This window comes from Anaeroglomus insulsum (assembly GCF_050689095.1).
GTDB classification, from domain to species: domain Bacteria; phylum Planctomycetota; class Phycisphaerae; order Sedimentisphaerales; family Anaerohalosphaeraceae; genus Anaeroglomus; species Anaeroglomus insulsum.
Genome location: NZ_JBOGCL010000004.1, coordinates 57,672 through 173,014, shown reverse-complemented (window position 1 = coordinate 173,014; position 115,343 = coordinate 57,672). Strand labels below are relative to the sequence as shown.

At 52.0% G+C, this 115,343-nt stretch carries 95 protein-coding genes and 2 tRNA genes (2 of these 97 cut by a window edge); 35 read left to right on the top strand and 62 right to left on the bottom strand.

The genetic code is table 11. The annotated features are described in order from the left end of the window. The 19 genes from ACQ9LF_RS05505 to ACQ9LF_RS05415 form a co-directional block, all read right to left on the bottom strand. Nucleotides 1–37 carry the start of a hypothetical protein gene (locus ACQ9LF_RS05505; RefSeq protein WP_462488375.1) on the bottom strand. It extends 1,334 nt beyond the left edge of the window, so the window shows 37 of its 1,371 coding nt (coding positions 1–37); the start codon lies at nt 35–37; its stop codon lies off the left edge, out of view. Between the two features lie 319 nt (nt 38–356). After that, nucleotides 357–1,670, bottom strand: a complete 1,314-nt coding sequence (locus tag ACQ9LF_RS05500) for a nucleotide sugar dehydrogenase (protein WP_462488374.1) — start codon at nt 1,668–1,670, stop codon at nt 357–359. A 130-nt stretch (nt 1,671–1,800) separates the two neighbouring features. Further along, a complete protein-coding gene (locus ACQ9LF_RS05495) occupies nt 1,801–2,916 on the bottom strand; it encodes a DegT/DnrJ/EryC1/StrS family aminotransferase (protein WP_462488373.1) in 1,116 nt (371 codons plus the stop codon). A 78-nt stretch (nt 2,917–2,994) separates the two neighbouring features. Beyond that, nucleotides 2,995–3,651: a DapH/DapD/GlmU-related protein gene (locus tag ACQ9LF_RS05490; RefSeq protein ID WP_462488372.1), complete on the bottom strand. Its 657-nt coding sequence runs from the start codon at nt 3,649–3,651 to the stop codon at nt 2,995–2,997. A 3-nt stretch (nt 3,652–3,654) separates the two neighbouring features. Further along, the gene (locus tag ACQ9LF_RS05485) at nt 3,655–4,623 is read right to left on the bottom strand and encodes a Gfo/Idh/MocA family oxidoreductase (RefSeq protein WP_462488455.1); all 969 of its coding nucleotides are present in this window, start codon (nt 4,621–4,623) and stop codon (nt 3,655–3,657) included. After that, nucleotides 4,617–5,573, bottom strand: coding sequence for a GDP-L-fucose synthase family protein (locus ACQ9LF_RS05480; RefSeq protein ID WP_462488371.1), 957 nt, complete (start codon nt 5,571–5,573; stop codon nt 4,617–4,619). Before ACQ9LF_RS05480 ends, ACQ9LF_RS05485 begins: the two co-directional genes overlap by 7 nt. A gap of 71 nt (nt 5,574–5,644) precedes the next feature. Continuing rightward, nucleotides 5,645–6,649 (bottom strand): GDP-mannose 4,6-dehydratase, encoded by a 1,005-nt coding sequence (gene gmd, locus ACQ9LF_RS05475; RefSeq protein ID WP_462488370.1) that lies wholly within the window; start codon nt 6,647–6,649, stop codon nt 5,645–5,647. Nucleotides 6,650–6,670: 21 nt separating this feature from the next. Next, complete coding sequence (locus ACQ9LF_RS05470; protein WP_462488369.1) at nt 6,671–7,615, bottom strand: SDR family NAD(P)-dependent oxidoreductase; 945 nt, start codon at nt 7,613–7,615, stop codon at nt 6,671–6,673. Between the two features lie 6 nt (nt 7,616–7,621). After that, on the bottom strand, nt 7,622–8,923 hold the full coding sequence (locus tag ACQ9LF_RS05465) for a UDP-glucose dehydrogenase family protein (protein WP_462488368.1): 1,302 nt from the start codon (nt 8,921–8,923) through the stop codon (nt 7,622–7,624). A gap of 292 nt (nt 8,924–9,215) precedes the next feature. Further along, on the bottom strand, nt 9,216–10,010 hold the full coding sequence (locus ACQ9LF_RS05460) for a 6-pyruvoyl trahydropterin synthase family protein (protein ID WP_462488367.1): 795 nt from the start codon (nt 10,008–10,010) through the stop codon (nt 9,216–9,218). Then, nucleotides 10,010–10,600, bottom strand: a complete 591-nt coding sequence (gene folE, locus ACQ9LF_RS05455; protein ID WP_462488366.1) for a GTP cyclohydrolase I FolE — start codon at nt 10,598–10,600, stop codon at nt 10,010–10,012. The genes ACQ9LF_RS05460 and folE overlap by 1 nt, the downstream gene beginning before the upstream one ends. 2 nt (nt 10,601–10,602) lie before the next feature. Next, nucleotides 10,603–10,755 (bottom strand): hypothetical protein, encoded by a 153-nt coding sequence (locus ACQ9LF_RS05450; protein WP_462488365.1) that lies wholly within the window; start codon nt 10,753–10,755, stop codon nt 10,603–10,605. A gap of 50 nt (nt 10,756–10,805) precedes the next feature. Further along, nucleotides 10,806–12,800: an NPCBM/NEW2 domain-containing protein gene (locus tag ACQ9LF_RS05445; protein ID WP_462488364.1), complete on the bottom strand. Its 1,995-nt coding sequence runs from the start codon at nt 12,798–12,800 to the stop codon at nt 10,806–10,808. A gap of 206 nt (nt 12,801–13,006) precedes the next feature. Beyond that, nucleotides 13,007–14,536 carry a leucyl aminopeptidase gene (locus ACQ9LF_RS05440; RefSeq protein ID WP_462488363.1) on the bottom strand — a complete coding sequence of 510 codons (1,530 nt, stop codon included), beginning with the start codon at nt 14,534–14,536 and terminating at the stop codon, nt 13,007–13,009. Then, nucleotides 14,514–15,965, bottom strand: a complete 1,452-nt coding sequence (locus tag ACQ9LF_RS05435) for an arylsulfatase (protein WP_462488362.1) — start codon at nt 15,963–15,965, stop codon at nt 14,514–14,516. Before ACQ9LF_RS05435 ends, ACQ9LF_RS05440 begins: the two co-directional genes overlap by 23 nt. A gap of 17 nt (nt 15,966–15,982) precedes the next feature. Further along, a protein-coding gene (gene prfB / locus ACQ9LF_RS05430; RefSeq protein WP_462488361.1) for a peptide chain release factor 2 occupies nt 15,983–17,120 on the bottom strand; the annotation gives its coding sequence in 2 pieces (ribosomal slippage) (nt 15,983–17,059 and nt 17,061–17,120; 1,137 coding nt in all). A gap of 231 nt (nt 17,121–17,351) precedes the next feature. Further along, nucleotides 17,352–19,922 carry a glutaminase domain-containing protein gene (locus ACQ9LF_RS05425; protein WP_462488360.1) on the bottom strand — a complete coding sequence of 857 codons (2,571 nt, stop codon included), beginning with the start codon at nt 19,920–19,922 and terminating at the stop codon, nt 17,352–17,354. A gap of 167 nt (nt 19,923–20,089) precedes the next feature. Beyond that, complete coding sequence (locus tag ACQ9LF_RS05420) at nt 20,090–21,466, bottom strand: phosphomannomutase/phosphoglucomutase (protein WP_462488359.1); 1,377 nt, start codon at nt 21,464–21,466, stop codon at nt 20,090–20,092. Nucleotides 21,467–21,772: 306 nt separating this feature from the next. Then, nucleotides 21,773–22,726 (bottom strand): calcium/sodium antiporter, encoded by a 954-nt coding sequence (locus ACQ9LF_RS05415; RefSeq protein ID WP_462488358.1) that lies wholly within the window; start codon nt 22,724–22,726, stop codon nt 21,773–21,775. Between the two features lie 162 nt (nt 22,727–22,888). Between ACQ9LF_RS05415 and ACQ9LF_RS05410 the strand changes: the two genes are divergently transcribed. Beyond that, a complete protein-coding gene (locus ACQ9LF_RS05410) occupies nt 22,889–23,329 on the top strand; it encodes a PH domain-containing protein (protein ID WP_462488357.1) in 441 nt (146 codons plus the stop codon). A 54-nt stretch (nt 23,330–23,383) separates the two neighbouring features. On the opposite strand, the gene glgP is transcribed toward ACQ9LF_RS05410, so the two are convergent. Together glgP and ACQ9LF_RS05400 are read right to left on the bottom strand one after the other, a co-directional pair. Then, the gene (gene glgP, locus ACQ9LF_RS05405; protein ID WP_462488356.1) at nt 23,384–25,999 is read right to left on the bottom strand and encodes an alpha-glucan family phosphorylase; all 2,616 of its coding nucleotides are present in this window, start codon (nt 25,997–25,999) and stop codon (nt 23,384–23,386) included. 269 nt (nt 26,000–26,268) lie between these two features. After that, the gene (locus tag ACQ9LF_RS05400; RefSeq protein ID WP_462488355.1) at nt 26,269–27,210 is read right to left on the bottom strand and encodes a hypothetical protein; all 942 of its coding nucleotides are present in this window, start codon (nt 27,208–27,210) and stop codon (nt 26,269–26,271) included. Between the two features lie 249 nt (nt 27,211–27,459). Here ACQ9LF_RS05400 and fusA point away from each other — a divergent pair, with 249 nt between their 5' ends. Both fusA and ACQ9LF_RS05390 read left to right on the top strand, forming a co-directional pair. Next, nucleotides 27,460–29,502, top strand: coding sequence for an elongation factor G (fusA, locus tag ACQ9LF_RS05395; RefSeq protein ID WP_462488354.1), 2,043 nt, complete (start codon nt 27,460–27,462; stop codon nt 29,500–29,502). A 314-nt stretch (nt 29,503–29,816) separates the two neighbouring features. After that, the gene (locus ACQ9LF_RS05390) at nt 29,817–32,090 is read left to right on the top strand and encodes a glycoside hydrolase family 2 protein (RefSeq protein WP_462488353.1); all 2,274 of its coding nucleotides are present in this window, start codon (nt 29,817–29,819) and stop codon (nt 32,088–32,090) included. A 94-nt stretch (nt 32,091–32,184) separates the two neighbouring features. Here ACQ9LF_RS05390 and ACQ9LF_RS05385 read toward each other — a convergent pair whose 3' ends face one another. The 10 genes from ACQ9LF_RS05385 to ACQ9LF_RS05340 form a co-directional block, all read right to left on the bottom strand. Then, nucleotides 32,185–35,139 (bottom strand): hypothetical protein, encoded by a 2,955-nt coding sequence (locus ACQ9LF_RS05385; protein WP_462488352.1) that lies wholly within the window; start codon nt 35,137–35,139, stop codon nt 32,185–32,187. A 15-nt stretch (nt 35,140–35,154) separates the two neighbouring features. After that, complete coding sequence (locus ACQ9LF_RS05380) at nt 35,155–35,679, bottom strand: KdsC family phosphatase (RefSeq protein WP_462488351.1); 525 nt, start codon at nt 35,677–35,679, stop codon at nt 35,155–35,157. An 18-nt stretch (nt 35,680–35,697) separates the two neighbouring features. Then, the gene (locus ACQ9LF_RS05375; protein ID WP_462488350.1) at nt 35,698–36,675 is read right to left on the bottom strand and encodes a KpsF/GutQ family sugar-phosphate isomerase; all 978 of its coding nucleotides are present in this window, start codon (nt 36,673–36,675) and stop codon (nt 35,698–35,700) included. 133 nt (nt 36,676–36,808) lie between these two features. Further along, nucleotides 36,809–38,332 carry an Rne/Rng family ribonuclease gene (locus ACQ9LF_RS05370; protein WP_462488349.1) on the bottom strand — a complete coding sequence of 508 codons (1,524 nt, stop codon included), beginning with the start codon at nt 38,330–38,332 and terminating at the stop codon, nt 36,809–36,811. Between the two features lie 14 nt (nt 38,333–38,346). Further along, complete coding sequence (locus ACQ9LF_RS05365; RefSeq protein ID WP_462488348.1) at nt 38,347–39,084, bottom strand: TIGR03936 family radical SAM-associated protein; 738 nt, start codon at nt 39,082–39,084, stop codon at nt 38,347–38,349. A 135-nt stretch (nt 39,085–39,219) separates the two neighbouring features. After that, on the bottom strand, nt 39,220–40,956 hold the full coding sequence (gene ptsP, locus ACQ9LF_RS05360) for a phosphoenolpyruvate--protein phosphotransferase (protein WP_462488347.1): 1,737 nt from the start codon (nt 40,954–40,956) through the stop codon (nt 39,220–39,222). Between the two features lie 9 nt (nt 40,957–40,965). Then, complete coding sequence (locus ACQ9LF_RS05355) at nt 40,966–41,280, bottom strand: HPr family phosphocarrier protein (RefSeq protein ID WP_462488346.1); 315 nt, start codon at nt 41,278–41,280, stop codon at nt 40,966–40,968. A gap of 177 nt (nt 41,281–41,457) precedes the next feature. Next, nucleotides 41,458–41,931, bottom strand: a complete 474-nt coding sequence (locus ACQ9LF_RS05350) for a PTS sugar transporter subunit IIA (protein ID WP_462488345.1) — start codon at nt 41,929–41,931, stop codon at nt 41,458–41,460. Between the two features lie 117 nt (nt 41,932–42,048). Further along, on the bottom strand, nt 42,049–42,378 hold the full coding sequence (gene hpf, locus ACQ9LF_RS05345) for a ribosome hibernation-promoting factor, HPF/YfiA family (RefSeq protein ID WP_462488344.1): 330 nt from the start codon (nt 42,376–42,378) through the stop codon (nt 42,049–42,051). Between the two features lie 556 nt (nt 42,379–42,934). Continuing rightward, nucleotides 42,935–43,990, bottom strand: a complete 1,056-nt coding sequence (locus ACQ9LF_RS05340) for a lysylphosphatidylglycerol synthase transmembrane domain-containing protein (RefSeq protein WP_462488343.1) — start codon at nt 43,988–43,990, stop codon at nt 42,935–42,937. 164 nt (nt 43,991–44,154) lie between these two features. Between ACQ9LF_RS05340 and hisI the strand changes: the two genes are divergently transcribed. From hisI to ACQ9LF_RS05300, 8 genes are all read left to right on the top strand, one after another. Further along, nucleotides 44,155–44,571: a phosphoribosyl-AMP cyclohydrolase gene (gene hisI, locus ACQ9LF_RS05335; RefSeq protein WP_462488342.1), complete on the top strand. Its 417-nt coding sequence runs from the start codon at nt 44,155–44,157 to the stop codon at nt 44,569–44,571. Between the two features lie 234 nt (nt 44,572–44,805). Continuing rightward, complete coding sequence (locus ACQ9LF_RS05330) at nt 44,806–46,152, top strand: alpha/beta hydrolase family protein (RefSeq protein ID WP_462488341.1); 1,347 nt, start codon at nt 44,806–44,808, stop codon at nt 46,150–46,152. A gap of 371 nt (nt 46,153–46,523) precedes the next feature. Next, complete coding sequence (gene rpsB / locus ACQ9LF_RS05325; protein ID WP_462488340.1) at nt 46,524–47,351, top strand: 30S ribosomal protein S2; 828 nt, start codon at nt 46,524–46,526, stop codon at nt 47,349–47,351. A gap of 98 nt (nt 47,352–47,449) precedes the next feature. Further along, complete coding sequence (tsf, locus tag ACQ9LF_RS05320) at nt 47,450–48,310, top strand: translation elongation factor Ts (RefSeq protein ID WP_462488339.1); 861 nt, start codon at nt 47,450–47,452, stop codon at nt 48,308–48,310. A 214-nt stretch (nt 48,311–48,524) separates the two neighbouring features. Next, a complete protein-coding gene (gene pyrH, locus ACQ9LF_RS05315) occupies nt 48,525–49,247 on the top strand; it encodes a UMP kinase (RefSeq protein WP_462488338.1) in 723 nt (240 codons plus the stop codon). 48 nt (nt 49,248–49,295) lie between these two features. After that, nucleotides 49,296–49,856, top strand: a complete 561-nt coding sequence (frr, locus tag ACQ9LF_RS05310) for a ribosome recycling factor (protein WP_462488337.1) — start codon at nt 49,296–49,298, stop codon at nt 49,854–49,856. Between the two features lie 83 nt (nt 49,857–49,939). After that, a complete protein-coding gene (locus tag ACQ9LF_RS05305; RefSeq protein WP_462488336.1) occupies nt 49,940–52,645 on the top strand; it encodes a DUF748 domain-containing protein in 2,706 nt (901 codons plus the stop codon). After that, nucleotides 52,645–53,988 carry a YhjD/YihY/BrkB family envelope integrity protein gene (locus ACQ9LF_RS05300; RefSeq protein WP_462488335.1) on the top strand — a complete coding sequence of 448 codons (1,344 nt, stop codon included), beginning with the start codon at nt 52,645–52,647 and terminating at the stop codon, nt 53,986–53,988. Before ACQ9LF_RS05305 ends, ACQ9LF_RS05300 begins: the two co-directional genes overlap by 1 nt. A 12-nt stretch (nt 53,989–54,000) precedes the next feature. On the opposite strand, the gene ACQ9LF_RS05295 is transcribed toward ACQ9LF_RS05300, so the two are convergent. Both ACQ9LF_RS05295 and ACQ9LF_RS05290 read right to left on the bottom strand, forming a co-directional pair. After that, the gene (locus ACQ9LF_RS05295; protein WP_462488334.1) at nt 54,001–54,606 is read right to left on the bottom strand and encodes a LysE family transporter; all 606 of its coding nucleotides are present in this window, start codon (nt 54,604–54,606) and stop codon (nt 54,001–54,003) included. A 34-nt stretch (nt 54,607–54,640) separates the two neighbouring features. Beyond that, a complete protein-coding gene (locus ACQ9LF_RS05290; RefSeq protein ID WP_462488333.1) occupies nt 54,641–55,978 on the bottom strand; it encodes an MFS transporter in 1,338 nt (445 codons plus the stop codon). 141 nt (nt 55,979–56,119) lie between these two features. Here ACQ9LF_RS05290 and ACQ9LF_RS05285 point away from each other — a divergent pair, with 141 nt between their 5' ends. Further along, a complete protein-coding gene (locus tag ACQ9LF_RS05285; protein ID WP_462488332.1) occupies nt 56,120–56,764 on the top strand; it encodes a carbonic anhydrase in 645 nt (214 codons plus the stop codon). Nucleotides 56,765–56,770: 6 nt separating this feature from the next. On the opposite strand, the gene ACQ9LF_RS05280 is transcribed toward ACQ9LF_RS05285, so the two are convergent. Beyond that, nucleotides 56,771–57,187: a secondary thiamine-phosphate synthase enzyme YjbQ gene (locus tag ACQ9LF_RS05280; protein ID WP_462488331.1), complete on the bottom strand. Its 417-nt coding sequence runs from the start codon at nt 57,185–57,187 to the stop codon at nt 56,771–56,773. Nucleotides 57,188–57,311: 124 nt separating this feature from the next. Continuing rightward, complete coding sequence (locus ACQ9LF_RS05275; RefSeq protein ID WP_462488330.1) at nt 57,312–58,205, bottom strand: alpha/beta hydrolase; 894 nt, start codon at nt 58,203–58,205, stop codon at nt 57,312–57,314. A gap of 168 nt (nt 58,206–58,373) precedes the next feature. Here ACQ9LF_RS05275 and ACQ9LF_RS05270 point away from each other — a divergent pair, with 168 nt between their 5' ends. Beyond that, entirely contained in the window at nt 58,374–58,562 is a 189-nt protein-coding gene (locus ACQ9LF_RS05270; RefSeq protein WP_462488329.1) for a hypothetical protein, read from the top strand. A gap of 80 nt (nt 58,563–58,642) precedes the next feature. Here ACQ9LF_RS05270 and ACQ9LF_RS05265 read toward each other — a convergent pair whose 3' ends face one another. From ACQ9LF_RS05265 to ACQ9LF_RS05255, 3 genes are all read right to left on the bottom strand, one after another. Next, nucleotides 58,643–58,846, bottom strand: a complete 204-nt coding sequence (locus tag ACQ9LF_RS05265) for a cold-shock protein (RefSeq protein ID WP_462488328.1) — start codon at nt 58,844–58,846, stop codon at nt 58,643–58,645. A 222-nt stretch (nt 58,847–59,068) separates the two neighbouring features. After that, nucleotides 59,069–59,485 (bottom strand): alternative ribosome rescue aminoacyl-tRNA hydrolase ArfB, encoded by a 417-nt coding sequence (gene arfB / locus ACQ9LF_RS05260; protein ID WP_462488327.1) that lies wholly within the window; start codon nt 59,483–59,485, stop codon nt 59,069–59,071. A gap of 114 nt (nt 59,486–59,599) precedes the next feature. After that, on the bottom strand, nt 59,600–60,118 hold the full coding sequence (locus ACQ9LF_RS05255; RefSeq protein WP_462488326.1) for a hypothetical protein: 519 nt from the start codon (nt 60,116–60,118) through the stop codon (nt 59,600–59,602). 361 nt (nt 60,119–60,479) lie between these two features. On the opposite strand from ACQ9LF_RS05255, the gene ACQ9LF_RS05250 reads away from it, so the two are divergent. Continuing rightward, nucleotides 60,480–61,187, top strand: a complete 708-nt coding sequence (locus ACQ9LF_RS05250) for an HD domain-containing protein (protein WP_462488325.1) — start codon at nt 60,480–60,482, stop codon at nt 61,185–61,187. Nucleotides 61,188–61,213: 26 nt separating this feature from the next. Further along, entirely contained in the window at nt 61,214–61,735 is a 522-nt protein-coding gene (gene coaD, locus ACQ9LF_RS05245; RefSeq protein ID WP_462488324.1) for a pantetheine-phosphate adenylyltransferase, read from the top strand. A gap of 6 nt (nt 61,736–61,741) precedes the next feature. Here coaD and ACQ9LF_RS05240 read toward each other — a convergent pair whose 3' ends face one another. The 10 genes from ACQ9LF_RS05240 to ACQ9LF_RS05195 form a co-directional block, all read right to left on the bottom strand. After that, nucleotides 61,742–62,422, bottom strand: a complete 681-nt coding sequence (locus ACQ9LF_RS05240) for an Ada metal-binding domain-containing protein (RefSeq protein ID WP_462488323.1) — start codon at nt 62,420–62,422, stop codon at nt 61,742–61,744. 93 nt (nt 62,423–62,515) lie between these two features. Continuing rightward, nucleotides 62,516–63,868: a threonine synthase gene (thrC, locus tag ACQ9LF_RS05235; protein WP_462488322.1), complete on the bottom strand. Its 1,353-nt coding sequence runs from the start codon at nt 63,866–63,868 to the stop codon at nt 62,516–62,518. A gap of 117 nt (nt 63,869–63,985) precedes the next feature. Next, on the bottom strand, nt 63,986–65,665 hold the full coding sequence (locus ACQ9LF_RS05230; protein WP_462488321.1) for an RNA-binding domain-containing protein: 1,680 nt from the start codon (nt 65,663–65,665) through the stop codon (nt 63,986–63,988). Next, on the bottom strand, nt 65,666–66,424 hold the full coding sequence (locus tag ACQ9LF_RS05225; RefSeq protein ID WP_462488320.1) for an HAD family hydrolase: 759 nt from the start codon (nt 66,422–66,424) through the stop codon (nt 65,666–65,668). A 2-nt stretch (nt 66,425–66,426) separates the two neighbouring features. After that, a complete protein-coding gene (locus tag ACQ9LF_RS05220; RefSeq protein WP_462488319.1) occupies nt 66,427–67,752 on the bottom strand; it encodes a 2-isopropylmalate synthase in 1,326 nt (441 codons plus the stop codon). 83 nt (nt 67,753–67,835) lie between these two features. Further along, nucleotides 67,836–67,918 (bottom strand) — tRNA-Leu (locus ACQ9LF_RS05215). A gap of 246 nt (nt 67,919–68,164) precedes the next feature. Continuing rightward, nucleotides 68,165–68,908, bottom strand: a complete 744-nt coding sequence (locus ACQ9LF_RS05210; protein ID WP_462488318.1) for a carboxylesterase family protein — start codon at nt 68,906–68,908, stop codon at nt 68,165–68,167. Nucleotides 68,909–68,951: 43 nt separating this feature from the next. Beyond that, nucleotides 68,952–69,707 carry an SDR family oxidoreductase gene (locus ACQ9LF_RS05205; RefSeq protein ID WP_462488317.1) on the bottom strand — a complete coding sequence of 252 codons (756 nt, stop codon included), beginning with the start codon at nt 69,705–69,707 and terminating at the stop codon, nt 68,952–68,954. A 48-nt stretch (nt 69,708–69,755) separates the two neighbouring features. Beyond that, a complete protein-coding gene (locus tag ACQ9LF_RS05200) occupies nt 69,756–70,325 on the bottom strand; it encodes a M48 family metallopeptidase (protein ID WP_462488316.1) in 570 nt (189 codons plus the stop codon). Between the two features lie 338 nt (nt 70,326–70,663). Next, nucleotides 70,664–72,037 carry a tetratricopeptide repeat protein gene (locus ACQ9LF_RS05195; RefSeq protein WP_462488315.1) on the bottom strand — a complete coding sequence of 458 codons (1,374 nt, stop codon included), beginning with the start codon at nt 72,035–72,037 and terminating at the stop codon, nt 70,664–70,666. 305 nt (nt 72,038–72,342) lie between these two features. Between ACQ9LF_RS05195 and ribH the strand changes: the two genes are divergently transcribed. From ribH to ACQ9LF_RS05175, 4 genes are read left to right on the top strand one after another with little or no spacing between them, the layout of a single operon-like run. Then, a complete protein-coding gene (ribH, locus tag ACQ9LF_RS05190) occupies nt 72,343–72,807 on the top strand; it encodes a 6,7-dimethyl-8-ribityllumazine synthase (RefSeq protein WP_462488314.1) in 465 nt (154 codons plus the stop codon). Between the two features lie 25 nt (nt 72,808–72,832). Further along, nucleotides 72,833–73,798, top strand: coding sequence for a glycoside hydrolase family 43 protein (locus tag ACQ9LF_RS05185; RefSeq protein ID WP_462488313.1), 966 nt, complete (start codon nt 72,833–72,835; stop codon nt 73,796–73,798). After that, the gene (nusB, locus tag ACQ9LF_RS05180; RefSeq protein ID WP_462488312.1) at nt 73,782–74,264 is read left to right on the top strand and encodes a transcription antitermination factor NusB; all 483 of its coding nucleotides are present in this window, start codon (nt 73,782–73,784) and stop codon (nt 74,262–74,264) included. Before ACQ9LF_RS05185 ends, nusB begins: the two co-directional genes overlap by 17 nt. Nucleotides 74,265–74,294: 30 nt before the next feature. Next, complete coding sequence (locus tag ACQ9LF_RS05175) at nt 74,295–75,308, top strand: ParA family protein (protein WP_462488311.1); 1,014 nt, start codon at nt 74,295–74,297, stop codon at nt 75,306–75,308. 141 nt (nt 75,309–75,449) lie between these two features. Here ACQ9LF_RS05175 and ACQ9LF_RS05170 read toward each other — a convergent pair whose 3' ends face one another. Next, nucleotides 75,450–76,145 carry a 2-oxo acid dehydrogenase subunit E2 gene (locus tag ACQ9LF_RS05170; RefSeq protein WP_462488310.1) on the bottom strand — a complete coding sequence of 232 codons (696 nt, stop codon included), beginning with the start codon at nt 76,143–76,145 and terminating at the stop codon, nt 75,450–75,452. A 230-nt stretch (nt 76,146–76,375) separates the two neighbouring features. Here ACQ9LF_RS05170 and ACQ9LF_RS05165 point away from each other — a divergent pair, with 230 nt between their 5' ends. Next, nucleotides 76,376–77,035 carry a DUF2959 domain-containing protein gene (locus ACQ9LF_RS05165; protein ID WP_462488309.1) on the top strand — a complete coding sequence of 220 codons (660 nt, stop codon included), beginning with the start codon at nt 76,376–76,378 and terminating at the stop codon, nt 77,033–77,035. Nucleotides 77,036–77,261: 226 nt separating this feature from the next. Here ACQ9LF_RS05165 and ACQ9LF_RS05160 read toward each other — a convergent pair whose 3' ends face one another. The 11 genes from ACQ9LF_RS05160 to ACQ9LF_RS05110 all read right to left on the bottom strand — a co-directional run bounded on the left by ACQ9LF_RS05160 (nt 77,262) and on the right by ACQ9LF_RS05110 (nt 92,298). After that, a complete protein-coding gene (locus ACQ9LF_RS05160) occupies nt 77,262–77,579 on the bottom strand; it encodes a PilZ domain-containing protein (protein ID WP_462488308.1) in 318 nt (105 codons plus the stop codon). Between the two features lie 169 nt (nt 77,580–77,748). Further along, nucleotides 77,749–78,867 carry an LptF/LptG family permease gene (locus ACQ9LF_RS05155; RefSeq protein ID WP_462488307.1) on the bottom strand — a complete coding sequence of 373 codons (1,119 nt, stop codon included), beginning with the start codon at nt 78,865–78,867 and terminating at the stop codon, nt 77,749–77,751. 10 nt (nt 78,868–78,877) lie between these two features. Continuing rightward, nucleotides 78,878–80,476, bottom strand: coding sequence for an LptF/LptG family permease (locus tag ACQ9LF_RS05150; RefSeq protein WP_462488306.1), 1,599 nt, complete (start codon nt 80,474–80,476; stop codon nt 78,878–78,880). Between the two features lie 116 nt (nt 80,477–80,592). Further along, entirely contained in the window at nt 80,593–81,759 is a 1,167-nt protein-coding gene (locus ACQ9LF_RS05145) for a DUF819 family protein (protein WP_462488305.1), read from the bottom strand. Continuing rightward, nucleotides 81,756–82,769 carry an enolase C-terminal domain-like protein gene (locus ACQ9LF_RS05140; protein WP_462488454.1) on the bottom strand — a complete coding sequence of 338 codons (1,014 nt, stop codon included), beginning with the start codon at nt 82,767–82,769 and terminating at the stop codon, nt 81,756–81,758. Before ACQ9LF_RS05140 ends, ACQ9LF_RS05145 begins: the two co-directional genes overlap by 4 nt. 69 nt (nt 82,770–82,838) lie before the next feature. Beyond that, the gene (locus ACQ9LF_RS05135; RefSeq protein ID WP_462488304.1) at nt 82,839–83,201 is read right to left on the bottom strand and encodes a HepT-like ribonuclease domain-containing protein; all 363 of its coding nucleotides are present in this window, start codon (nt 83,199–83,201) and stop codon (nt 82,839–82,841) included. After that, complete coding sequence (locus ACQ9LF_RS05130) at nt 83,185–83,508, bottom strand: nucleotidyltransferase family protein (protein WP_462488303.1); 324 nt, start codon at nt 83,506–83,508, stop codon at nt 83,185–83,187. The genes ACQ9LF_RS05135 and ACQ9LF_RS05130 overlap by 17 nt, the downstream gene beginning before the upstream one ends. A 72-nt stretch (nt 83,509–83,580) precedes the next feature. Next, nucleotides 83,581–84,900 (bottom strand): phosphomethylpyrimidine synthase ThiC, encoded by a 1,320-nt coding sequence (gene thiC / locus ACQ9LF_RS05125; RefSeq protein ID WP_462488302.1) that lies wholly within the window; start codon nt 84,898–84,900, stop codon nt 83,581–83,583. A gap of 410 nt (nt 84,901–85,310) precedes the next feature. Continuing rightward, a complete protein-coding gene (locus ACQ9LF_RS05120) occupies nt 85,311–87,431 on the bottom strand; it encodes a hypothetical protein (protein ID WP_462488301.1) in 2,121 nt (706 codons plus the stop codon). After that, a complete protein-coding gene (locus ACQ9LF_RS05115) occupies nt 87,431–90,925 on the bottom strand; it encodes a hypothetical protein (RefSeq protein WP_462488300.1) in 3,495 nt (1,164 codons plus the stop codon). Before ACQ9LF_RS05115 ends, ACQ9LF_RS05120 begins: the two co-directional genes overlap by 1 nt. 269 nt (nt 90,926–91,194) lie before the next feature. Beyond that, a complete protein-coding gene (locus ACQ9LF_RS05110) occupies nt 91,195–92,298 on the bottom strand; it encodes a M24 family metallopeptidase (protein WP_462488299.1) in 1,104 nt (367 codons plus the stop codon). 271 nt (nt 92,299–92,569) lie between these two features. Between ACQ9LF_RS05110 and ACQ9LF_RS05105 the strand changes: the two genes are divergently transcribed. The 13 genes from ACQ9LF_RS05105 to ACQ9LF_RS05045 all read left to right on the top strand — a co-directional run bounded on the left by ACQ9LF_RS05105 (nt 92,570) and on the right by ACQ9LF_RS05045 (nt 108,734). Then, nucleotides 92,570–92,734 (top strand): hypothetical protein, encoded by a 165-nt coding sequence (locus tag ACQ9LF_RS05105; RefSeq protein ID WP_462488298.1) that lies wholly within the window; start codon nt 92,570–92,572, stop codon nt 92,732–92,734. A gap of 182 nt (nt 92,735–92,916) precedes the next feature. Continuing rightward, on the top strand, nt 92,917–94,524 hold the full coding sequence (gene aroC, locus ACQ9LF_RS05100; protein ID WP_462488297.1) for a chorismate synthase: 1,608 nt from the start codon (nt 92,917–92,919) through the stop codon (nt 94,522–94,524). A gap of 166 nt (nt 94,525–94,690) precedes the next feature. Beyond that, nucleotides 94,691–94,762, top strand: a tRNA-Thr gene (locus ACQ9LF_RS05095). Between the two features lie 74 nt (nt 94,763–94,836). Continuing rightward, on the top strand, nt 94,837–95,715 hold the full coding sequence (gene argB / locus ACQ9LF_RS05090) for an acetylglutamate kinase (protein WP_462488296.1): 879 nt from the start codon (nt 94,837–94,839) through the stop codon (nt 95,713–95,715). 84 nt (nt 95,716–95,799) lie between these two features. After that, the gene (locus ACQ9LF_RS05085) at nt 95,800–96,984 is read left to right on the top strand and encodes an acetylornithine/succinylornithine family transaminase (RefSeq protein WP_462488295.1); all 1,185 of its coding nucleotides are present in this window, start codon (nt 95,800–95,802) and stop codon (nt 96,982–96,984) included. A gap of 4 nt (nt 96,985–96,988) precedes the next feature. Continuing rightward, entirely contained in the window at nt 96,989–97,903 is a 915-nt protein-coding gene (gene argF / locus ACQ9LF_RS05080; RefSeq protein WP_462488294.1) for an ornithine carbamoyltransferase, read from the top strand. A gap of 12 nt (nt 97,904–97,915) precedes the next feature. Beyond that, entirely contained in the window at nt 97,916–98,548 is a 633-nt protein-coding gene (locus ACQ9LF_RS05075) for an XTP/dITP diphosphatase (protein WP_462488293.1), read from the top strand. Between the two features lie 236 nt (nt 98,549–98,784). Beyond that, nucleotides 98,785–99,978, top strand: a complete 1,194-nt coding sequence (locus ACQ9LF_RS05070; protein WP_462488292.1) for a glycosyltransferase family 4 protein — start codon at nt 98,785–98,787, stop codon at nt 99,976–99,978. 253 nt (nt 99,979–100,231) lie between these two features. Further along, a complete protein-coding gene (locus ACQ9LF_RS05065; RefSeq protein ID WP_462488291.1) occupies nt 100,232–101,839 on the top strand; it encodes a glycoside hydrolase family 43 protein in 1,608 nt (535 codons plus the stop codon). Nucleotides 101,840–102,189: 350 nt separating this feature from the next. After that, on the top strand, nt 102,190–102,855 hold the full coding sequence (locus ACQ9LF_RS05060) for a CerR family C-terminal domain-containing protein (protein WP_462488290.1): 666 nt from the start codon (nt 102,190–102,192) through the stop codon (nt 102,853–102,855). Then, a complete protein-coding gene (locus ACQ9LF_RS05055; protein WP_462488289.1) occupies nt 102,840–104,267 on the top strand; it encodes an efflux transporter outer membrane subunit in 1,428 nt (475 codons plus the stop codon). Before ACQ9LF_RS05060 ends, ACQ9LF_RS05055 begins: the two co-directional genes overlap by 16 nt. 19 nt (nt 104,268–104,286) lie before the next feature. After that, complete coding sequence (locus tag ACQ9LF_RS05050) at nt 104,287–105,576, top strand: efflux RND transporter periplasmic adaptor subunit (RefSeq protein ID WP_462488288.1); 1,290 nt, start codon at nt 104,287–104,289, stop codon at nt 105,574–105,576. Further along, nucleotides 105,576–108,734, top strand: a complete 3,159-nt coding sequence (locus ACQ9LF_RS05045) for an efflux RND transporter permease subunit (protein WP_462488287.1) — start codon at nt 105,576–105,578, stop codon at nt 108,732–108,734. The genes ACQ9LF_RS05050 and ACQ9LF_RS05045 overlap by 1 nt, the downstream gene beginning before the upstream one ends. A 110-nt stretch (nt 108,735–108,844) precedes the next feature. Here ACQ9LF_RS05045 and ACQ9LF_RS05040 read toward each other — a convergent pair whose 3' ends face one another. Both ACQ9LF_RS05040 and ettA read right to left on the bottom strand, forming a co-directional pair. Further along, nucleotides 108,845–111,307, bottom strand: a complete 2,463-nt coding sequence (locus ACQ9LF_RS05040) for a glycoside hydrolase family 127 protein (RefSeq protein ID WP_462488286.1) — start codon at nt 111,305–111,307, stop codon at nt 108,845–108,847. A gap of 82 nt (nt 111,308–111,389) precedes the next feature. After that, nucleotides 111,390–113,066: an energy-dependent translational throttle protein EttA gene (gene ettA, locus ACQ9LF_RS05035; protein ID WP_462488285.1), complete on the bottom strand. Its 1,677-nt coding sequence runs from the start codon at nt 113,064–113,066 to the stop codon at nt 111,390–111,392. An 881-nt stretch (nt 113,067–113,947) separates the two neighbouring features. On the opposite strand from ettA, the gene lipB reads away from it, so the two are divergent. Then, nucleotides 113,948–114,649: a lipoyl(octanoyl) transferase LipB gene (lipB, locus tag ACQ9LF_RS05030; protein ID WP_462488284.1), complete on the top strand. Its 702-nt coding sequence runs from the start codon at nt 113,948–113,950 to the stop codon at nt 114,647–114,649. After that, nucleotides 114,615–115,343: the 5' portion of a lipoyl synthase gene (gene lipA, locus ACQ9LF_RS05025; RefSeq protein WP_462488283.1), read on the top strand. 123 nt of this gene lie beyond the right edge of the window; only the first 729 of its 852 coding nucleotides appear in the window; its start codon is at nt 114,615–114,617; its stop codon lies beyond the right edge, outside the window. Before lipB ends, lipA begins: the two co-directional genes overlap by 35 nt.

Here is a 115,343-nt window from a genome sequence, read left to right as displayed (position 1 = left end):
CGATACTCAGGCACAACATCATCAGACACCGTTTCATTGTTACCTCCATTTCATTAAAATCGTCCAAACCTGCGTGTAAAGCCCAGGCACGCAGACAACCGGGACAATCCCAGCTTAACACTGTTATTTTAATGAAGCCCTTTTATACTTAACCAGGATGATCGTGCCTCACGTCAAGCCGCAGACGCATCGAAAACCTGCATCGCCGCGACGCTATAACACCATTTCATACAAGGTTAGTAAAAGCCTGCCAAGACATCTCAACATGGACAACTTGTCAGGGCATTCACCGAATTGAACCAATTCTCTCGGCCCTCAGGGGCCGACTTAAAAATCAACAAAGGCGCAATCCGAATTTACGCCTTGACAATCTTATTGCGGCCGACCTTGACATTGGCACAGGCATTGCGCGTATCAATAACCAACTGGGCATGCTTGACAATCCACTTGTAGTCGTAATCGCTGTGGTTGGTGGAAATCAGCACCACATCATAGCTTTTGAGCATCGCTGCGGTCAGCTTCTTACTGGTCATCTTGAGATCATATTCGCGCATTTTATGAGTCGCTGGAACATAGGGGTCATTATAATCCACCCTGGCACCACGCTCTTTGAGCAATTCAATTAATTCCAGCGACGGAGACTCACGAACATCATCAATATCTGGCTTATAGGCCAGGCCCAGAATGAGCACTTTGGACCCCTTGAGGCTCTTTTTGCGATTGTTAAGGGCCTCCATCGTACGATGAATCACATAGTGCGGCATGTCGGTATTGATTTCGCCGGCCAGTTCAATAAAACGGGTGGCCATGTGATACTGACGGGCCTTCCAGGTCAGATAGAATGGGTCAATCGGAATGCAGTGGCCGCCCAGGCCGGGTCCCGGATAGAATGGATGATAGCCAAAGGGCTTGGTGGAAGCAGCCCGAATCACCTCCCAGACATCAATCCCCATGCGGTCAAAAAGCATCTTGAGTTCATTGACCATGGCAATATTGATGCAGCGATAAGTGTTTTCAAGAATCTTGGCCGCTTCCGCCGCTTCCAGAGAAGACACTGGAACGAGGGTCTGAATGGCAAAACTATATACCTGGCGAGCCAGTTCACAGCATTTGGGTGTCAGACCACCGACAACCTTGGGAATGGTTTTGGTGGTGTACTTCTTGTTGCCCGGATCTTCTCGTTCGGGCGAAAAGGCCAAATAGAAGTCCTTGCCCGCCACAAGACCCGTCTGTTCCAAAATCGGCATCATCACTTCCCGGGTGGTGCCGGGATAGGTGGAGCTTTCCAGCACAATCAACTGCTCCTTGCGAAGGGATTTAGCGATGGTCTTGGCAGAACCTTCGATATACTGCATATCGGGTTCACGGTTTTTGGTCAGCGGGGTCGGGACACAAATCAGAATGGCGTCAGGCTTTTTAAGCTGCGACATATCGCTGGTAGCGGAAAAGAGTCCCGACTTGACCATGCTTTTGACCTGCTCGTGGGGGATATGCTTGATGATGCTGCGGCCGGCGTTGAGCACCTTGACTTTTTTGTCGTCGATATCAAAGCCCAGCACCTTGATGCCGGAGGTGGCAAACTCCCGTGCCAGCGGCAGACCAACGTAGCCCAGACCAAGTACGCCCACAACAACATCTTTTTTTGCAATTTTCTGTTCCAGTGACACCATAGGAGTCTCCTGTTTTATGTGAATGATGGTTTATTCTAACGTGATTCCCTGCCGCCAAACAGAGTCAGGCAGCACAAGCAGCTGATGTATACGGATCCTCTTTGCAATGTCCCGTTTGGTCGTGGAATAATCATTCCCGTTGAGTATCCTTGTAAAAATCCAGAATCGTTTTCACAACATAGTCTTTCATCTCGTCGGTTAATTCCGGATAGACAGGCAATGCCAGCACCTCACGGGCAGCCTTTTCCGCCTCGGGCAGATCGCCGGCCTTATATCCCAGATAAGCAAAACATTCCTGCAGATGCAGCGGCACAGGATAATAAATCTCACAGCCGATTTTATGGGCCTGCAGATGTCTGACCAGCTCATCCCGCCGCGGAACGCGGATGACATACTGATTAAAGATCGATTCACACTCTTCGGCAATCACCGGCGTCTGAATCACCGTCTTTTTGAATTTCTTCGTATAAAACGCAGCATTTTTGCGGCGCATCTGCGACCAGTCCGCCAGATGCGGCAGCTTGACCAGAAGCGCTGCCGCCTGGATCGGATCCAGGCGGAAATTGCCGCCGATATACTTATGGTAATATTTCGGTTCACTGCCGTGGTTGCGCATCCAGACCAGCATTTTATACAGATCTTCATCACTGGTAACCGTCATGCCGCCATCGCCAATGCCGCCCAGATTCTTACTGGGGAAAAAACTAAAACAGCCGCAGGTTCCGATCGCACCCGCCTTCTTGCCTTTATAGGTCGCCGAGATGGCCTGACAGGCATCTTCAATCACAGCCAGTGAAGCCTGACCAGCAATCTGCATAATTGGATCCATATCCGCCATCTGACCATACAGGTGCACAGGCATAATCGCCTTGGTCTTTTTGGTAATGGCTGACTCAATCAGGGCAGGGTTGATGTTGTATGTCACCGGGTCGATATCAACAAAAACCGGCCTGGCTCCCACTCGGGCAATACAGCCGGCCGTAGCAAAAAAGGTAAACGGCGTCGTAATCACTTCATCACCGGGACCAATCCCAAGAGCCATCAGGCTGGCCAAAATCGCATCGGTACCGCTGGACATCCCCACGGCATACCTGCACTCACACAACTCCGCAATTTTCTTTTCCAGCTCGGCCACTTTGGGACCGCCGATACAGATTTGAGAATCCAGAACCTCATTGATCTGTTTTAAGACCTCATCCTTAATCGTCGCATATTGCGCTTTTAAATCCAGCAAAGGAACCTGCATTGAAATACTCCTGTTTGTCTCTTGAATTGAGAATTTCGAACATAGAATTCAGATATATTATCCGCTCATTTCGAATTCTCAACTTCGCCTTTTTAATTGTTTATACATCACTGTTCCGACCGCTTGGTCAGGAGGCAGCGGTTTTTCTTCATCCCAATCCAGGCAACGCAGAATACCCGATTCGTCGCATCGGTATCGCCAGCCGCTTTCCGGACATCTCAGAATCCCATCCGGATCGGGTTTTGATAAACAAACCCCGTGGCGGCTCATCCAGCCGGTCTGCCGGCCCGGAACCCCCATAATCAGAGCATAATCTGGCACATCCCGGGTAACCACGGCGCCAGCAGCAATAAATGCATACCGGCCAATCGTAATGCCGCAAATCACAGTCGCGTTGGCCCCGAGGGTTGCACCGCGACGAAGTATTGTTTTTTCATACACCCCCCGGCGGCAGACCTGCGAACGGGGATTGGCAACATTGGTCAGAACACAGCTGGGACCCAAAAACACATCCTGCTCGCACAGAACCCCGTCGTAAACCGAGACGTTATTCTGAATCTTGACATTGTCCCCAATCACTGCTCCCGCGGCAATAAAGACATTTTGTCCGAGCGTGCAATTACGGCCCAGCGTTGCCCCCGCACAGACATGGCAAAAATGCCAGATTTTTGTGCCGGCCCCAATCGTGCAGGGCTGATCAATACAGGCGGTCGGGTGGGCAAAATAATCACTCATCGGTTATACGGTCACTCCGCTGCGAATGGCCATCGGATGAGCGTCCTGGCCGGGCGATAATATTTTTGCGTTGCGAATATCATACACGGTTTGAATCGAAGGCAGGACTTCCTGCCACCGAAAGCCCTCACCGGCGAGAATCCGGCGATAGCTCTCTGTATGCAGGTCGGTAAAGCCTTCGGAAAATTCCATTTCTTTGCCGTCAATCGTAATGGAGCGATACGTCGCCGGTTTTCCAGGCTGGGGGTCCACGGGCAAATCAGCTCGGTCAATCGACAGAAACCAGCGCACTCGGGCCTTCTGCAAGGTCAGGGAACCGGATGCTTTTGTCGCTTCATACAGATAAACGCGATTCTCCTGAACAGGACCAAATATCCAGATGAGCATATCGAAAAAATGAATGCCGATATTGGTGGCAATGCCGCCGGACTTGCTGACATCTCCTTTCCATGACGACAGGTACCATCTGCCGCGGGAAGTGATATAGGTCAAATCCACATCAAACATTTTATCTGCGGGAGCATGGGCAACCACCTCTTTTAATTGGGCGATTGCCGGATGCAGGCGGAGCTGTAAAATCGTGTTGATTCGCCGGCCGGTCTCAGCCTCGATTTCACCGAGGGCCTCGGCATTCCAGGGGTTGATCACCAGCGGTTTTTCGCAGATGGCGTCAGCGCCGATCCGCATGGCAAATCGCACGTGAGCATCATGCAGGTAATTGGGGGAGCAAATGCTGACATAATCCACACGATGACCCTTGCGACGCAATTTTTCCAGATGCCGGTCAAAGCGTTCAAACTCCGTGAAAAAGTGAGCCTCGGGGAAATACTGATCCAGAATCCCCGCCGAATCACTGGGGTCCAGCGCCGCAACCAGCACATTGCCGGTGTCGCGAATAGCCTTCAAGTGCCGCGGAGCAATATAACCACAGGCACCAATGAGGGCAAAGGTTTTTGCCGATGTGTCTATAATTTCAACCTCTCTTTATTGGCCCGATACCACTCAATGGTAGCCTTGAGGCCTTGGTCAAAATCGGTTCTGGCTTTAAAACCGAATTCTTTCCATGCCCGGCTGGTGTCCAGGCACCGGCGAGGCTGACCATCGGGTTTGCTCGGATCCCAGACAATCTTCCCTGTAAAACCGGTCAAGCGGGCAATCTTTTCCACGAGCTGTTTTATCGTGATCTCAAAACCTGCCCCGATATTGACCGGCTCGTCTTTGTCATATTTTTCGGTCGCCAGCACAATCCCCTCTGCTGCATCCGGGGCATAGATAAACTCCCGGCTGGCTGAGCCTGTACCCCAACACTCGATCTGGTCTTTGCCGGTTTCGATGGCATCCACGCACTTTTTAATCAGGGCCGGGATGACATGCGAGCTGGCCGGGTGGAAATTATCCCCCGGGCCGTACAGATTGACCGGCAGGAGATAAATGCCGTTGAGGCCGTACTGCTGACGATAGCCTTGTAACATCACCAGCAGGGCTTTTTTGGCGATACCATAGGGGGCATTGGTTTCTTCGGGGTAACCATTCCAGAGGTCCTGTTCCTTAAATGGTACCGGCGTGAATTTCGGATAGGCACAGATGGTGCCGACCTGGACAAACTTGGTCAATTTGCGGATACGGGCCTGTTCAATCAGGTGTAAGCCCATCGCCATATTCGCATAGAAAAAACGACCGGGATTCTCACGGTTGGCCCCAATCCCCCCCACCTCCGCGGCCAGGTGAATCACCACGTCCGGCCGCATCTGCTCATACATCCGGATACAGTCGGCTTCTTTAGTCAGGTCATAATCTTCAATCAGCGGGATAAACATCTGTTCCTGGCGAACACCCCTTGTTAGCAGACACTGCTGAAGGTGTTTGCCCAGAAATCCTGCCCCGCCGGTTATGACAATACGTTGTTGGGTTAAATCAAGCATTGTTTAGTGATGAGTGTGTCGTTGTTTGTTCAGAGTAAAACCTTGAACACTTCCCATGTAATCTTTTTGGTCTATTGTCCGTGCTCTTTGAGCAGACGTTCTTTTCTGGCCAGCTGCCAGTCGGATTCGGTCATCATTCTGGCCAGCTCTTTGAAACTCACCTTCGGCTGCCAGTTTAACACTTTTTTCGCTTTGGCAGGGTTGCCCAGCAGCAAATCCACCTCGGTCGGACGAAAATACTTGGGATCAATCGCCACGTACTGGTGCCAATCCAGATTCAGATACCCAAAGACCTCATCGAGAAACTGCCGGACTGAATACGTCTGGCCGGTGGCCACGACATAATCATCTGGGTGGGGCTGCTGGAGCATCAGCCACATCGCCTCCACATAATCGCCGGCAAAACCCCAGTCGCGTTTGGCGTCCAGATTACCCAGATAGAGCTTGTCCTGAAGGCCTTCTTTGATGCGGGTGGCGGCACGGGTTATTTTGCGGGTCACAAAGGTCTCGCCACGGCGGGGCGATTCGTGATTGAATAATATCCCATTGCAGGCAAACAGGTTATAGGCCTCACGGTAATTGACCGTCTGCCAGTAGCTGTACACCTTGGCACAGGCATAAGGACTGCGGGGATAAAACGGGGTGGTCTCCGTCTGCGGGGTCTCGACCACCTTGCCATACATCTCGGAACTGGAGGCCTGATAAAACCGCGGCGGAGTCTTCATCATCCGCAGGGCTTCCAGCAGACGCAGCGTACCCAACGCATCGACGTTGGCTGTATAGATCGGCTGGTCAAAACTGACCCGGACATGACTCTGGGCGCCGAGATTATAGACTTCATCGGGCTGGATGTCATTTAAGATCGTGGACAGGTTGCCGCCGTCGGTCAGGTCGCCATAGATCAGCTTGAGTTTAGGCTGATGGTGCGGATCCAGATAGAGATGATCGATTCGGTCGGTATTGAACGTCGATGCCCGCCGGATAATCCCATACACCTCATAACCTTTGGCCAGCAGCAGTTCCGTCAGATACGACCCATCCTGACCCGTAATGCCGGTAATTAATGCTTTTTTCATATCGTAATGTCTATCGCTTGATTATTGTCTGAGCCAGGCTGCAAACGCCTTCAACCCATCGGCCAAATGGGTTTTCGGGCAATAGCCCAGTTCCCGAACAGCCCTGTCCACATCGGCAAAGGTCCGCTTGACATCGCCGGGCTGCTCAGGCAATATGTCTATTATGGCTTTCTTGCCAAGGGCTTTTTCAATCTCCGCAATCAGGGTATCCAGACGCACAGGCCTTGACTCACCCAGATTATAGATATGATAACCTTTGCACCGTTCGATGGCTGCGACCACGCCATTAATAATGTCATCAATAAAAGTAAAATCGCGTTCCATGGAACCATCCCCATACATCGGAACAGGCTTGCCCTGCTCAATCAGACGGGCAAATTTATGAATAGCCAGGTCGGGCCGCTGACGTGGTCCATAAACCGTAAAGAATCGCAGACAAGTCATGTCCATCTGGTACAAATGGCTGTAGGTATAACAAATCAGCTCCCCGGCCTTTTTCGTCGCCGCATACGGAGAAATCGGAAAATCCACATTATCCGTCTCGGAAAACGGTGTCTTGGGATTATTGCCATAGACACTGGAACTGGAGGCAAAAATAAATTTCTTGACTCCTGCCGCACGGGCCGCCTCCAGCATGACCACCGTACCATTGACGTTGGTATCAACATAGCCAGCTGGATCAGCTATAGAAGGCCGGACCCCCGCCTTAGCCGCCAGATGCACAATGGCATCAAACCTACCAGAGTGTAATACAGCATCCACCTGCTTGCGGTCTCGGATGTCGCCCTCAACCAGTCGGAATCGCGGCGACTCAACCAGTCCGGCAAGATTCCGCTGTTTGACTGTAATGTCATAAAAAGGGTCGAAATTATCCAGCCCCACCACAGTCAAACCCTCTCCGACAAGTCGCTCACATAAATGCGATCCGATGAATCCTGCTGCACCCGTAACCAGAATTTCTTTCATATAATCTTAGCAGGGACGACCAATGCAGTGATATTCGATGCCAAACCGTTTGACAAACGCCGGGGTATAGAGATTGCGACCATCGAAGACAACGGGATTCCGCAGCCGCTTGGCAATCTGCTCGAAGTCCGGAGTGCGGAATTCCTGCCAGTCCGTAAAAATCACCAGGGCCGCAGATCCATCCAGCACATCGTAACTATTGTCCACCAGACCGATTGCATGACCATACTTTTGACGGGTCGGGACCATTGCTTCCGGATCGAAAGCCAGAACCTTAATCCCGGCTTTGAGGAATTTCTCGATGCAGAACAACGCCGGCGATTCACGAATATCATCCGTACGAGCTTTGAATGCCAGCCCCCAGACTCCAAGCTGAATGTTGGACTGACCTTTGAAGTAATCGATAATCTGGTCAGCAAACCGAGCCTGCTGATCCAGATTCACTTGTTGTACGGACTGCGCAATGGACATCGGCACTCCCGCCTGTTTGCCCATATAAATTAACGCCCGAACGTCCTTGGGAAAACAGCTGCCGCCATAACCCACGCCGGCAAATAAAAAGGCGTTGCCTATGCGTGAATCGCTGCCCATACCGGCCCGAACCTGTTCAATATCGGCACCCACTTTTTCACACAGCATCGACAGTTCATTCATAAAGGAAATACGCGTGGCCAGCATGGTATTGGCAGCATACTTGGCCATCTCCGCACTGGCCGGATCCATAAACAGGATTCGACTGCTTTTCCGCATAAACGGGTTATACAATTCCCGCATGATTTCCATAACGGCAGGATTGGTCGTGCCAATAATGACACGATCGGGCTTCATAAAATCTTCAACTGCGGAACCTTCCTTAAGAAACTCCGGATTACTGACATAATCGAACGGGATTTCGGTTTTAGATTGAATCCATTGACTCACAATTTTATGCGTTCCGACAGGAACAGTGCTTTTGGTCACAATGATTTTATAGCTGGTCATGAGTTCTGCAATCTGCCCGGCTGCATTCAATACCGCGGAGATATCGGCTGAGCCATCGGCAGCACTGGGAGTACCAACCCCCAGAAAAATCAGCAGCGACTTATCCACACCCTCTTTCAGACTGGTTGTAAAAGTCAGGCGGCCAGACTTTTGGTTGCGGGTGACAATCTCTGCCAACCCCGGTTCATAGATGGGGATTATTCCATTCCTGAGTCCATCAATCTTTTTTTCGTCGGTATCGACACAGATGACATGGTTGCCCCCATCTGCCAGACAAGCGGCAGCAACCAGTCCTACGTACCCCACTCCAACCACAGTCACTTTCATAGCTTAGGCCTCTGCTGTTTGATTTTAGTTCCGTTTTGTAAAAACTTACACTCCGTGCCTGTCGGTTGTCATAAAAAAGACAACAGATTTACCTCAAAGGCTTACAAACAAGAGAGTTATGATGTCTTGCAAGCCCTTCGTCAATCCGTACGTTACATATCCTGTATCTTTGATTGAAGAAAGGCTATCATAAATATCGGATATTTAACCGCCTTGAATTAAGTTCTTATTGTCAAAATAGTTCGTTTTTTGTCAATCACAAAAAAGGCTCTTATCGGACCTGCCAGATTAGCTACTCACTATATCGACAATAAGTCCGGTCGTTTTCCCAGACGATGACCTCGATCAGGGTACAGGGTTTAAGTTTGGTTTTGAGATTCTTCCAGGCCAGCTTGGAGAGGTTTTCTACCGTTGGATTGATACGGGAAAAAGCGGGAACGTCCACATTCAGGTTTTTATGGTCCACTATATCTATAAAGTATTTCCGTACTTTCTGTTCAAACCCTTCCAGCCAGCCGGATTTACCGGCCGGTGGATTAACCGATACTTCGAGTATATAATTATGGCCGTGTCCTGCGGGATTGGCACATTTGCCAAATAATTCGAAATTGGTCTTCAGGTCGAATTTATCGTTCCATAATTTGTGCATGGCCGCAAATTCAAATTTTTCCGTATAAATCACCATCTCACCTGTCTCCCATTGAATTGCCATCCGGCGGAAGGGATTCAGCTCCAGTTCCAGCTTCCAGAGGCAGCATTTCCTGAATACCGGGTCAAGACGCTCTTTGGCTTCCCTGAGTAGTTCATACAGGGCCTCCATCGGCGGATTATACTGCCGACAGAACCATTCGGCACACTGCCGCTGAAAACAGGGTATGACCTCCTGACGCACTGCCGCGTCAATTTGCGATACATTGACCACAAACCCCGTCTGCGGATTCAATCTGGATTTCAGATGAACCCACAGCGCCAGATACAAGCCAAGTCCCTCGGTAAGGGGCCTGGCCGCATACGAATTCCATCCGGGATATTCATTGCGTCCGAACGGATCTATCTGAAATCGAATTTGCCGGGCCAGTCTATGCATTACATTCTTTCGTTGCCATGAAGCAGCGTCATCACTTCGGAACGGCTTCGGGGGTCGCTTTTGAAGATGCCACGCAGAGCACTGGTTACCATCACAGCACCCGGTTTTTTGATCCCGCGAATGGTCATGCAGCTGTGACTGGCCTCCAGTACCACCGTTACCCCCTTGGGCCTGAGATTCTTCATCAGAAAATCGGCAATCTGGTCGGTCAGCCGCTCCTGCAATTGCAGTCGTCGGGCAAACATATCAACAATTCGTGCCAGCTTGCTGACGCCCAGCACCTGGCCATCGGGCAGATATGCCACATGGGCTTTACCGATAAACGGCATCAGGTGATGTTCACAGATGCTGTAAAACGGAATGTCCCGAAGCAGTACGATTTCATCATACTTTTCATGAAAGACACTGCCCAAATGCTCGGAAGGGTCACGACGCATTCCATCGAGCAGCTCGGCATACATCCGGGCTACCCGTTTGGGGGTATCACGCAGGCCTTCCCTCTGCGGATTTTCTCCCACCGCTTCTAAAATCTCAAGAACGGCCTTTTCAATCCGCTGCAAATCCACCGGTTTACTGATACTTTGGTCCATGATTATCCTTTGCTGCTCTGGCTGAATGCATCCGCATCTGCAGGACTGACGTGCGAGGACATCTGGGCCGCGGTCGTTCCCGTCAAACATCCGCATTTGCATCCGGCCAGCAGCATAACAATGGCCGCACATCCAGCAATAATGATTCGCTTCACTCGATTTCCTTTCTATTGAAACTTGCTTTCAAATGCCTGTCTGCCCCGGATTATTTCGCCGGAATAATCCGAACCAGCACGACGCCGTGAGGCGGTACATCCGCCGTGAATTCATTTTCAAACATACCCAGGTCTTTCTGCCGCCACAGATCACGCACCTGGCACTGGCCGGCAAAGGCAATATCTTTCCAGTTGACTGTTCCCTTTCTGGCTTCGAATTCATTCATATTGAATAATCCCACGGCACGGGAACCGTCTTCCATCGCTTTGGACCAGACTTCAATGTCGTTGGCCTGGGCGATACGCCGGGCTTGCTGGCCAAGCGGGTCCTGGTTGACATCCAGCACCTCATCATTGGTCAGAAGGCTGTAGGTAAACTCATCCATCTGTTCAATCGGACATCCAATCAGCAACGGCGCCGACAACAGACACCACAGGCTGATATGGGTATATTGCTCATCAGGTGTCAAACGGGCCGGGTGCAGATTTGGTCCCCAGCCAACCTTGCCGACGACCAGCATATCCGGGTCGTTCCATCGGCCGGGACCGGCATACGGATACAACTCGGCCTGTTTGAAACCGATACCCGCCATACTGCCCCAACTGTCGGTAATATCGCCGGTCGTACGCCAGCAATTGCCGCCCACCTCGGCACCCCACTTCCATACATCACCCATACCATACTGACAAAGGCTATAGACAATATCGCGTCCGGTGTTTTTGAGGCAATCCCGCATCACGGCATAAGGTTTCTTTAAGTCATCCAGATTGGGATTGGGAGCGATTCGTGAATAACCGCACCAGTCATACTTGAGATAATCAAATCCCCATTCAGCAAACCGCTCGGCATCTTTTTGCTCATGTTCCCAACTGCCAACATAGCCGGCACAGGTATTCGGTCCGGGTGAGATATAAATCCCGGCCTTCAATCCCAGAGAATGGATATAATCGGTCAGTGCCTTCATATCGGGGAATTTGCCATTGCTGAGCAGATAACCGTCCTTATCCCGGACCGGTTCGCCAATCACCGGGTCCTTAGACCCTTCCTGACGCATCCAGCAGTCGTCGATATTGATATACGTCCAGCCATGATTGAGCAGGCCGCTGTCAACCATCGCCTTGGCGCTGGCACGGACTTTTTCATCATCCACCGCACAGGCCCAGCAGTTCCAGCTGTTCCAGCCCATGGGCGGTGTCAGGCTGATGGTATCGCCGACAACAATCTTGAATTCCCGTTCCACCTTACCGTGCTTGTTCTCGGCAACCACGGTGGTCTTATATTCCCCGGCATTTTTGACGGTGCCGCGTATCTGGCCATTGTCTGAATTGAGGATTAACCCCTCCGGCAGACCTCGCACCGCAAACTTCATCGGCCGCTCCCCCGTAGCAGTGACCGTAAAGAGGAATGGATTCCCCGGGCGAACACCAAATATTTTCGGCCCGGTAATCCGCGGAGCCGGTCCGGCCTTGGGGGTCAAAATATACGGAGCCGGCATAACCACATCGATGGTATGAGGAGCCGTCAGGCGATACGCAATCTGCGCCTGGGCCCAGTCGGCATGATCGTAGTTGATGTCATTGCCGCCGGAGACCTGAAGCCGAAGGATATCGACTCCCTTGATGTCCACTTTGACTTCCTTCGCCGGGTTGCCCGCCCGCATGACCTCGCTGCGCCACAGCAGCCTGCCATCCCCAAAAACCAGAAACTCCACACTGGCTGCGGCCTTGCCCTGATCCGAGCCGGTCACTTCATCATCGATTCCGACCCAGGCCTCAAACTGCTCCCCGATACCGCCGAGTTTCACATCCAGCCGCGAATCCGCATGGGTTCCCACCCCGCGAGTAAAGGATTTGCCGGCGATTGTCAGCGGCTTGCCGTCAACCGATTTATTTTTTTGAATCTGGCCCCAGCCGATTATCGCCTTGCTCAAATCCAGCTCATCCAGCCATATCCGCTGAAGCTCTGAAGAAGCAGCATTATCTGCCGCCAGTACCCATCCGCAGGATACCACCAACACCATCGCTGACACGATTGCAGTTCTCATCTTTTCTCCATTTCTTATCTTTATTTCTTATTGATTCCCTACATTCCCATCATGATTGACTGCCGCTGGGGCTTGAAATGTCCCGGTTCGTCGCGGCGAAATCACTTCCAGCCGCCAGCGTCCCGTAACAGGATTATCCCCGCGGCTGCGTCGGGCTATGAAACCCCGTGATGCCGCGCGGGATAAAACGGCCCCTGGCCGTCGAATTATACGCGTTGAGTACACTGATTCATTACAAACGACGACAACAGTCTGACACCAAATCCAATCGAACCCGGGGCGGCACCTTCATCTGCTCCCCAGACGCCTACGCCGGCCATATCGACATGGGCCCATTTGGCCTCTTTGACAAACTGGCTTAAAAATGCTGCAGCCGTACAGGCCCCTGCCCAGCGTCCCCCGGTATTCTTTAAATCGGCAATCTTGCTTTTCATCAATTCCACATACTCATCATCACAGGGCAAATGCCAGACGCGTTCTCCGGTTTGACGCGACGCAGCCTTGATCTGTTCGACCAGCGTTTCATCATTGCCCATCACCCCGGCTCGTTTTTGTCCAAGGGCAACCACACAGGCCCCGGTCAATGTTGCAATATCCACAATCGTCCTGCAGCCAAGCTGCTCTGCATAGGTAATCGCATCGCACAAAATCATCCGCCCTTCGGCGTCGGTATTCTGAATTTCCACGGTCTTGCCGCTGTAGGTCGTCACGATATCACCAGGCCGATATGCAAAGCCGCTGGGCATATTTTCCGCTGCCGGAATCAACCCCAGCACACGAGCTTTGGGCTTGAGTCGGGCAATCGCCTGCATGGCCCCAAGCACCGCGATACCACCGGATTTATCGTACTTCATATCATGCATCCCCTCCCCAGGTTTGAGGCTGATACCACCGGAGTCAAAGGTAATCGCTTTGCCAACCAGGCCAATGACGGGGATCTGTTTGGCAGCTTTGGCAGGCTTGTACTCCAGAATAATCAGCCGAGGCTTATTGGCAGATCCCTGCCCAACAGCCAGGATACCGCCCATTTTCTTGGCCGCAAGCGCCTTTTCATCCAGCACTGTACATCGCAATTTATACTGACGAGCCATGGTTTTGGCTTCCTCGGCCAGTGTCTGCGGAGAAATGACGTTGCCGGGACGATTGGCCAGGGTCCTGGCATAATTCTGTGCACTGCCGTAGATGGCCCCTGCAGCAACCGCGTCAGCAGCGGTGGAGACAAATGCCTTGGAAGCATCCGCGATAAACGCCTTGATGGACACAGGCTTTTGATTATCTTCCTGATCCGAACGGAGATACTCGCTGTAGCGATAGGAACCAAAATAAAGGCCTTCAGTAATGGCCTGCACCGCTGCTGCTGAATCCGCCGTCGGTACCGCCTGATGCAGACACACATCCACAGTCTGAGCCTTCAATTCGAGGGCCTTGGCCGAGACTGTCGCCGCGGCTTTACGCAGCACATCTGCATCCGCCTTGTCGGGCTTGCCCAGTCCCACCAGCAGTACTCTGGCGGCACCCATGTCAGGGTGTGCATAAATCAGGCCGGTGGTGCCGGACTTCCCTTTAAAATCTCCCAGCTTAACCAGGGCCGCAATCGCCCCGTTGAGCTTTTTGTCCACCTGTTCAGCCGGGGCAGACAATTTGCCTTCACAGACCCCCAGCGCCAGGAGGTCAGTCTTGATTGCTGTTATTTCTGCACAAACGGCTTTCACTTCAATGGGTACTATCGGTTTCATTGTGTTTCCCTGCTGTGGTTTCATGGTTAAAAAATGGAAACTGCTTATTCGGCTCATGAGCCGCAAGACAGATCGCTTTCATTTGTGCCGCAATGTCCGGGTAAACCGCGGCAAGATTCTGCTGTTCGGCAATATCCGCCGTTAAATCATACAGTTCAATCGGCGCCTCGGGGTTTTTCATCACCTCCAGGCGTACCGCTTTCCATCGCCCCTTTCGTACTGCCTGCTTGCCGCCCTGTTCATGAAATTCCCAATACAAATAATCATGCTGTTTCTGAGCATCCGTTCGCCCCAGCAGCGTCGGGACAAACGACACGCCATCGCAATCCGGCACATCAGCCCCCACAAGCTCTGCACAGGTCGGCAGGATATCCCAGAAGGCACTGATATGTTCAGTCACCGTCCCTGCCGCAATCGTTCCGGACCAGCGGGTAATCAGCGGGACGCGAATCCCGCCTTCATACACATCGCGTTTGCAGCCTCTCAGCGGGCCATTGCTGTCAAAAAAGTCCGGATCGCCGCCGCCTTCTTTGTGCGGCCCGTTATCACTGGAAAACATCACCAGCGTCGTGCGGTCCAGCCCCAGTTCCCTGAGTGTATCCATAACCCGACCCACACCGGCATCCAGCTTGGTGACCATTGCCGCATATGCCGCATGGGGCGTCGGCTGAGCTCCATAGTGATTACCCGGGAATGGCTTTTCAGGATATTTTCCCCTGAATACGGACAAATCTTGTTCCGGTACGGCTAATTCCGCATGGGGAATCGTTGCCGTCAGATACACAAAAAACGGCTTGTCTTTATTATCCTGAATGAATTTCAGGGCCTCACTCATAATCAGGTCGTGCGAATAGACTCCCTGCTGTGTCTTGGGGTCGTTGTCCGGCAGCTCAACTTTCTGGGCATTGCGCCACAAATACTTCGGATAATAATAATGCGCCTGACTCTGGCATTTATAACCAAAGAATACATCAAATCCCTGGCGGTTCGGATCGCCGCTGTTGCCGGTAGCCCCCAATCCCCATTTACCAAATGCCCCTGTCACATACCCGGCATCCTTAAACATCCGCGGCAGCGTATAGGTTCCTTCTGCCAGTGGATACTGTCCCTCCGGCTCAACACCTATATTGCCGCGAATCTGAGCATGGCCGGTATGCAGCCCTGTCATCAAACAGCATCGACTGGGGGCACAAACGGTACTGCCGGCATAATGCTGGGTAAATCGCATCCCCTCCTGCGCCAAACGATCCAGGTTCGGAGTGGCAAAGTGCTTTTGACCATAACAGCTTAAGTCGCCATATCCCAGATCATCGGCCAGAATATAAATGACATTCGGCTTCGATAGCCTGTCAGAACGTTTAAGTTCCGACACCGTACAGCCCGACAAAAGGGATCCGACTGCCAGCAGCCCTGCCGACTGCAAAAACATTCTGCGAGACCTGTCCATTACTTTGCCTTTACCGTCTCCTGCTGTTTGTGTTTTTTCTCGGCACGATAACGCAAATAACTCTCGATAAAATCTTCGATCTCACCGTCGAGCACCGCATCCACCTGGCCGGTTTGATAGTCGGTTCGATGGTCCTTGATGAGTTGATAGGGCTGCAGGACATAACTGCGAATCTGGTTTCCCCAGGCTATCTGGCCTTTATTGCTGTAGAGTTTGGCCAGCTCCGCATCCCGCTTTTGCTGCTCAATCATGTACAGCTTGCCTTTAAGCATTTTCATGGCTTCCGCGCGGTTTTTATGCTGACTGCGGTCATTTTGGCACTGCACGACAATGCCCGTCGGCAGGTGCGTCAGCCGAATCGCCGAACTGGTCTTGTTGACATGCTGACCTCCCGCACCGCTGGCCCGATAGGTATCCACCCGAAGATCTTCATCCTTGATTTCGATTTCGATATCATCCTCATACTCAGGAATGACATCGACCGCCGCAAAACTGGTATGCCGCCGAGCATTGGCATCGAACGGACTGATTCGCACCAGTCGATGAACACCCGCCTCACAGGATAACTTGCCAAATGCAAACGGACCCGCCACACGCAGTGTAATCGAGCGAATCCCGGCTTCTTCCCCTTCGGTAATATCCATTTCCTCATAGGTATAACCATGCCGCTCAAAATAGCGAGTGTACATCCGCAGCAACATGCTCGCCCAGTCACAGCTTTCAGTCCCGCCCGCACCGGCATGAATACTGAAAAAACAGCTGCGCATATCATCGGGGCCATTGAGCATTCCTGAGATTTCGATCTTTTCGCACTCCTGATCAAGCGTTTTCAGGTCTTTTTCGACTGCCGCAAGCATTTCGACATCCTCTTCCTCGGATGCAAGCTCAAACAGGTCAGAAATATCCTGAATACTTCGTTCAGCAGCTAACACCGGCTCTATAACAGACTTAAGTGAGCTAATTTGAGTTACAACCGATTTGGCCGTATCCGGATTGTCCCAAAAGCCCGGCTGAGCCATTTTCTGGTCGCACGCCTGACGTTGTGCTATTTTGGCGGGTATGTCAAAGCCAGTCCCGAATGTGGTTTATCCGGGCCGACAGGGTTTCGATCCATTGACGCAGTTCTGATTTTTCCATAGTTCCAAACGATTTAAATCTCTTTCATACCATATACTATGCAATTTTATACCCCGACACAGTCAGGTTTGCAAGACTTTTGCAGAATACTGCAGCCACATCCTCTTTCCAGAGCCAAAATTAGACAAAGACAAAAAAAGATGGAACCTGCAACAGCAGATTCCATCTTAATGTCCTCAATGCAGTCTGAACGCGATTTCGGGCACGATTCAGACTATCCATATCATTTATTTACTCTACAATTTCAACCTCGCAAATCCCCATATCGATATATTGCCCGCCGCCGGTCTGATGGCAATGAATGGCAACCACATTCTTGCCCGGTTTGAGCAGGGCTAATGTTGCGGCCGGAATCTCGATATAATCATACGAGGAGGTATAGCCACTGAGCTTGAAGGCTAATTGACCATTGATATACACCTGGGCATCTTCGTCGTGATGAATCTTCAGATGTGGATTCTTCATCGCCCCCTGCGGCAGTTCGAACTCACGCCAAATCCAGATATCCGGAGTTCTCCATTCAGTGCGCACAACCGCACTGGGAGTCCCCCGGGTACCGAAACCGGCCGGGCCGCTCTTCCAGGTGTCCGGGCGGAAATCTTTGGCCGTCCAGTTGTCAGCGGGTTTCTCAAAGGTATAGAACCATTCGAAAGCCTGCTTTTCCGACGTCGGAACAATCTCCGTCACTTTCGGAGGCTTGGGAAGTGCCGCCCACGAATCCGTCAGAGTCTGAGCCTTGTTCACCCATTTCTTCCACAATGCCGCATCATCCATCATCTTGATGAAAACGCCGCCCACCACCGGTCGGGCCGTAAAGCCGACCTTTTTGGCATTGTGTGTCCAATACCAGTCGGTCATCGGCGACCGGTCGGGTGTATCATTCAAAAACAGATAGATCGGATCCGTCAGGGCTATAAAATCTTCACGATTGCCCGCCATGGTCGCCGTCCAGACAATCCAGTCCAGCTTGGTATAATTGCTGCGGTTGTCCAGCGGCAAACCGTATTTCTTCTGAACGGTCTTGTAATACTCTATTTCCTTTTTGACCACCGATGGCGGGAAAATCTTCATATCCAGCAGACGGTCCCAGACAATATTATATTTCTGGCTCCAGGTACCGGCCTTATCAAATGCAAGACGATAATGATCGCCGTCATCGGCCATTTCCATCCACTGCTGTGCAAATTGGCGGGCCATCGTCATATATTTACTCGCTTGGTCTTTATGTCCAAGCATGTCGGCCATCTTGCCGTAAGCGGCAAGCCCCAGAATCGCTTTGGCTGACAGATTGACATTGTGCGCCAAATGTCCGGCAAAGTCATCCGTACAAAGCTGATTTTCCGGATCCAGACCCTTGCTTTCCAGATACTGGGCCCACTTGGTCAGCACCGGCCAGTATTTGGCTGCAAAATCAGCATTGCCTTCGGCCTGGCAGGTTGCCGCAACCAGCAGCAGCATATTGCCGCTTTCTTCCACAGGCATCTGGTTCTCTTCGCCGGTTTCGCCGCCGCCATACACCTGCCCGGTTGCAAACGGATAGGTACCCAAATCATGCGGAGCAAACGGGAATTTCCAGCGGTCCGACATCGCATAATCCAGAATCGGAATAAACGCGCCTTTGGCCAGCGTCGGATTCAGCAGCAGAAACTGCGGTGCCATCGGATAGAACACATCGACAGTCGCAATACAGCCATTACTGTGATTTTCCTTGGGGAATACCAGCGGCATTCCATTTTTGTCAGCGGCAATTTTATTGGCACCAACACACTGACGATACGCCAGCGCGGCTACCAAAGCATATTTCGGGCCGCCGGCAGCCGTCAGATCACGCATCAATTCCTTATCAAACGCCTCACAACGGCGACTCAGAGAAGACAATTCCTTATGCGTCGTCTGCAGCAGATCCGCAATCGTAGCCCCGTTTCGCTTCCAGAACGGACGCAGCTTCTGTCCAAAGTACACAATGCTGTAAATATCATCATACGCCACATACGCTGTAAACTCACCGGCATTGCTGACCTTCATCGGTAAAGATACCATCGCCATCACCGGCGCCTGATCCACACTGACGGCCGATGTCGCAGCAGCAGGCAATTCCAACCCCTGACAAAAGGCCTGACGTCCCTGTTTGGCATCGGTAATCACGGCCTGTTTGATGCCGCTCTGGTCGCCGGCGATATAGAAATAACCCCAGTCGATCCGCACGTCATCCCCCTTGCGACCCAGAACACGCTGTTCGGTCGTGCCGGTACGCAGCACCGAAAGCGGCCCCATCTGCTCGGCAAAAAACTCCACCTGCTGCGAAGGCTCATTGACGGCCAATTCTGCCGTTCCTTCAAAATACACTTGCACATCATGCGTAGCACCGTTCAATGACTTGAACGCCCACACGATTGCCACGACAGGACTGCTCATCCAGGTAATGTCATCCGGCAGAGCAGGCTGAATAAACATCAGCTCGACTGACACATTGTCCTGATTAAAGCTGTAAATTGTCCGAGTTGGCAAGACCTGAACATCAATCTGCCGCATCGCAGGAACATCAGCCGGCTCATCCCCCATCAAACGATAGGTTTTGCCGTCAATCCGAGCCATACTGGTCAACGCCTGACGTTTGCCCGTCCAGTGACAAGTCGATGTATCAGTCAGCTTGTCCGCCGGCGACCAGACGCTGAAGTATGGATCACACGAAATCAGAGGATATGCCGGATAACGTGACACAGACGTTTGCGTTTGAGCGACGCACACACCTGCAGCAAGCAGCAGCATTAACAAAACCAAAATCCGTAGATTTCCTGTCATAATTTATTCCTTTCTCATTTTAACTTGCCGCCTATTTCTTTCTCTCCACAAGGCCCAATCCCGGCGACTTACCCCTCGACCTTGCGACAAAAACCCATTACCATAGTAACAACAAAAAAGGCAAGCTCTTAACTTGCCTTTTAATAATTTCTCTTTTTTCGTTTATTTTAATGATCTACCGGCTCGCCCAGCATGCCCTTCAATTCATCGAGTTTATCCTTGAGCAAGTCGGCATTCTTGGCTTCCACATTCAAACGCAGCAGCGGTTCAGTATTGCTGGGACGGACATTAAACCACCAGTCCTTAAACTGCACTGTCACGCCATCCAGATCATCAACCTGACCCTGGCTGTATTTGCGAGCCAGTTCCTTCATCATCGCGTCTTTATTATCCACATGGAAATTCACTTCACCACTGCTGTAGTACCGTTTGAGCGGAGCAATCATCTCGCTGAGCGGCTTGCCGCTCTGGCTGATGATATTAAGCATGTGTACCAGCGTGATCATGCCCGAATCGGCAAAGTAATTGTCGCGATAATAAAAATGACCGCTCAGTTCGCCCCCAAAGCAGGCATGGCTGTCACGCAGCGTCTTTTTCATAAACGCATGCCCCACTCGTTCACGGCGCGGTGTGCCGCCGTTTTTGAGAATTTCTTCCTGTACCACCAGGCTGCTCCGCAAATCATACACTACCGCAGAACCCGGATTCTTCTTGAGAAAATACGGCACCATCAGCGCCGTCATAATATCACAGGGAATCGTATTGCCTTTTTCATCAATCAGCATCAGGCGGTCTGCATCGCCGTCAAAACAGGCACCGAAATCAGCCCCCTTGGATTTGACCAGAGCTTTGGCCTCGGCCTGATTAGCCTCCACCAGCGGATTGGGGTCATGTTTGAAAATACCATTATGTTCGAAATTAAGGGGAATAATCTCAATCGGCAAATCTCCGAAAATGGCCGGCACCATCTTGCCCGCCATGCCGTTACTGGCATCGATCACCATCTTGAGTTTCCTCAGACCCGGCTCAATAAATTTCAGCACATGCTTTTTATATTCCGGCGTCAAGTCGCAATGCTCTACCGAGCCGGTGGGTTTGCCCAGCGTATGCAGCAGCGCGGTGGCAATATGCTTGATATCCTTCAGGCCAGTATCGGCGCCGATGGGTTTGGCCTGCTGGCCAGCGATCTTAAACCCATTGTAGCGGGCAGCGTTATGGCTGGCGGTAATCTGGACCCCGCCGCAGGTCCCGAGATGATTGATTGCAAAATACATTTGCGGCGTATCAATCACACCAATATCAATCACATTCGCCCCGGCCGCATTCATCCCTTCGATCAAGGCATTCCGCAGTGACAGGCTATGTGTCCGCATATCACGCCCAACACACAGGCTCTGGGCATTGGCCATCCCCCGGTCATACCCCCGCAGCAGCGACCGCAGAAACTGGGCCGTCGCGTGACCAATTTTCCATGCCGCCTGTTCATCAAGCTGGTCCGGATACGTTCCTCGAATGTCATACGCTTTGAAGATTGAAGGGTCCATGGTCCCGCTCCATAACTTAGGTTTCTATATTCTCTTAATCCTGAATAAGCTGTTTTGTTGCTGTTTTATTTTTTAAGCCGGAGTCCCCACTTCACGGCAACGCTGTCCATCAGCATTGGAACGCTCGTTTTGGGACTCTGTTTTCAGACGCGCATCATAAACCCATATGCCCTTGTTGTCAACAAAACAACCCTCGAGTTTTTGTTCTCAACGGCACAATACTTGAACCAGAAGACACCAGTTTTCGGCAAAGTCTCCCTCTATTCACGACCTCAAAAATCCGATAAGGATGCCGCTGATTACACTCTATCTGGGCTGAGCCATTAGGTAAATAACATAGACCGCCAGCAGAACCAGCCCCTGCCACCGCTGGAGAATATGACGCTGGCCAATCAGCAAAAATATCAACAGCAGCACAACAGCCAGCACGCCAACATACAGGCTCAATCTCAAATCGCCCGGCACGGGAATCTGCCTTATCACCGAAGTGACACCCAGAATCAGGAACACGTTGAAAATATTGGAACCAACCACATTGCCGATGGCAATATCAGCTTTTTTCTTATACGCCGCCACCACCGATGTGGCCAGCTCCGGCAGGCTCGTTCCCACCGCCACCAGCGTGACAGCGACAAAGCTTTCGCTCAATCCCATCGCCGTGGCCACCTGCACGGCCCCCAGCACCACCAGCTTGCCGCCGGCAATTAAAAACCCAAGACCCGCCGCAACCAGCAACAGCGACTTTCCCGCCGAATGAATGATATGCTCACTCTGCTGGGCAACCTCAGGCAAGTCTTTGGCCATCCCGGCAATATAGGCCAGAAAGATGGCAAACAACGCCAGCAGACCAAAACCATCCGTCCGGGAGAGGATATTCTGCGATGCCCCATCCAGCCATCGGTCGCTGGCCATCACTAGCAGCAGCCCCCCTGCCAGAAAACTAAATGGGATTTCTTTCCAGGTAGTGTTCTTCTGTACCCCAAGCGGACAAAACAAGGAGGCCATCCCCAGAATAAGTAAAATATTACAGATGTTGCTGCCGGTCACATTGCCAAACGCCACAGCAGGCTGCCCTTGAACCGCCGCAAACAAACTGACCGTCAGTTCCGGCAGGCTGGTCCCAAACGCCACCACGGTCAGCCCGATCGCCAGGTCCGACACACCCAGCCGGCGTGCCAGGCTGCACGCCCCATCCACCAGCCAGTCTGCCCCTTTGACCACAAAGACCAATCCAATCGCAAATAGGATAATACCCAGCATAGGTTGTTATCTCGTTTTCAAAATCTTCTGTTTTATTAATTCGGAATAACGCATTCTATCCCAACCACCAAAAAAAGCAACGAAAACCAAAAAGGATTGAATCCACTTTACCCCTCCGGTATAATTTGCATAATTAGGATTGTTTATCCGAAAGGTGGAGCCATGGATCATTCAACCGTACATTTCGAAATTCAACGGGATGCTATCCAAAAATATTTCTACTGGTCGGCCTGTGTTGCTGCTTTGTTTCTTGGATTATGTTTGTTCGGCTTCGGGATTATTCTGGGTATTCTCTACTGTTTTACGGTCGGCCCCTGGCTGGCACGCAAACAGGCCCAGGCCCTGCAGTATCGCCTCGAAGGCAGCACCCTGCATATCGAACAGGGTGTCATTTTCCTGAAGCGAAAGGCAATCCCCCTCGAACGCATTACGGACCTGGTATTGACTCAGGGCCCCCTGCTGCGGATGCTGGGTCTGTGGAGACTCGATATCCAGACCGCCGGCACCGGTCAGCAGATGGCCGAAGGATATCTCTACGGCCTGATCAATCCCGACCAGACGCGGGCGATGCTGCTGGAACGCCGACATTCAAGCTCCCCATAAAAAAAGGCTCCGATGCAAATATCGGAGCCTTGAAAATCATTCGAAACGTCGCGATTACCGGCTGGTGTTTTCCCACAAAATCATCCCTGATTCATACGGTTCGGCAAGATCCGGATGGTTGGGGACGATTCGCAGACTGAAACCCTGCTGCCCTGACACGCGGCATGGCAGTTCGCCGACGAATGTCGCCACGCCATCGGGATTCAGGGAATTCTCGACGTACTTCATATCCGTGATATGCCCACCTTCTATCCTGCCGGACGAATCCACCTGACCATGATAAATCTGCACCGAAATATCGGTCGGTTTGAGCCGACCCAGGCGAACCTGGGACAAAATCTTCAGTTCACCACCAACCATCAGTTCCGGCTTATGGCCATTCCAGCTTGTAAATGATTCGTCCTTGTTGGTTTGAACCTGTACATCGACAAACTGCAAATCACTCCAGGCATTGCGTGTCGCAGATTTCCATTGCGACAGGGCCTTGACCCGTTCCATGGCATTGTCCGTCAGTTCATCCCACTTGACCGCAGAAGGATTATAGAACCTGCGGGTATATTCCGCCACCATGCGGCTGGTATTAAACCGTGGAGCGCACCATTTAATCGTGTTTTTCATACGGCGAATCCAGCGACGCGGCAGACGATCCTTGGATCGCGAGTAGAACAGCGGAACAACTTCCTGTTCCAGCATATTATAAATCGCCTGCGATTCCACCTGGTCCTGATAACTCAGATCGTCATATTCCTCACCGGCCCCAATAATCCAGCCGCCATCAGGAATATACCCCTCGCACCACCAGCCGTCCAGCGTACTCATATTCAGCACGCCGTTGATTGCCGCCTTCATCCCGCTGGTACCGCTGGCTTCCATCGGACGCCGCGGGTTATTCAGCCAGACATCCACCCCCTGAACCATATAGCGGGCAATATCCATATCATAGTCTTCCAGGAAAATCAGCTTGCGCCGAATCTGCGGATTCTCACTGGCAAAGTGCACAATCTGCCGGATAATGTCCTTGCCCGCGGTATCACGAGGATGCGCCTTGCCGGCAAAGATAAACTGAACCGGCTGCTCGGTATTGCTCAGCAGCTTCAGCAGCCGATGCGGCTCCCGAAGCAGCAGGTTGCCTCGCTTATAGGTCGCAAACCGACGGGCAAAGCCAATCGTCAGGGCTTCTGGATCCAGCACTTCTTCTGCCCAGCCCAGCTCTGTATGGAATGCACCACGCCGCTGCAGCTGGCGTTTGAGTCGGGCCCGCGCAAATCCCACCAGCCGTTCTTTGCAGCGCTGGTGAATACGCCATAATTCTTCATCCGGAATCTGGTCCACATTGTGCCAAATGGATTTATCCACAATCTCATCCGACCAGCGGGCCCCCAGATAACGCTCATACAGGGAATTGACTTCCCCGCTGAGCCACGTGCGGGCATGCACACCGTTGGTAATCGAAGTAATCGGAACCTGGTCCACCGGCAGCTCCGGCCACAACCCCGCCCAAATCTTGCGGGAGACTTCACCATGGAGCTGGCTGACACCATTACGGAAGGTGCTCATGCGAATGGCCAGCACCGGCATCTTGAAGCTTTCATGGTGATCTTGCGGCTTGACACGGCCCAGGGCCAGGAATTGATCGCGGTGAATCCCAAGCTTGCTGAAATAATGACCAAAATATTTATCCATCAGTTCCACTGGAAATTCGTCGTTGCCTGCGGCCACCGGCGTATGAACCGTGAAAATATTGCTGGCTCGCGTGACTTCTACCGCTTCGTCAAAACTCATATTATGCAGGCTGCGCATCTTGCGGACACGCTCCAGAGCCATAAACGCAGCATGCCCTTCGTTCATATGGCACACTGTCGGTTCCAGCCCCATCGCATACAGTGCCTTCAGGCCCCCGATACCCAGGATTATTTCCTGGCAGATCCGCATTTCATTGTCGCCGCCATACAGCGTCTGCGTGATGGTCCGATCGGCGGGACTATTGGCCGGGACATTGCTGTCCAGCAAATACAAGGCGACACGCCCAATCGAGGCCTTCCAGATATTGCAGACCACCGTCCGGGCCGGAAACTGCACACTGATCGTCAGCGGATGACCGCTGGGCTTGGTGACCTGCTCCAGCGGCATATTATAAAAATCATTGTCCAGATAATGTTCCTGCTGCCAGCCGTCGGTATTGAGATATTGACGGAAATACCCCTTCTGATACAAAAGACCAACCCCCACCAGCGGAACACCCAGGTCCGAAGCACTCTTGAGGTGATCCCCCGCCAGCATCCCAAGGCCGCCCGAATATATCGGCAGTGATTCGTGAATGCCAAATTCAGCACTGAAATAGGCAATCAGCGGTTTCTGGGTCTTGCCGGAATAAATCTTGTCATACCAGGACGGGGCGTTCAGCGTTTCATCAAGCTGCTTTTTGGCCTGCTGGAGCTGATACAGGAAACCCTCATTACGGGCTAAATCCTCCAGCCGGGCTTGCGACACCATCCCCAGCATCTTGACCGGGTTATGGGCACACTGCTTCCACAAATCATAATCGATACGACGAAATATATCTGTAATCTCATAATGCCAGGACCAATACAGATTCGAGGCAATGACTTTTAAATCTTTCAGTGGCTCCGGCAGTGAAGGCTTTACAGTAAAAGTTCGAACCGTTTGCATTACGAAAACCCTTTACGCATAATGCTCTATATACAGGGACAATCTACAACGACAATCCCATCTACGAAACATCATCGGTACTATAACGGTGAATCTTAAGACTAAATTTGCATTCTATTTACAAATCGTAAATAATCAATGTTTTATAGGACGAAAACACAGACTTTGTTCATGAACTGAGACCTAACTCACGATATGGAAGACACGGGTGTGTTTTATCTGCTTTGTGAAACATGGCATTTCTGCCTATAATACATAGATAATTGAGCTTATCTGCCGGTTCCCATTGGCTCAAATCCGACGCCGGTACTCCCATAGGGACCGCTATTGCTACTGCTGCCATACTCCAGCTCAACGGTTTGCGGACTGGTCAAGTCTTGAATCGGATAAATCTTATTATAGGGCCTTTTTTGCAGGATTTCCGCACTGCCCAACGTCAAAACCCCTCCTTCAACCACCAAAACAGGTTTGGGACCATTGCCAGCCGCGGAACGCAGAATCAGCTCCAGGGCGTACCCAAAAGGAATCACGGTCATCCCGCCTATTCCAACAGGGGTATCCTGATGAATATAGGTATTGATTTCCAAATCCCTCCATAAAACCACCAACGGCAGGCGAGGCTCGATACTCCGGCATAAAATATCGAGTGCTTCCGAGAATGTCGTCTGATCGGTAATCGCTCGCAAATCCACCGGTTTTTGGAACAACTCACCGACTTTGATAGTCTGTTTTTGCCCTGTTGGGGATAGGGGCTTAGAACTTGAAGAAGGAATTGAGCGGGTTTGACGATACGGCAGGTCTCTAAAAGCCGAAGTATCCGCCAATGGAATCGTCGGTTTTACCCCCCATCCGCGATCCGTCATCAATTTCGACAATAACACCTCTTCAATCCGAATATCTGCCGTCAATCGAAAACCATATCCATAATGGATTCTTTCCAGGCGGACGGATTTTGCCGAATCGAAGGTATTTTTCAAAAAGTGCATCATCGCGTCCTGGACATTCGGGTCGGAAGGTCTTTCTATCCCGCGAATTTGAACACGCAGGCGGACATTCCCCAAAACAGGATCGTCAACAGTCTTACAGAGAATGGAATCGGGCCCAAGAACCTCGATCCCAGAGGTCACAGTGAGACTCTCCGGCAGTCCCGCCCCCGGAACAACGCCCCCGCCGCTAACAACACAGTAAAGTAAGATAAATAGCTTATGCATAATCTCTCTATCCTGATGCTATTATCTTTTACGCCGAAGAACAAGTCAAGATAGATTCAAAATCCGGCGGATTGCTTAAAAAACATACTTTTTTACCATTTATGTGTTTGTATACCTTTTGTATCTTGTAATAACACCGTTAGAATGCCGTTTTTTTCTTCTTGCCTGAATACCATTCTTTATGTAGAATTCGGCATTTTCCAGAATTCTGTCAAAACGAAATTATTCTAATTAGGGAGGTTTTGAACAGTGACAAATGTAAGCGATATCCGCAATATCGTGCTTTTGGGACATGGCGGCTCGGGAAAGACAAGTCTGGCTGAATCAATGCTTCATAAGTGCGGCGTCATCAACCGTTTAGGCAGCATTACCGACAAGAATACCGTCAGCGATTTTGACGACGAAGAAAAAGCCAGAGGGCATTCCATTCATTCCGCTTTGATGTATCTGACGCACGCCGGCAAACTGGTCAACATTATCGACACGCCAGGCTACCCCGACTTCATCGGCGCAGCCCTTCAGTCCATCCCGGCCGCGGAAATCGCTGCCATTGTCATTAACGGCGCATCAGGCATTGAAATCAACACCCGCAAACTGTTCGCCGCGGCCACCGCAGCCAATCGGGCTCGGATGATCATCATCAATAAAATGGATGCCGAAAATGCCGATCTGGGCGAATTAGTTGCACAGATTCAGGAGAGCTTCGGTCCCCAGTGCCGCTGTGTCAACTTGCCCGGTGCGGACAAACAGAGCATCATCGACTGCCTGACCAACACCCAGGGTGAAAGCCCCATTATGGATGCTGCCTCAGCCAATTTGGAATTGATCGAACGCGTTGTCGAAGCTGATGACACCCTGATGGAAGCCTATCTCAGCGGAGAAACCATCTCCCCTGACAAGATCAAGGGTTGCTTTGTCAAGGCCATGATTGCCGGCACTGTCGTTCCGATTCTATTTACCGATGCCCGCAAAGAAATCGGCGTCACGGAACTATTAAACTTCATCACCAGCTATGCTCCTTCTCCTGCCGATGGCCCCTTTGCGTCGTTGAAAAAGCCCGACGGCACCACCGAAATTATCAAGCCTGATGCGGCCGCTCCGCTGGCCGGTATTGTTATCCGCCTCGGGTTTGATTCACGCTCCGGCATGAAATATTCTTCGATCCGTATCTTCAGCGGTTCACTGAATGCTGCAACGCACCTGATGGTCAATGATGCCAAAAAACCGCTCCGCGTCGGCCATCCGCTTCGCATGCAGGGCAATGAAGGCAAGGAAATCGAAGTCGCGACCGCGGGTGAAATGGTCACGCTGGCCAAACTGGATGAACTCCGACTCGGCGACTTCATTCACGACGGCAAATTCGAAGGCAAAATTGAAATGCCGCCTATGCCCAAACCGATGTTCTCTCTGGCCCTGGAACCGGCCAGCCGGAACGACGAAAGCAAACTTGGAAGTGCCCTCGAAAAGCTCGCCGAAGAAGATGCCTGCTTCAAAGTGACCCGCGACCCCCAGACCAAAGAACTGGTAATCAACGGCCTGGGCGATTTGCATCTGCGGGTGATGCTGGCCAAAATGGAGCATCGTTACAAAGTCAGCGTCAATACCAAACCCCCGAAAATTCCCTATCGCGAAACGATCACCGGCAAAGCCGACGGGCACTATCGCCACAAAAAGCAGTCTGGCGGTGCCGGGCAGTTTGGCGAAGTCTATCTCCGCGTGGAACCGGCCGAGCGCAACTCGGATCCATCCCTGGTTTTCAGTTGGGATATCTTCGGCGGCGCCATACCCGGCCAATACGAACCGGCGATTCTCAAAGGCATCAACGACGTTATGGAATGCGGCGTGGTCGCAGGCTTTCCGATGCAGGATATCAAAGTCTCCATTTATGACGGCAAATATCACCCCGTCGATTCCAAAGAAGTTGCCTTCCGTATCGCCGGAAAGAACGCCTTCATCGACGCCCTGCAGAAAGCCAAACCCTCCCTGCTGGAGCCGGTAGTGAATATGGAAATCACCGTGCCGGCAGAAAATATGGGGGATATTACCGGCGACATGGCCTCCCGCCGCGGACGTGTTACCGGCCAGGAAATGCTGCCAGGCAATATGGTCGTCATCAAAGCCCAGGCCCCGCTGTCAGAAGTCTCCCAGTACAACAGCCAGCTTAAAAGCGTTACCGGCGGCCAGGGCAGCTACTCCATGGAACTGAGCCATTACGAACCGACTCCGCCGAATATTCAACAGCAAGTCGTTGCTCAGTATGCCAAAAACCGCCAGCAGGTGTCCGAAGAATAACCCTGTCGCCACTCAAGTCAGTCTTCAAAGCCCGGTTCGTTGTGTTCCGGGCTTTTTTTTGGGACTACTATCCAGATACCATCGAAGGATACGCTGCAAATACTTATTCTGTGGCTATCTTTGTGGCAAATTCCTTCTCTATCTTAACACGTATGAGTTTTATCCATTTTTATGGTAAGATTTTCTTGTTTCCTGTGTATTAAGTATGACATCTATCTATTCAAGGGCTGTGAGGAATTAAATAGGAACTTTAGATGTAACCCTGCAACAAAAATCAGAGTAGTATTAGAAAACCTTTTTTCAGGAGAGTACTCATGGTAAATCAAAAACGCAGTACCGTCTGGTCGTGCCTGACACTGGCAGCCATCTGCTGTCTGTCAACCTCGTGCAAGGCCGCTCAGCCCGCATGGAAGCCCGTCGAAGGCAAAATCATGACCCCCTGGGCAAAACAAGTCAATCCGGACAAAGTCCTGCCCGAATACCCGCGTCCGCAAATGGTTCGCAAGGACTGGACAAACCTCAACGGTTTGTGGGACTATGCTATTGTCGGCAAAGACGCCCAGAAACCTCAGCAATATGATGGGAAGATTCTGGTCCCCTTTGCCATTGAATCGGCCCTGTCCGGCGTCGGTAAGACCGTCGGTGCCGACAGCAAGCTGTGGTACCACAGAACCTTCACCGCCCCGACCGCATGGAAAGACAAAAATGTCCTGCTGCATTTTGGCGCTGTTGATTGGCAATGTGATGTCTTTGTCAATGGGACACTCGTCGGAAGCCACAAAGGCGGGTATGACCCGTTCTTCTTTGATATCACGTCGGCGCTGAAACCCACAGGCGATCAGGAACTCGTCGTGGCAGTCTGGGATCCCACCGATAAAGGCCCGCAGCCCCGCGGCAAACAGATCAATAACCCGCACGGCATCTGGTATACTTCGGTGACCGGCATCTGGCAGACGGTCTGGGCCGAGCCTGTGGCCAAAACCTACATCAGCAGCATCAAGCTGACTCCCGATGTGGACGCCCAGAAATTAACTGTTCAGGTCAACGCCGCCGGCGACACGCAGGGCCTCTCGTATGCCATCGAATCCAAAGCCAAAGGCTTTGCCGCCTCTGCCGCTTCCACCCACAGCACGCTGACACTGGATATCAAAAATCCCACACTCTGGTCCCCGGCCAATCCGTTCCTGTATGACCTGACCGTCCGTATCGAGAAAAACGGCAAGGTCATCGATTCGGTGGAGTCCTATTTCGGCATGCGTAAAATCAGCCTGGGTAAAGATGAAAAAGGCATCACGCGCATCATGCTTAATAACAAATTCCTTTTCCAGTACGGCCCGCTCGATCAGGGCTGGTGGCCGGATGGGCTTTATACCGCTCCCACCGACGAAGCCCTGAAGTTTGACGTGGAAATCCTCAAGGAACTGGGCATGAACATGCTCCGCAAGCACGTCAAAACCGAACCGGCACGTCTGTACTACTGGTGCGACAAACTCGGCATTATTGTCTGGCAGGATATGCCCAGCGGTGACCGCTATATCGGTCCCAACGATCCGGATATCGTGCGGACACCCGAATCCGTTGCCATCTATGAAACCGAATGGAAAAATATCATCACCGCCCTGTATAACCACCCCTCCATCGTCATGTGGGTTCCGTTCAATGAAGGCTGGGGGCAATTTGACACCGCCCGTATCGTCAAATGGACCCAGGAACTTGACCCCACCCGCTTGGTCAACAATGCCAGCGGCTGGGCCGATCGCGGCGTTGGTCATGTCAATGACATGCATCATTATCCCGCCCCCAATATGCCCAAAGTCGAAGACGCCCGCGCCGTGGTACTCGGTGAATTTGGCGGACTGGGGCTGCCGGTAGCCGGCCATACCTGGCAGGATGAAAAGAACTGGGGATATCGCAGTTACAAGAATGAAGCAGAACTGACGACCGCCTATCTGAACCTGATGTCCATGCTGCGGCCACTGATTGCCCAGGGCCTCAGCGCCGCCGTCTATACACAGACCACGGACGTGGAAGTCGAAGTCAACGGACTGCTCACCTATGACCGGGCCGTCTTCAAGATGGACAAACCCAGCCTGATTAGGGCCCACAAGAAACTCTATCTGCCTATGCCCACAGTCCAGACCCTGATTCCCTCTTCACAGACACAGGCCCAGTCGTGGAAATACACCACCGCTGCCCCCGCTGAGAACTGGTTCCAACCGCAATTCAATGACGCGGCATGGACCACCGGCCAAGGCGGCTTTGGCACCCAGGGTACGCCGGGCGCTGTGGTGGGCACCGAGTGGAAGACCGGCGAAATCTGGCTCCGCAGAACCTTCGAGCTGGGCAACACTCCCAAAGGCGATATTGCCCTGACCATCCATCATGATGAAGATGCCAAAGTGTATATCAACGGCACCCTGGTCGCCGAGCTGTCGGGCTTCACCAGCGACTATGGGATCGTAATGCTTCCCGAAACCGCAGCAAAAGCCCTCAAAAAAGGCACCAATACCCTGGCCATCTACTGCAAGCAGACCAGCGGCGGCCAGTACATCGATGCCGGCATCCTGGAACTGATTGAACAGAAATAAAATCCAGCCTGTTCGGATTCAACAAAACCCCCGATTCGATTTCGAACCGGGGGTTTTTTATTGGATGCTGTTCACAGTCTGATGCTGCAATCACTTATTTGGATTCAACCGGAATCGCACCCGGTGTTGTGCTCAGCCGCGTCTTCAACTGGCCGGTCTGCATGTTGTAATCCACAACAGGCACCTTGACACCATCCACAAAACACGGTTGGCTCTCTGTGCCTTCGATATGCACCCATCCATCCGCTCCGGTATATCGCAGCGTCTGACCTGCCAGCACATGCTGGCCGACCTGCTCCAGATAAATGCCGCCTTCGGCCAGCATTTCGCTTAAGACCGTGCGACCCGTGGCATCCCTGGCAAGCTGCAGCGTCGTCTGGAGAGATTGGGCCTTGGTCACCTTATCCGGATTGCCGTCTTTGATGGTAATATACCCCAGCGATAGCGACTTGTCCCCGCCGACAGCAATAATCTGCTGAGTCGGAACAGTCCAGGTCAGCGTCTTGAATCCCTCGACCAAAGCATAGCACGGCTGACGCAAATCCAGTGAACTCGCCACAACATCGGGGCCAGCAGGTGCGATTTCCTGATTATTCAGTTCAATTTTGCCCGGCCCGGCCGCGGCAATCCTCTGCGTCGCATGGTCATAATCAAACCGTTCGCAACTCAATTTCACATGGCTGACCAGTGCCTGCTCGAGTAAGCGCTTCGCCTCCAGACGCACATTGCCGCCAGTGACGGCCACATGACTGATCGTCGTCCGCCCATTGGGGTCGGTCCCCAGATCGACCGTCAGCTTATCTCCATAAAAGCGCCGGATCGTTTTTTCCCGGGGCGTTTCCTCGGTAGCATCCCCAATCACGTTATCATTAAACACGACCTGCCGAATACTTTTGCCCGACCCCGTGATAAATTCCGCATTCTTTTGAGCCGTAATGGTCACCGGCAGACTCGAACCCGGGTCATTGGCATCGGCGGGCGTAAAGAACGTAAACACCACCGGCCCCTGGGCGATCGCCGATCCCTTGGACAATTCATAATCAATCCGCTGGGCCTCAAATCGTGCCGGTTTCTGGTCGGCCTTGTCGGATTTGCTGACCATCACCGCCTCGGTCGTACTGGTCAGTGTCACCGGCTCAAGCTGGCCCGATTCATTTTTGGCAAACTGAATGGTTGCATCGCCGGAAGTAAACGTGCCCTGCTCGGAATCAAACGCCACATGCCCTTTGAAGTCTGCCATCGACAGGGTATTTTCCGCCGCAAAACTCAGCACCGCCTTATCCGCCTGGGCCAGCGCCCTGCTCTGGTCTGCCTCAGAAGCAAACTGCACATCCCCCTCCAGCTCCACGCGGGCAAGCTGATTGCCCGGGTTGAATTCGAGCCGGGCCGACTCGGCCTGCGTACGAAGCGTGGAACTGTTTTTCATCTTGGCTTTCATCCCCCCGGCCAGGTTGACCGCAGCAAGAGCAATCTCACCCTGCGCCGACGACAGCGACTGGGCAAAAAACACATCCATTTTCTGCCCGAACGTGACCTCCGCAGGCCCCGACAGCGACGCCGTCTTGGGTTTGTCAGCAGCTTCGGTCGTGCCGCCTGAAGGCTCAAACACCATCCTGCCCGGCCCATCCACAAGGGCATAACTGTTCCTGCGGTCCCACAGCACATTGCCCGTCGTCTCCAGATACCCGCCGTCGGCATTCATATTCAGCCGCACTGTTTTTTCAAATTCACCCACAAACAGCTTGAGCACTTCCTGCGAGGGACTATATTGCAGGCTCTGACATTGCACCATGGTATAAGGGTTCTGGCCGGCCCCAGTATCCAGCCGCTGAATCTGCAGCGGCTTGCCAGTCACCTGAACATCCAGCGAAACGGCTGTCTTGCCATCATACACACTGTCCATCGGTTTGACCACGATCCCGCCATCGCAGGTGACAATCACGTCGGTCGTATCATCATCAGCCGGGACCTGCGGCAATCGGGCACGCTGCTCCCACGGCAGTTCACCTTCCAGCAGGGATTCAGGCGATTGAGCGGTTGCCGCTGCAGGCGGGGTCGTTGTCTGGGCAGACGACTGCTGGGCCGCTGGTTCATCAGAGGCCTCACGACCCGGCTGCGGCCCAAACAGTATATTCAAAATCGTAATTTCCTGCGCCCCTTTGATAATAGCCTGACGGGCATAGTGTATCTCCACGTTGTCACGCAAAGCACACTGATACAGCAGCGGCGCTGCCAGCCTATCCGTACTGTTCGGCTCCCCCGATGCCGTCTTCGCTTCCGAATCAACCGGTTGGGCTGATGCAGCCCCGCTCACCCCTTCGAGACTCGCCGTCCCGTCCCCGCTTTTTCCGGCCTCGGCAGCAGGTTCACTGCCGAATAACTTCGACGACACCGCATTTTTCAGCCGCAGATACTCCAAATCCTTGATCTGAAAATACTCAATTCGGCCATTGGCCGGGTTATGCATCATCAGCATCCCCTTGCCCACCAGTCGGGCCTGGGCCGATATCAGCTCCACCGGGCCATTGGTAAAAAACTCCGACCGCTCACTGCTGTAATTCAAATCATCCAGCAGAATCACCGTTTCAGTAAATTTCTGTCCTTCGACCGGAAGCAGCCGGATGACCACTTTGCCGGTCAACTGAGCATCCTGGGGAACCGGCGTACTGCCGCTGTCTTCCACCTGAATATCCCCCTTATCCGCATCCATCCGGCATCGAAACCGGTCTTCAAACACATACATATACGGCTTGAGCACCTGCCAGGTAGTGGATTGTGCCCCGGGATTCACCAGACGCTCAAAACCAAATATCCGCCGAACCTGCCGCGTCTGGGGATCCAGAATCGTATAGCGTGCCTGATTAACCCCGATAATTTTCGTCTGGTCAATCTGCCGGGCCTGCGGGTCATCCGGCAGATCGGGAATATCCCGTATCGACGACCTCTGCTCGGTCGGTAATCCCTTGCTGCCCGTCAGCCGCAGATAGCCCCAGAATAACAACGCCACAATGGCCGCGGCCACGATGCCGATGATCAGCTTTCGCACCATAATCAATTTCCTTATTTACACCAGATACCGCTCAATCGCCTGTTCCCATCGACCCGTCTGACGCAAAATATACTCAATCACCTCCGCGACCGCCCCATCCCCGCCGGCAGCCCGCGTCACATAATGGGCATACGGCTTGATTTCCTCGACCCCCTGTGCCGGCACCACCGCAAATCCCACCCGCCGCAGCAGCGGTAAATCCAGCCAGTCATCCCCAATATAAGCCACCTGCTCGGGCGTATATCCCGTATCCTTGAGCAATTGCTCAAAGGCCGGCAGTTTCTGCTTGCAGCCCTGCAGAACATATTTAATTCCCAGCTGTTCGGCACGGATTGCTGTAGCCGCCGTCTGGCGTCCGCTGAGGATGGCACTATCCAGACCTGCCCGATGCCACAGCGTCACCCGCTGGCCGTCCAGCACATTAAACCGCTTGCTTTCCGAACCATCCGAATGAATAATAATCCCGCCGTCGGTCAAGACGCCGTCCACATCCATAATCAGCAGTTGAATCCGGCCCAAATCCGCCTGTGTTCCGCTCATAATGCACCTGTTGAAGCTTCATCCCACAATCTTAATCGCCACGATATCCTGAACGTCAATCAGGCCAATGGGGCGATCATCACTATCCACCACCGGCAATTCATCGATTCGGTACCGGTGAAAAATCGCCATCGCCTCTGCTGCCAGTGTATCTTCCCGCACACGCTTGCAGCCGGCGGTCATAATCTCCTCGGCACGCTTGCCGAAGATCTCGTTGGTAAACCGCGTCATCGCTCGCCGCAGGTCTCCATCGGTAATAATGCCTGCCAGTTTTCCTTCCTCATCCACGACCATCACTGCGCCATGTCGTTTCTGCTGGCTGGTCAAATCCAGCATTTGCTGGACCGTCTGGCCCCGCTTGACCAGCGGAAGAGCCTCGCCGGACTTGAACCACATTGTCTGACCCACGGTAATCAATTTGGCTCCCAGTGCTCCGGCCGGATGGAACCGAGCATACTCTTCCGTACTGAAGTGCCGAGCCTTCATCACCGTCAGTGCCAGCGAATCCCCCAGTGCCAGCATGCAGGTGGTTGACACACTGGGCGCCAGCCCCAGCGGACAGGCTTCCGTCATTTTCCCCATGCACAGTGCCACATCACTGTGTCTGGCCAGCCGGCTTTGACTATCCCCGACAATCGATATCAGGCGTATTTCACGCTGCTTGAGCGGCTCGATGAGCCGCAGAATTTCGTCGCTGCTGCCGCTGTGGCTCAAGGCCAGCACCACATCATTCTGCCGCACCCGCCCCAGGTCCCCATGGACCGCTTCGGTCGGGTGCAGAAAATGACTCGGCGTTCCCGTGGAGGCCAGCGTACCGCTGATTTTATTGCCGACGATTCCTGCCTTGCCCACGCCCGTTACAATCACCGAACCGCTGCACGAGAATATCATCTCGCAGGCTTTTCGAAAGGCGGGCTGATTCACAATCTGTTCCAGCGAAGCAATACCCGCCGCTTCCGCCTGCAGCACCATCCGTGCATAATCCAAATCAAACATATTCTGATCCTGCTGAAAATGTCCTGGTTCGTCGCGGCTCAGAACGCCGCTTGAACCACGTATGTCTTTGGCTCATCAACGCATCGGGCCCGTCAGGGATAAACACAGTTCCCTTTCTGACCCACAGTCGCCGCTACACTTTCACGACGCTGCCCCGTTCATCATAACAGACCATCTGCAGACTCTGCAAGTCTGCCAGAAAGTCTGATTTAATCACAATTTGCACACCCGATCCCTGCTCCAGTTCAGTCAGGCTGCTGCGCCGCTGATTGAGCAGATACTCGGCCACCGGTGCAGCCACGGTGACTTCCACCCGCTTGACTGCCTCATGGCTGAGTGCCATTCGCACGGATCGCAGAATATCTGTCGCCTGCGCCATCGGACTCTTGACTGTTCCGGTCCCGCGGCAATGCGGACATCGATAGGTCGTGCTGGACTGCAGCGAAGGCCGCAGACGCTGACGCGTCAGCTCAATCAGACCGAAGGCACTCATCTTCAGCGCCCGCGTTCGTGCCCGGTCGGTCTTGAGTTCCTCCCGGAAGGCCTTTTCCACCGCCTGCTTGTTTTTACTCTCACGCATATCAATAAAGTCGCAGACGATCAGCCCTCCCATATCCCGCAGCTTCAGTTGCCGTACAATCTCTTTGGCCGCTTCCAGGTTGATCTTCAGCGCCGTCTGCTCGGCATTATCAGGCTTGCGGTATTTGCCGCTGTTGACATCGATGGTCACCATCGCCTCGGTCTGTTCAATCACCAGCGAACCTCCGCATTTAAGCTCCACCCGGCTGGATTGAATATTTTCAATCTCCTTTTCAATGTTGTACTTGTGAAACAACGGCGTCTTTTGATCATAAAACGACACCCGGTTTTTCAGCTTCGGCTGAACAATCGACACAAAATCCCGAATCTGCCTGGCGATCGCTTCGTTGTCGCAGACGATCTTGGATATCCGCGTATCAAAAATATCACGCACCGTCCGCAGAACCAGATCAGACTCCCGGTACAACTCTGCCGGAGCCTTTTCCTTTTCAATCCGCTTGGTAATCGCCCCCCACAGCCGATTCAGATACGACAAATCATTTTGCAGATCGCGTTTGGTTGCCGTCAGCGCTGCAGTGCGGACAATCACCCCGGCATTCTCCGGCAGCTTTAATCCGCTGACCGCCTCACGAAGCCGTTTACGCTCGGCTTCATCCTCAATCTTCTGCGAAACGCCGATATTATTCATCCACGGCATCAGCACCATATACTTGCCCGGCAGCGACAGATACGTCGTCAGGGTTGGCCCCTTGGTATTGATGCCCTCTTTAATAACCTGGACAATCAAATCCTGACCCCGCTTCAGACACCGCTGAATCAGCGGACGCTGTGTGACACTCTTGCGGCGACCGATATGTTCTTCTGTGTCCTTCTGCCCCGTATAATATCGCGGATGCAGATCACTGATATGAAGAAAACCGTTCTTGACCACGCCAAAGTCAATAAATGCCGCCTGAATCGCCGGCTCAATATTAACCACCTTGGCCTTATAGATGTTGCCCACCAGACTGGTCGTTCCGGCCCGTTCAATATGAAGTTCCTCCAGCACATTGTCGCAGACTACCGCCACACGGGACTCTTCACCCTCGCTGACATTAATAAGCATTTCTGTATTCATTGTTGTCCCTGTTTTTACAGTTCCTGTTCCTGATCCTGTCCATCCATCACATCCCCGGATGGCTCCGCCTCTTCTCCTTCGTTGCCATGTCGGGATGCTGTTTGCCATGCAATGCCGGTCCGTAGCACCGGCCGACATAAATCCTCCCGTCGCAACCCCAGCCATCCCAGCAATTCCTCGACCCGCGCCGTCCCCTGCCCGCTGAAGCGGCAGCGGACCTCAACAAACCTCTCATCCCAGCCGACACCCTGCAGATAGACGCCGATATCCACTGTCCTGCCGACACGTTCATCGGGACGCTGACGCACCACCTCCACCCGGCCTCCTGCCTCAAGGTGTTGCCGGCAGGCCTGGAGCCTCTGCTGGAAAACCTCTGTCCGACAGCAGGACTTCGGCTCCAACCGATACAAAATACTGCCCGGATACCGGCGGACCCGCCCTTCCAGAATCTCGGCATGATACACCCTGCAGCCTTCCGGAAGCTGGGCATTCATCCTGCACGGAAGGGCTTGAGCTTCGCCGGCCAAATCCGCCGTGTGCACCATCAGCAGTTCCTGATCGCCGTCCACCCCCACCGTTCGCGGCAGCGGAAGAGAAATCTTCGGATGCGGATTAAATCCCTGAGAATAGGCAGGCTCAATCCCTGCGCGCACCAGGGCCCGGCTCCACATCGTCAGCGTCTCCTGCTGCGATAGATAGCTTGGCCCCCCTGTGATTGAAAAATAAAACAACAGTGTTTTGGTCGGCTGCATGAGTCCTTTTCCGGGCCATCCGCTGACCGGCCTCCCGGCAGCAATGCCCCAGCTTTCCGAATTTTGTTATGCTCTTCCCGGCCATCTGGCCGGAGGATTTCTGGGTCCTGTATGCGTCGTCGATGAACCGGACACTCACAACTGCCCAGGCAGTATCTGGCTGGCCGCATCCCGCAGCAGATTCTTGATCTGCCGCTGCGAATCCAGTGTCGCCACGCGGCGCGCCAGCATATTGCAGTCCTCAATCGTCACCGAACGAATTATTTTTTTGATCTCCGGAATCATCGGCGGCGCCAGAGACAGCGTCCGAACGCCCATCCCCAGCAGCAGCATGATATATTCCGGATCCGACGCCACCTCGCCGCAGACACTCAAGCCGATTCCCGCTTTGCCGGCATCGTGAATCACACTGCGCAAAATGCGGACAATCGCCGGCTCCGCCGCCGAAAACAGCGTCGATACATGTTCATTGCCGCGGTCCACGGCCAGCGTATATTGAATCAGGTCATTGGTCCCGATACTGAAAAAATCACTCTCCGCCGCCAGATAATGCGACGTCAGCGCCGAACTGGGGGTCTCAATCATAATCCCCACGGGAATCTTCGCATTATATGGCACCGCATATTCATCCAGGTCTTCCATCACATCCCGCAGAATCATCTTGGCCTGCCGGAGTTCCTGAAGATTGGTTATCAGCGGAAACATCACCCGCACATCCCCAAGCACCGACGCCCGCAGGATGGCTCGAAGTTGCGTCTTGAAAAGCCCCAGATTCTGCAGACAGTACCGAATGGAACGAAGCCCCAGAACCGGATTGGCCTCCGGCGCCTGACGAATCGTCTGCGGCAGTTTGTCTGCACCCAAATCCATGGTGCGAATCACCACCGGCTCATGCGGAAACACCTTGACCGCCTGCGCATACGCCTGATAATGGTCTTCTTCGGTCGGCTCCGCCCCCCCATACAAATACAAAAACTCGGTCCGATAAAGCCCTATCCCCTCACCGCCCTTGTCGCGAACCATCGCCGACTCTTCCGGAAATTCGATATTGCCCAGCAGTTGAACCTTCACTCCGTCCCGCGTCTCCGCAGGCTTGTCCCGCAGCTCATCGAGCTGATGCACAAACAAGCTGACCTGCTGAGCATAATTGCGATACTGCCTGAGCGTCTCTTCATCCGGGTCCACCACCACCACGCCCCGGTTGCCGTCGATAATCACCATGCTTTCCGAGGTGATCCCCGAAGTGATATCCCCCAGCGCCACCACCGCCGGAATTCCCATCGTCTTGGAAATAATCGCCGTATGACTCGTCCGCCCCCCGGCTTCCGTGGCAAACCCCTTGACAAATGTGCGATTGAAGCTGGCCGTCTGCGTCGGCGTCAGATCATGGGCCACAATCACCACCTCGTCCCGCAGATGTTCCACTTCTTCCTTGACCTTGCCAAGCAAATGAACCAGCAGACGCCGTTCAATATCGTAAATATCCGCCGCACGCTCACTGATATAAGGATCGTCAATTCCCTCAAAATGAGATGCAATCTCGCGAAGAATGGTCGACACCGCATACTCGGCGGTCACACGCTCCTTGTCAATATAATCGGTAATCCGCTTGCGAAAGGACTTGTCCCGCAAAAAACGCATGTGAACGGCAAAAATATCTTTAATCTTGCCTTCATCAAAATGCTTGCGTTCACTCAGCTCCGTGAGGTCTTTGATGGCAAAGGCAAAGGCCCGCCGAACTCGCAGGATTTCCTTGGCCCGCTGAGAATCCAGGATGCTGCGGCGGGGAATCCGGTAATCTTTCGAGTCGATGACCATACATCGCGCAATCGCGATGCCAGGTGATACGCCGATTCCCTTCCTGATTTCCATATCCTGTGTTTACCCTTTTTCTACCCCGGCTGGTTTTGTGCCCGGAGGCTCTCCAAATAATTTTTCTTCGACCAGTTCGCGGATGGCTTTCAGAGCAGCCTGGGCATCTCGCCCCTTGGCACGAACACGCAGCTTCGAACCACAGGTGGCCGCCAGCATCGTCATCTGCATAATGCTTTTGGCATCGGCAGTCGTCACCTCATTACTAACCGAAATGTCAGACTTGAAGCTGCCCGCCAAATCCACAAACTGCATCGCAGGCCGCATGTGCAACCCTTCGGCATTCTTGATTTCCACCTCTATTTCGTGGACTGCTTCGTTCACAGCCAATAATACCTTCTCTGTCGGACCAGGCACATCTGCACCCGGCCCAAATTAATCATACGGACCTTACTGAAATCTGCCGTTTTACCACAGCAAGGCAGGAACTCTTGATGCCGGGATACCCGCGGCACAAAAACCGTCCCTGGCCACCGCGGAAAATTCATCTCAGGGATCTGCTTACTCCATACCGTCGCCGTCAGCATCCGTAATAATTTCCATGATCTCCTGGCAGGTCTGAGCCTGACGCAGAAAACGCCGGAAATCATCTTTCTGCAGGTTGCGGAACACCGTCTCCATGGCCTGCAAATGACGATCCGGATTGGTCGTCGGACTCACCAGCAGAATCACACTATATACCGGCTGCTTATCCAGCGATGAAAAATCAATCCCCTCCGCCGAACACCCAACCGCTGCCACCGGCTCGCTGACATCAGCACTCTTTACGTGAGGCACTGCAACGCCCTTGCCAATCCCGGTGCTGGCCTCATTTTCACGTTTAATTACAAGTTTGCTCACCGCTTCCACTGAATCTTTCGGAATCTTGCCGGCCTTACCAAGCACACCCACCAGTTCTCGAATCGCCTCATCGCGCTGCTTGGCTTTAAGACGAGCTACAATTGCATCTGAACATACAATATCCGAAAGTTTCATATTGTCCTCTCAAACAAAATAACCAGTTCTTCATCAAGGGGCCAACCATCTCCCCGAAACTGGATGATACATATCTCCTCAAGTGGTTTATGGTTGTGTAGGGAACGGAATGCCCGCCTACTCAGCTTTGGGCAACTCCACTTGAGGCACAAATTTATTATCACGCTGCTTTTCTTTAATCTTTTTCAGTTGTCGCTCCAGTTTATGCACCGCCATATCAATACACGTATAAGCATCGGGACCGCTGTCTTTGGCTACAATATCACCAAAATGCTCCGCCCGGGCAATGATTTCCACTACAGGCAAACTCCCCTGACTGGCATCCAGCAAGACATCAACATGGGATATCTGATCAAAAAACCGAGGCAGCTTGTCCACTTTCTCTTTGGCGTGGGCGCGAATTGCATCCGTTATTTCAATGTGTTTGCCGCTAATTGTAAATAACATAACTACCTCCTGAATCAAAAGAGTATTCCTGTTGCGACCACCATTCGTTTCTTACGTTATATATCCCGAATCTAATTGCCACGGTTCGGGTAGCAACATCCATGTTGCCCAGATCCCAACAACTCTAATTCGACTGCTTTCACAAGGTATTCTATCTCGCAGGTCTGCCGCGGTTCGACAGGAATGCGAAAAAGCCAATCGTTCATCACAAATTCCGACCCTTTAGGCACTGTCTTATGTGTGCTATCCTGTTCAATTTCAACCCTGATAAGATTGAATGTCCATTGAATTTGATACTGAAAAAACAACCGGTTCAGCCAACTCAGCAGACTCACTCATGCCGGCCAATTTGGCCTGGTCGCCCCCCAACAGATGCCTCATAAAGTCCCTCAATGCTTGCATTTGGCGGTCTTTACGACACGTTCAAAATATTGTTATAAAAATCCCAATACGATTCAAACGTTCCTACATCTTCAACAATGCCTTGGGTCCACACAAATGACCACATAATTGTCACTAAGTCTTATCAAAAACGGGTATTTATACCCTATACACTTTAGTTTATTTCCTGATGGTCGTCAATAGAAAATCGCCGCCCAATCTCGCTGGGCAGGTGTTTTCCAGACAAATGAACTCCCAGCCCCGGTAAGGACGCTATGATCCATACCGCCCTTTGGCACAACGCCAGGGCCGTCGCCGCTTCAAGCGATGCCCCCCCAAATTGGACAAACAATACAATCAATCCTCCTTCCATAATCCCTATCCCGGCAATACTAATCGGCACCGACCCAACCACCCACATCACCGGTAAAAAGACAAAATACCCCTCCATCGGAGTCGGGATCCCCATTTCCATACCCAAAAACCACATCGACAAGATCACTAACCCCTGCAGCATAAAGGTCAATATCAGCGACCCCGGCCCCAACAGCGGCTTTTTTACCAATAATATCCCCGCTTCCAACAGGTGAATCAATGCACTTTTGATATGCTGTAATACCTTATTATAAAATATGTTAAGACGATTTCGAACAGCAGGAACGGCCGCTAATCCTACCGCCAGCATCACCATGACCGCAAGCCCTGCCAGGATAAGACCACGATAGTCTGAAATCAGCCCCAAATAGTCTCTTTTTTTGTTGCTGGCAACAAACAATCCCTCTTGTCCGGCAAGCATAACCCCCAGAAACGCCATCAAAATCGTTGCTAACAGAGCTAATAGGCGGTCCACAAAAACACTAATCACCGCTGCCATCCGCCGGTGGGTATGCTTGGCCACATACCACGCTCGCACAAGATCGCCCCCGATGGATCCAGGAAGAAAATTATTGAAATATAGACCCAGAAAGGTTAGTTTTACAGCCGACCACAACGGAATATGGATATTCGAACTCCGCATAAATAGCCACCACCGAAACGCAAGAATCCCCTGGCTAACCAAAAATGCCGCAACAACAACCCCCAAAACCCACACGGAAATGTTGGAAAAGACCTTCGCTACTTCCTTGAAATCCAGCTTTATGGCTATCAAACAACAGGCAATCAGCGCAACCCCACCCCGCAAAATAATACTGATATGGCCGTTTTTGTTATTTTTATCGTCCTGCGTCACCCAGCTATCCCAAAAAATCCTTGTGTTTCCCGAGCATACCGTGTACAAAGTCCCCCTGCAAGAATTTCCAGCGGGAAATTACACTACCTTGTATATCGTCAATCAATGCAGGAAAAGATAACCAAGGTTTCAGAATTAGAAGACTGATTTTCACGGAGTGCATTATGGCAGCCAATAAACAGATTGAAGAAGGCCTGGATTTTACCCCGAAATTCGATGCCAACGGCCTGATCACCGCGATCGCCCAGGACGCTAAAACCAATGAAGTCCTAATGGTAGCGTATATGAATAAGGAAGCCCTCGACCTGACCCTTAGCACCGGCAATGCCGTCTATTTCAGCCGGTCACGTCAGAAGCTCTGGCGCAAAGGTGAACAGAGCGGCCACGTCCAGAAAGTCCAGCAGGTTCTGGTAGATTGCGACCAGGATTGTCTGATTCTTAAAGTCCTCGTCGATGAAGGCCAGTGCCATGTCGGCTACCAGTCCTGCTTTTACCGGGCCATTAAAAAAGGCTCCCTGACCGAAATGGAAACCATCGCCCGGAAAGTCTATGACCCCGAACAGGCCTACGGAAAAAAATAATCCTGGCCTGCCCCTTACCCCGCCAATCAAAGCCCCCTCTGGCACACCCGCCTGATGGGGCTTTTTTGTTACAATCCCCTTGACCATCAAACCACTGTTTTAGCTGAAAATCCCTTGACAAGACTCCTTTTGAGACTAAAACTGGTACAGGCCCTAAAGGACCTACAGGAATATCTCTGATAAAAGACAGAGTCAAACCTGTACCACAATTTCAAATACGGAGCGCGAATCACAATGAACACATTCATCAAGCCGGCGATTTTAATCTCATTGTCCCTTTTAGTAACCTCCCCCGTGTTTGCTCAGGCCTCCCAGCAGGACCGAGAACGCATCAACCAATTGACTCAGGAAGACCACAAACTGATGATGGACAAGCTGGGCATCGAATCCATCCGGCGGGGACCCTCCGGAAATCCCCAAGCCCCGGACGCCGCCAACACCGATGAAGCCAAAGTCCAGCCCTATTTTCTCCCGGATCCCTTGGTATTCAACGATGGAACCCGCGTGACAAAACCCCAGCAGTGGCCGGCACGACGGGCAGAAATTGTCGAGTTATTTGACCGTGAAATCTATGGCCGGCTCCCGGAACAGATTCCGCCGGTAACCTGGAAGGTCGTTGACGTCAACGAAACCACCGATGGCGATTTCCCAGTGAGGATCAAACAGCTTCAGGGGACGGTCGATAATTCCTCTTACCCGGCGCTTAAGGTGGTGATTCAATTAACCGTCGGCACACCTGCCAAGGCTAACAAGCCCGTTCCTCTCATTATGGAATTCGGTTTTAACTTTCCGGGACGCCCCGGTATGCCCTCGCAGGGCAACAGCAATACCCTGACCTGGAAACAGCAATTGCTCAAAGAAGGATGGGGCTACGCTATCCTGAATCCCACCAGTTTTCAGGCCGACAACGGTGCCGGATTACGCGAGGGGATTATTGGCCTGGTCAATAAAGGCCAGCCTCGGAAACCGGACGACTGGGGCTGCCTCCGAGCCTGGGCCTGGGGAGCCAGCCGGGCGATCGATTATTTCGAAACGGATAAGGATGTCGATGCAAAACGCATCGGCATCGAAGGGCTTTCACGCTACGGCAAAGCCGCTGCCGTTGCTATGGCGTATGAACCTCGGATCGCCATTGGATTCATCGGCTCCTCCGGCGCCGGCGGCGTCAAGCTGCTGCACCGTGTGTTTGGCGAGCAGGTGGAAAACCTCGCCGGCTCGGGCGAATACCACTGGTTCGCCGGCAACTTTATCAAATATGCAGGCCCCTTAACCCAGGAAGACCTCCCTGTCGATGGCCATCATCTGGTTGCCTTGTGCGCCCCGCGTCCGGTCTTTATCAGTTCCGGCTCCGCGTCCGTCGAAGGACAATGGGTGGATGCCAAGGGGATGTTTCTGGGCGGCGCCATGGCCGGTCCGGTGTACGAATTGCTGGGCAAAAAAAGCATGCGAACGATGCTGTTTCCGCCTCAGGAGACCCTGGTTGATGGGGATGTCGCCTTCCGCCAGCACGAAGGAGGCCACACTACCGGCCCCAACTGGCCGTATTTCATCGAATTTGCCAAACGCTATTTCATAAACTAAATACCGTCGATCCGGTACTTTCAAAAAGCTGGCAACGATCCATAGAGACGTATCCTGTTTGCAGATTTTCCATCGTCCTGATACAGTCCTAATTGACCCGTAATACCTTGAGTAATTCACGGGACAAGCGGCGGCTAATCTGAAAAAACAATCACAAAAAGATAAAATAGATACAGTAACATAAGAAGGAAAACAAGACCCCAGCCCGACGGAATCCAATTAAAGTAGATATGGCACAGCCGCATTATTTTCTTCTCTTCCGAAAATCGCTTGACATAGAAGAGCGTGTCAGGTAATCTATTACCCTCTTGTCTGCCGGCGTTGGCAGACAGGGAACCCATAACTTTTTCTAATTTGGAGGTAAAGTTTCTGTGAATAAGGAACTGGCCCGTGAACTCATCAGTGCGGGCGTGCACTTCGGTCATGCCGCCAGCCGCTGGAACCCCAAAATGGCTCCTTACATTTTCGGCAAGCGCGGTATGATTCACATCATTAATGTCAAAGAAACCCTCAAAGGTATCCTGATTGCCAAAAAGCTGATTGCCAGCATCGTCGCTTCCGGCAAGGACGTGGTGTTTGTCGGCACCAAGCGTCAGGCCCAGAAAGCCGTACAGTCGGCTGCCGAAGCCTGCGGCATGCACTATGTCAGCGAACGCTGGCTGGGCGGTACTCTGACCAACTTCCGCACCATCCGTTCCCGTGTGCAGCGTCTGGAAGAGCTGGAAGGTATGATGGCCGGCGGTCAGATGGAATCGGAAAGCAAAAAACAGGGTTCACGTCTGAAACGGGAGCTCAAAAAAATCACCGAAAACCTCGGCGGTATTCGCAAAATGAGTCGCGTGCCGGGTGTGGTTGTGGCCGTGGATGTCCGCAAAGAATACATTGCACTTCGCGAGGCCCGCAAGCTGGGCATCGCCACCATCGGCATCATTGACACGGACGCCGATCCGGATACCGTGGATGTGGCCATCCCCGCCAATGACGATTCGCTGAAGGCCATCGAAATCATTATGAACGAACTCGCCCAGGCTGTCGCCGAAGGTAAAACCATGATCAAGCCCGAAGACATGTCCGTCCAGGCTCGTCAACCACGACAGCGTTCCCGTCGCCGGGTTCTGGCCAGTGCGGGTGAAGGCGGAGAAGCAGAAGAGCAGGGCACTGAGTCGGCGGATACAACCCAGACCGAAACTGCCCAGTAACCGCTGTGTTACACTCGGGAAACAAAACCATAAATAGCTTTTGCAGGCCGGGACTCTGATTGTCCCGGCCCGCATCCAAAATAGGGAGAACTATACCAATGACAGAAATATCTGCTTCCGTAGTTATGAAGTTGCGCAAGCTCAGCGGTCAGGGTATGATGGACTGCAAGAAGGCGCTGGAAGAGACCAACGGCGATATGGACAAGGCGCTGGACCTGCTTCGCAAGAAGGGACTTGCCACCTTGGCCAAGCGTGCCGACAAAGAAACCTCCGAAGGCCGTGTAGTGCGTGCCGTCAGCGCCGACGGCAAAACCGTTGCTCTGGCAACATTGTGCTGCGAGACAGACTTTGTGGCCAACAATGATGATTTTAAGGCCGCCTGCGAAAAATTGTCGCAGTGTGCCCTGACAGTCGCTGCGGATGAAGGTGCCCAGGCCCTGATGGACTGTGTTTGTGAAGGCAAGAAATTCAGCGACCTGCTGACTGAACTGGTCAGCAAAACCGGCGAAAAAACCCAGGTTGGCAACTATATCCGGTATCGCGTGACTGGCCCCGGCATCATTGGCAGCTATGTTCACTTCAATAGCAAAGTGGCTACCATGGTCGAAATCGAAGCCTCCAGCGAGGCCGTCGCTCAGGCTCTCAAGAGCATTGCCAGCGATATCGCCATGCACATCACTGCGATTAACCCTGTCGCCCTGGATCGTAATTCTGTGGATCCTGCGGTGGTGGCCCGGGAGCGGGAAATCGCTGCCGAACAAGTCAAAGACAAGCCCGCCAACATGGTGGAAAAGATCGTTGATGGCAAGATGGCCAAATTTTTCAAGGACAACTGCCTGGTTGACCAGCCCTTTGTCAAGGATGATAGCAAAACAGTCACTCAGGCCCTCAACGATGCGGCCAAGGCTGCCGGAGGGACCGCTAAGATAAAGCGGTTTGTCCGATTTGAAATCGGCTAAGACCTGTGATAAAATAAGGCAACGGAAACGTTGCCTTTTTTGTTGGAATGTGATAGTATAGCCGACGTAAAAGGTCTGTTGAATTGAGATTGTATCTGTCCGGTCCAATCTCTGCGAGTACAACACGCCTGCGGCTCATGCGGCGGTTGGAGGTATCGCAGACAGATAACAATATCAAGCTGAAATGAATAAAGTCTCTGAAAGCCGTCTTTATATGGATAATAAAATACAGTATAAACGAGTCCTTTTGAAGTTGTCCGGCGAAAGTTTCTGCAAGCCCGGCGGATTTGGTATCGAAGGTGAGGCCCTTGAATCCATCGCCGAGCGGATTACCCGCATCTGCAAGCTCGGGCCGCAGGTCGCCATTGTGGTCGGCGGCGGAAATTTCCTCCGCGGCGCCACATTCTCCCAGAACAGCCATATTCCGCGTACAACGGCCGATTACATGGGCATGCTGGCCACAGTCATCAATGCCTGTGCCCTCCAGGAAACGCTCGAAAAGCTGGGCCAGCCAACCCGTGTCTGCAGTGCCATCGAAGTCTCGCAGATTTGCGAGCCGTTCCTTCGCCGCCGGGCTATCCGTCATCTGGAAAAAGGACGTGTCACCATCCTGGCCGGCGGGACAGGCAATCCGTTTTTCTCAACGGATACCTGTGCGGCACTGCGGGCCTCGGAAATCGGCGCCGACTTGATGATTAAAGCCACCAAGGTCGATGGCGTTTACACCGATGACCCCAAGAAAAACCCCGATGCCAAAATGATCGAAAAACTGACCTATCACGAGGTCTTGCAGAAAAATCTCAAGGTCATGGACCCGGCTGCTGTCAGTCTCTGCTGGGAAAACAAAATTCCAATTGTGGTTCTGAATATCTTCGTGGACGGCAATATCACCCGTGCCTTTCGGGGTGAAAAGGTCGGCACAATCATAACTGAATAAGACAAAAATGTCCTGTGTGGACAGCACCTGATTCCTGGAGTACAGATTATGTCTGCCAAAGCAATTTTAGCACAGCACGAAAAGAACATGGAAAAAACGATCGAAGTGATGAAAAATGACCTTCGGCAGATTCGTACCGGCCGGGCCTCGCCGGGGCTGGTGGAAAACCTGATGGTCGATTATTACGGCACTCCGACCCCGCTCAAGCAGCTGGCCGCCATTGCCTGCCCGGAGCCGGCGATGCTGGTCATTAAGCCTTTTGACGTCGGCTGTCTGAAGGATATTGAAAAATCCATCAAAGCCAGCGAACTGAGCCTGGCCCCGATTATGGACGGCAAGATGATTCGACTGAATATCCCGCCGCTGAGCGAAGAACGCCGCAAGCAGATCGTCAATCAGGTCAAGCAGCTCGGTGAACGGCACAAAGTCAGTGTACGCAATATCCGTCGCGACGCCATCAAACAACTGGAAGATGCCGAAAAAGCCAAGCAAATCACCGAAGATGAACGCGACAAAGGCAAGAAGGAAGCCGATGATATGACCAAAAAATATGTGGATCAGCTCGATCAGATGGTCAAATCCAAATCCGAAGAAATTATGAACAGCTAAACAATTCCGGCGGCGCGGCGGTTTTTCCGCTGCGCCTTTTTTCCGTACCGGCAATGCTGTTTGGAAAATGCGGGAGGTCTATCATGGAAGAAAAGAAGAATCCATCCGAAACCGTCAAGTCCGGGAAACACTCGCTCCTGAAAAAAATCATCTGGGCCGTCTGCATCCTGCTGCTGATTGGGGTTCTGCTGGTGGCCCTGCTGCCGACGCTGATTTCCACTTCGCTGGGCAAGCAAATCATCGTCAGCCAGATCAATCATGCCACCAATGGCAATATTCAGATTAACACGCTGTCGCTTGGCTGGTTTTCCGGCCTGAAGCTGTCCGGCGTAACCTTCAAAGACAGCACCGGCGACACTTCCGTCAGTGTCAATGAAGTCCGTCTGAATCCGAAATTATCGTCTCTGCTCCGCGGCCAGATCAACCTGACCGACGGCCTGATCGATAAGCCCCAGGTGGATATTCTGGTCAAACAGCTGCCTCAGAAGACGGCCTCGACCGAGCCTGAAAAGCCGTCCGGCCCCTCCGCACCCGCGCAGCCGATTGCGCTGCCGCTGGAAAAACTGGCCCTCCAGTTGCGTGAAGGGACCGTGGCGATTCGCACGGATAATCCCCCGCAGAAACTGGAATTCAAGAACATCTCCTCGCAGGTCGATATCAACCCCCTGGGCCAGGCCTCGAAGCTGTCCTTTGCAATGGCAGTCGGAGGCATGGGCCAGCAGGGTGATGTCAAGGCCCAGGGAAGTGTCACACCCGCCAAGGACCTGGCCCTCAAGGGTACCAGCGGTGATGTCCAGGTGGAGCTGGTCAATCTCAAGCTCGAAGATTTCAAGCCGCTGCTGGCGCTGGCCGGGCAGAAAATCGATATCGCCGGCCTGCTGAACGCCAAGGCCGATGTCAAGCTCAACGACGGCCAGTTCGAAAAAATCGCCGCCGACGCTACCATCGAGAATTTCAAACAGACTCTCGACGGCAAGACCACGACTCTGGAAAAGCCCGTGAAAATCAAGGCCCTGGCCGCAATGATTGACAATAAAATTCGCATCGACAATGCCAGTGTCGATTCGTCCTTCTGCACGGCCACCTGCAAAGGCGATCTGGAGCAGCTGACTTACCAGGCCAAGGCGGACCTGGCTGGCGTCCAGGCCTTCGCGGCCCAGTTTACGGATATGGCCGGCTACAAACTGGCTGGCTCGCTGAATGCCACAGGCTCGGTCACGCTCAAAAACGAAACGATCGCCGCAGCAGGTTCAGCCGATTTCCAGAATTTAGCCATAGCCAAAGGTGCCAATAAGATGCCTCCGTCGGCAGTGAAGATTAATTATGATGTCGTTCACGACGGCGCCGCCAAACTATTGAAAGCCAACTCTGTCGATGCCTCACTCGATGCAGGAAAGGTGGTTGTCAAATCCCTCTCGATGCCGCTGGATCCAGAGAAAATGACCCAGCTTTCTGCTCAGGCCGATATCAAGCTGGACTTGAAAAAAGCCCTTGATCTGGCCAAAGTCTTTGCCGCCGACAGTCTTCCGGCGGATTTGACACTGGCCGGTAATTTAAATTCAATCATCGATGTCAAACCGCAGGGGGCTGACATTGCGTTCCGTACCGACAAGACCGAGATTCAGAAACTCGCCATCGGACAGGGCACGGAGGCGCCATTTACACAGGACACCCTGACCCTGGTGGCCAGTGGAACGGTCAATCCCGCAACAAAGGCATTTTCAACCCAATTTGATCTGGAGGGCAAAAAAGCCCAGTCGCTGATGATCTTTAAGGGCACTGTGTCACAAAAAGCCGATCGGGAAAAAACGGCTCTGGCCGGCAGCATTGAAGCCGACTACGACTGGAAAGAGGTCACCGCCATGGCCAAACCCTTCCTGCCGGAAGGTCTGGCAATGGAAGGCAAACGCAGCGACAAAATCACCTTCGCTTCGACGTATCCATCCAGCGACCCCAATGCGATGCTGGCCAATCTCAATGCTGACGCTGCACTCGGTTTCCAGAAGGCCGATTTTAAAGGTCTCAAATTCGGCGCCACCGAATTGAAGCTTAACATCAAACAGGGACAGGCGGCGATTGATTTGCCCGATGCCGACGTCAACGGCGGCAAGGTCCGGTTCGCCGGCGATGTCAACCTCGCCCAGAAACCCATGGTGCTCAAGCTGCGTCAGCCTGCCGCCGTGGTCGAAAATGTCAAAATCGACGATGTCCTCAGCGCCAACCTGCTGCAGTATCTTCACCCGATTTTTGCCAAAAGCTCCAATGTCAGCGGCACGGCGAATCTGTCGTGCAAAACGCTGGTCATTCCCCTGGGCGGCGGCACTCCCAAAGATATCGATATCGAAGGCACCGTGGGCATGACCGATGTCAAGCTGACCAGCAAACTGCTGGCCGTCGTCAAAGAAGCCCTGCGGGATGACGGGTTGAATCTCTTTTCAATTCCCGCCTCGCCTTTTACCGTCAAAAACGGCCTGGTGAAGTATGACGATATGCCGCTGATGTTTGGGCGGACCTGGGGAATTCATTTCGGCGGCAGCATTGACCTGATGAATAAAGCCCTGAGCATGAATGTCAAGGCTCCAACCAGCAAGGCGGCTGATGCAAAGCTGGTGGTGGTGCCGCTGGCCGGTACGGTTGAAAATCCTCAACTGGATGCCGGCAAATTCCTGATGGGCAATATTACCGAACAGCTCAAAGAACAAATTCCCGCCAAAGATGAAAAAACCAAGGAGGCAATCGAAAAAGGTCTGGATATTCTGGACGGTATTTTGAAAAAGGGTCAAAAATAATGGCCGAACAAACATCCCCATCACAGGCCAAACCCCACCTCAAAAACAGGTGGTTTGGCTGGCTTTCGTTCTGGTCCGCCGACTCAGCCCATGAAAAAAGCAGATTCGTATTGCTGCTGCATGTCCTGCGGCAGTGTATCCGTCTGCTGATACTCAACCGCTGCGGCACTCAGGCTGCGGCGCTGGCTTATCATACCATCTTTGGGATAGTCCCGCTGGCGATTGTGATGCTGATGGTCTTCCAGATGTTCCCCGCCTATAAGACGATGGGCGACAAAGTCAAGCATCTGGTTTATGAGCAGATGAATCTGACCCAGATCACCTATCCTTCCGATGTCCCTGGCCAGACCCCGATTACTCTGGCAGCCAAAATTGACGAAATCACGGGGCAGGCAATCGCTAATCTCAACACCGGTGCGATTACCTTTATCGGCGGCGTGCTGGTTATCTGGGCGGCCATCGGTCTGTTGACAACCATCGAAAAAGCCTTCAACAGCATCTGGGGCGTACCGCGAAGTCGTGATTATCTGCATCGCGTCATCAACTACTGGACGATGCTGACACTCGGGCCGCTGCTGCTGGGGTTGGGGATTTATCTGAGTACACATCCGACCATTACCAAAGTCCTGGAATTCAGCGTCTTTCATTTTGTCCGCCCCTTGTTCAGCTTCATCATCAGTGTGGTCCTGATTTTCTGTCTGTATACCTTTATTCCCAACGCCCGGGTCAAACCCCTCCCCGCCTTATTCGGAGCATTCGTCGCCGCGGTCCTGTGGACAGCGGCCAAATTCGGATTTGGCATCTATGTAACCAAACTGATTCCCTACCAATCCATTTACGGTATTATGGGATTGATTCCCCTGACGGTCTTCTGGATTTATATCATCTGGTGGATTGTCCTGATCGGACTTCAGCTGACCTACGCCTCCCAGCATGTCCATTCGCTGGACCGGGCCGAGCAGCTGGCCTATCTCCGTCAGCGGCAGGCCAGCTTTGTCGCCACCGAACAGGCCGTCATTCAGATTATGCAGGAAGTGCTGGCGGCTTTTGAAGATAAAAACCGCAAACCCATTACCGCCATCGAAATTGCTGAGGTGACCACCCTCGATGCCGAATTTATCGAGCGGATTCTGGAAAATATGACCCGCTCCGGCCTGCTGTGCAAGACCACCGAACCGATTGTCGGCTATGTTCCTTCCACCGACGGGACCCATATTACGCTGGCCGATATCAGCCTGGCTGTCGAGCAGTCGTCGTTCAGGACCCAGAACCCCAAGCTGCAGGAAGTGTTTGCCCAGTTGCGTACGGAATTATCCAGGCATCACCTCAAAGACATCCTGTAGCATCGCGAGTGGTTATGCAGCAATGCGGCAGATGGCATCAAAGATGAATTTGAGGCCGAAACCTGCCATAACAACGCCGCAGAAAGCAAGAATAACCTGTTGTTTTTTGGCACCCAGCAGCGTTGTTCCATGAAACGCCCCAAATGACAAGATCGTCAGCCAGATCAAATCACAGGACCAGTGCACCAGTGTAAAAGCACTGAGCACGACAATCCCGGAATCATTGGCCTGCATTGCCAGGTTCAATCCCACCGTCGCCCACCAGAACAGAAAATACGGATTGGTTGCCGACAGGGCCATCCCCGTCAAAACTGGCTTGGATAGTCTGACAGCAGAAGCATTCTGCCCCGGCCCAGACATCTCCCGAATCGTCATCACCCCCAGATAAATCAAAAACAGTCCTCCGATCAAACCAATCGCCACCGCAGCGACATTGGTTTTCAATAGTGTCCCCAGCCCCAGGATCAGCAGGAATATCAGAGGGATTTCGACAATCCCGTGCCCGATGGCAATCCATGTTCCCGCCCAGCGGTTCTTCCCGCCCTGGGCCAGCGTCGCTGCCGTCACAGCCCCCGGCGCCATCACGCCGGATAACGATATGATAACGGTTTGCATCATGAAGGATAACATGAAGTATTCTCTCCCTATTTCGCTATCGTTCCGGCGGCGTGGTCAAGTTTGCCGCCGCCTGAAGTCCCGCAGACACTTCCGGCAGAATCCCGAGTTTCACATAGACCGGCCGCATGGTGTGCCGCAGTTCCGGCAGTTTTCGTGCAAACAGCGCTGCCCCCGCAACACAGAATACCCCGCCGATGATCAGCGTTTTCGGCGCCCCGATATGCGTGGCAATCGCCCCGGCCAGCAGGCTGCCGAATGGTGCCGTCCCGATAAACGCCATCACGTACAGGCTCATCACCCGACCTCGCTTGTCATCGTCCACTATCGTCTGGATCAGGGTGTTGCACGCGGCAATCTGCATAATCATCCCCAGCCCCGTGATGACCATCAGCGGCAAAGACAGCCATAACTGCCGCGACAGCGAAAACGCAATCAGCCCAAAACCGAAAACCCCCGTCGCCATCGGAAGGATTCGCTCCAGCCCCCAGACGCTTTTGCGGGATGCCAGATACATCGCCCCAGACAATGCCCCGACCCCCGCCGCAGTCATCAGAAAGCCGAACGTATGCGGTCCGCCGCCCAGAATGTTCCCGGCAAACACCGGCATCAGCACCGAGTACGGCATCCCCACCAGGCTGACCAATGCCAGCAGCAGGATAATATAGCGAAGTGGCTTGAAGCCATAAACATAGACAAGCCCTTCCCTCATCTCATGCAGGACATGACTCTTATGGGGCTTGGGCTGCTCGGTATGGATTTTCATCATCAGCAGCGAAGCAATAACAAACACAAAACTGACCCCGTTGACCAGAAAACAAATGCCCTCATTGGTAACTGCAATAACCAGCCCAGCCACAGAAGGCCCAATCAGTCGGGCGCTGTTAAACATCATCGAGTTGAGCGCAATCGCGTTGCCCAAATCCTCCCGGTTGTCCACCATCGTGACCACAAACGCCTGTCGCGTCGGCATGTCAAAGGCATTAATCAGCCCCATCAATACCGTCAGAATAATGATATGCCAGACCTGGATATGGCCGCTGAAAAACAACGCCGCCAGCAGAAAGGCCTGAACCATCAGCAGTATCTGTGTGACGATCAGGATGTTATACCGATTCCATCGATCCGTCAGCACCCCCGCAAACGGCGTCAGGATAAACACCGGAATCTGCCCGGCAAACCCGACAATCCCAAGCAGAAAGACCGACCCGGTCAGACGATACACCAGCCACGGCAGCGCAACCTGCTGGGTCCAGGTGCCAATCAGCGACAGCATCTGCCCATAAAAAAACAATCGGTAGTTCCGATACCGCAGCGAACGAAACATCACACCTATGCCCGTCTGTGTGTTGCCTTGAATGTGACTGAATGTCATTCTGGATAATGCAAACCTTGTTTCTATTTCATTTTATATGATTTTTTGTGGACAACCGACCCAAAATCCGTACAATCCGCCGCCGATGATTATACCGGTAAGAACTGTTTTGACCAACACCAAAAAACGATCTGATAGAATATGCAGGATATCCAGAAACTAATCAGCGGATTTCGACGTTTTCAACGGCAATTTTTCCACTCGGATGATACCCTTTTTGACCAGCTCCGCCGCAAACAAACCCCCAAAGTCCTCGTCATCGGCTGTAGCGACTCCCGTGTGGACCCGGCCATTATCACCGACTGCCGCCCCGGTGACCTATTTGTCATCCGGAATGTCGCCAATCTGGTCCCGCCCTATGAACCCGATACTCACTATCATGGCGTCAGCTCCGCCCTCGAATACGCCGTGCGGTTTTTGGAAGTCGAGCATATAATCATTCTGGGACATTCCCACTGCGGCGGCATCGATGCCCTCATGCGAAGCAGCGAACAAACCCCGATTGGTGAATTTATTGACCGTTGGGTGGACATTGCCCGCCCCGCCAAAAACGCCGTCCTCAAAGACCTGTCCAAAAAAACCACCGAACTGCAATGCCGTGCTTGTGAACAGGCCGCAATGCTGATTTCCCTGGAAAATCTGCTGACCTTCCCCTGGATTACGGACCGCGTCGAACAGGGGAAGCTCGCTATTCATGGCTGGTACTTTGACCTCGAAGCCGGCGAAATGCTCTCTTATAACCCTGAAAAAGGCCTTTTCGAAAAGCTGGTCGGCAATATCCGGTAATGCCGATTACTCCCCGATAATCTTGACCAGCACCCGTTTTCGCCGCATCCCGTCGAATTCCCCATAAAAAATCTGTTCCCACGGTCCCAGGTCCAGCTTGCCCTCGGTCACCGCAACCACCACCTCCCGGCCCATCACCTGCCGCTTCAAATGGGCATCGGCATTATCCTCATATCCATTATGCTGATACTGAGAATGCGGTTTTTCCGGCGCCAGCTTCTCCAGCCACACCTCGAAATCATGATGCAGCCCGCTCTCATCGTCGTTAATGAATACACTGGCCGTGATATGCATCGCATTGACCAGCACCAGTCCCTCCCGAATCCCCGACTCGGCCAGACATTGCTCGACAGTCGGAGTAATATTGATATAATCCCGCCGGTGCGGGGTATTAAACCACAGTTCTTTGCGATACGATTTCATGCTGTTTATCCTCAATAGAACTTAGGCTCAATCGGAGCATTGGAGCAATTCCACAGAAACTGATTGATAGCATTTTACCCTTACTTTTGTTTCTTGGGCGGCAACCGAGGGCATCCGGGTGCAATTATTGTCCGGCAGGAGTAAGAAAACCCGACAGCTTCATCCATTCCTCGCAGCGGTCGATCCAGCCTTCGGCAGGGCCGACGCCCTTTCGCATCCCAAAGCCATGACCGCCCTTAAGATAGATATGCATTTCGGCAGCCACTTTGACCTTGCGGCAGGCCTCGTAAAACATCGTACTGTTTTCCGGCGGAACGGCAGTGTCGTCATTGGCATGAACTAAAAAAGTCGGAGGAGTGTCTGCGGTAACCTGCAGATGGTTGCACAAGCTCTTGACCAGCTCTTCGGAAGGAGCATCCCCCAGCAGATTCCGCCGGGACCCGCTATGATAATACGGCGGCTCAAGCGTAATAACCGGATATACCAGAACCATAAAATCCGGCCGACAGGACATAGCATCGATTTTGTCTTTGGGCTCGTAAGCCGATTTTTGGAAATGCGTTCCAGCAGTGGATGCCAGATGTCCCCCTGCCGAAAATCCAATAATGCCTATCCGGTTAGGGTCAATTGCCCGCTCTTTGGCATAAAACCGGACATAGCGTATCGCTCTCTGGGCATCGGTCAGCGGGGCCGGATTCTGATAACCCTTGCCGTTATGTCGGTAATTCAGAACAAACGCGCTAACGCCAAGACCATTGAGCCACTCGGCCACTTGTCTGCCCTCATGATCCATCGCCAAGCCGCCATAGGCACCGCCGGGACAAACCACAACCGCCGCGCCAGTGTTAATTTGGGTCGGCACATAAATATCAAGATATGGCTTGTCTTTTTCCTCTGTACCTTTGGCATAGGGAGCCCCCTCAGGCCAGAGATATTGCTTTTCGGGTTGGGCTCCATACGCACTCCATAATCCGCCAAACAAAGCCATGACAGCCACTCCTCGCATCATCTGAATCATTGTGATTAACCTCCTGTTGAAATTGAATTGAGCTCCACATCAGCCATTATCAGTATCACTAACCGCCTTTTCCACGAAACTCTAATCGTTTGCTCATCTGCCGCTCACACAATTCGTTCATAATCCGGCCAAATGATCAGTATAACATGGAAACCGAAAGGGGCAACCATGAGTCCAGTAAAAAAAGAAGAACGATTGGTTCGGTATGAGCGGATTGAAAACCTGATGCTGATTGCCGTGCTCAGTGAAGAACCCTATCGCAGCCAGGCGATTGCGGAGCTGAAAAAACGACGCCTGCTGACCCATCCTGAAACCTTTGTTGACAGCTTTATGACCAACCTCGGGGTAGTCTGCTAACCCAGATACCGCAAGTATCAACGAAAACGGGCCTGTCGTGGACAGGCCCGTTGGATTGGCTAAGTGTAAGTAAAACCGAACTACGCAGGCTGTACTTTGATCGCTTCCATCCCCTTGCGACCCTGAGCAGCTTCGTATTGTACTTTCTGCCCATCGTTGAGGGTGCGAAATCCTTCGGAATTGATATTGGTGTAATGGACAAACAGGTCCTCACCGCCATCATCCGGAGTAATAAAGCCAAAACCTTTCTTCTCATTGAACCATTTCACTGTACCGATGCTCACAATTGCTCTCCTTGGCCCATATTGAGCCGCATTACAAACCCCTCGTGTTACCAAGCTGCCCGCGTCCCGAGGGAACTTGACGCGGCCTTGTTCCATTGGAAAGATTACTCACTTTTATCGGTATTTGTCAAAAAGGAAATCATCGTTTTTGTTAAATTAGGTATTTTTCCGGATATAGTGAGTCTTCTGTATTCGTATCGTAAACACTTGCAAAATAAGAATTTATTCATCAGAGCCAAACACTCGTCCTGACCGAGTTTTCTTGATGTCAGATCGCATTTTTTTGGACCTTAAACGTCGCTGTTTGGAGGCATAGGTCCTTTTTGTAGGTTTGCGATCTTTGGGTTTGATAAGGGCCTGAGCAATTAATCGCGACATTCGATCCAGTACATCCAGACGATTGGATTGCTGCGAGCGGTAACGATTTCCCGTGATTTGTAAACAACCGTTTTTGTCGATCCGATTTGCCAGCTTTTCTCGTACCACCCTTTTCTGCTCGTCACTGAGAAAACCGATCTCTTCTATATCCAGAATCGCTGTAACCTGAGTATTGACCTTGTTGACATTCTGCCCGCCTGGCCCCGACGAACGAGAAAAGATGAATCGGACATGCTCTTCTGGAATCTGGATATTACTCATACAAATATTATCATCAAAATCACATCCCCCTCTTGATTCCCAATGTCATTACCGCGGAATGAACATAAAAAAAGCCGGGCACAAAACCCGGCTTGGGAATCCCATCATCATATTTTATAACTGCAAATCCGCAGGATAACGAATCTGATCGGGCGAAACCGCAAACGACTGGCTCAGCAACTCAATCAAAGCTGAAATTCGCTTCAGCTGACTGCCGGTAACCGGACTGCTTTTGCGGTCGGCTATGACACAAATTCGAATCACGCCATCCGAGCCTGCTATATATTTCTGGTTGGCCCAGTTCTGGGTGTATTCAATCTGGCCGTCTTCAGCACCATTGCCGTTACAGACCAGGAAATGAAAACCGGTCAACCCCTGGCTGCGAAGCTGTGCCAGATCACCCTGATTGGTATGACTGTAGAAGATTTCAATCCCGTTCCAGGCAGCCTTCTGGGCTTTCATGGATTGCAGGGTGACAGCTTCAACAGAATCCAGTCTTAAATAACTGGCCAAGCTGTAAGCCCCCCGCGCAGGCTCATGGTTGTCCAGCGTCATCAAGACGACTCCCCCGACCGTCATCGATGCCATCAACGCGACTAATACCTTAGCTGTTCGTGCCTGATCCTTTTTCATAATCCATGAAGAACCTAAAGACAATAAACTTCTTACCTCCGATTTCATCCCTGAAACCGGAACCACTATAAAGCTCTTCGGCTTTCCCAAAACACTTACTATAACTTTTACAACAAAAATTGATTAACTACAATAAATTTTAACATATTTGTCTGACGATTGTAGTGACTTTTCCGACTTTTTTCCAAATTCCGTATTCATCCTGATATAACGCCTGTAACACGTTCCGGAGCAATGTCTTAGCAACGTCTCATAAAAATCCATCCTGCCATAGAATCAGCTCTGATTTGAGCATAAAATCCTTGACGATAGACCCAAAAAGTGAGATAAGAACATAAACGATTCCAAGGAGACTATTTTTATGTCGGAAATGGATGTAATTCGTCAAATCGCTGAAGAAACGATGAAGGTGCCCACCTTGACCGGGGTCAATGACAATTGGCTCTGGGACAGAACCCTGCGAATCCTCCGCAACGTCGAACACATCTGCCGGATGCCCGAATTACTGGATAAAAGTGTGCCGGTGGACCGATTCTGCCTGATTGCAGCCACCTATTTTGCCGATGCGGGATTTGCCCGGTGGGCCGATGCGGAGGATACCTCCAGCCGCCTGGTATTATCCGATGTCAGCCAAACCGATTTAAGAGACTTTTCCACCCAAATTGTGACCGACCGCCTCAGCGGGGCCCTGGCGGGACCCAAAATCGAGAAAATTGACAAAATCATTGTCGAGTCCTCCAATCGCTTTACTGAAATGATTGAGGCCATGATCCTGTCCGATGCCCGCAACCTCGAAGACATGGGGGCTGTCGGGCTTTATCACGAATTCCGCAAATACGTCATTCATGGCAAAGGGGTAGCAGAGGTTCTGGACAGTTGGAAGCGTAAAATCGACTACCGTTACTGGCAGGCCCGGCTCAAGGAAAGCTTCCGGTTTGAGTCCGTCCGCAAGCTGGCGGAGCGCCGGTTCAGTGCCGCGGAATTCTTCATGAACCAACTGCAGGTCGAACACAGCGCACGCGACCTCGAAGAACTGCTGCTGGAATCGCTGGATAAAGGCGGCAAATAGACTCCTGAATAAGAAACCTGTATCGCATGACACATAAATCTATCATTGCTATTTATCCCGGCTCATTTGATCCTATTACCAATGGCCACCTGGATGTCATCCGCCGCGGAAACAAGATGTTTGATTCCCTGATTATCGGTGTCGGCCAGAATCCCGGCAAAGCGGAACTGTTTACCATCCAGGAACGTGTCGAGATGATTCGGGAACTGGTCCAGGATATGCCGCGGGTTACCGTGGAAAGCTTTGAGTGTCTGACAGTCGAGTTTGCCGCCCGCAAGAAAGCCGATGTAATGCTTCGCGGCCTTCGAAACCTCTCGGACGTACAGTATGAATTTCAGCTTGCGATGACCAACCGTACCGTCGCGGGCATCGAAACGGTCTTCGTGATGACCAGTGAAGAATTCGGCTACATCAGTTCCACCATTGTCCGGCAAATCGCCACCCTTGGCGGCGACGTATCCAAGCTGCTGCCGCCGTCGGTCTATTCACGCCTTCGCAAAAAACTGGCCAAAGAGCCCCAGCAGGCCCTCAACGACCTGCCGGAATAGCCCCTTTTATGGATTACAGGTCAGGCAGGGACGACGTCCCGAGGCAACAGCATCGTCTCGTTTGCTGAATGTCACTTTGGTATTGTCCTTCATCCTGCGGACATGGGGACAGGTGGGCTTGTGAAACACCTTGCCGTTCTTTGCAGCAACAAATCCTTCCTCCTGGGCCTGTGCAGATGGGGTTTGCGCAGCAGGGTCCGCTGAGGGGGCCTGTCCCTCGGATGAAGCAGACGTTTTGGGCACAATCAGACGTTTTGCATAGCCTTTTTCAACCAGCATCTGGCCCAAATCTCGTCCTTCGACTTCCACATCTGCCACCAAACAGAAACTCTGGCCCCGCTGAATAGATGTTAACAGCACTTGCGGCACCTGGGGCTGATTCGGGTCGGAGGGAACCGGCTTTTTACGCAATGCGGCATTCAGCATATCCAGAATATATTGCCGCACAGTCAGGTCAAAAGCCTGCTGGGGTTCCAGCCCCCGAATCTGAACAGGCATGTCCCTGCCGATGATGGCAGGCCAGTCAGCAATATCACAATAAATGCGGCACTGGGCATCCACGCGAATCACCGCCTGCACCACTGCCCTGCCGTAGTCCGGGGCCTGCTGTTGTGCTGATTCGGAAAAGACCGCCGAACCCGTCAAACACAATCCCGCCAGAATAATCCGGCACATCCTTCCAGCCATTGTCGCTCTCCTATGCGATTGCTTAGTAACCCTGGTCCTGATAGGCAGGACGCTTTTTCTGCTGCCCGGCGAAACGTCCGCTGGGCGCAACCGTTATTGCTTCATCAATGCGATGATTTGATCCAAGTCGTTGGGGGCCTGCACCGGCGGATTGGCAAATGGGCCCTGCTTTTTGCTGTGGTAGTTGACCGTGGCATCCGGGTCCTTGAGGACATGACCGGTCAGGACACAGGCAACACGGGCATTTTTGTCAATCGTGCCATCGGCCAGCAGGTATTTCAAGCCCGCAATGGTCGCCGCAGAGGCCGGTTCACAGCCCAGGCCGTATTTGCCGATCTGGGCCTTGGCATCAAGAATCTCGGCATCGGTCACCGAACGGACGATCCCGTTGCAGACATCCAGCGCCCGCAGGCATTTTTTGAGATTGACCGGACGGGAAATCTCAATCGCCGAGGCAATGGTGTGGGGCTTGTAGCCGGACGCATCGAGTTTGGCGTAATAGGCATCGATTTTGGCATGATCCACACGGCTGTTATTCCAGCTCAGTCCATAGTCATTCACCAGCTCGGTCAGTGTATTGGCACCGGCGGCATTGATAATGGCCAGACGCGGAACACGGTCAATCAGACCAAGCTGTTTGAGTTCCATGAAGGCCTTGCCAAACGAGCTGGAGTTGCCGAGGTTGCCGCCGGGAACGACAATCCAGTCGGGAACCTGCCAGTTCAGGCCTTCGAGAATACGGTACATAATAGTCTTCTGGCCTTCCAGACGGAAGGGGTTGAGCGAATTGACCAGATAGATATTCAGTTTGCGGCAGACGTCCTGGACCTGTCGCATGCAGTCGTCAAAGTCACCGCGAATCTGAATGGTATAGGCACCGTAATCCATCGCCTGGCTGAGCTTGCCGTAGGCGATCTTGCCGTCGCCGATGAAGACCGTCGCCTTGAGTCCGCAGGCCCGGGCATATAGGGCCATCGAAGCAGAGGTATTGCCTGTCGAAGCACAGGCACTGGAAATGGCCTGGACCATTTTGGCATGGGAAAACGCCGCGGTCATACCATTATCTTTAAACGAACCGGACGGATTCATCCCCTCATATTGCAAAAACAGTCCGGACGGATTCATCCCAAGCTCACGGGCCAACCCACAGGCCTGCTGCAGAATCGTCTGCCCTTCCCCCACCGAGACTTTGCATTCGTCCGGGCAGAAGTTCAGCAGATCACGAAACCGCCAGACTCCGGAAAAGTCCAGCCGGTCCAGACGATTGGCCCAGCGCTTGCCGAAATCGGACAGCTTGGAAGGGACCGGCACCTTATTCCAGTCATAGCAGACATCCAGCAGGTCACCGCACTGCGGACACTCAAACATCGTCTGCATACAGTCAAACGTCGCCCCGCAGGCGGGGTTAATACATTTCTGAAAGGCTGGTTGATTTACATTTTTCATAAATTAAGCCTTACTCCAGTTATTTATTTTAAGTTGTTATCTCACAAAGACATACAGATTATAAACAGAGATCAGTTATAAATAAATATAAATAAATATTTTCCGTATCCAGACAATCTACATCTTTTTAATCCAAATGGGTTTCCGTCTCGACCCTATATTCCAGATAAGTTGATCCCTCGACATTTTCGATAGGATGTTACTTATTTTATTTGTTTTCTGCGAAGGAGTCAGTACTTCGGATAATTTATTGAACAATAATTCGTCTATTTCTTTACGTGAAGCCTTCCCGTATTCGATTAAAAAAGACAAGATCATTTCAATATAGTGCTGATCGTCAAATGGGCGATTTTTTATATATTGGGCTTTTTGATTCACTTCAGATGCGACGAAAGAAGAAATATATATGTTGGGGTATCGTCCTTCCACAAGCCGAAGTTTTTTTAAATAGTTGCATTGCTCTCTGATAAGATCCTGATGCTTTTGAACTTTATCTAAAAGCATAACGTCTTCGAGTGTAAGCTCAGGCTTGCGAATCAATAAGCGAGTATAGTTTTCATCCAGTATCTTGCCTTGAATTCGTACCGTTACAGAAGGCCCGTAAGTATCTTGACCATTTGAAAATTCATAATCCGGCAGTGGAAAAAAACGTTCTCTTTGTTTTTCAAACATTTTGCGTATCCCGCTGCCGATGGTATCAATCATTTTCAATTGCACCATCGCCTGGGCAAGAAGCGGATTTCGATATAGCAAAGGTGGAGAATTTTCTCTAATCACGGCCTCGATGCTGCCGGGTATAAAGCTGCCCGGATTCGTAAAGATTAATTCATCCGGTTTTTCAGCGACAGAAATACGCCCTCGTAAAGTATAATCCTGATGAGCAATGCAGTTGTGCAGCGCTTCACGAATGACATAAGGATCGTACCTGGTAATTTCCGTTGGAAACAGCGTCCCGGCCGGCAAATAACGGTAGTTTAAATTCCGTATATTGGCCAGCACTTTGTCTGCCTGCAAAAGAAAGGGAGGGCCGTAATGTTTATAATCCAGCTCTGTATTTTTATCATTATATACAACCCAGGTAATCTGAGCTTGCGAAGGCGAAAGAAACGAGGCTGCCTCAGGCCGACCAAGAAGCACTAGTGCCGCTCGTGTTAATTGTCCGCGGACAGCCAATTTAATTTTATTCAGGAAAGTGATATCATCCCATTTGTCAGCTTCAGCCTGTTGTTCTGGATTTTTTTGCGAATACAGTTCTCTGGCTTTCCGGACTGCATCCGGGTGTAAATCATTAACAGAGGCTTCAACACAGATATCCGCCGACCAGTCTTGACGGGTGTTTTGACTGCGAATCTGTCCGATCTCTTGCAGATTTAACGGCCCCAGAGACTCTCCCTCTCTGCCGTAAAAATGTCCCTCCCATGATGTCGGTATTCCCTGTGGAGCTGCTGGAATTTCAAATAAAATAACACGACCCTGAGGAAACTGATATTCATAAATTTCAGAAAATGTTATCCGATTATTTGTTTTACAGGCAATTTCGTATTTGAGCTTATTCAGATCACCTGAAGCAGAACGGTAGGAGGTTCCAACGATACGATGCTTTTTGCTTTCAATTCCAAAAAGAAGGTAGCCGTATGGCTTTCGATTCAAATTCGCTTCATTACTTAATGCAGAGAAGTATTGTCCCAGTTTGCTGAAATCAAAATTGATTTCAGCAGATTTAAACTCAATCCACTCGGTCTCATGGGGCAGCTGAAGCAGGGCTTCAATTTTTTGTCGAATTTCTTCCAGCTGCATTTATTGCTCCATTAACCCTGCATTTAATTGCTCCACGACGGCCGGCAAATCGGCAATTTTTTGAATCTCGATAACCCCGGCTGGGGCGGTCTTGTGCCGATTGGCGTGGATGCGTTTGAGAACCGGCCTCATTCCGGCGGCAATGGAGCCTTTGATATCCGTATCGAGACGGTCACCGACAAACAGAATCCGGCCTGGTTCAACACCGATTTGCCTTGCGGCATCCAGAAAAATGCGAGGGTCGGGCTTGCGATAGGGAAAATCGCAGGTATAAAGCTGGACCGGAAAATAGTCCAGAATGCCTACCTGAGCCAGATGCCGCTGGAGGCTGTCTTTGTTGACAAACGTATTGGACACAATGCCGAGTTTCAGGCCCATCGCACGCAGGGTGCTCAATGTCTCTTTGAGATTCGGTTCGGTAAAGGCCTCCCTGCTGAGCGGCTCATACCAGATCCAGTTAAGCTCCTTGTATTGCTGGTCACTGAGAGTAAAGCCATAGCGTTTGCCATAGCCTTTGAGCAGTTCAAGGGAATCAAAATCATTGCCGGTCAGGGTCGAATAAATCAGGTGCAGATACAGGCCGAATAAATGCTTGAGCCGATAGCGAAGAAAAAACGGTACCGGCTGGGCGTGTTGTTTCAACCAGGCATAACTGGCCCGGGCAGAGGCGGCAAACAACCGGTTCGTACGCAATTTGCTGAATTCCAGCAGCGTCTGCCCCAGGTCAAAAAGAATCGCCTCAACCACACGCCCGGCCAAATTTACCTCCGGGGCGGAAGTTTATCGCCAAACAATTCTTTCACCCATTTTTCCATTTCCTCATCGGAAATCGCAGAAATACGATCCGCGGTGTATTCGGCGTCGATCTTGTCTTTGATCGCCAGCACATACGGGTCGTGCTTGGGAATATCAATGACATACCGTTCTTCGATCCAGTGTTTGATGCCCGCTGCGCCGGATTTATCGGTAATGGCAACACCGACGGGCCGTTTGAGCAGTTTGAGCGTATCAAAGCAATTGTATATCTCTTCGTTCTTCAACAGGCCGTCGGCGTGAATCCCGGCACGGGTCACATTGAAGTCCTTGCCAACCAGAGGATAGTTGGCAGGCAGATTGAAACCCAGTTCCTTGTTGGCATAATTGGCCAGATCGGTAATCGCCGCATAATTCACCTTCGGGTTGGTCCCGCGAAGCTGAGCGTGTTCAATCACCAGGGCTTCCAGAGGCGGATTACCGGTGCGTTCACCCATACCGAAAATCGAACAGTTTGCGGCCTTGCAGCCGTACAGCCAGGCCGCAGCGGCATTGACTTCCACTTTGTGCAGGTCGTTATGGCCATGCCATTCGAGCCATTCACCAGGCACACCCAGCTGACGCAGGGCATACACCATTTTCGGCACACCGCGAGGCAAAGACGCATTGGCAAACGGCACACCAAAGCCCAGGGTATCGCACAGGCGAATCTTGACCGGCGTTTTATATTGCTGCGACAACTTCATCAATTCGGCGGCAAACGGCAGAATGAAGCCGTCAAAATCAGCACGGGTGATGTCTTCCAGATGGCAGCGCGGCAAAATGCCCGTATCGAGGGCGGCCTTGACAATATCCAGATAAGCCTGCATCGCCTGAGAACGGGTCTTCTTCAATTTCAGGAAAATATGATAGTCGCTGGCACTGGTCAGAATACCGGTCTCTTTGAGTCCCAGTTCCTTGACGATTTTGAAATCGGCAATCGTGGCCCGAATCCAGCCGGTGATTTCCGGGTACTGATATCCCCGGTTGCGGCACAGTTCCACCGCCCGGCGGTCTTTGTCGGAATACAGGAAGAATTCACTCTGGCGAATCAGCCCTGTATCACCGTCGATAGCGTGCAGATAATCAAAGATTTTCAGAACCTGTTCAGGGCTGTATGGGGCGCGTGCCTGCTGGCCATCGCGGAATGTGGTATCGGTAATCCAGATGTCCTGAGGATTCTCCATCGGCACCGAATCGGCATCGAATGTGACCTTTGGAAATTCCGTATAAGGAAACACGTCACGATACAAATTCGGACGATCGATATCCTGTAACTGTACTGGTTTTGTCATAATTGACCTCCCGAAAATCTCGGTTTCATTCGTGACCCATACAGGCCTTCTCTTCTATCCGGCAGGCTACGACTGTAAAACCGTAGCCGAGGTGGGAATCGAACCCACACGCCCTTGCGGGCAGGGGATTTTAAATCCCCAGCGTCTGCCTTTCCGCCACTCGGCCGGATTTGCACGAACAGGGATTGACCCTGCTCAACAGCCCCGGCATTATAGGAAAAAACAGCCTTTTTGCAAGATTATTAGTTCTTTTCCTTACCCAATCTGTCAAAAATACTTTGAAAAATGGGTTTTTACTAAATCAGAATCATTCTTTAATAAGAATTATTCGATTGATATATCCAAAAAGTTCACCACAAATTCCAAATAGAGTTATTTTTTACCACAATATCAGAAATAACAACTATAAGCACTACTTATGATGCTGTAGAAACCAGGCATACAATTCTGGGTTATCATACGTTACGGTCCAGGAATCATGATCGGCGTCCGGATAAACCGTGAACTTGACGTTTTTGTTGCCCCCCTGCTGGTAAGCCTTAACCATCTCTTCAGAACGACTCAGCGGCACAATATTGTCTTTGGCACCGTGAAACGCCCAGATGGGCAATGAGCCGGCATTATATCGTGCCAGAATGGCATCGCCACCCCCGCAAATGGGTGCGGCCGCGGCAAATTTATTGGGGTATTTTGCAATCAGGGTCCAGGTCCCGAATCCGCCCATGCTCAAGCCGGTCACATAAAGCCGATTGGTATCAACACTGTATTTTTCGCAGACATCATCGACCAGAACGATCAGATCCTCGGCCAGATTGGGCCACCAGTTGTTTTGCGGGCATTGTGGAGATACAATAATGAATTCAAAATCTTTACCCTGGGCAGCGAGCTTGGACGGACCGTGAGCTTTGAGCTGATTCAGATCGCTGCCGCGTTCGCCGGCACCGTGCAGAAACAGAATCAAAGGCCATTTTTTATCAATTTTGCCGTAATCTTTAGGCAGATACAGCAAATAATTCATCGTCACATCCCGGCAAACCGACTTGGTCATGGTTTGGGGATGCTGGCCGGTTTGAACAGAGGTGTGTGCTGTTGTCGACGAACAGCCCGCAAGCGTAATGATACCTGTTGTGATGCTCACGATCATTGTCCTTAACATTAGATTGTCTCCTGATGAGTGTCCTGTAGCCTTCGTAACGGTATTAGATGTATATCATCTTTTTTGTCATGCCGCCGTCAACAATAAAATTCTGGCCGGTGATAAATTCACTCTGCACCGAACACAGGTGCAGAACCATGGCGGCGATATCGTCCGGCCGGCCCACGCGTCCTGCGGGATGCTGGCTGTGGTCGGCTTTAGTCAGAGGCGGAAAAGCAGGCTTTTCCGTATAGTTGCGTGTGTCGATCCAGCCGGGACTGATGCAATTGACCCGAATCGCAGGCCCAAGGCTAACCGCCAAAGCATGAGTCAGACCAACGATCCCCGCCTTGGATGCCGTGTAAGCCTCGGTATTAGCCTCCGACATCAACGCACGCGTCGAGGCAATATTAATAATGACCCCCCTGCTTTTTCGGAGATATTTGGCAGCATATTTGGCACACAAAAACACGCCGGATAAATTGGTATTGATTACATTTTTCCATGACGTATAGGTTAATTTTTCGATGGGTTTATTATCCGCAATTGCAGCATTATTAACCAGATAATCAATTTTGCCGGCTCGTTTTATGGTTTGCTGAATCATAAAACGCACAGATTGCTCATTTGAAACATCAGTTTGAATAAATATGGATTCTGGCCCAAGGAGTTGTTGTGCTTTTTTTCCCAATACCGCATTCTTTTCAGCGATAATGACACGTACCCCCACGGCGATAAAATAGCGAGCAATACACAAGCCGATTCCCTGGCCGGAACCGGTGACAACTGCTACCGGATTTTTAACGCTACTCTTTTTCATCGCATCCATCCTTTCACCGTATTGCCTGGGTGGTGTAGTGCGGCAGGCTCAGGCAATTATGCCGGTACGATAATGTCGCATTTCCTGATTATATTGTCGGGCCTTGCCATCAAGAACCTGGTCCAATCTGGCCCAGAAGGCCGCGGAGTGATTTTTGTGCTCGGTATGCACCAGCTCATGCAGAATAATGTAATCCTGCAGATGTGCCGGCAGCATCAGCAGATGAATATTCAAATTAATGTTATTGCGCGAAGAACAACTGCCCCAGCGGGTTTTCTGGTTGCGAAAGGTGGCTCTGCGATAACGAAAACCGTGCCGGCTGGCCAATGCTTCGAGTCGCTGAAATAATCGATTCTGGCCGTCAATGAGGTCCTGAGCAGAAAACGGACAAGCCTGCTGATGCTGGCTGAGTCTGTCCAATTTATTCAAGATTTTCTGAATCCAGGGCTGTTTGGAGCGAACAAAGTCTTCAGCGCACCCGACAGAACACATCCACGGTACCGTAACAAGGATCGTTTTATCGGGTCGAATAGTGATGCGTAGATTCTTTACACGATGTTTACGGATAAATTGTATATGCCCGCCGGATAAACCCAGCGAATCGGCTGTCATGGTCATTTTATTCCCGAAAAAAATACCAATACACTGAACACCTGCACTGCCCACACTATATCGCAGACAAAGCCGTTTGAAAAGAGCCGATTTGTGCGCATAAAAAAGCCTGCGAATCCCTCCGGAAGCAATCGCAGGCAATTATCACCCTCCAGACTCCAAACCAGTCCCGATTGGAGTATAGTGCCTATTATGCGAAGAACAAGAGGGCATTTCAATCAGGATTATTCCCTAATTTTAAGAAAAAGAATGCTGAGCAGAACAGCATTAAATCACGATACAGACAGTATCTTTTTTTGTCTTCGACTCCCCCATACTGTCGTAAGTCATTTAATTTTCAATACCTAATCACAATCCTGATGTTTTGGGAACAGCCGATGCAATATCACGTACCGAAGGTTACTCATCCAGATTTTTGCCATCCAGAACCTTAATCGCCAGGAATTACCCAGCAGGGATTTGGCCTTATGGAGGATTTGGAACGCTCGCTGGTAATTGTGTTGGCGGGTGTGAATCAGGGCTGCCCCCAGATACGCAGACAAAACACGGACATCAACCTCAATGGCATGTTCCAGAAACTGCAGACAACCTTCGAGGTCGCGTCGATGCATCAGGATCGCTGAGATGCCAAAATACGCCTTGCCCTGTTCGGAATTGGAGTCCAGCAGCCGCAGAAAACAAGGCAATGCATCGTTGTACTCGCCCAGCCGAATCAGCATTTGTCCGATCGACAGCATAACCTGTTCATCGTCACAGGCCAGCTTGATTTCCTCCCGCAGCAGCTCGGCAACCCCCTCAGGCTGATTTTGCCACAAGAGAATCTGGGCCATACGAAACCGCGGTCCGGCCAATTGAGATTCAGTCATTTTAGCTCTGCTGTACCACGTCATCGCCTCACAGAGATCTCCATCCAGCCGACAAATCTCCCCCAGATAAAACATCGCCACTGCACAATCGGGTCGAAGTTCCAGAATCCAGCGAAATTTTTCAGCCGCCCCTGCCCTCTGTCCCTGTTCCAGCAAAAAAACGCCATAATCGGTCAGGACATCAATATGGCCGGGGTTTTTCCGTAACTCACAAAGGAAATGCTCTTTGGCCTTATTGAGTTGGCCGTCTGCCCAGCAGGCCTGGGCAATGCGATAGTGAATCTGCGGGTGCGTCGGCTCCAGCTCGGCAGTTTTTTCCCAGCACCAGATGGCCCGCACATAATTGCCGCGGGAAAACAGTGAATTGCCAATATTATAAAAACAGATGGGGCATTCCGGATTGATCTGCTGGGCCAGATAAAACATCTGTTCAGCCTTCTCGTGCTGCTCCATTTCCGTATAGGTGACAATTCGGTTGCAGTAGGCCGGTTCATAGGAGGGGTCTAAGGTTTCGATTTTTTCAAAGGTCGCCACAGCCAAATCATATTGCACCGTTCGCGTATAATCCACAGCCAGACAATTGAGGATTTCCAGGTCGTTGGGAGCCAGCTCCAGGGCCTGTTGATAGCAGATGATGGCCTCTTCATATCGTTCCATCGCATCCAGGGTCAGACCGCGATTAAAATGCCAGGCCACACAGCCGGGGTTCATTGCCACCGCTTCATTCAGCTTATCGAGGGCCTCCTGCATCCGTCCGGATTCATAGAATTCGTAAGCCTCTGCAACCTGCTGTTCGGCCCATTCCCAGCTATTCAACCCGCTGTCATCTTCATCATAAGATGATTCTGTCATATTCTATCCGCTTTTCTGATATGCGTTTGAGTTTTCTTAACTACCGTAGTTTCCGCAAGTTGTATCGGCCCGCTGCCGCCGTGTGCTTAGCCGACAGTCGGGATTCTGTAAGCAAAAATGATTTTAAAAAAATTTTTGCTGGCATCAGAGGGCTTAAGCCCTTATAATTTCAGAGCTTAAGAGATATCCAGAAAAGTCCCTGTTTGGCGAAATAAACTTTTTTTAACCGCTCGCCCAACAGGGTCCGATAATCAGAAAAAACGTCAGGATTAGAAACCCATACGACACTATTATGGAGCCCATTTATGGTTAAAGAGATTAAAGGTCAGCTCGTTGCCGGCAAGCACAATTTCGGCATCGTAGTCAGCCGATTTAACGAATTCATCACCAGCAAACTGCTCGGCGGCGCCCTGGATTGCCTTCAGCGGCACGGCGCTGCCGACGAACAGATCACGGTGGTCTGGGTACCCGGAACCATCGAGATTACCCTGGCGGCCAAAAAGATGGCACAAAGCGGCAATTATTCGGCCATCATTTGCCTGGGAGCCGTTATTCGCGGCCAGACCAGCCACTATGATTATGTCTGTCAGCAGATTTCCCGCGGCGTAGCCACGGTCAACTATGATACCGGCGTGCCCACCATCTTCGGTGTCCTGACCTGCGAAACGATTGAACAGGCCATCGAACGAGCCGGCACCAAGCAGGGAAATGCCGGGGCCAGTGCCGCACTGGCCGCCATCGAAATGGCCGATGTCATCACAAAACTGTAAACCCGGGTCGAATGGAGTCATAGCCATGTATTCGAAGTCGCTGTTGATTGTCTGCACAGTGTGCCTGATTGCCATGATGCATACCGGCTGCCTGGCCGAGTCGGATACAACCGCTCAAAAGCCGGTGTATCTGTTCAGCTATTTTGTCGATAACGGACAGGACGGGCTGCATCTGGCATACAGCCTGGATGGCCTTGAATGGAAAGCCCTCAATCAGGGCAAGTCCTATTTGAAGCCCGCTGTCGGCAGGGACAAATTGATGCGAGATCCCTGTGTCCTGCGCGGCCCGGATGGCTTGTTTCACATGGTCTGGACGGTCAGCTGGAAGGAAAAGGGCATCGGCTATGCCAACTCCAAAGATTTGATAACCTGGTCCGAACAACACTATATCCCCGTCATGGAACATGAACCGACAGCTCAGAACTGCTGGGCGCCGGAATTGATCTACGACCCGCAAAGCAAACACTATCTGATTTTCTGGGCCACGACCATCCCCGGCCGTTTTCCGGAAACCGAAAAAGGCGGCGACAACAATCATCGCATCTATTACGTGACCACCCGCGATTTTAACACCTTCAGCGACACTAAACTGCTGCTGGAGCCGGGCTTTAATGTCATCGATTCGACCATCATTCAGGCTGGCGGCAAATGGGTGATGTTCCTGAAGAATGAAACCAAAAATCCGCCGGAAAAAAATATCCGCATCAGCACAGCCGACCGCCCGGAAGGCCCCTGGAGCCCGGCATCCGATGCCATTACCGGCAAATACTGGGCCGAAGGCCCCACCGCCATCCAGATCGGACAATGGTGGTACCTGTACTTTGACAAATACACCGAAGGCAAATATGGGGCGTTGCGATCCAAAGACCTCCAGAAGTGGGAGGACATCTCGTCCCAGCTTCGCTACCCCAAAGGATTGCGACACGGAACGGTCTTTGCCGTCGAACCTGAGATACTCAAGACCCTCCTGACGTATGAAAACACCCAATAATCACTCTCAACCCGGCGACCTCAAGCAGGATCGACGTTCTCTGGCACGGGAGCTTGCCATGCAGGCGTTGTGCCAACTGGATGTGCAGGGACAGGATATCCTGCCCTGGCTGGGGCGTTTTTTCCGCGAGCAGACCAGCGACCCTATGACCCTTCAGCTTGCTGAACAATGGACCCAGGGGGCCTGGCAGAATATCGACGACTGTGATGATAAAATCGCTCAGGCCGCAGCGAAATGGAAATTGTCGCGGATGTCACAGGTCGACCGCAGCATTCTCCGTTTGTCGGTCTATCAGCTCCAGTATTGTCCCGATATTCCCGGCAAAGTCGTGGTCAACGAGGCCATCGAGCTGGCCAAAAAATATAGTACGGAACAATCCCCGCGATTTGTCAACGGCGTACTGGATTCAATCCTCAAATGGCTTCGTCCGGGGCAGACCAATCCCCCTGCCGGCCGACCGTCCTAAATCGCAGACCTTATTATCCGGAAAGATACTGTGAGGAAAATAGCAGTTCTCAATCAAAAAGGCGGCGTCGGGAAAACAACCACCGTTGTGAATGTTGCAGCCGCCATGGCGGGACACGGTTTTCGTGTTCTGGTGATTGATTTAGACCCGCAGGCCCACCTGACCATCCACTTGGGTGTTGACGCGGAGCAGCCCGGCTGCGGAGCCTATCAAATCCTGTCCGGGCAGGCCGGTGTCCACGATGCCGCAGTCCAGGTACGGTCCAACCTGTGGCTGCTGGGAGCAGGGATCGAACTGGTTGGAGCCGAGACAGAGCTGGTCAATGAAGTCGGACGCGAAATCATCCTGCGTCAGGCCATCGCCCAGGTCGAAAACGATTTTGATTATCTGATCATCGACTGTCCTCCGTCCCTGGGGCTGCTGACACTCAATGCCCTGGCGGCTTCCGAAGAAGTGATTATTCCTGTTCAGCCGCATTTCCTTGCCCTGCAGGGCTTCAGTCGCCTGCTGCAGACCATCGCACTGGTCAACAGCCGCATCAATCCCGCCCTGCATGTGACGGCGATTCTGATGTGCATGTTTGATGCCCGGACCAGCCTGTCTGCCGAAGTGCGGCAGGACATCGAAAAATTTCTGAGCGGGTCCCGCAATCAGAACAGCCCCTGGGCCGGCGCCCGCATTGTTCCGGTGCATATCCGCCGCAATATCAAACTGGCCGAGGCACCCAGCTACGGCAAGACGATCTTTGAATACGAACCTTCCTGCCACGGAGCAGCAGATTATCTGGCCGTCGCGGAGTTTGTGCATACCGGCAAAATTGAAGGCCGTTTCGACATTCAAATCGATACTGCCAGTGAACCGGGGAAGGAAACGGCCGGGAATCAGCCTGCTGCAGATACCACCGCCTCCGCCGCCCCAGCTGTTCCCGCATCGACGGATACACCCCCCGTTGCCTCAGACACATCACCAGTTTCGGAAAATTCGGTCATGGAAACGGATCACAGCAACACGCCGGCATCGCCGCAGCATCAGGAAGGAAATTAAAAAAGGCTGCTTCGTGGATGACGGGGAAGCAACCTTATTCGGAAAAGGCTTCGTGTGAAGCCTCTAATTTACAGTTGCATTATAAAACACTAAAAACACCAATGTCAATCTTTTTTTTGTCCCGCTCGTTTTTTTTCTTGACTATCGCGTCAAAACCCAGGGGTCTTCAAGCTGTTCCACGATCTCCCGTAAAAAACCGCCGGCATAAAACTCATCGATAACCTGCCCATCATAAGCCAGTGACACATCCATCATTTTTCGGACACGCAGTTCATCCTCAATGACAACAAGGGCATCTTCAATCATCCCAATGGAGACAATCGCTGTCGCCGATGGCGGTGCAATCGCATAAAACTGGTGTACACCATACATCCCCAGCCCTGTTAAAACGACATTGGCGCCGTCAAAATCATCCGGCATCAGTTTGTTGGAGCGGGCTTTGGCCAGCAGCATTTCGCTTTCCGCAGCAATCTGTATCAGGCTTTTGGAACCCGTATCGTGCAGCACCGGCACCACCAGCCCCTGGGGGGCCGCCACAGCAAAGCCAACACCAATAGCCCCGCTGACTGCCAGATGATCACGTGTTTCATCGAGCGTCGCGGCCAGCAGCGGATATTTTTTTACCGCACGGGCCATAGCCAGGATGAAAAAATCGTTGGTGGTGGCACGAACGCGGGCCTTGCGGCAATACTCCCGCCGCATCGCAGTCAAATCCGTCAGGTCCGCCTGCATCGTCATATAGCCGTTGGCTTTGGTCTGCTTGGACTGGAGCATCAGCCGGCCGATCAGTTTCTGAATCCGCGTCAGCGGAAGATTGTTCGTATTTATGGTTTCCATCGTCGCTATTGTATACGAATCCCGGATGAAATTATCCGCCCGAGGCTCGGCGATATCCTGTTTCCATGTGTTCGATGACCATCCTCGCGGCTCAATGATACGTGTTCAGTATAATCAAAGAAACTCAACTTGCAAGAACAAACCCCTTGCCCGGCCGCTTTAGCCTCGTATAATGATAGCGATGCAAGGATGTGACAGACCTGTTTAAACGAGATGAAGGGATAGCGTCTATGAAAAACAAAAACGTACTGATTACCTGCCTTCTGGGCGGAATGATGCTTATGGCCGGCTGCAGCCGGATGATGGACTCCACCAAGGAAGCCTTTGGCGTACAAAAAAAGGATATTCTGGTCAGCAGAGTCCAGTCCGCCCGGGACGCCCAGATGGATGCCAAGGAACAGTTTGCCACCGCCCTCGATGAATTCCGGAGCGTGGTAGGCTACAAAGGCACCCTTCTGGATGAAAAATATAAAACGCTCAAATCCCAGTATGACAAATGCGAATCCCGCACCCGAACCGTCGAAAGCCGTATTGAAGATGTCCGACGAGTGGCCAAGAGCCTGTTTCGCGAATGGGAAGACGAGCTGGATCAGTATTCCAGCCCCGCCCTGCGTAAATCCAGCGAAACCAAGCTCGAAGCCACTCGCGTCAAATGCGATAAGATGATTGCGGCCATGGAAAAAGCCCGCGACAAAATCTATCCGGTTTTAGCCGCTTTCAGGGACCAGGTGCTGTTTATCAAGCACAATCTCAACGCCCAGGCCATCGCCTCACTGGAAGGAGAACTGGGTGTCATCGAAAAAGAAATCTCGCTGTTGATTCGAGAAATGGAAAACTCCATGGCCGAAGCCGATACCTTCATTCGCCAGATGCAGATTCTGGAAATCTAATCACGACAGGCTCAGATTCCAAGGGCCTGCTCTGGGTGGAGTATTCTGATCCGGCACAGCTGAATTTCAGCAGAATTGAACCTCTTGCTCCTTAACCATACAGGCGTAAGGATTAACGTATCAATACAAAAAATAAACCTAAGCTGTTGTCGTTAAGCCAGCAGCTTAGGTTATCATTTTAAAATCCGGCAGGATTTACCGCCGGCGTAATGGCTGCATTGCCCTGTTAGATAAATTGAACCGCCAGACCAATACTGCCGTTACGCAGCATCTCAGTCCGATCCACACGCAGAATCTTACCCATTTTGATGCGAGCATACTGTCCTTTTTGACGGGCCAGCGACATCGTGCGAGGGAAATTCACCTCAACTTCATGCCCCGGACGCACCGGCGTGGTCATTGGCACACTGATATACGCACCGCCTCTGCTGACATTGACACTTCTGCCGGTAAAAAAGCGATTCGCTTCCGGAAGCCAGATACTGACAGGCCACGATAAATCCGATCTGACATCTCGTCTTTGTTCAATCAGTGTACTTTCCATAATACGGTCTCCGTTAAAATAGCAAATATATTACAACCTATGACACGTATCGGCAAAGACAATATGGTCAATTTAGACAATATAGAAAATATTTATGATAAAATTGATACTCCGTCATGACCCTATGGAAATGCAAAAACACCCTGTTTTATAAGACCTTAAACAAAGCTTAGGTCTTCATGGAATCCATCTGGATGAAGGCGATAGGAACGAAGATAAAAATCGGGGCCCAGGCCCAAAACTCCGGCCGGAGATTAAAAAACAGCTCCGTCGCAAACAATTTGCAGATAAACGTCAGCACAAAGCAGCTTGTCGAGGTTACAAAACTAATCAAAATAGCCGTTTTCATATCCCGTGGATCCCGGCAAACCAGCACCGGCAGCGCCACCAGCAGCATCACCAGATTCAAAATGGGATCCGTAATTCGGGTATGTTTTTGTAAATACAATTCCGCCAGGTCACTTTGCCGTGTCCCCTGGCTATTGGCCAAATGCATCAATTGGGCTGAACTGAGCAGCGATTTATATCCTTCCTGCCGCCGCATGGGAATCTGTTGCGGGGTCAAGTCGCTGGCAAAAAACGCCACGGGCAATACCTGTCGCGAGGGAGTCCCTGCAGTCGATGTGTCCGAAATCAGGAGCATCTCTCCGTCGGTTAACACCCATCCACTCCGCTGTTGATCATAAACGGCTTTCTGGGCCTTGATGCGTCCAATCACCACCATCTGGTCACTGCGTTCCATACGCTTGCGGACGATGATAAATGGATGTTCGATCGTCTGAGTCTTCTCATCATAACGCGACGTATTGAATAAATTGCCGTTGGAATCCGAGGCAAACCACAAGTCGTAATGTTTGGTACCGGGCAGTTCATCATGACTGCGAATCAGCTGGCCCGTCAGATTCGGAATCGCCAGCTCCTGCACCACCACCTGCACACTCATCAGCATTACAGCCATCCCGATGATGGGAGCAATGAACCGTTTCAGGCTTACCCCTGAGGCCATCACCGCAATCAATTCATTGTTCTTGGTCATGCGGGCCAGCGAAAATACCGCCGCAATCACGGTAATGACCCCCGCCATATCCCGAAACCACAGCAATATCCGGGCACCATAAAAAGAGGCGATATTGACCAGCATAGCCCCGGCTCCGGCTTCGGCATTTTCGGCAAACTCATCCAGGTTAATGAACAAGTCCATCGCCACAATCATGCCAATCAGAACACTGAAGGCTATCACATAACCAATCAGGAATTGTTTAAGAACATAGCGATCCAGTATCTTCATCCGCATATCCCTAAGTTTTGAGCAGTCGGCGATACAGATACACCGTCAGCAGGGTCAGAACAACCAGCCCCAGCCACATCACAGCAATCCCCATCGTCGCCGTCGTCGATGCATTCTTGGTGATTTGCTTGCCCGACATAATAAACACAACCAACAGCCCGCCGGGAACAGCACTGGCACCAAAGGCACTGAGCAAATGCCCCCCGCGATAATACACCCCCAGCGCTATGCCTGTCAGAATCAGCGACACACACCCCAGCCCCATCACCAGCCGCGAATGCAGCTCGGCATCGATTTCGTCGTTGACCGCCGCCAGCTCGACCTGCAATTGCCGGACTCGCTCCAGCAGCAGCTTGCTCGGAGAAATCAGCGGGCTTTCCGGGGTGCCAACCTCAGTCAGCAAATCCAGAATCGGTTTTGACTCCAGTTTGGTCTGCACCACGGCAGGAATTTCCACATTGTTGATAAATTTCCGCAGGGCAAATCCCTTGACGCCGTCCCCGCGATCCCATGACGGATTTTCCAGGTCCAGCTCCAGACGCGGAATCGACGGATTCACATCCAGTCGACAGAACCCCCGCTGACTTTGCCGGGTGATTTTCTGGTTTTGCACCCGATCCATTTCGACCAGTTGAATCGGCGCCGTCAGTTCGAGAGTCAATTCTTTCTGGCCGAGCTTACAGCCCGCCGCCGTCAGGAAATAATCGCGAAATCCATCCGCATCCTGCAGCAGAATCTGCGGGCTGGCACTGCCAAAGGTCTGATTCAGCGTCTGCCCCACCAGCTCCGTCATATACTGCCAATAGACCTGCATCGCCATCTTATAAATCGGGGCATGTTTCATTTTATCAATACGGATGCTTTTGAGTTTGTCCAGCTTGTAAAATTTAATATCGTCGGCCAGCAGCGAATCGAACTGCCGTTCAACGCTCGTATTGCCGATTTCGACCGATGAAAAATCATCAACACGCACCGCATTGAGTGCAATAATACGAACCTTGTTGAAATCCGAATGCGTTTCAATCTCAACTTTGGCCGATTGTGCCAGAACCATACGCTGAATATCCGCATCTTTGGTGTCCAGAATAATCACCCCTTCCAGCAGCTTGCGCTGGGGATCGGCCTTTTCCGCATAAATCTTGTACGTGGACTTGGGCAGGGTATAAAAGCCCTTGCGCTGCAGATTGCGAAATAAAATCTGCTCGGCATTGGCCTTGACGCTCTTTTCGCTGCGCTGAATAAAGGCCGGGGCCACGTGGAAACTCAGAATCAGGTTGGCAATCGCCACCAGAATCGCCAGACTCAAACCCGGATAGACCAGCGTCCACAGGCTGATACCGCTGGCCCGGCATGCATCCAGCTCCCGGTCGGCAGCAAACCGTCCATACACCATCGACGCCGCAAACAGCGCACTCATCGGCAGCACAAACGTCAGTGTAATCGGCATCAGGTATCCCAGCAGATGCAGAATCTCTTCGGGACTGACACCGAAATCCTGAATGGGTTTGAGCAAAAAGCCCAGACTTAGGATCAAGGTCATCGCCACCGTCGTCAGGATAAAGACCCGCAGCAATTCCTTAAAAATATAGCGGTGAAGCGTAAATATCATTTTCTATATCACAATAACCGGTTTTTCTGAATCCATAATATATCGTATTTTTATCAACGTGTTTATTGTGGCACAAAAGCGGATTATTTCAATCAAATTCCGCTTTATGCCCTATTTTAACCCCCCCAGCGGCATATCTGGCTGACCATAATCCCCAGAAATGTTCCCAGAATGTTGCCGGCGACCGCCAGAAGCAGGCCTACCGGTGCTAATTCCGGATGATAAATCCCCGCAACCACAGGTGCCGAGGCCGGCCCGCCAATATTCGCCTGACTGGCCGTGGCAACCAGAGCCATCGGGGCACGAAACAGCCGGGCCGCAATAAACAGACATATCCCATGAAGAATAAGCATTGTCGCCCCCACCCCCAGAAACACCGGCACCGACCTGACCAATCCAAGGTGCGTTTTTGCACCAATCGAAGCCAAAACCAGATACAGCAGCGCAAATCCCACCGTATTGGAACCGCAGGACTCCAGTTTCCGTGCCGGCGTAAACGATAAAAGCACCCCAAATACAGTCGCCAGGAGGACCGCATACGCCCCCGAGTTCAGCACATTTTTAATCGGGGGTACTTTCCCGCTAAGCCAAACCGCAACCCCGGCCCCTGCCATCGCAATCAACCCCATCCAGACCAGGCTGCCGACAGTCAGCCCCCTCTTGCCGGATAGACTTGCTTTGCCTGCTCTTTGTGTCAGCTCCTGAATCAATACCGTATGCGACTGATTCCGCCGGTCAAACCAGTCCTGCCACACTGACACCGCAATCAGCATCCCCATCCAGGTATAAGATAACAGCGTATCGACAATCGTAACCACCCCCAGCAGAGATTCTGGAATCTCAACCGCCTTGCCAACAGCAAGCATATTGGCCGAACCACCTATCCAGGAGCCGCTGATCGCTCCAATCGCCTTCCAGGCCTCCTCCGGCAGCCACGACCGAAACAGCAGCGAAGCCCCAATCGCCCCGATCATAATCCCGCAGGTCGCAGCCGCCATCACCCGCAGCGCCATCGGCCCCAGCCGCAAAATCCCCCGGATATCCGCCGACAACAGCAGCAGCACCAGCGCCGCCGGCAGTAGCCACTTGCCAATCCAGACATACGCCGGATTGGCCGGAGGCAGCAGCCCCGCCGTCGTCACCAGCATCGGCAGAAAATAAATCCAGAACATCGACGGCAGGTATGCGAAAAGCTTTTTGCCAATCGGACGCTGTGCCAGGGTCAACACCACCGCTTCAATCAACAGCAGCACCACCACGCAATACATCGGATGCGAAGTCATCGTTTCCCGCCGAGATGATAGACACAGCCATCCACGCCAATAGCCCCAAACGCATCACGCCGCCGCAGAAAATGCACCGAATCCAAATCAATATAATCAAAGCCGCCGGTCCCCGCCGCAAAATATATCGCTGCCGACAGCCCCACCATCGTCTCGGTCATACACCCCAGCATCAGCTTTAATCCCGCCTGCCTGGCCAGCCGGTAAATCTTCCGGGATTCGGCAATGCCGCTTTTGGCAATCTTGATATTGACGCCATCGGCCAGCCGCTGGTCAATCACCCGCTTGCAGTCGTCTTCACAGAACACCGTCTCATCGGCGATAATCGGCACGCCGGCGTGTTGGGTCAGCGTTTTCAATCCCGCATAATCATCCCGCAAAAGCGGCTGCTCGAACAGTTCCACCACCAGCCCCGCCCGGCCAAGCCGGTCCAGTAAATCCAGTGCGGATTTGGCCGAAAAACCCTGGTTGCCATCCAGACGCACAACAAACGGCTTGCCGGAGTCGTTTAGATAGCCATACACCGCCCGGCAGAAATCCAAATCGGTCTTGACCTTGCCGCTGACCTTGACTTTATACGTGGTAAATCCCGCACGTATCGCCCGCAGAATCCACGGCTCAAGGGCCTTGATATCCGGCACAAACGGGATCGTGATATCGGTTTGAAGAGTCTTGGTTTTGCCGCCCCAGAATTGCCATTCGCTCTGACCCTGCCCCGCCAGCCACGCACGAAACAACGCCACTTCCAGCCCCGAAGCCGTCATGTGAAATCGTGGATACTGCCTGCGCAGCTGCGAGACCAGGCTCGCCCACCGCTGAATACTCTTGCCGCACAATGCAGGCCCGACCTCCGCCAGCACCCCGCCAATCGCCGCAGCCGTCTCATGCGGCAGGACAAAACTCGTCGGCACTTCCCCCACACCTGTCGAACCATCCTCACAACATACCGTCACCATTACACTGGTCGCACAAGTCTTGGACCCCAGCGACGTCGCAAACGTCGTCCGCATCGGACGCACAACAACCTTCCATATTATTTTTGAAATCGTCGGCATGGATGAGAAATTCACTGTTTTGGTCTAACGAAAAGAGAAATCATCTTTTCTTAAGACCTGAAGAATGGACTGGACCTGCCTTTCAAGCTCAGGGATTTTATGAGTCACAATATCCCACAATATGCGCCGGTTGACACCAAAATATTCATGGGCGACAATATCTCTGAGTCCTGCCATCTTTTTCCATTCAATCTCTGCATGTTTTGCACGTACGGTACCGGGTATTTTCTTGGCGGCTTCGCCGATAATTTCAAGATTTCTGACAATGGCATCAAAAGCCATGGAGTGAGCATTAAAAGATTGAAAATCCATCCCCTGTGAATAATTCATTATTTTCTGCGAAGACTCAAGGATATCTTCCAGATACAGTTTATATGGCCTTGGCATACACCGCTTCCTCAAGGATATGTCGCAGCGCCGGCTTGACATCCTCCTGAATGACCAAATCCACCTTCCGGCCAAACAGCTCTTCGAGGAAAAACTTCAAGTCCATATAGCCGTCAAAGGAAATCTGACCCAGTTCCACCAGCAAATCAATATCACTGCGGCGATTAGCCTTGTGGTGAAGAAATGAACCGAACAGCCCGATTTTACGGACATGATAGGCACGCAGCCGTTCAGCATGGCGGTCCAGAACCTCCAGAATCCGCTCCGCATTAAGCACATCCGTCCCTTTATCTTTCGTCTGCTTCATAGCTGGCATTATATCCGGCCAATACCACTAATTCAAGACCGCTTTTCCATCGCAAGACCGCTGAAATAAGGCTTACCCCTTGCGTAACTCCTTACTGATGCGCACACTGCACCACTCCTTGCCGCACATCGTGCAGTAATCCTGATTATGCCCACCCTCGCCCAGCGCACTGTTGCGGCAGGCCTCCTCGTACATCGCTCTGGCCGTAATCGGATCAATCGACAAGTCCAGATGCTTCTTCCAGTCCAGATTGGCCCGGGCAATGCTCAACTGTTTATCTCGTGCCGCCGCATGTCCAAACCCGCGTGCCACATCCGCCGCATGAGCGGCAATCTTGGACGCCACCACACCATGCCGCACATCCTCCGCATCCGGCAGCCCCAGATGCTCGCGCGGTGTTACATAGCACAAAAACGATGCTCCCCAGTACGCCGCCGCCGTCCCGCCGATGGCACTGGTAATATGGTCATAGCCCGGGGCAATATCCGTCACCAGCGGCCCCAGCACATAAAACGGTGCATTATGGCACAGCTTCTGCTGAATCTCCATATTATACTGAATCTGATTGAACGGCACATGTCCGGGGCCCTCGACCATCACCTGCAGGCCCTTATCCCACGCCCGCAGCGTCAACTCGCCCAGCGTCTTCAGCTCGGCCAACTGCGCCGCATCCGTCGCATCCGCCCCGCAGCCCGGCCGCAATCCATCCCCCAGCGAAAAACACACATCATACTGCTTCATAATCGCGCAGATATCGTCGAACAACTCATACAACGGATTCTGCTTGTTATGATATGTCATCCATCGGGCGATCAGCGCCCCGCCGCGACTGACAATCCCCATCACCCGCGACTTGACCAGCTCCAGATGCTCCCGCAGCAACCCCGCGTGAATCGTAAAGAAATCCACGCCCTGCCGGGCCTGCTTTTCGATAATCTTCAAAATCGTATCATAATCGATCTCGTCCACCGACCGCCCGACAATCACCTCATAAATCGGTACCGTCCCAAACGGCGCCGGGCAATCATGCAGCAGCCGGCGGCGGATTTCATCCAGCCCCGCCAGCGTCCCGCCCGTACTCAGATCCATAATCGCATCCGCCCCCGACTCCAGCGCCACCCGCATCTTCTCAATTTCATCCTCCAGCGACGACCGCACCGACGACAGCCCGATATTGGCGTTAATCTTGGTCGAGACGCACCGCCCGATGGCACAGGGCTTCAGGCCATGCTGCACATGAATCGTATTGGCCGGAATCACCGCCCGCCCAGCCGCCAGTTCATCCCGCAGCATCGCCGCATCCACACCCTCATTCTCAGCCGTCCGGACAACCAAATCCGTCAACTGCCCCTGCCGTGCCAACTCCAATTGTGTCGCCTGTACTGTGTTCATTCCGTGTCCCATCGCCTTATTGTCATCATTCCGCTTTAAATGTCACATTCGCCCATTGTAGCCCAAGCCTCCGTGCTTGGGGTTAAATCCCCTGCCGAAGGCATTCCACACTTTTAACCTTTTTCCTTTTGCCTTTTTAACTGATCCCAAAGGGCAAAAAAAAAGAATCGCCCCCTGTAACGGAAGCGATTCTCTTACTTTCACATAGTAATTATCCGCTTCCCTACGCAGGTACACCTTTCGGCTTTCCTGATCAGGTTCTAAGGGTCTTTCTCAGATTCGGCCATTAGCGGTTACCGCGCCTCTCAGCCAAACCACCCCTGAGCGTTTAATAGAGTATATCGTTCTACGTCATCCGCGTCAAAATGTTTATCCTAAAACCATTAATGGATGTATCCGACCTAGTTATGTTAAAATGCAAGTATTCCGTCAGAAATCTTGGGGGTAATTTGTGGACAGTCAACATGAACTTGCTCCTCGGACAAGAGTTGCAAGGCTTCTTCATACTTTTTTTTCTCAAAGCCTTCTGATTCTTTTATTGCTTTTTGCAACAAATCAACACTTTCCATATCTCCTATTTGGCCTAACATTAATCCTGCCTCTGCGCGAGGATATATCTCTTTCACGGTTGTTTTCACGGAAAGCTTCCCGGAAAGAATCTGTCGGAGCAGCAAGACGGCCTCTTCCGTTCGTATATTGCCCAGGGTATAGATTAAATCGATACTATTGTCATTTTTGTCAATCGACACCGCGACAAGCCGGGGTAATAGCTCATTGACCAACCCTCGATCAATCTCTTTCCATCCCTGCCACTCCAACATCCACCGGGTTATACCCAACAGTTCTTCCTGAACAGCTGCCCCTTGTCGTATGGCCTGCTCTTTTTTGATTTGAGGAATTTCAGACAATCTGCTTTTTAACATGTATAAAATGATATTCTGCACATCTGAATTTTTGCCAAAGAGCTGAAAATATAATCTCGACCGTTTGATATCGTCCGGAATCTGGCGGTTAAAAACATCCTTGACTATTTGCTCATACTCAACCCTCTCCAGCGTCAACAATGTTCCCGGCCCGCGACTTGCACGTCTGGCTCGACGAACTGCTTCTTTGGCATCCCACTCCTTTCGAATCTGGGCCCCAATTTCAGAAGGCAATAAGGCAATTAGTTGCTTAAACGCATTTTCCATCTGATTTCTTTTGCCGGCAGCTTCGGCCATATCCTTTGGATCAAAAATCTCACCCAATCCGTTTGAGGCAAATTCACGCGATAAAACATCAAGGCAATTCTGCGTCAATTCCACGCCATGAGGACAGCCATTGTCCCAGCGAAAATAAAGCGTACAATCCAAACCAAATGACTCCAGCAGTCGATCTTTGTTGCAGAATGTTAAATATCCCGAAATTAGGCACATTGTCCCATTAGGAGCCTCATCCGGGTCGAACTCAATGCCCTCAACAATTCGTTTTATCTCGGAAGGCTGATTTATCGATGCCATAATGGGGCCATATTTATCATCCGCAACCACATAAATCGATGTGGTCTCAGAAAGCACTTTGGGCACGGTTCGATTCCAGCCCCAATACACGATACACTGCGGATGAGTCTGTTCAAAGTCAGACAGCATCTTGGGGGCTACTTTACTGCCCATCAGCTTAAACCTTTTTAATGCGGGCAATACCCCTTTGGGCAAAACGGACACCGGCGCATCGGTCGCGTTTATCTCGATTAAATCCTGCAAATCCGACAGCGGGTATAAATCCTCCACCTTTGAGCCGGCCAGATTTAAAGATTGCAATTTTCGGGCGTGACACAAAAAAGAAATGTCATCTATATCTTGTCGCCCAGAAAGGTCGAGAACCCGAAGTTCTTTGAGAAAAACCAATGTCTTCCAGTTACCAACAGGCGCGTCTGTACCAATTTTAAGATACCGCAACTCTCGGCTATTTCTCAGACATTCGAGAGGAATTTCCGAGCTTGCAGACTGAATTGCAAAATATCTGAGTTTGGTAAATCGATTTAGCATTAAAAAATCTGGTCCGGAAAGATACCGGATAAACAGACATTCCAGATTCTCCGGAAGCGATTGAAGCAGTGAGCATGGCCCCGAAAAAGAGACAGCGGTTCGGGATGGATCTATCGCAGAAAGGATCTTTCTATCCAAATCCGCGTCCGAATCTGCCGCAATTCCCCAAAGCGACCGAATTTCTTTGTCGGATAGCCTCACAGCAGTCTCAATATTTCCGATTTTTAGCCCAATAACCGTTTTCTGATCGCCCGGCCCAAGCAAATAAAGGCAACCCTCTTCCTCAATTCGATCACTGAAAACATAGTTACCCGGCTTAGCCAGTCGTAAAGGAATATCCCGAATAAAAACAATATCTCCTTCACGAAGACTATCCCCGGAGATATCTTCCGATATGCGGGACGCGACTATTTTCTGCCCGTCCACTTCAATGACATAAACATTATCCGCAGACACTACCCCGCATACCAGAAAACCGACCATAACCATCTTATACCAATTCATTATTGACCTCCCACGGTTAAATTAAGTATATTCGCATATTCTGGATTAGGCATCAGGTATTGTATGTTTAAAGGTGCATCTCCCCATGAACCCGCTTCAGGAGAAGATATGGCAAAATTGAGAGCTTGATAAACGGAATAGTTCCGAATATTTTTCCAGAACGCTGCAACAAATTCCGGATACCCTGAACCGGTTACCTTGCCAGCATTGACCCAGCCAATAAATACTTGATTGTTATTGGCGTAACTACTTTGTGAATATATGCCAAAAGTTCTTGCCAGCATGTCAGACTGGGCACTTTTGCACCCATCAAAAAAAACTATCTTGAGTTTTCCTGAATTATAAAGCCCCCAATCCCATGCACTATTACCGTTTTGAGATATAGCAGAACTTGGAATGTCATCATCACTGGTATCATTTGGAGTATTTCTTCCAAGTCGCCAATACACTTTTTCATAATCCGATGTATACCAATGGTCAGATACTCCGGTATCATGTAACTGAAATACACTATAAGCTCTTCCGCCTGATACAGTCACAGTATTTGCATGAGTTAAAATATACACATAATTCACATTCGGCAAGTTGAGTCCCCTCCGAACATTGACAGTGTTGGCATTCATATGATAAAGAGTCAATGTTGGAAGATTTTTCATCTGAAACGTTTTATAAATTTCCCGAATTGCTGACAATCTCGCATTGACCAAGTCTGGATATGGAAGAATAAGCAGTGCTCTCCGTTGTGTAAAATTACAATAGTTTGGATCATTCGGATCAGGTATTACAAAAGGTTTACCAATAACATCTATCCATTCTGGAGTTCCAGCCTCTGGATATTTTATCACTTGAACGGCCGCAACCATACCCGCAGTGATCAAATCTGTAGAAACAGAAAAACCAAAACCACCAGACGATATGCTCCCGCCATCCCAAAGAACCTGATCCGTAGCCAAATCCATAAGCAAAATATTAGGCTCGGTCTCACCTTGCCAAAAACCGGAAATAAATGACTCATATCCTCCTAATGTATTCAACATATAATAAACATTATTATCAATAGAAAAATATTGGGGACACGATAGCGTAACATTGTTCGGTTCATCATAGCTGATCACCTGGAATAAATGCCTTCCATTCCCATATTGATTAGTCGGCAGTGTTAGCGTATAACCATCACCATGATCTTCAAATTTTCCAATCAAATCGTTCCCAATTTTCAAGTATATATCGTGTGAATTTTCAACATATCCATTCAATTTAATTTCTACCGATCCGGATAGATTATCCCCTGTGTCTTGTGGGATAATTGTAAAATCGGGGTGAGCCGGAATCTCAGAAAATCGTCCATAATTATTCGCTAACATCACAAAATCAGACATGTCGACAATTCCATCCCAGTTGAAATCACTTTTATATGAGATACTGTTTGGGTCTATATAAAAGAGATTTGGGTCACCCGGCCATTTTTGAACACGCGTTACTGCCAACCAACCAGAAGTAAACATTAACAAATCATGCTCATTCGTCCACCCATCGCGATTCAAGTCTGTCGATCTATAGGTTTGATTCGTATTAGGCACGGAATGCGTGTAGTGCACTCCTAAATCCGCAGCTTTTTCATCTGGATAAAACTGTATCGAAGTAGTTGTCCCTATTATAAATGGCAATTCAGAGATTGTTCCCAAACCCGCATCTACAAAAACAGAATCGTTCTTTAAAAACAATTGACGATAATCTTTAACATTTGCATATGGGTTAACATAAGTCCAAACAGGCTGAATAAATTCCATCGGAATATTAACTTCTTGCTGATTCGCACCTAAGCCCGGATGCACTACGGCCATTTTTATTGCTCCATCATAAAAACCATAAGCGGTTATTTCGCTCATCGTTGTAATATTGTTTACACAATAGACTTCCGGAGCTATCGTGTTGGGGTCGTGATGATTTATAACTGGCACTATCACATTAGGATCGTTTGGATCATGTGTATATGCCATACAGCGGGGACAAGAATGTCCATGAACAATAATACCTGCTCCACCATCATGTATAGTATTGTGAGCAATCATTACAGAACAAGGTAATGTTACACTATTTGCATCCGCGGGGTCAGTAAACACCTCAATCCCGGCATCGGGATCGGCGGGACTCTCACCGTAAAGGCCAAAATACCATATCTGATTATTCACAATTTGATGATTAAAATGCCCTCTTGATATGATTGGTTTTCTGCATGTAAAAAAGAAGTTTCCAAGGATAGGATAGTTCAGTTCTCTTCGAACTTCTATGCCAACCCAGCAACCCTCAATATACAAATTATTCAATCTGCATTCTGCAGAAGCAGTCTCTTCGACAAGGATTGCACCTGGGTACCCAGTAAACTCCCCTAAAATATCTGATATCATAAAAACAGGAAGCACTGGATTTTTTGTATTCGGATAATCTGGATTGGCCTCCGATAATTTACCATATAAACCCGTTTTCAAAAAAGCTCCATTGCGATAAACAAGCTGTCCTTCCTCTCCAAAAACGACAATTGTCCCAGGTAAAATAATATGTTGTACACCAGCCCCTTCAAATACCACAGGCTGTGTTATTCGGTAAATATGATTTGGGTCCCAGATTACGCTTTGGGTTATTGGAGACTCAACATATACTTCAGGAAGTGGAGTAATGTTATTGTTGTTCTGCTGATTAGGATCGATAGGCTGATTTGGATCTTCTGATGCAAGAAAAATAACTGATTCATAGACTGCTTGCTTTTTTTCGTTTTCAATTATTTCATCAAATGCGTTAGGATCTGAAAAAGCAAGTGCCAAAAGGTCTTCTACAGTCAATTCCACAATATTGGGGTCAGATGCTATATCATTGGGGTCAAGGGAAGCCAAAGCTTCAGAAGAGAGGCGACAATACGATTCAGCTATCAATCTCAGAAGACAATAAACTAATGCGTCTTTAGAATCATCCGAGTTTTCCAGACCGCATATTTGATTGGGATCCGTGGGCATCTGGTAATCTTCTCCGCACACTTCTTTTAGCATTTGCCATAACGTATCAAGCTCGGATTCGGGAGAAATAGATTCTTGCTGCCTCTTATCATAATATGTTTTGAAATAATTATTATCGCTTGTATCTAAAGACCATTGTCGCCATGCGCAATACAATTGGTCTCGTTGCTGACCGATTGGGTCAGGCGAAATTAGGCCCTGAGCAATGAGTCTTTCCTTCAATACTTGCCGTGTCTCATTAAGAAAATTAGGCGATTGCCAAGAGTTAACCTCATTCTCATTGACCAAACTATATGAAGACAATTCTTCATTGTAAGCGACCTCACCCCAAGCCGGACATTCCCTGCTCTGTACCACCGGTAATATTTCTTTCGGAAATAAATCCCCTACAGAATCTCTCTGAATTGACAAAATCCACAAAAATAACCACAGATAATAAAAAGAATTTGATCTTTGCAGGAAACTAATTTTGATAGACGTCATAGCTTGGCCCTTTTAAATAAATCACCGCATTTATTCCTCCTTCACATAAAGGAGGCACCACCAACACATGCTCAGTCAAGGCCCGCCAGAGCCAGAGAGGAACACGCAGGCAGTGCCCCAGTTGGGGCACTGAACTGACAATATCCTCTCATTTTTCAATTCAAAACTGGCGGTTTTGACTGATACTTTTAGTTCAGTAGCACTTTATCGAACTCAAATTATATTTTATTTAATACCACAGACAAATCAAGTCTGTTATATGAGATTTTTTATTTATTCTTCAAAACAGGCATCTCGGCCGGCTCGAAGCAGAGTCCCTTGGTCCGGCTGATAACCCGATGGCCTTTCTCTGTCACCAGCACATCATCTTCCAGCCGAACGCCAATCTTGCCGGACACGTATGAGCCTGGCTCCACGGTAATAATCTGTCCGGCCTCAAAAACCTCTTTTTTGGCCGTACCCGCAATACGGGGGTCCTCATGCACCAGCAGGCCCAGCCCATGCCCCGTGCCGTGTCCATACACCGCCACCTTCGCATCGGCCAGCACTTTCCGACATGCCGCATCCACATCCGCCAGGCACACCCCCGGCTTAATCATATCAATGGCCGTCTGCTGAGCGGCCGCGACCGCCTCATAGACTTTCCGATAATATGGAGTGGGTTTGCCGAAAACAAAACACCGGGTAATATCGCAGATATACCCATCGTATTTGCAGCCGAAATCGATCAGGATCGTATCGTTTGTCTTGAGCTTCCGCTGGCCCGGCTGATGATGGTTCCGTGACGCATTCGGCCCAAAGCAGATAATCGTATCAAAGCCCGGCACCGCACCCAGCATCTTCATATTGAATTCCAGGGCCGCACACAGTTCCATCTCGGTCATCCCGGCCTTCAGCAAAGGCAGCGTCTGCCGCAGGGCCAGCCAGGCAATCTTCGCTGCTTTTTCGATGGCCCGAATTTCGTCCTCGGTCTTGATCACTCGGAGTTTTTCCACGAATCCCCGCACCGGCACGATTTTCCGTTTGATGGCCTTTTTCACCACACCCAGCATCGAAATCGCGGCACTGTCTTCAATCGCCACCGCCCGAACACCTTTAGCCCCGGCAATAAAGTCCGCTGCTGCCGCCGTCAATGCCCCCTTTCGCTCGAACACCTTGCATCCCACGCATTCCCCGCGGGCCTGCTCGGTATAGCGGCTGTCGGTAATCAGAATCGCCTTATCCGGCAGAATCAGCAGCCAACTGTCATGTCCGGTAAAACCGCTCAGATACCGCACATTTTCCACAGACATCACAATCATCGCCTGCACCTTGCTTTGCTTACACTGCTGGCGAACCGCATCGAGTCGTTTTTTGGCCGTCTTCTGATCCATAAATCATTCTTCCCAAATTAAAGATTTTCAACAATCCGGCCTCCACGCCGGCTTTTTATTATGTATGATTTACACGAAGGGAATCAAAAAAGAAATAAAATTATTCTGCCTCAGATGGCAACCGGCTTTTGAGGCAAGATGATTCAAAACCAAATACGGTCTCCTCCTCTCCTGTCTTTTCTGTGCATGGACGCTCTGACGGGGCTAATGTCCGCCGGGGGGTGGATGTTTGCCCCGTCCTTTTTTTGAATAACCCCCTGTGGTTGTTCGAATGAATCCCTGTAGCACGGAGCGCCAGCGACGTGATTTGATTCCCACCCCCGGCCCCAGTGCCAGGATTTCCCATTCCAGCCATACCAATCCAGCCCAAGCCTCTGTGCCTGGGGTAAAATTCTCTGCCGAAGGCATTGCTCTGCTTACACACCCCACACCCTGAATACGGTGATTACCCCGCAAAAGACCACGTTTATCGATATGGCCCAGAGGCAAAAACCGGCTTTGCACTAAGCCAGGAGGTCAAACAGGAACACCGAAAGCAAAGCATACAATTGCTCTGCGGCCAAAAAACGGTTATACTGGGGCAAGGTTAAGTAAATCCAATATAACAGAGAGGATTGTATGAAAATAGTAATCGCCGGGGCCAAAGGTGCAGGCAAAAGTACCGTCGCGAGGGAATTGAGCCGGATGACGGGATTGGAGATGATTGAGACGGATGCGCTGATTGAAGAACACTTCTTCAAGCAGATCGGCCACCGGCACACCTGCCGGGAAATATATATTCAGCACGGGCAGGAGGCATTCCGCCAGGTCGAGGCGATGATGGCCAGGCAATTGGAGGATGCGGAATGGAAGCTGATTGTCTGCGGCGGGTCAAGCCTGATAGATCCGGCCAGTCGGCAGGCCCTGCGAAAGAATGCGATTCTGATATACCTGAAGGCGGATACGGAGATCATCTGGGCGCGTCTGGAAAAGGATGGTTTGCCACCGTGGCTGCGCGGGCCGGATGCGCGGGAGCAACTGAATAAGAATGTGGCATTTCGTGAGGAACTGCTGGGACCGTTTGCAGATATTCTGGTGGATACGACAGGGAAAACACCGGAAGCCATTGCAGCGGAGATTATGGAGGAATTAGGGCGAGAACTGGCAATTCGCTCGAAGGCGGCCAACACCTATGGGGATGTAATCAGGCTGACGACATTCGGGGAAAGCCACGGCCCTGCAATTGGGGCAGTGCTGGATGGCGTACGGCCGGGGCTGGAGATTTCGGCAGAAGATATCCAGAAAGAGCTGAATCGCCGGCGGCCAGGACAAAGCGACGTTACTACGCCGCGCGACGAAAAAGACCAGGTGGAGATTTTGTCGGGGGTGTTTGAAGGGAAGACAACTGGGGCGCCAATTGCGATGGTGATCTTCAATCGTGACCACGATTCCAGTAAATATGAGGGGATAAAAGACCTGTTTCGTCCGGGTCATGCTGATTTCACGTTTTACAAGAAATACGGCATTCGGGATTATCGGGGTGGCGGTCGGTCATCGGGACGCGAAACGGCCGGGCGTGTGATGGGTGGAGCAGTGGTACGTAAACTGCTGGAAGAAAAAGGTGTTAGGATCGTTGCTCACGCAATCGAGATAGGGGGCGTTCGGGCCCAAACCTGCGATTATGAAATCATTGAGAAGACGCCGGTGCGGTGTGCAGACGCCCAGGCAGCGAAGGCCATGGAACAGGCGATTTTGGCAGCCAAGAACGACAATGATTCGGTTGGCGGAATTGTGAAACTGGAGATTTTCGGGTTGCCAGCGGGGTTGGGGGACCCGGTATTCGGGAAACTGGATGCGCGGATTTGCCATGCAATTATGACACTGGGGGCTGTCAAGGGGATTGAGGTTGGCAAGGGATTCGAATTGTGCCGAATGCGCGGCAGCCAGTCGAATGATAATATGGCCAATGGGGGCTTTCTGAGCAATAATGCCGGGGGGATCACCGGAGGTATTTCCACAGGCCAACCGGTGTATTTCCAGATTGCCGTGAAGCCGACATCGTCGATAGCAAAACCCCAGAAAACAATCAACCTGGAAGGACAAAATCAGCCGATTGAGACCCACGGCCGGCATGATCCGTGTATTGTGCCGCGGATTATCCCGGTGATTGAAGCAATGACGGCGCTGGTGCTGTATGACTGCTGGTGCATTCAGGAACGGATACGTCCTTTTGAGAACAACAGTTAAGTGCATTTTGGACCTCATTCCGGAGACCTTTTGGCAGGTTTTTTCCAGGAGAATTTTTCTTGAAATAACGGGGTGGGATTTGTACAATTTGCCTTTTCCGGCCCGCGGCGGAAAGGGGATGGCCTCTTTCGTTGGCGGATGGTGAACAACTGAATACATAAAAAACGCCAATGTAGCTCAACGGTAGAGCTCTGGTTTTGTAAACCAGGGGTTGCGGGTTCGAATCCCGCCGTTGGCTTTTTTTTATTTTATGCCCGACGGGTATATTGCATGAAGTACAATTGGATGTGTTGGTTGGTAAAGGGTTAGACTATGGAACAAGCCATCGAAAAAGCCGGCGCCCTGATTGAAGCCATGGGTTACATTCGCAGCTTCAAAGACAAGATTGTTGTCGTCAAGCTGGGCGGCAGCATTCTGGATGACATGGAACTCCAGCGGAATCTGCTGGTCGATGTGGCGTTTATGTCGATTGTGGGGATGCGTCCGATTCTGGTGCATGGCGGCGGCAAGGCGATTACGCAGGCGATGAACGAGTCGGGGCTGGAGCCGGTGTGGGTTCAGGGCAGACGCTATACCGATGAACGGACACTGGCGATTGCGGAACATGTGCTGGTGCATAAGATGAATACGCCGATGTGTCAGATTCTCAATGAACTGGGGTGTCGGGGCATGGGGATGCACTCACTGAGCAGTTGCGTGGTGTTTGCCGAACCGCTGCGTTTAGTCAGTGATGATGGCCGCAAAATTGACCTGGGACTGGTAGGGGAAGTCACGGAAATCAATGGTGAACTGCTCAAAACACTGTGCCAATCCGGCGTCATTCCGGTCATCGCTCCGATAGCAAGAACCAAGACCGGGGGCGCAAAACTGAACTGCAATGCCGATACCGTCGCAGGCAAGGTGGCAGCCGCGGTGCAGGCGGAGAAATTCGTGGCTCTGTCCGACACGCATGGTATTCTCAGAGACATCAACGACCCGGAAAGCCGGATTTCCAGTGTCAGCGAAGCGGAAATCAACGAGATGATCAAGAACGGCATTATCAATAAAGGCATGCTGCCCAAGGTGGAGTCCTGCCTGGTGGCGCTGGACGGCGGAGTCCGCAAAGCCCATATCATTGACGGCAGATTCCCCCATTCGCTGCTGCTGGAAATTTACACCGACAAAGGCGTCGGAACGCAAATTATCAAATAAAAAGCTCGTCGTTCATCGTTCGGAGTTCGCAGCATTGTTGCCGGGCCTTTGGGATATGAGCTTTTAGGCATAGGATAAAAAATCATGAATACGCAAGACGTGATTTCGCAATTTAATCAGTATGTGATTGGCAATTACGGGCGGCTGCCGCGGGTGATTACGCGGGGCGAGGGCAATTATTTATACGATCTGGACGGCAACAAAATTCTGGATTTGTTCCCGGGCTGGGCAGTCAGCGGCATCGGGCATTGTCATCCCAAGGTGGTGGAGGCCATTCGCCGACAGGCCGGAGAACTGCTGCACATCGACAATACGTTTTATACGATTCAGCAGGGACAGCTGGCTAAGCTGCTGTCGGAGCGGGCGTTCGGGGGCAAATGCTTTTTCTGCAACAGCGGCGCCGAGGCCAACGAAGCCGCAATGAAGCTGGCACGTAAATTCAACGCCGGCAAAAAACGATACAAGTTTATTACTGCCGAACGCAGCTTTCACGGGCGGACGTTCGCGGCAGTCACGGCGACAGCCCAACCGAAATACCATGAAGGCTTTATGCCGTTATTGGCAGGCTTTGAATACGTCCCATTCAACGACATCGATGCACTGACCAACGCCTTCAGCGAGGAGGTCTGCGGCGTGCTGATTGAGCCGATTCAGGGGGAAGGCGGTGTGCGAGAGGCAACGCCGGAATATATGCAGACCATCCGCGACCTCTGCGATGAATCCGGGGCATTGATGATTCTGGATGAGGTGCAGACCGGTATGGGACGGACGGGCCGGTGGTTCGGGTATCAGCATTACGAGGTCGTGCCGGATATTATCACGCTGGCCAAGACGCTGGGCGGCGGAGTCGCCATCGGGGCCATCGTGGCCAAACCGGAAATCGCATCCGTGCTGGTCCCCGGAACGCATGCCTCGACCTTTGGCGGCAACCCGCTGGCATGTGCGGCAGCGATTGCAACAATTGAGGCAATCGAAGGGGATAAGCTGATCGACAATGCCGTACGGATGGGACAATACGCCATCGCAAAATTGAGTGCACTCAAGCAGCAATTCCCCATCATTCGGGAATTGCGGGGCAAGGGGTTGATGATTGGTATTGAGCTGACGGTACCAGGAAGCAACATTGTCAGCAAGTGCCTGGAACAGGGACTGCGAATCAACTGTACCCAGGGAAACATCCTGCGATTTATGCCGTCGATGACCATCAGCACAGAAGAAATCGATCAGGCGATTGGGATTCTGTCAAACGTTCTTGAAACGGAAGGATAAGATCATGAAAAGCTTTCTTTCGATCCGGGATTGTACGAGCCAGGAACTGCTGGAACTGCTGGATTTAAGCATCAATCTCAAAAAGCTGTATGCCAGCGGCAAGCGGGATTTGTGCCTGACGGGCAAAACGCTGGCGATGCTGTTTGAGAAGACCAGCCTGCGGACGAGAGTCAGTTTTCAGGTAGCCATGCAGGACCTGGGCGGCAACGCGATTTATCTCAAACCCGAAGACATCGGCATTATCGGACAGCGTGAACCGGCCAAAGATATGGCAAGGGTGTTTTCGCGGTATGTGCAAGGGATTATGGCCCGGACGTTCAAGCATGAGACCATTATTGAGCTGGATCGCTGGGCAACCGTGCCGGTCATTAACGCCCTGTCGGACTGGTCGCATCCTTGTCAGGCAATGGCGGACATGCAGACGGCCTTGGAACATTTCGGCAAGCTGAAAGGCTTGAAGCTGGCCTATATCGGAGACGGCAACAATGTCGCCCGGTCGCTGGCGTTTGCGTGTGCCAAACTGGGGCTGCAGTTTGTGATTGCTGCGCCGGCCGGATACGAGCTGGATCAGGATACTCTGGATACGGCCAACCAAATCAGTCCCGGCTGTGCAACCCAGATTCGCAACCCGATGGATGCGGTGAAGGACGCCGACGTGCTGTATACGGATACCTGGGTCAGTATGGGCCAGGAAGCCGAAAAAGAACAGCGGATTCGGGATTTCCAGGGATATCAGATCAATGACGCCCTGCTGGCTGCGGCGCCCAGGCGAGCCAAGGTGATGCACTGCCTTCCGGCGTACCGCGGCTATGAGATTACCGATTCGGTCTGCGAGTCGGCCCAGTCAGTGATTTTTGATGAGGCGGAAAACCGGCTGCACTTCCAGCGAGCCCTGCTCAAGAAACTGCTGAGCAAGTAATCGACCAACGATATGAAGCATACGATTTTAGTAGCCACAACCAACCCGGGCAAAATGCGGGAGCTGGCGGAGATGTTTTCGGAACTGGCCGGGGACATTGAATGGCACAGCCTGCGGGATTATCCCCATACGACCGAGGTGGAGGAAGATGGGGCAACATTTGCCGACAACGCCGCCAAAAAGGCGATGGGTTATGCCAGACAAACCGGGCTTTGGACAATTGCGGATGATTCGGGTCTGGTGATTGATGCCCTCAATGGTCGGCCGGGGGTACACAGTGCCCGATTTGCGACCGAAGGCGTAGGAAAATTGCCGCGTCAGGAGCAGGATGAGCTGAATAATCGCAAAGTGCTGGAACTGCTCAAAACGGTTCCCCAGGATAAACGGTCGGCACGGTTTGTCTGCTGTATGTGCCTGGCCAGCCCGACGGAGATTCTGATTCAGACGGAAGGCAAAATCGAAGGCCAGATTATCGATACACCACGTGGAGAAAACGGCTTCGGGTATGACCCGCTGTTTTACGTGCCCGCACTGGGCAAAACAACGGCGGAACTGAGCAGTGAGCACAAAAACGCCATCAGTCATCGCGGACAGGCGGCAGCACAGATGAAGCCTGCCCTGCGAGAGCTTTTAAACCTGTCTTAAATTGATACCAGCGGTGTTTTTATAAAAATGATGGACATTCTCTGCTTTTGTCGGGTACAATACCACAGGATACCCAGCGGGCAGGATGATTTCGCACCGGGCACTGGTCATTTTATGCCGCACGTCCTCACAGGGTAACATTGCCCTGCGAAGCTGCGATAATCATGCTGTTTCTCAAAGCTGGCGACTGAGAGCCTCTTGGCCGCAACGAACGGGAATACATTGAGAAAGATTCAGTGGATAAGCTGATAGAATTTACGGAGACGGAGGTTATGCTGGAGTTTCTGTTTGGCGATTTCTTGGGCAAAGAACGCCCCTTAAGCTGGGTATTGCAGTTCTGGCCGGTGCTGGTCAGTGCCTGGGTATTTGCACTGGCGGCAACGTGGCTGTGCAAAAAGATTGCCATCAAGCTGGGCATTGTGGACAAACCCAATAATACCGTAAAGACCCATAAGGAGCCGGTGGCGTATCTGGGAGGAGTTGGCATTTTGGTAGGGTTGGTTGTGGGGGTCCTGGCGGGAATCGCGATTATTCAAGGCCAGGAAGGATTTGATATTAGCCTGCGTTGGCTTTTGGGGATTCTGGGCGGAGCTGCGATTGCATGCTTTGTCGGGCTGGTGGATGATATTCTGGATATTAAACCCTGGCAGAAGATGCTGGGGCAAATGGCGGCAGCGGTAGTGCTGCTGGCAGTGGGAATCCGGCCAAGCCTGAGTATTATCGCCAAAAGTCTGGGGATGGATATGACGCCGGGAATGGAACTGCTGCTGGGGATTCCGATTGTCATCTTCTTCGTGCTGGGCGCCACCAATTCGCTGAACCTGCTGGATGGCCTGGATGGGCTTTGCGGGGGTGTCACCGTGATTATTACACTGGGCATGTTGTTTCTGGCAATTCATCTTTCGACCTGGCGGTTCAGTGATGAAGGCGACCCGGTTCGCATGACGATTTGTCTGGGACTGACCGGCGGGGTGCTGGGTTTTCTGCCGTTCAACCGGCATCCGGCCAAGATATTTATGGGAGATGCGGGCAGCCTGTTGCTGGGATTTGCCTGCGCAACGCTGATGATTCTGTTTGCCGAAGACGTGCCTCGCTGGTGGATGGCGTCAATTGTCATTTTTGGCCTGCCGATTCTGGATACGGCGACAGCCCTGGTACGGCGGCTGCTGAACAAACGCCCACTGTTTGTGTCCGACCGGGGCCATATTTACGACCAGCTGATGGACCACGGCTACTCGCTGAAACGCAGTGTTGCCATCTGCTACGGGTTGGCAGCAGTATATGCAGCCATCGGAATCGTCATGAGCCAGATTCGGACTCGGTATGCGCTGATTGTCTATCTGATCGTCATTATCCTGTCCGCCCTGATTGTCTGGAAAAAGGGCTTTTTAAAGATGGATGGCTTGCGGGGCGCGGTGAAAAAGAATTAGCCACTGCATTTGGCCAGATGCAAACAAACAGACTAATCCAAAGACAGAATCAGGTCTTTATGATACTATGCTCTGAGGGTGTTGGACCTGCGTTTGAATAAAGGGTGGCTCACACAATTGCTTCTGAGCAGCAAAGAGAAGATTTTTGTTCGCCAAAATGTATTTTTAGAGGAACCCTAAATACAAGGTACCGCATCCTGGACAGAGGATTTTGCGTTTTCATTTTCATCTTAGACCAGCGGGGTAGAACAATATGACGCTGACAGTAACAAGAATCGTTTGGGTCGCAGTGGGTTTGGTTTATGCCGTGTCTGCGCCGCTTGTGGCAACGCCTCTTCCGGCCCACTGGGGGGATTGGCAGGGTTGGGGCGACATGGGCGATGGAACCTATCGTAATCCCGTCTTGCCGTCGGATTACAGCGACCTGGACTGTATCCGGGTGGGTCAGGATTATTATGCCATCTCCTCCACCATGCAGTTTTGTCCGGGCATGATCGTCCTGCATTCCAAAGATATGGTCAACTGGCGCATCCTGGGGCACGTCGTTGACGATGTGACACAAATCGGGCCGGAGATGAATTGGGATCGCATGAACCGCTACGGACGGGGCATCTGGGCCGGGGCGATTCGCTTCCATAAAGGTCTGTTCTGGGTGTATTTCGGCACGCCCGACGAAGGATATTTTATGAGCACGGCAGCAAACCCCGCCGGACCGTGGGAACCGCTGCACTGTGTGATGAATCAGGCCGGATGGGATGATTGCTGTCCATTCTGGGATGAGGATGGGCAGGGATATTTCGTCGGCACACATTTCGCCGACAATTACAAAACCTATATCTGGAAAATGAGCCCCGATGGCCGCAGGCTGATCGAGGAGTCGCGGACGCTGATCAATGAAGGAGCCGGCCGTGAAGCCAGCAAACTCTACAAGATCAATGGCTGGTACTATCATTTTTTCAGCGAAGTGTTGCATGGAACCCGGGTGGTGATGATGCAGCGATCGCGTAGCGTCATGGGACCTTATCAGGAACGACGGCAGTTGACCGATGCCAATCGGGAATGGAGAGAGCCGAATCAGGGCGGACTTGTCCAGACCGAATCCGGCGACTGGTATTTTCTCACGCATCACGGTTCCGGCGACTGGGAGGGCCGCTGTATGAGCCTGCTGCCGGTAACCTGGGTCGATGGCTGGCCAATGATGGGCCAGACCACCCCCGATGGAAAGCCCGGAAAGATGACACTGGCCGGCACAAAACCCGTCCAGGGACAGGAGATGACCACGCCCCAAAGCAGTGATGATTTCAATAAGCCGGCCCTGGGGCCGCAATGGGAATGGAACTATCAGCCCCGCAGGGACAAATGGTCGCTGAGTGAACGGCCTGGATTTTTGCGTCTGAAGGCTTTCAAGCCGCTGCGCCCGGATGATCTGATGACGGCCGGAAATACGCTGACCCAGCGATCCTTTCGGTCACGCCAGAATTGTGTTATTGCAAAGCTGGATTTATCCGGCATGGTGGATGGACAAAAGGCTGGGCTCTGTCATTTTGCACAAAACCACTCGGCCCTGGGTGTCGTACAGAAAGGCATCGTTCGCAGAATCGAGTTTCGCGAAAACGGCACATTGACCGAAGGCCCTGAAATCAAGACAAATCATGTCTGGCTCAAGTCATCCTGGGGACTGGACGGCAAAAGCCAGTATGCCTATAGTCTCAATGGTCAGGATTTTGTCCCCTTCGGCAGCGACTATCAGCTCTCGTGGGGCTACTACAGGGGGGATCGCATCGGACTGTTCTGTTTCAATACCAGACAAGACGCCGGATTTGTAGATATTGACTTTCTGGATTATGACTATCGTAAATAAAAATCCGGCAGGCATGCCCCCGCATAGTCCCTATCAATCGGGATCAATCGGGCCGGCTTTTTTCTAACTTACTGGTTTGTCAGGCTTTACGTCCGACCCCGAAGACTCAACAGCAGCCGTTCCGTGCTTTTACGGCATCACTGCTTGAAGGGGGGCATTTCCGTCTGAGGCGGAACAGAAACAGCTAACCTTAGCCGCGTTAAACCGAGAAACACCAACGCGAATCAGGCATATCCATCGAACCAACAAAAAACAGACTTTTATGTTGACTGCCCTCAGGGATTATATAAAATCGCCATCTTAAATAAGCAATTAACTTAATCGCTATTGTGTTATCGGGATACTCCGGCGTGGTAAAACGTAAAGACGGCATAGAACGAAAAGCGCTGCTTCTCAAAGAAGCAACCCGTGTGTTTGCCCAAAAAGGCTTTCGGGACACCACCATTGCCGATATTTGCAGAGCCGCACATTCCAATACAGCCGCCGTCAATTATTATTTCGGGTCCAAGGAGGATTTGTACGCCGAAGTCTGGAAAAGTGCATTTCATACGGCCCTGCAGCAGTTTCCGCTGGATGGCGGCCTGCCTCCCAATGCAACGCCGGTTGATCAATTGAAGGCCCTGATTCGTGCTCATCTGTATCGGATGCTCGACGACGGCACGCTGGGCCATGCCGGGCAAATCTTGTTGATGGAACTCACAAATCCAACAAAATCGCTGGAGTTTATCAAAAATGATGTCATTGCACCGCTCCGCCAGCAGGTTCGCGGCATCATACGCCGGCTGCTGGGCGAGGCGGCAACAGAGGAACAGGTCACCTTTTGCGCCATGAGCGTCATCCACCAGTGTTTCGGATTCGGATTAAAACGAGACAGGCTCCCTCAATTGTTTCAATCCATGAAAAAAACGCAGCTTGTCGAGGCCCTGGTGGAGCATATCACCCTGTTTTCCCTGGCCGGGATTTCGGCTTTCAAAAAAACAAGACGCGAGAGGACAACACCGTGCGAAAAAAAATAACATTCACCAAGGCCTCGGCACTCAGGACAACAGGAGTCGTCCTGCTTGTTGGCCTATATGCATTATCCGGCTGCGTTTCTGTGGAACCGCACGAGGTCAAACCGCAGGTACAGATTTCGGATTCTTTTTCCGCTCAGGGAACCGAACCGCTTGCCAATCGCTGGTGGCTGTCGCTGACGGACCCAAACCTGGCAAACCTGATTGAACAGGCTATGACAGACAACTTCACGATTCGTTCCGCATGGGATCGACTCACCCAGGCGGAACAAACCGCTGTCAAAACAGGGGCCGGATTGCTGCCCTCTGCGACCTACAACGGACGGGCACGAAGGACCCGCCAGGACACGGATAGCCGCACCGATTACACCTCCAGTTATTCCGTTTCTGCAGCAGCTTCGTATGAACTGGACTTGTGGGGCAAGATCCGGTCTTCCCGTCAGGCCGCCCTGCTGGACGCCCAGGCCGCCCGGGATGACGTGGATACGGCAGCCATCACCCTCAGCGCCGCCATCGCAAAAACCTGGTACCAGCTGGCTGAAGCCCGCCAGCAGGAGCTCGTCATTGAACAGCAAATCGAAGTCAACCGCAAGGTGCTTGAGGTCATCAGGCTGCAATTCAGCAAGTCGCAGGTGGGAGCAACCGATGTCTTTCGTCAGGAACAATTACTCGAATCAACACAAGGCAGCCTGATTCAGGCCCGGGAACGCACGATTCTGCTGGAACACCAGCTTTCGATCCTGCTGGGAAAAAGTCCGGGCACCTGGCATCCCGATACGCCCAGGCTGATTGCCCCCGGTCAGCTGGTCGCCATTGACGTCCCCTCCGTGGTGCTGCTTCGCCGTCCTGATATTCGCAGCCGTTACAGTCAGGTGCAGGCGGCTGATATGCGAGTCGCCTCAGCCATCGCCGACCAGTATCCGGTTTTGAGCCTGACCGCCGGCGTGGAGTCGTCGGCACAAAAAACGCACGAGCTGTTTGATAACTGGCTCTCCAATCTGGCTGCAAATGTTGCCGGACCGCTTTTTGACGCCGGCTATCGCAAAGCAGAAGTGCTTCGAACCCGTGCCGTTTTGTCACAGAAAATCAATGATTACAGCCAGGCCCTGCTGGATGCCCTCCGGGAAGTGGAAGATGCCATTCAACAGGAATACCATCAGCGTCAAACCGTCCAAAATCTTCAAAAGCAGCTGGAACTGGCGCGTCAGGTCTATGATCGGACGCGACAGCATTATCTAAAAGGCCAGGTGGACTATCTGCGAGTTCTGGACTCACTGATCTCCCTGCAAAGCCTGGAACGCAACGAATTAACCGCTCGCAGACTGCTGCTGGAACGACGCATTGAGTTGTGCCGCTCCATTGCCGGCGGCTGGCCTATGCAGCGTCCCGAACAGGCCCGATTAACAAACCCCTAAGATCCGATAGAGAGTGACTATGGAAAAGCCCGATCACAGGATATCTCAAACTGCCCCCGAAACGTCATCCCCAAAACGCAACTGGAACAAGGCCTGGATTGTCAAATTCCTGCTGCCGGCGGTCATTCTGGTTCTGACCATCGGATTTGCCAAGCACCAGATCGACACCCGCCCCAGAGCAGCCCAGCAAAAACCGTCACCGCAGGCCCGCCTGGTCACGGTGGAAATCGCTCAACAGGCCGACCACACCACCGTCCTTTCGGCGATGGGAACCGTCATCCCCGCCAAATCCATTACCCTCACGCCGGAAGTGACTGGAAAGATTATCTCGATCAGTCGGGATGTTGTCCCCGGCGGCCTCATCCATGAAGGCCAGGAACTGTTTCGAATCGATTCCCGGGATTATGAAACCGTGGTCCAACAGCGTCAGAGCGAACTGGCTCAGGCCCAATTGAATCTGAAACTCGAATACGGCAGCCAGGCCATCGCACAGCATGAGTACACACTCCTGGCCGAAACACTTCAGGATCAGGATCGCGAACTGGTGCTGCGGGTTCCCCATCTGGACAAAGCCAGGGCCGCCCTGGAAGCTGCAACCGCAGCCTTGGCCAAGGCACAACTGGACGTCCAGCGCTGCCTGATCACCGCCCCGTTCAACGCCATCATTCAGGACAAACTTGAGGACATCGGGGCCAGGGTATCGGCTTCCACGCCGCTGCTGACCCTGGTCGGGACCGATGAGTACTGGATCGAAGCCCTGGTTCCGGTCGATCAACTCCAATGGATTCGTATTCCCCGCAGCCCGTCTGAACCGGGAGCTTCCGTCAAGGTCTATAATACCGCCTGGGGGGATACGGTGTTTCGGGAAGGCACCGTGATTCGTCTGCTGGGTCAACTGGAGTCGCAGGGGCGTATGGCCCGGCTTCTGGTCTCCGTCAGAGACCCGATGTGCCTGGAACCCTATTCCACCCAAGCCCCTCCCTTATTGATCGGCTCTTATGTCCGCCTTGAAATCGAAGGACAAACCCTTTCATCGGTGATCCCCCTCCGGCGAAATTATCTGCGTGACGGCAGCTATGTTTGGATTATGAACGATCAGGATATCATGGAAATCCGTCCCGTCAGGATTGTCTTCCGGGACAAGGACACCGTGTACATCTCGGAGGGCATCCGCCACGGCGAACGCATCGTAACCACCGACATCTCCGCACCCGTCAACGGCATGCGGCTGCGATTGAACGACGCACCCGTCGCCCCGGCAGCGGAGTCCCAGTCAGGCCAGGATAAAGTCCGCGGAGAGAACCAGTAATGGACAACAAGATTCAGACCGATGAGACCCGGGGAGTCATTGCATGGATGACGCACAACCGGGTGACTCCAAACCTGCTGATGCTGATCTTTTTGATCGGGGGAGCCATCCTTGCCCTGACCATCAAGAAAGAAGTCTTCCCTGAATTTGAGCTGGATATGGTCACCGTCAGAGTGCCTTATCCCGGCTCAAGTCCCGAGGAAGTCGAACAGGGCATTATTCTTTCAGTGGAAGAGGCCATTCGCGGCCTCGATGGGATCAAGGAAATCACCGCCACCGCATCCGAGGGATTCGGACTGGTCACTGCCGAATTGCTCGAAGGTGCCGATCAGCAGAAAGTCTATCAGGACATCAAACAGGAAATTGACCGGATTACCACCTTCCCCGAAGACGCCGAAAGGCCCGAAGTCAGCATGGTCATCCGCCGTCGTGAAGTCATTCAGCTTGAGCTCTACGGCGATGTCTCCGAATGGGTTTTGCGGGATGTCGCCGAGCAGGTCCGCGACAGCCTGCTGCAATCCCCCGGCATCACCCAGGTGGAATTGGACGGGGCCCGGGATTATGAAGTCCAGATTCTGATTGACCAGGAAACCCTGCGAACCTATGGCCTGACGCTGCAGACCATTGCCAGCAAAATCAGGGCTGCGGCCATTGAATTGCCCGGCGGCTACATCGAAACCCCCGGCGGAGACATCCTCCTGCGGGTCAAGGAACGCCGCGACTGGGCCAACCAATTCGCCCAAATCCCCATTATCACCACCGCAGACGGGTCGGTACTGCACCTGGAAGATATCGCACAGGTCAAAGACGACTTTGTGGACTCCGATCGCTTTGCATATTTCAACGGCTTCCGAGCCATCGGCATTGAAGTCTTTCGCGTCGGCAAGCAGACCCCCATCAGCGTCTCCACAGCAACACGAAACGCCATGAAAACCATCGAGAGCCAATTGCCGCCGGGCGTGCACTGGAGCATCAGCAGCGACGATTCCGAAGTCTATCGTCAGCGGCTGACTCTGCTGCTTAAAAATGCCGCTTATGGTCTGGTTCTGGTTTTGCTGCTGCTGGGACTGTTCCTCGAATTCAAGCTGGCTCTCTGGGTCATGATGGGTATTCCCACATCCTTTCTGGGGGCATTTCTGTTTTTGCCCTCCATGGATGTAACCATTAATATGATCTCCATGTTTGCCTTCATCATCGCGCTGGGTATTGTCGTGGACGATGCCATCGTCGTCGGCGAAAATGTGTATGATTACCGCAATCGCGGCCTGAGTTTCATCAATGCCGCCATTCAGGGAACCCGGGATGTCATGGTTCCGGTCGCCTTCAGCATCATCACCAATATCATCGCCTTTGTACCCTTGTGTTTCATGCCCGGGATGATGGGAAAGATTTGGAAAGTCATCCCGATGGTGGTCATCACGGTCTTCAGTATTTCGTGGATCGAGTCCATTGTGATTCTTCCCTCCCACCTGGCCCACGCCCATCGCACCAGCAAAGGCCGTCTGGCAACCTTCCTCCATAACCAGCAGCAGGCCTTCAGCCGGAAATTCGAAAAGTTTGTTGAACGCGTATTTGCTCCATTCCTCGACAAGTGCATCCAATACAGGCAAATTACCCTGGCCCTGGGGGTCGCCGTCTTTATCGTCGTCTGCAGTTATGTCTTTAGTGGACGGGTGGGAATGATTCTCATGCCGCGGGTGGAAGCGGATGCCGCTGTTGTCACCGCGACTCTGCCGTTTGGAAGTCCTTTATCCAGGGCCATTGAAATCAGCACTCTGCTGGAGACCAAGGCACAAGAGGTCGTCGCAGAAAATGGAAACGACAAATTAAGCAAGGGCATTTTTACCCGTATCAACGAAAATGTGGTCGAGGCCCGCATTTATCTGACGGATCCGGAAATCCGTCCCATCAGCACCGTCCGAACCACGGAACTGTGGCGTCAGAAGGTCGGCCAGATCCCCGGCCTTGAATCACTCCGGTTCGAATCGGACCGCGGCGGACCGGGTTCCGGGGCCTCCCTCACCATCGAGCTGAGCCATCGGGATATCGCTGTCCTCGACAGAGCCAGTGAAAAACTGGCCGCCCTGCTGAGCAATTTCCCGAATGTCAAGGATATTGATGACGGCTATACGCCCGGCAAGGAACAGTTAAACTTCAAAATCAAGCCCGAAGGACAGAGTCTGGGACTGACTGCCCAGGAAATCGCCCGCCAGGTGCGAAATGCCTTTTATGGCGCCGAAGCCATCCGTCAGCAGCGCGGACGCAACGAAATTCGGGTCCGGGTCAAACTGCCCCAGGAGCAGCGAAACAGCGAATATGATATCGAACAGCTCCTGATTCGAACACCCCAGGGAACCGATGTGCCCCTGATGCAGGTTGCGGAGGTGGAACGCGGCAGATCCTATACCAACATCAATCGCAGAAATGCCCGCCGGGCCGTTACCGTTACCGCCAACGTCGAGCCGATTGACGATACCAGCCGCGTCAAGGCTACTCTGGAAGAAAGCATCCTCCCGCAGCTGGTCCGCGATTTCCCGGGCTTGTCCTATGCCTGGGAAGGCCAGCAGCAGGACATGGCCGAAGGCATGCAGAACCTGTACATGGGATTCCTGTTTGCCATGCTGGGCATTTTTGCCATGCTGGCCATTCCCTTTAGAAGCTACTTTCAGCCGCTGATTGTGATGATTGCGGTTCCTTTCGGCATCGTCGGGGCCATCCTCGGACATATGATGATGGGCTACTCGTTAAGCATGATGAGCATGATGGGCATCGTTGCCCTCTCCGGCGTGGTAGTCAACGATTCGCTGGTCCTGATCGATTATGCCAATCAGATTCGAAAGCAGACCGCAGTATCCGCGTTCGAGGCGATTCGCCAGGCCGGCATCCGGAGGTTCCGGCCGATTATGCTGACCACGCTGACCACCTTTGGCGGACTGGCCCCCATGATCTTCGAGACCTCACGACAGGCTCGTTTTATGATTCCGATGGCGATTTCCCTGGGCTTTGGCATTTTGTTCTCAACCGCCATCACCCTGGCCATTGTCCCGTGCCTGTACACCCTGCTCGATGATGCCGGAAAGGCCCTCACCAAGTGGATCGCGGTCTTCAAGGATGAAAGACCCGGCACAGAGAATGCCCTGAACTGCGAAAATCCGTAGGCCGGTTTTCGCATCGTACCGCCGGTTCGCACGGCTCACAATACCGCTGGAGAGGCACTGTCTGGTCAGATACCAAGAGTCGCACCGGAATCTGGTATCCCAGACACCGTTTATTCCTGTTCTATATCCACGGCCAGAATCCCAACGCAGGTCTGGTCGTGCCGGGGTTTCATCACAATGCGAACCTTATCCGTTCGCAGCGGGTCCGCCGGATGCACAGTATTATAATTGTCCGCCAGCGTGCTGTACTGGTCGGTATTGTAGATTTTCACATTCTTCCACGAACCGTCCGCCAGGGTCTGCAGGCACCACGACTCCGGCAGCTGAACCCCGCCGTTATCGTTATACCAGTACACACTCACGCTGACGATTCGGTGCACCTGCCCCAAATCAATCTCGACCCACTGCGGCCTGCCTTTCTGCGGCCAGCTCGTCCAGCGGGGAATCGAGGTATCGGATGACGATTGCGGCGTATGCCGCATACGCACCGCATCCACCGTATCCTGGTCAAAGGTATGCGATGCCCGCACTGCCGAAAACTTCATATTCCGCGGATCACGCATATCCAGCTTGGCCAGCTCTCGCCCCGTACCAATCCAGGTAATCATCGAACTGCGATCCCGATTGCTCCAGGCATAATAAGGAATCAGCTTCAACTGCGACTCCCGCACGCCATCAGCGGTCAATTCATTGGCGGGAATCGTAACCTCAATCAGCCCCGCCAGCTTGCCGGTTTCGATGCGGCGGATCGTGGCCTGCCCCACAGCCTTCCCCGCATCCACAAAAAACCGCTGCACCGCCCCGCCGTTATCGATGCCTTCGGCACAATACACCAGCGGCCCCCGCGAGAAAGACACCCGCCCGCGATTGGCCGCAACCTGCTCGATGCAGGTATTGGCCTTCAGCGGCATCGGCAGCTTCAGATGAATGCGATCCCCTGCCTTCCAGAGCCGCTCGATCCGTGCAAAGCCTTTTTCGACCGCAGCCTCAATCCGCTGGCCATTGACCTCAACCGTCCATCCCGAAGAGGGATCGCTGTAGGCATACAGCCGCCCGGGCACAAATTGACTGCCCGCCCACGTCGGAATCCGGAGATTCAATGGAAACCGAACCGCCTCTTGCGGATCAATCTGCAGCTCAATTGCTCCCGAATACGGATAATCCGTCGTCTGCCTTAATGCGACCTTCATCCCGTTCAATTCAACCGCCGTCCGGCTGCTGCCGTAAAGCACCATATAAACCTGTGTGCCGTCGGTGGCATACAGATAGCCGGGGACCTGCGGAATCAGCCTTGCGATATTGGACGGACAGCAGGCCGTCCCAAACCACCCCGAGCGAGGCTGATGCCCATCGTCAGCCTCCAGCGGGTTCGGATAGAAAAAGCTCTTGCCGTCCAGCCCGATCCCCGACAGGCAGTTATTCAGCAGCGCTACCTCCGCCACATCCGCGTATTTGCCATCGCGATACTTCAAAAACATCCGCATATTGAAAAACACATTCCCCACCGCCGCACAGGTTTCCAGATAGGTATCCTTGTTGGGCAGCTCATACGACGGCCCGAATCCCTCAATCCCATGCACTGCCCCCAGACCGCCGGTGATATGCATCTTCGTATCCACTATATTGTGCCAGATGGAATCCAGGGCAAAGCTGTAATCCGACAAACCCAGAAGACTGTCCGCCTCGGCCATCGCCGCATATAAATACGTCGCACGTACCGCATGCCCCACCGCTTCGGTCTGCTTGGCCACCGGCGCGTGCTGCTGGGCATACGTCGGCGAATTCACCCCCGTCCCGTCCGGAATATACGTCACCCCCCGGATTTCCAGAAAACGCTTGGCCATATCCAGATACAGCCGCTTGCCCGTATAATGATACAGCTTCATCAGCCCCAGTTCGATTTCCTCATGCCCCGGGGCCTGGTTCACGGGTTTGCCATCATTATAATTCGGATCGCCCTCAAAAAACACCCGATGGATATGCCGGGCGCTCTTTTCCGCAACCTCCAGCAGTTTGGTCTTGCCGGTCGCCTGCGCATACGCCACGGCCGCTTCATACAGATGACCCACATTATAAAGCTCATGACTGTGCAGCACATAACTGTAAGGACGAGGCCCCATCTCCTCCACAATCGGATTGCCGCAGATATGCGACACATACAGGTAGCCATCCGCCTGCTGGGCTCGCGCTATAATATCGATAATGCGGTCCATCGTGGCCTCAATCTCGGGATTCGGCTCGGCAGCAATCATCAGTGCCGCCCCTTCCATCACCTTATAGAGGTCCGACGTATTAAACCGATGGGCTTCGGGTTTGGGACCGCCTTTGTTTTCCAGATACTCAGCACACATCCGCAGCCGCCGCTGGGCCACCTCCGTCTGGGTAAAGGCATGAGGCAGCGTATCCTGGACCAGCATCTTGATCCGCGGCGCCCAGATCACATCGTCCATTTTGACCCGTTCAAATGGAACCATTTTGACCGTGTCCGAGGCCGTCGCCGCCGCACACCAGACAACCCCGCACAATCCCAGCATCATAACCTCAGCCCAACAATGTCTGCGATTCTGAGTCATTCTGTATCCTTTCGCATAGTGTCACAAGAAAGACAAATCGAACTTCCAATGATTCCGTTTTGGCGATGTCGGATGCTATCGGTCACCGTTTAAGCTTGAGCTGTTTATACTTGCTGCGGCGGTGAGCCAGACGTTCGGGGTTCTCGGACTGAATCTTTTCCTCGTAGGTGGCAAAGTTGCCCTGGAACCACTGGGTTTTGCCGTTGCCTTCGAAGATCAGCAGGTGAGTGCAGATTCGGTCGAGGAAAAACCGGTCGTGGCTGATGACCATCGCACAGCCCTGGAAATCGATGATGGCCAGCTCCAGAACCCGCATGGTGTCCACGTCGAGGTCGTTGGTGGGTTCATCCAGCAGCAGAAGGTTGCCGCCGGTGCGGAGCATTTTGGCCAGATGAATGCGGTTGCGCTCCCCGCCGGAACATTCACAGACTTTTTTCTGCTGCTGGGAGCCTCGGAAATTGAACTTGGCGACATAGGCCCGTGAAGAAATGGATAGCCCCCCAACATCAATCTTGTCTTTGCCGTCGGTGATTTCCTCGAAGATGGTTTTATTGCCGTCCAGCGTATTGCGATGCTGATCCACATAACCAATGGCAACCGTGCTGCCAATCTCGATGGAGCCGGCATCAGGCTGCTCCTGCTGGGTAATCAATTTGAACAACGTGGTCTTGCCAATACCGTTGGGGCCGATTACACCCACGACAGCATTGGGAGGCAGCTCAAACGTGCAGCGGTCCAGCAGCAGATTGTCACCGTAGCTCTTGCACACATCCTTGAACGACAGCACCTTGTCGCCCAGACGCGGGCCGGTGGGAATTTGAATCAGCACATCGCTGTTACGGTCTTCAGCAGAAATAGTAGTCAGTTCTCCATAGGCGTTGATACGGGCCTGGTTCTTCTGGTTGCGGTCACGCGCCGAAGCCGTAATCCATTCAAGTTCGCGGGCCAGGGTCTTCTGTCGCGGAGACTCTTTTTTCTCCGTTTGGCGGAGTATCTCCAGCTTCTGTTTAAGCCAGGACGAATAATTGCCTTCAAACGGAATCCCGCGGCCTTTGTCCAGCTCCAGAATCCACTTGGTAATGTTATCTAAAAAATAGCGGTCGTGAGTGGCAATAATGACGGTTCCCGGATAGTCACGAAGGGCAACTTCCAGCCACTGGACGGTTTCGGCGTCCAGATGATTGGTCGGTTCATCCAGCAGCAGCAGGTCCGGTTTTTCCAGCAGGGCCATGGACAGGGCCACACGGCGGCGTTCCCCCCCGGACAGCTGACTGACAGGGGTATTATCCGGGGGCAGCACCATCGCATCAGAGACAATATCCATCAAACGCTCGGTTTCCCAGCCCTCGCAGGCATCAATTTTATCCTGAAGAACACCCAGTTCTTCCAGCAGCTTGTTCATCATCTCATCGGACTGAGGTTCGGCCAGTTGCTCCGAGATTTGGTTGAAGCGGTCCACCATATCGAGGGTGGGCTGGATAGCCGTCATCAGGTTCTCGCGGATGGTTTTATTCAAGTCAATCTGGGGCTCCTGAGCAACGTAGCGGACTTTCATTCGGGGAGCCAGCCGGGCTTCGCCGTGGAAGTCCTTGTCGATTCCGGCCATGATGCGAAGCAGCGTGCTTTTACCGGATCCGTTCTCGCCGATGACACCGATTTTGGCACCATAATAGAACGAAAGAGAAATATTGCTTAACACGTTCTTTTCGCCATAACGCTTGGACACATCCAGCATTTCAAATACAAATTGTGGAGGCATTGGATACAATTCCTTTATCATTAACACCTATTATTTTGCCGCCGACAGGGCCGCAGAATATATCGAATACGGACTAAGCTGAATCTTGGACCGACAATTTCATCCAAATTCTGTGAATTCGAATCGTTGGGTCAAAAAGAAGTACTTCTATTACCACATTCCGGGACCAAACACAATATGATACTCACTATGAACAGACAAGAGACATAAAAAGACAAAATAAGCCTTGTATGTCTATAAAAATAACTAAATGTACTCCTCTTGTCATAGCTTAATTCTATTATGAATAAATAACTTGTATTTCTGATATGAAATCCCCCTTAATCAATCCTAAATTGTTTCAGGCAAATATCGCAAGATCAATAACAGACTTAACCTGTCAAGTAACTCTCATTGAAAGCCGCACAGACATTCTGCTTGTTTCAACACAGGGACACTTTCTTGTATTCCTATCTACTTATATATAAATATATTTTTTAAAAACTTTCTTTTTTGTTAGCAATTATTATTCTCCATCTGACATATATAATGAGGTCAGGTTGAGCAAGCCAATAAGCATCATTTCCAGACCGAGTTTATAGTTTTTCTACACATTACCAACTATGAACTGTCTTAAGAAGGAGCAGAAATGATAAACGAACCCAATTTAGTACGTCGCGGCTATGTCGGAAAGCGTTACCCCGTGGTAGCTCGCGGCATAAACCCGGACGTTGTCCGGCCAAACGAACCCAATTTGGTGCGTCGCGGCTATGTCGGCAAGCATTACCCCGTGGTAGTTCGCGGCATAAACCCGGACGCTGTCCGGCCAAACGAACCCAATTTCAGGCCAGAGATGAGCTGTTGCTTTCCCCTGCATAAAGCCGTACAATCATTGTTCTATTATGGCAAAAACAGCACAACAATCAGGTCAATTGGTAATTCGGGACTGCGGCCTGGCCGAGTATGGCCAGATCCTGTCCGTCCAGCAGGAGCTGCTGGCAGCCCGGCAGGAAGACTCGGTCCCAAATACGATCCTTGTGGTCGAACATCACCCGGTCATCACACTGGGGGCTCGGAAAAGCGAGAACAAGCTCCGAGCCGACGATGCAGCATTGCGGGCAAAAGGCATCGAGATTGTGTCCATCGGTCGCGGCGGCGGTACCACCGCCCACAACCCCGGCCAGCTTGTCATTTACCCCATCGTCAAACTCAAGAGCCTTAACATTGACGTCACCGAATTCGTCCGCCGAATTGAGCAGGTCGGACTGGAGTTGCTGGCCCAGTTGGACATTACCGCCAACCGCAAAAAAGGTCTGCCGGGCCTGTGGGTTGGCGACGAGAAAATCGCTTCCGTCGGCGTCCAGATCAAAAAATGGGTCACCATGCACGGCATCGCCATAAATATCCAGAATGACCTGTCGATTTTTGATTGGATTGTCCCCTGCGGGCTGGACGGAGTTACTATGACTTCAGCCGCCCGACTGACCGGCAAACAGTACAATATGAACACGATTCACCAGGCGGCTGCACAGCTTTGCCGCAGACTATTTTCAAAGGAACACGAACGACATGGAACCCAAACGCAGACTACCCGAATGGCTTAAACGCCGCATCGGCTCCGGCCAGACCTTTCAGCATACACATCAGACACTCAACACACTGAGGCTGGAGACCATCTGCACCCACGCCAACTGCCCCAACCGCGGGGATTGCTGGAGTCGCGGCACGGCCACCGTCTTAATTCTGGGCGATGTCTGCACACGCAACTGCAAATTCTGCTCCGTGGGTCACGGCAAACCCAAACCCGCCGACCCTACGGAACCGGCCCGTGTGGCGGCAATGGCAGTCGAGATGAAACTGCGATTCCTGGTGATTACCAGTGTGGATCGCGACGACCTGCCCGATGGCGGTGCGGGGCATTTTCGCGATGTCATTCAGGCCTGCCGCAATGCCAGCCCGGAATTGAAGTTCGAATTGCTCGTGCCGGATTTCCGCGATTGCCAGGACCAGGCACTGGACATCCTCGACCCGGCCCGTCCATTTATCTTCGGTCACAATATCGAAACCGTTCCCGCGCTGTACCCGATTGCCCGGCCTGGCGGCGATTACCGACGGTCGCTGAACCTGCTGGAAAAGGCCCACACCCGCTGGGCCGACACCCAGACCAAATCGTCTATTATGTTGGGCCTGGGCGAGACCGACGGACAAATTCTGGATGTCCTTAAAGACTTGCGATCTGTCGGCTGCAGTCGGGTTGCCATTGGGCAGTATCTCAAGCCCGACAAACACGCACTGGAT

What these genes read in the sequence shown, in the direction of transcription:
- ACQ9LF_RS05500 (WP_462488374.1), bottom strand. Translation starts at nt 1,670, where the DNA reads ATGGTGTCACTGGAACAGAAAATTGCAAAAAAAGATGTTGTTGTGGGC.
- ACQ9LF_RS05495 (WP_462488373.1), bottom strand. Translation starts at nt 2,916, where the DNA reads ATGCAGGTTCCTTTGCTGGATTTAAAAGCGCAATATGCGACGATTAAG.
- ACQ9LF_RS05490 (WP_462488372.1), bottom strand. Translation starts at nt 3,651, where the DNA reads ATGAGTGATTATTTTGCCCACCCGACCGCCTGTATTGATCAGCCCTGC.
- ACQ9LF_RS05480 (WP_462488371.1), bottom strand. Translation starts at nt 5,573, where the DNA reads ATGCTTGATTTAACCCAACAACGTATTGTCATAACCGGCGGGGCAGGA.
- gmd (WP_462488370.1), bottom strand. Translation starts at nt 6,649, where the DNA reads ATGAAAAAAGCATTAATTACCGGCATTACGGGTCAGGATGGGTCGTAT.
- ACQ9LF_RS05470 (WP_462488369.1), bottom strand. Translation starts at nt 7,615, where the DNA reads ATGAAAGAAATTCTGGTTACGGGTGCAGCAGGATTCATCGGATCGCAT.
- ACQ9LF_RS05465 (WP_462488368.1), bottom strand. Translation starts at nt 8,923, where the DNA reads ATGAAAGTGACTGTGGTTGGAGTGGGGTACGTAGGACTGGTTGCTGCC.
- ACQ9LF_RS05460 (WP_462488367.1), bottom strand. Translation starts at nt 10,010, where the DNA reads ATGCATAGACTGGCCCGGCAAATTCGATTTCAGATAGATCCGTTCGGA.
- folE (WP_462488366.1), bottom strand. Translation starts at nt 10,600, where the DNA reads ATGGACCAAAGTATCAGTAAACCGGTGGATTTGCAGCGGATTGAAAAG.
- ACQ9LF_RS05445 (WP_462488364.1), bottom strand. Translation starts at nt 12,800, where the DNA reads ATGAGAACTGCAATCGTGTCAGCGATGGTGTTGGTGGTATCCTGCGGA.
- ACQ9LF_RS05440 (WP_462488363.1), bottom strand. Translation starts at nt 14,536, where the DNA reads ATGAAACCGATAGTACCCATTGAAGTGAAAGCCGTTTGTGCAGAAATA.
- ACQ9LF_RS05435 (WP_462488362.1), bottom strand. Translation starts at nt 15,965, where the DNA reads ATGTTTTTGCAGTCGGCAGGGCTGCTGGCAGTCGGATCCCTTTTGTCG.
- ACQ9LF_RS05425 (WP_462488360.1), bottom strand. Translation starts at nt 19,922, where the DNA reads ATGACAGGAAATCTACGGATTTTGGTTTTGTTAATGCTGCTGCTTGCT.
- ACQ9LF_RS05420 (WP_462488359.1), bottom strand. Translation starts at nt 21,466, where the DNA reads ATGGACCCTTCAATCTTCAAAGCGTATGACATTCGAGGAACGTATCCG.
- ACQ9LF_RS05415 (WP_462488358.1), bottom strand. Translation starts at nt 22,726, where the DNA reads ATGCTGGGTATTATCCTATTTGCGATTGGATTGGTCTTTGTGGTCAAA.
- ACQ9LF_RS05410 (WP_462488357.1), top strand. Translation starts at nt 22,889, where the DNA reads ATGGATCATTCAACCGTACATTTCGAAATTCAACGGGATGCTATCCAA.
- glgP (WP_462488356.1), bottom strand. Translation starts at nt 25,999, where the DNA reads ATGCAAACGGTTCGAACTTTTACTGTAAAGCCTTCACTGCCGGAGCCA.
- ACQ9LF_RS05400 (WP_462488355.1), bottom strand. Translation starts at nt 27,210, where the DNA reads ATGCATAAGCTATTTATCTTACTTTACTGTGTTGTTAGCGGCGGGGGC.
- ACQ9LF_RS05390 (WP_462488353.1), top strand. Translation starts at nt 29,817, where the DNA reads ATGGTAAATCAAAAACGCAGTACCGTCTGGTCGTGCCTGACACTGGCA.
- ACQ9LF_RS05385 (WP_462488352.1), bottom strand. Translation starts at nt 35,139, where the DNA reads ATGGTGCGAAAGCTGATCATCGGCATCGTGGCCGCGGCCATTGTGGCG.
- ACQ9LF_RS05380 (WP_462488351.1), bottom strand. Translation starts at nt 35,679, where the DNA reads ATGAGCGGAACACAGGCGGATTTGGGCCGGATTCAACTGCTGATTATG.
- ACQ9LF_RS05375 (WP_462488350.1), bottom strand. Translation starts at nt 36,675, where the DNA reads ATGTTTGATTTGGATTATGCACGGATGGTGCTGCAGGCGGAAGCGGCG.
- ACQ9LF_RS05370 (WP_462488349.1), bottom strand. Translation starts at nt 38,332, where the DNA reads ATGAATACAGAAATGCTTATTAATGTCAGCGAGGGTGAAGAGTCCCGT.
- ACQ9LF_RS05365 (WP_462488348.1), bottom strand. Translation starts at nt 39,084, where the DNA reads ATGCAGCCGACCAAAACACTGTTGTTTTATTTTTCAATCACAGGGGGG.
- ptsP (WP_462488347.1), bottom strand. Translation starts at nt 40,956, where the DNA reads ATGGAAATCAGGAAGGGAATCGGCGTATCACCTGGCATCGCGATTGCG.
- ACQ9LF_RS05350 (WP_462488345.1), bottom strand. Translation starts at nt 41,931, where the DNA reads ATGAAACTTTCGGATATTGTATGTTCAGATGCAATTGTAGCTCGTCTT.
- hpf (WP_462488344.1), bottom strand. Translation starts at nt 42,378, where the DNA reads ATGTTATTTACAATTAGCGGCAAACACATTGAAATAACGGATGCAATT.
- hisI (WP_462488342.1), top strand. Translation starts at nt 44,155, where the DNA reads ATGGCAGCCAATAAACAGATTGAAGAAGGCCTGGATTTTACCCCGAAA.
- ACQ9LF_RS05330 (WP_462488341.1), top strand. Translation starts at nt 44,806, where the DNA reads ATGAACACATTCATCAAGCCGGCGATTTTAATCTCATTGTCCCTTTTA.
- tsf (WP_462488339.1), top strand. Translation starts at nt 47,450, where the DNA reads ATGACAGAAATATCTGCTTCCGTAGTTATGAAGTTGCGCAAGCTCAGC.
- pyrH (WP_462488338.1), top strand. Translation starts at nt 48,525, where the DNA reads ATGGATAATAAAATACAGTATAAACGAGTCCTTTTGAAGTTGTCCGGC.
- frr (WP_462488337.1), top strand. Translation starts at nt 49,296, where the DNA reads ATGTCTGCCAAAGCAATTTTAGCACAGCACGAAAAGAACATGGAAAAA.
- ACQ9LF_RS05305 (WP_462488336.1), top strand. Translation starts at nt 49,940, where the DNA reads ATGGAAGAAAAGAAGAATCCATCCGAAACCGTCAAGTCCGGGAAACAC.
- ACQ9LF_RS05300 (WP_462488335.1), top strand. Translation starts at nt 52,645, where the DNA reads ATGGCCGAACAAACATCCCCATCACAGGCCAAACCCCACCTCAAAAAC.
- ACQ9LF_RS05295 (WP_462488334.1), bottom strand. Translation starts at nt 54,606, where the DNA reads ATGATGCAAACCGTTATCATATCGTTATCCGGCGTGATGGCGCCGGGG.
- ACQ9LF_RS05290 (WP_462488333.1), bottom strand. Translation starts at nt 55,978, where the DNA reads ATGACATTCAGTCACATTCAAGGCAACACACAGACGGGCATAGGTGTG.
- ACQ9LF_RS05285 (WP_462488332.1), top strand. Translation starts at nt 56,120, where the DNA reads ATGCAGGATATCCAGAAACTAATCAGCGGATTTCGACGTTTTCAACGG.
- ACQ9LF_RS05280 (WP_462488331.1), bottom strand. Translation starts at nt 57,187, where the DNA reads ATGAAATCGTATCGCAAAGAACTGTGGTTTAATACCCCGCACCGGCGG.
- ACQ9LF_RS05275 (WP_462488330.1), bottom strand. Translation starts at nt 58,205, where the DNA reads ATGATTCAGATGATGCGAGGAGTGGCTGTCATGGCTTTGTTTGGCGGA.
- ACQ9LF_RS05270 (WP_462488329.1), top strand. Translation starts at nt 58,374, where the DNA reads ATGAGTCCAGTAAAAAAAGAAGAACGATTGGTTCGGTATGAGCGGATT.
- arfB (WP_462488327.1), bottom strand. Translation starts at nt 59,485, where the DNA reads ATGAGTAATATCCAGATTCCAGAAGAGCATGTCCGATTCATCTTTTCT.
- ACQ9LF_RS05255 (WP_462488326.1), bottom strand. Translation starts at nt 60,118, where the DNA reads ATGAAAAAGGATCAGGCACGAACAGCTAAGGTATTAGTCGCGTTGATG.
- ACQ9LF_RS05250 (WP_462488325.1), top strand. Translation starts at nt 60,480, where the DNA reads ATGTCGGAAATGGATGTAATTCGTCAAATCGCTGAAGAAACGATGAAG.
- coaD (WP_462488324.1), top strand. Translation starts at nt 61,214, where the DNA reads ATGACACATAAATCTATCATTGCTATTTATCCCGGCTCATTTGATCCT.
- ACQ9LF_RS05240 (WP_462488323.1), bottom strand. Translation starts at nt 62,422, where the DNA reads ATGGCTGGAAGGATGTGCCGGATTATTCTGGCGGGATTGTGTTTGACG.
- thrC (WP_462488322.1), bottom strand. Translation starts at nt 63,868, where the DNA reads ATGAAAAATGTAAATCAACCAGCCTTTCAGAAATGTATTAACCCCGCC.
- ACQ9LF_RS05230 (WP_462488321.1), bottom strand. Translation starts at nt 65,665, where the DNA reads ATGCAGCTGGAAGAAATTCGACAAAAAATTGAAGCCCTGCTTCAGCTG.
- ACQ9LF_RS05220 (WP_462488319.1), bottom strand. Translation starts at nt 67,752, where the DNA reads ATGACAAAACCAGTACAGTTACAGGATATCGATCGTCCGAATTTGTAT.
- ACQ9LF_RS05210 (WP_462488318.1), bottom strand. Translation starts at nt 68,908, where the DNA reads ATGTTAAGGACAATGATCGTGAGCATCACAACAGGTATCATTACGCTT.
- ACQ9LF_RS05205 (WP_462488317.1), bottom strand. Translation starts at nt 69,707, where the DNA reads ATGAAAAAGAGTAGCGTTAAAAATCCGGTAGCAGTTGTCACCGGTTCC.
- ACQ9LF_RS05200 (WP_462488316.1), bottom strand. Translation starts at nt 70,325, where the DNA reads ATGACCATGACAGCCGATTCGCTGGGTTTATCCGGCGGGCATATACAA.
- ACQ9LF_RS05195 (WP_462488315.1), bottom strand. Translation starts at nt 72,037, where the DNA reads ATGACAGAATCATCTTATGATGAAGATGACAGCGGGTTGAATAGCTGG.
- ribH (WP_462488314.1), top strand. Translation starts at nt 72,343, where the DNA reads ATGGTTAAAGAGATTAAAGGTCAGCTCGTTGCCGGCAAGCACAATTTC.
- ACQ9LF_RS05185 (WP_462488313.1), top strand. Translation starts at nt 72,833, where the DNA reads ATGTATTCGAAGTCGCTGTTGATTGTCTGCACAGTGTGCCTGATTGCC.
- nusB (WP_462488312.1), top strand. Translation starts at nt 73,782, where the DNA reads ATGAAAACACCCAATAATCACTCTCAACCCGGCGACCTCAAGCAGGAT.
- ACQ9LF_RS05170 (WP_462488310.1), bottom strand. Translation starts at nt 76,145, where the DNA reads ATGGAAACCATAAATACGAACAATCTTCCGCTGACGCGGATTCAGAAA.
- ACQ9LF_RS05165 (WP_462488309.1), top strand. Translation starts at nt 76,376, where the DNA reads ATGAAAAACAAAAACGTACTGATTACCTGCCTTCTGGGCGGAATGATG.
- ACQ9LF_RS05160 (WP_462488308.1), bottom strand. Translation starts at nt 77,579, where the DNA reads ATGGAAAGTACACTGATTGAACAAAGACGAGATGTCAGATCGGATTTA.
- ACQ9LF_RS05155 (WP_462488307.1), bottom strand. Translation starts at nt 78,867, where the DNA reads ATGAAGATACTGGATCGCTATGTTCTTAAACAATTCCTGATTGGTTAT.
- ACQ9LF_RS05150 (WP_462488306.1), bottom strand. Translation starts at nt 80,476, where the DNA reads ATGATATTTACGCTTCACCGCTATATTTTTAAGGAATTGCTGCGGGTC.
- ACQ9LF_RS05145 (WP_462488305.1), bottom strand. Translation starts at nt 81,759, where the DNA reads ATGACTTCGCATCCGATGTATTGCGTGGTGGTGCTGCTGTTGATTGAA.
- ACQ9LF_RS05140 (WP_462488454.1), bottom strand. Translation starts at nt 82,769, where the DNA reads ATGCGGACGACGTTTGCGACGTCGCTGGGGTCCAAGACTTGTGCGACC.
- ACQ9LF_RS05135 (WP_462488304.1), bottom strand. Translation starts at nt 83,201, where the DNA reads ATGCCAAGGCCATATAAACTGTATCTGGAAGATATCCTTGAGTCTTCG.
- ACQ9LF_RS05130 (WP_462488303.1), bottom strand. Translation starts at nt 83,508, where the DNA reads ATGAAGCAGACGAAAGATAAAGGGACGGATGTGCTTAATGCGGAGCGG.
- thiC (WP_462488302.1), bottom strand. Translation starts at nt 84,900, where the DNA reads ATGAACACAGTACAGGCGACACAATTGGAGTTGGCACGGCAGGGGCAG.
- ACQ9LF_RS05120 (WP_462488301.1), bottom strand. Translation starts at nt 87,431, where the DNA reads ATGAATTGGTATAAGATGGTTATGGTCGGTTTTCTGGTATGCGGGGTA.
- ACQ9LF_RS05115 (WP_462488300.1), bottom strand. Translation starts at nt 90,925, where the DNA reads ATGACGTCTATCAAAATTAGTTTCCTGCAAAGATCAAATTCTTTTTAT.
- ACQ9LF_RS05110 (WP_462488299.1), bottom strand. Translation starts at nt 92,298, where the DNA reads ATGGATCAGAAGACGGCCAAAAAACGACTCGATGCGGTTCGCCAGCAG.
- ACQ9LF_RS05105 (WP_462488298.1), top strand. Translation starts at nt 92,570, where the DNA reads ATGAATCCCTGTAGCACGGAGCGCCAGCGACGTGATTTGATTCCCACC.
- aroC (WP_462488297.1), top strand. Translation starts at nt 92,917, where the DNA reads ATGAAAATAGTAATCGCCGGGGCCAAAGGTGCAGGCAAAAGTACCGTC.
- argB (WP_462488296.1), top strand. Translation starts at nt 94,837, where the DNA reads ATGGAACAAGCCATCGAAAAAGCCGGCGCCCTGATTGAAGCCATGGGT.
- ACQ9LF_RS05085 (WP_462488295.1), top strand. Translation starts at nt 95,800, where the DNA reads ATGAATACGCAAGACGTGATTTCGCAATTTAATCAGTATGTGATTGGC.
- argF (WP_462488294.1), top strand. Translation starts at nt 96,989, where the DNA reads ATGAAAAGCTTTCTTTCGATCCGGGATTGTACGAGCCAGGAACTGCTG.
- ACQ9LF_RS05075 (WP_462488293.1), top strand. Translation starts at nt 97,916, where the DNA reads ATGAAGCATACGATTTTAGTAGCCACAACCAACCCGGGCAAAATGCGG.
- ACQ9LF_RS05065 (WP_462488291.1), top strand. Translation starts at nt 100,232, where the DNA reads ATGACGCTGACAGTAACAAGAATCGTTTGGGTCGCAGTGGGTTTGGTT.
- ACQ9LF_RS05050 (WP_462488288.1), top strand. Translation starts at nt 104,287, where the DNA reads ATGGAAAAGCCCGATCACAGGATATCTCAAACTGCCCCCGAAACGTCA.
- ACQ9LF_RS05045 (WP_462488287.1), top strand. Translation starts at nt 105,576, where the DNA reads ATGGACAACAAGATTCAGACCGATGAGACCCGGGGAGTCATTGCATGG.
- ACQ9LF_RS05040 (WP_462488286.1), bottom strand. Translation starts at nt 111,307, where the DNA reads ATGACTCAGAATCGCAGACATTGTTGGGCTGAGGTTATGATGCTGGGA.
- ettA (WP_462488285.1), bottom strand. Translation starts at nt 113,066, where the DNA reads ATGCCTCCACAATTTGTATTTGAAATGCTGGATGTGTCCAAGCGTTAT.
- lipB (WP_462488284.1), top strand. Translation starts at nt 113,948, where the DNA reads ATGGCAAAAACAGCACAACAATCAGGTCAATTGGTAATTCGGGACTGC.